This is a genomic window from Mesorhizobium sp. WSM1293 (genome assembly GCF_000513875.1).
GTDB lineage: Bacteria > Pseudomonadota > Alphaproteobacteria > Rhizobiales > Rhizobiaceae > Mesorhizobium > Mesorhizobium ciceri.
The window spans coordinates 277,978-389,439 of sequence record NZ_AZUV01000001.1 but is presented as its reverse complement, the minus strand read 5'-3'; the positions used below and the strand labels follow the sequence as shown (position 1 = coordinate 389,439).

Genomic DNA, 111,462 nt, shown 5'->3' with positions numbered 1-111,462 from the left:
TGCCAAGCCCTCGGTGCTGATGCGGCTTGAAGGCGGTGATCTCGATGTCGACGGGCTGGCGGCCTTCGCCTCGATCTTCGTCAGCGACAAGGGCGCCAATCGCTTTGCCGACCGCGACCTCGATTTCCAGATCAAGGCCGGGCCGGTCAACGCCGGTGGGTTGACCGCCGACACGGTCGACACGGCGCTCAGGCTGCGCGACGGGCTGCTCGAAATCGACCGGCTTTCGGTGGGCGGGCTGGCCGGCGCCTCGATCAGCGCCACCGGCCGGATCAAGGATTTCCCCGCGAGCCCGACCGGCAAGCTCGATGCGTCGGTGGTTGCCGTCGATCTGAAGCCGCTGATCGATGTCGCCGCCCAGCACTATCCCGACAGCGCCGTGCTCAGGGGACTGTCGGGCCGTGCTGCTGCCTATCCCGAGCTGTTCCAGGATGCGCGCATCGACCTGGTGGCGAGTGCAGCCGACAATGGCGACGGCACCACGGGCCTGGCGGTAAGCGGGCAAGGCAAGGCGGGCGGCTCGGCCTTTTCGGCGTCGCTGTCGGGGAAGGGGGCGGTGGACAAGCTTCTCGAAGCGCCGGTGGCGCTGACCTTCAACGCCAAGAATCCTGATGCCACCGCACTGCTGGCGCTCTATGGCCTGCCGGCGCTGCCGCTCGGCATGCTGGGCGAGGCAAACACCGATATTCAGGCCAAGGGCACGTTTGGCGGCGGCCTGGCGACGAATTTCAGCCTTGCCGGCAATGACTTCAAGGCCGGTTTCGAGGGAACGATCGCCGACACGCCGCAAGGCCTCGCCGCCAAGGGCAAGCTCAGCCTCGATGCCGCCGACATCGAGCCATGGCTGATGACGTCGGGCATCGGCCTGCCAGGCATGGGGGCGGGCATGTCGACGTCGCTCGCCGCGCAGGGCGACTACGGCAACGGCCTGCTGGTGCTGGACGAACTCAGCGGCGCCATCAACGAAGCGGCGGTGTCCGGCGACGTCAATATCGATGTAAAGGACGGCGTGCCACATCTGGCCGGGGCGCTGGCGCTCGACGAACTCGACCTCGATCCCCTGGCGGTGGCGCTGTTCGGCGACTCCGCCTTTCTAGCCGACAAGGAGGGCGCAGCCAAAGACCGGGCAGGCAAGGGTGGCGTGTGGCCGGCGACACCGTTCAGCCAGAAATCCAGCCTGCCATTCACCGCCGACCTCGACCTGACGACGGCAGCACTGGCCGCCGGCCGGTTCGCCACCGCCTATGACGCCGCCTTTTCGCTCAAGCTCGACCAGGAAGGCATCCGCGTTTCGGATCTCAAGGCGAAGTTGCTGGGCGGAGCGCTGACCGGCCTATTCGAGTTGAAGAACAACAACGGCACCGGGCTGTTCTCTGGCCAGATGAAACTGGCGGGCGCCGATCTGGCGACCGTGCTGCCGGATGCCGGCATCAGCGGCATCGGCGATTTCTCGACGGCGCTGTCAAGCAGCGGCAAATCGGTCGAAGGGATGGTGGCTGCCTTGTCAGGCTCCGGAACTGCGGCGTTGAAGGGCGTGAAAGTTGCTGGCCTCAATCCAGATGCGTTCAGTGCGTTCCTCGCCAAGGCGGATGCGATCGGGCGCGACATCGATGCGGCCAAGACCGCCGGCTTCGCGCCCGAGATCGCCGCTGATGGCAGCTTTGCCGCTGGCGATGCCGACATAGCCTTCACGGTTGCCGGCGGCACGCTGCGGGCGCCGCCGGTCAGCCTGGAAAATCCAGCGGCGACCTTGTCCGCCGACATCACGGCGGATCTCAACGCGGCCACGGTGTCGGCCAAGGGTGCGATCACCTATCGGCCTGGCGACGAGGCGCTGGTCGGCTCCGAGCCGGTCGTGAATTTCACGGCCGAGGGGCCGTTCGGCGCTGTGAAACGAGAGTTCGACAGCGAGCCGCTGGCGCAGTTCCTGACACAGCGCGCGCTGGAGAAAGAGCAGCAGCGCGTCGAGGCGATGCAGGCGGCTCTACTCGAGAAGCAGCGGCTGCGGCGAGAGGTGCGCTACTACGCGGCGCTGCAGACCGAACGGGACAAGGCCGCCGAGGAATTGCGCAGGCAGGAGGAAGCGGCGCGGCTGAAAGCCGAGGCTGATGCCAAGGCCAAGGCCGAAGCGGACGCCCAGGCGAAAGCCGAAGCCGACGCCAAAGCTCAGGCGGAAGCGGACGCGAAAGCCAAGGCAGACGCCGATGCCAAAGCCAAGGCGGACGCGGACGCCAAGGCCGCTGCCGAACGGCAAGCGGCCGACGAGGCGGCCAAAGCGCAGGCCGAGCAGGAGCGGCAGAAGGCGGAAGAGGCGATGCGCATCGCCTCGCAGGAAAAGGCAAAGCTCGAGGCTGAACGCAGGGCCGCGCAGCAGGCTCCGAAGGTAGAGCGGGCACCGCTGCCGCAGGCCAATGACAATCCGCCGCAGGCCAAGCCGAAGTCCAATCCGTTCACGATCGACAATCTGCTGAAGTCGCTGCAGTAGTCGACGGCAGTTACCCACCGTCTCGATCGAGCAGCCGCCGCAGCATCGGTTCGATACGCGACAGTTCGTCGAGATGCGCCGCCGACAACTCGGCCAGGCAATCGTCGGCGCGCTCGGTCAGCTGCAGCAGCACGCGGCGGTGGTCGTCCTTGTCCTGATCCCTTGTAACCAGCCCCGCCTCGCCGAGGCGGTTGACCAGCTCGACGGCGCTGTGGTGGCGGATGCGCAGGCGCTCGGCGAGGTCGCCAACCGTCACCGGTCCACCACCAGGGAAACCCTTGATCGCCAGCAGCGCCTGATGCTGGCGCGGGGTCAGGCCGGCGTCTTCCGCCTGGACCTGGCTGAATTCGAGGAACCGGCGGATCAGGTAGCGAAACTCCGACAGCCGCTGGTAATCGGCCTGGCTGATGGCGGGGCGTGGTTTTTGTGGCTGCGACATATCAGACATGTGTTCGTTTTCCGGTGAAAGCTCAAACGGATTTCGGGCGAAACCGGCTTGAATATTTATATCGTGTTACGATACATATCCACCGACAAACCCGGCTGGCCGCTTCGACCGTGCCGCATATCCACATTCGGCCCGTCGCCAGGAAGCAAAGCCCGCCATGAAGACCCCTCACTCGAACCCGGAGCATCTGCGCGATTTCACCACGGATGCCAGGGTGCTGCTCGTCGCCGCCATTGCCGTGGTGGTGGCGACAGCCGGGCTGTTTGCCGGCATCGCGCTTTTGAAGCTGATCCGGCTTGCCACCAACATCGCCTATTTCGGTCAGTTCTCGCTTGCCGACCTGAAGCTTGAGGACACACCGCTTGGGCTCGCCGCCGTCATCGTTCCGGTGATCGGCGCGCTGATCATCGGCCTGATGGCGCGCTTCGGCAGCGAGAAGATCCGCGGCCATGGCATTCCCGAAGCCATCGAGGCGATCCTGCTCGGGCGCTCAAAACTCGACGCCAAGGTGGCGATCCTGAAGCCGCTGTCGTCGGCGATCTCGATCGGCTCCGGCGGGCCGTTCGGCGCCGAAGGCCCGATCATCATGACCGGCGGCGCCATCGGCTCGCTGATCGCGCAGATGCTGCCGGTCAGCGACAACGAGCGCAAGACGCTGCTGGTGGCGGGTGCGGCAGCGGGCATGACTACGGTTTTCGGAACACCGATTGCAGCCATCATGCTGGCGGTCGAACTGCTGCTTTTCGAATGGACCCCGCGCAGCTTCATCCCGGTGGCGGTGGCGGCGATCATTGCCGAGGTTGAGCGCACCATGCTGCATCTGCCCGGGCCGATCTTTCCGTTTCAGGGCGGCATGGAGGTGTCCTTCGTCGGCCTTGCCGGCTGGGTGGCGATCGGCGTTTGTGCAGGACTTTTGTCGGGGCTGCTGACGCAGATGGTCTATGCCTGCGAGGACGCCTTCCAGAAACTGCCGATCCACTGGATGTGGTGGCCGATGCTTGGCGGCCTGGTGGTCGGCATAGGCGGGCTGATCGAACCGCACGCGCTCGGTGTCGGCTATGACAACATCACCGACATGCTGGATGGCCGCACCGTCGCGACGGCGGCCCTCCTGCTGCTGGTGGTCAAGGCGATCATCTGGTCGGTAGCGCTCGGCTCGGGAACGTCGGGAGGTGTGCTGGCGCCGCTGTTGATCATGGGCGGGGCCATGGGCGCTGTGCTCGCCGGCGTTCTGCCTGCCGCGGATCCGGGTTTCTGGGCGCTGCTGGCGATGGCCGCCACGATGGGCGGCACGATGCGTGCGCCGCTGACCGCCACGTTCTTCGCCGTCGAACTGACCGGCAACACACATATGCTGGTGCCGCTGATTGCTGCCTGCGCCGCGGCGCACGCCGTCACCGTGCTTCTGATGAAGCGGTCGATCCTGACCGAGAAGATTGCCAGAAGGGGGCACCACCTCGTGCGCGAATACCGCGTCGACCCTTTCGCCCTGACCAGGGTGCGCGAGGTGATGACGTCACAGGTCGAAAGCGTGCCGGCGACGATGACGCTGCATGGCGCGGCAGCGTTCCTGACTGCGCCGGAAACACGGCATCCGAGTTTCCCGGTGGTCGATGAGCACGGCCATGTGCTGGGCCTCATCGATCCGCCGGCGATATTGCGCTGGAGACGCGCCGGCACGCACCGCACCACGACGCTTGGCTCGTTGCTGGCCGGCAGCAAGGTGACGCTGGCCTATCCGGACGAATATCTCGAAGGCCTCTCCGACAAGCTGCTGACAGCCAACGTCTCCCATCTGCCCGTCGTCACTCGCGAAGGCTCGTTGCTGGTCGGTTACGTCGGCTGGAAGGATCTGATGCGCGTGCGGTCCAGGAAACAGGCCGAGGAGCGCGAGCGTTCGACCTTGCTTGGCTTCGGCGGCAGGCGCGGGAAAAAGGACGACGTGGTGGAGGGCCTTTAGAGACTCGTTCCCCGCTTCGCCCGTTCAAGGACATAGAGCCTCAACGCCGAGGACAGGTTGGTGTCGCGGGGCCGCGTCTCGTCGACTTCGGCGACAAGAGCGGCGAGCGTCAGCTCCCTGGCCGCTGCGATCGCGACGAGATCGTCATAGAAAGGTTTTTCGAGCGAGTAGCTGGTGCGGTGGCCGCGAATGGTCACAGAACGCTTTTCGACCGCGCTCATTGGCGGTCGGGGTCGCCGGGCTTTTCACGACGATGCCCGGCAACGAATTTTTCGCTCTTGTCGGCAACGATACGGTCGCGCTCTTTTTCGGCCTTGGAGCGGCCGTGCAGCGCGCGATTCTGTTCGGCGGCGCGCAGCTTTTCGTCCCGCGCCTTTTGCTTGCGGGCTTGGCGGAGATTGACGATTTCGGCCACGGCGTAAGTCGCCGGCCTATTTCTTGCGGAAGGCGTCGAGCGAAACCACTTCGGCGCCCTTGGTGGCGGCGTCCGCGGCCGCGGGCTTCTTCTCCGCCTCGGCGGCCGCCTTCTTCTCGGCCTTCGGCTTTTTCTCGGAGACGATGGTCAACGGCTCCGGAGTTGGCGCAGCCGGTTCCTCGGCTGCCGCGCCATCCGTCTTGACGTCGAATTCGAGCTCGAAATTGACCGACGGATCATAGAAGCCGCGCACGGCCGAGAACGGGATTTCGAGTTTTTCCGGCACATCGGAAAAGGACAGGCCGACCTCGAAGCCGGTGTCGGTCACCTTCAGGTCCCAATACTGGAACTGAATGACGATGGTCATCTGCTCGGGATAGCGCTCGCGCAGCCGCGAAGACACGCGTACGCCCGGCGCGCCGGTCAGGAAGGTGATGAAGAAGTGGTGGTTGCCGGGGAGGCCGGTGCGCGCGACCTCGGCCAGAACCTTGCGCATGACGCCGCGCAACGCCTCCTGGGCCAGAATGTCGTAGCGGATGTGGTCGTCGGCCATGTGGCGGTCGGGTTCCGTTGAATCGTCCGCATAGCTGTAATCAAGCTTGAGGGCGGCGTAAACCGCATATAGATCACCCTCGCGCGGAAGCGAAGACTATTGCCGGCGATTTGATCGCTCAGGCGCTGGCGAGCGTGCTTTGCTTTTCGGACGATGCGGAGCGGCGCTTGCCGAAGGCGCGCAGGAAGGTGCGCACGCCATTGGTCGCGGATTGCAGCACCTCGTCCTCGCGCGGCGAGCCGCCGAGCATGAAGGTGGTCTGCAGTTCGGCATTGACGAGGCCAAGGAATTGACGTGCCGCCACGTCGGGATCCTCGATCGTGAGGTAGCCCCCATAGGCGAGGCGGGCGAAGCGGGCGGCGATTGCCGGCCATGTCCTGCCCGGTCCCTGTTCGCGCCATTCGGCAAACAGTTCGGGATAGCGCTCGCCTTCGGTCTGGATCAGCTTGCGCAGGAATTTTCCGTCGCGGTTGCAGATGCAGTTCTGGTTCAGGCGCACGGCAAAGCCGATCAGATCGGCTTCGAGATCCCCCGGCTGGTCGGGGAAGGTGGCAATGGTGGCGAAGATGCCGGCATTGCAGCGTTCGGTGAGGTCACGGACCACAGCGACGAACAGTTTCTCCTTGTCGCCGTGATGGTTGTAGATGGTCTGGCGCGAGACGCCGGCTTCGGCGGCGATCAGGTCGATGTTGGCGCCGGCGAAACCTTCGCGGCAAAACACGGTGGCGGCGGAGTCGACGATCGACAGGCGCTTGGCCTCATGACCGCGTGGCGGGAAAATGTCAGGAGAAACGTGCAGCTTCATAAAAAACTATATAGAGGTGATTGACGATTTAGACAAGAGTGTCTAAATTTGTGGACACAAGATAAAGAGATTTCGCGAGAGAGAGACGAATGGAATTCGCTCTCGAGGTGTCGGAATCTCACGGGATGGAACGTCCTAGGTTAGACGTCGCCTGGCGGCGGCAACCAGATTTGAAAGAAGCCTTTATCATGAGTCCCAAATTCCTCCGCATCGCGGTCGTGCTCGGCTTGTTGTCCGCCATCGGCCCGTTCGCCATCGACATGTATCTGCCCGCGCTGCCGTCGATCGGCGCGGACCTGCATGCCAGCACCGCTGCCGTGCAGATGAGCCTGTTGATCTTCTTCCTGTCGATGGGGTTTGGCCAGATCGTCGTCGGGCCGATCTCCGATATGGTCGGCCGCAAGCTGCCGCTTTATGGCGGTCTTGCGCTGTTCATGGTCGGCGGCATCGGTTCGGCAATGGCGCCGACCATCGAATGGCTGATCGCTTTCCGTTTCCTGCAAGGGCTTGGCGCCAGCGCCGGCATGGCCGTTCCGCGCGCCATCGTGCGCGACCTGCATACCGGCAATGAGGCCGCCAAGCTGATGTCTTTGCTGATGCTGGTGTTCTCGGTGTCGCCGATCCTGGCGCCGCTGACCGGCAGCGTGATCATCGAGAGTTTCGGCTGGCGCGCCGTGTTCTGGACGGTGACGGGCGCGGCTCTGCTGGCCACCATCCTTCTGGCGACATCGCTCAAGGAGACACGGCCGGTGGAAGACCGCGCCGGCTCCTCCTTCGGCACCGCGCTGTCGGCCTACCGCTTCCTGATGGGTGACCGCAACTTCCTTGGCCTGACGGCGATCGCCGGCTTCGGCATTGCCAGCTTCTTCGTCTATCTGTCGAGTTCATCGTTCATCCTGATCGACCATTACGGGCTGTCGCCTTCGGTCTACAGCGTGTTCTTCTCGATCAATGCGGTCGCCTTCATCGGCATGTCGCAAATGACGGGGCTGCTGGCCGAGCGCTTCGGCCTGAGGCGCGTGGTGCGTGTCGCGGTGACCGGCTATGCGACGACGATGGTGGTGCTGTTCGCGGTGATGGCGACGGGTATCGATCGGCTCGACGTGATGGCGGCGCTGCTGTTCGTCGGCTACGGCTTCCTTGGCCTGGTCATTCCGACCACCTCGGTGCTGGCCATGGAAGAACATGGCGAGATCGCCGGCACCGCGTCGGCGCTGATGGGCACGCTGCATTTCGCCATCGGCGCACTCGCCATGGGTGTTGCCGGCGTGTTCTTCGATGGTACGCCGCTGCCGATGGTGGCCGGCATCACGCTGTGTGCGGTGATTTCCTTCACGCTGGCAAAGTTCACGCTCGGCCGCTCGCGCGAAGCTGCCGAGGCACCGGCCGAGTAGGCACTGCTCGCAGGTACATGAAAAGGCCGGGTTTTCCCGGCCTTTTTTATGTCCGAGAAGCTGCGTCCGTCGCCTCGTTCATCATCCGAGTATCACGTTTAAGTTGGTACCTTGCATAAGAAGGTACCTGCCGATATGGTGTACTGGACTTGCCGGGAGCGACCGTGACCGATCCAAATGATGTCCAACTGAAAAAGGGCGCGCTCGAACTGTGTGTCCTTGCCTTGCTCGCCCGGCGGGAAAGCTATGCCTATGAGATCGCCAGCACGCTGGCCGAGCGTGTCGGCATGGGAGAAGGGACGATCTATCCGCTGATGCGGCGCATGCAGAGTGACGGGCTTGTCGCGACATGGCTCGTCGAATCGACGAGCGGGCCGCCCCGCAAATATTACCGGCTCACCGCAGTCGGCAGGACAGTCTACGAGGCGCGCAGCCGGGAATGGCGAAGCTTTGTCGATGCCGTCGACCTTTTCCTGGGAGAGATGGAATGAACCGCGATGCCTTCTTGGTTTCCCTGCGCAACAGCCTGGCCGGAATGCCCGCGGGCGAGGTCGATGAGATCGTCGCCGACTACGGCGCCCATTTCGACGAGGCGCGAGCCTCCGGACGGAGCGAGGAGGATGTTGCCAGGGCACTTGGCGATCCGGCGCGGCTTGGGCGGGAGCTGCGGGCGGAAGCCGGGATTCGTCGCTGGGAGCATGATCGTGGTCCGGCCGGTGTTGCCGCCGCGCTGCTCGCCCTGACCGGGCTTGCCGCTTTTGACATTCTTCTCCTGCTGCCGGTCCTCGTCGTCTTCTGCTTCGTCGTGCTCGGTCTCGGCATTGCGGTCCTGGCGCTCGGCGTCGCCAGCGTCGGGCTGCTGTTGAGTGTCGTGCCGTTCTGGCATTTTGCATCGTGGGCCACGCCATTCGCACGCTTGCTGGCCGCTGTCGGCCTTGCCGCAGCCAGCATCGGATTGGGCTCGCTGCTGCTGCTCGGCCTCAATATCGGGGTCAAGCTGCTGGGGGATTATGCGCGCCTGCATTACCGCCTGGTCAAACCACGCCAGCCCTGATCAACCCAGTGGCGCGCCGCCACGCAGAAATAACAGGTGCACCATGAACAAGACGCTTGCCTGGACCGCCGTGCTGTCGCTCGCAGTGGCCGTGATTTGTCTGTCGCTGGCGAATTCGATCGCCGGAAACGAGTGGAGAGGTGGCCGCTGGTGGAATTTTGCCTCCAGCTGCCGCGGTTCCGGTGATGGGACCAAGCCCGGATCGGTGACGCTGGCATGGCAACCGGTCTCCAGCGAATTCCAGATTGCCCTGCCGGCAACGGTCACTTATCGGCCCGGCACGCCTTCCCAGGCTGTCGTCAGCGGCGATCCCGAGGCGGTTTCGCATGTTCGCCTGTCCGGCAATGTGCTGGCCTTCGACGACGGTTTCGATTGCGATGGCCTGCCGGTCAGCGTCCAGCTTACCGGTCCAGCGGTCCCCAGTTGGCGGTTGAGCGGCAGCGGCAGGCTCGAGCTTTCCGCTCTCGCCCAGGAGGCGCTGGACCTGCGCATCAGCGGCAGCGGCGATGTGCGCGCCAGCGGCAGTGTGCAGGATCTCTCCTTGCGCATCTCGGGCTCCGGCTCAGGCGACTTCGGCAAACTCACGGCGAAGACCGCCAGTGTCCAGATCAGCGGCAGCGGTAACGCCGATATCGCGCCGCGGGACCAGGCCGACATCCGCGTGTCGGGCAGCGGCAACGTGCAAGTCCACGGCAACCCGAAGATCAATTCGCACGTCAGCGGAAGTGGCAGGGTCGAGACGGTGCCCTGAGCAGCTGCAAAGCCGCGCGCACACGCGCTCCTTCTCATCACACTGTATGCAGCCGGAAGGCGGGTCAGACCGCAGTCCGAGGACACCAATCTGTTTGAACATCGGAGACAGGAAAATGCGTTTGAAGAAGCTCCTGATTGCCGCCCTGGCAAGTCTGGCCGTCACGACAGCTCATGCCGCTGGTTTGAAATTCATCCAGATACCGGCCGATGCCGCCGGGCCGGCAATTGATGCTGCCATGTGGTCGCCCTGCGCCAGCCCGCCCGGCGAGGTGAAGGTCAAGCAGTCTACCGTTCCGGCTGTGCTCGACTGCCCCATCGAGGGCGGGAGATTGCCGCTCGTCGTCATTTCACATGGCTATGGCGGCTGGTACCTTGATCTCCACGATATGGCCGAGACGCTCGCGGATGCCGGTTTTGTCGTCGTTGCCATCAACCATCCGCACGCGAACCACGCCGATATGAGCCAGGCCAATGGTCTGGGCGTGCTGAGGCAGCGTCCGATCGATATCAAGCGCACCATCGATTTCATGCTCGGCAACTCGGCGGATTCGGCCAAAATCGATCCTCAGCGCGTCGGCTTCTACGGATTTTCGCAAGGCGGCTATACCGGCCTTGTCATCGGCGGCGCCGATCCGGATTTCAACAAACTGCCGCCGCGCTGTTCGGACCCGGCCGACACCGGCTGTCCGCCAGCCAGCCAGCCCAAGCCGGCGCGCAAGCAATTGCCGCCGGAAACGCTGACCCACGATCCCCGCGTCAGGGCGATCGTGGTGGCGGATCCGCTGAGCGTCGTTTTCCAGACTGCCGACAGCGTGAAGGATATCAAGGTGCCGCTGCAGCTCTGGAGTTCGCAGTTCGGCGGCGACGCTGTATCGCCCGTCGACGTGAAGCGACTGGCTGGATTGCTGCCGCGGACACCGGACTTTCACGTCGTGCCCAACGCCGTGCATCTCTCGTTCCTGACGCCATGCCCGCCCGAGGACGCGCGCAAGCCATCGCCAGCTTGCATCGATGCTCCGGGTTTCGATCGGATTGCCTTCCACAAGGCGTTCAATGCCGCTGTGCTTGCCTTCTTTCGCCAGCATTTGGCCGAAGACCAGGGCCACGAAGCAGCCGAAGCAGCGGTGCAATAAGCAATTGCAAAGGTCGGACTGTCGGGCCTTTCACGCCAATCCTGTCTCGGCCAGCACGAAGCGCAGCCGCGCCTCGACGGATGCCAGCGGCAACGGGATCATCTCATAGCCCAGTTCCGTGTAGACGCCGACCAGCGCATGGTGGGTACGCTCGGCCTCGTCGAGCGTCTGCTTGCGCTCTTCATCCTGCGCGAATATCTCCGGCCATAACGGGGCGACGAAGACGCGCTGATGATAGCGGAAGCGCTCGGCGGCAGCGTTGGCGTGTTCGGGTACCGGCAGGCCGGTCAGCCTGAGATAGCCGAGCGTGTCCGGAACGCCACGATCGAAAAAAACAGGACGCCCGGTCTGTTCTCGCGCGATTTGATACGAGCGCATCTCCCATGACAGCATCAACTCGGCGAACAGGGCGCGATCATGCCAGGGCAAAGCGGGTCCGCCAATGGCGGACTGGTCGCGGATGATGCCGCGCCCGGCTTCGATCGAGGCGGCAAAGCCTGCTCGGCGCAGGGCGTCGATCAGGGTGGTCTTGCCGGAGCCGGGACCGCCGGTCAGCACAAAGAAGCGATCGGAATCGTTTTGCATGTTTTTCCATGGAAAGCGAGCACGCGGCAGGACGCCTTCGCGGCGAAGCTGCCACTGCGCATGCTGCATAACGGAGGAGGGGAGAAGTGGAGGTTTCTGTTGCCAGGTACCTCCGAACCCCGCCTAGAAGTGCGAACCTCTAGGGCTTGATTTGAAGCTATCGCACCGCTTACGCGGCGAGACGTGCTTCCGCATAGTTGTCATTTGCAACTACAGGTTTAGCCCGATGACGGTGGTACCATGCCGGGCAAAAGTACGATCTTTACACCTTCGTCGATCCTATTTCGCCCCCAGCAAAAACCGCTCTGTCATCAGCAGCGGCTTTTGGTGGAGGCGCCGGGTACCGCCCCCGGGTCCGAACGGCTTATTTCATCGCCCATTTATCGCCATAGTCGGTCAAGCCGACAAACCGAATATAGGGGGCCATCGCAGGAAATGGAAGGCCGCAATGGCACTTTGTCCGCGTGTCAAAACCGCATCTCCAAAGGGTTGACTTGGACGCGGTCTCAACCGAAGCTTTGCCACGGTGAGGAGTAACCGACCTAGCGCACATGTTGCAGCAGCGCGCCACAGCCCTCATCGATCGGATCCGTGGCGCCGACGAGGGGAATTTCGATGGCCGACTATCTTGCAGACGTGAAGAAATACGATGCCGGCGCCAGTGCCGATGCGGTTGAAAAGATCGTCAAACACCTGGGCATCGCGCTCAGGAACCGCGATTCCTCGCTGGTGTCCTGCACCGACCCGAAGGAACTCGGGCGTGTCAGGGACAACTGGGTCGCCAAGAAGCTCGGCATCAGCGATGCAGCGAAGGCCGATGCATCCATCGAGAAGACTTGCAAGGCAATGGCTGCCGACAACACCAAGAGCCGTGTGACTTTTTACTACCTCGTCGCGAAGGACCTGGGCAAGCTCGGCTCCCTCTGAGACCTTTTGATAATTCTACTCTGGCGGCCGGCTGGCGCGGTTTTCTGCGCTTCCGGTGCTCACGTACTTTAAGTACGCTCCGCTCCGGTTCTCGAAAACCACGCCATTCGACTCGCCAGAGCGAATTCTGAAAAGGTCTCTACCACCGGCCCCATCTGCCAAGATGGGGAAGACTTCAGACAAGCGTGGCGTCAGCGCGCATATGCGCTATTGTTGGTGAAATCTCGAATCGAGCCGCAACCGATGCGCCAGTATCTCGACCTCCTGCAGCACGTGCTGGACAACGGCGCCGATCGCGGCGATCGCACCGGCACCGGAACGCGTTCCGTGTTCGGCTACCAGATGCGTTTCGACCTGGCGCGCGGCTTTCCGGTCACCACGACCAAGAAGCTGCATCTCAAGTCGATCATCCATGAGCTTCTGTGGTTCCTGGCCGGCGACACCAACATCAAATACCTCACCGATAACGGCGTTTCGATCTGGGACGAATGGGCCGACGAGAATGGCGATCTCGGCCCGGTCTACGGCAAGCAATGGCGCTCCTGGCCGGATGGCCATGGCGGCTCGATCGACCAGATCGCGAATCTTCTCAAGGAGATACGCAAAAATCCTCAATCGCGGCGGCTGATCGTTTCGGCATGGAACCCAGCCGAAGTGGAAGCGATGGCGCTGCCGCCCTGCCACTGCCTGTTCCAATTCTATGTTTCGGAAGGGCGGCTTTCCTGCCAACTCTACCAGCGTTCCGCCGATATCTTCCTTGGCGTGCCGTTCAACATCGCGTCCTATGCCCTGCTGACCTTGATGGTGGCGCAGGTCACCGGGCTGAAACCCGGCGATTTCGTCCACACGCTCGGTGATGCGCATCTCTACTCGAACCATTTCGAGCAGGCACGCGAACAACTGCGGCGCACGCCGAAGGTGCTGCCGACGATGTGGATCAATCCGGAGGTCAAGGATCTGTTCGCCTTCCGCTTCGAGGATTTCCGGCTGGAGAACTACGTCGCCGATGCGTCGATCAAGGCGCCGATCGCGGTCTAAGGCCGCAAATTTCAGTCGATGCCGACCATCACGTCCGAGGCCTTGACCACGGCATAGGCCTGCTTGCCCTTTTCGAGCTTGAGATCGGCGACGGCCTCGTTGGTGATCGAGGCGGTGACGATGGCCACCGCCAACGCCGATCATGACATGCGAGGTGGTGGCTCCCTTTCAAGGTTTCTTTGCCGGTCTTACCAGAACAATTGGTGTCGTACAGACGCTTTCATGAGGCGCCGGGCCTTCCCTTGTTATATTCATACGGATATATCGGTCGGCAGGCTTCGAGCCGGCCGGATTTCAAACCAGGGAGAGTTTTCCATGACGCGCAAAGGTTTTGGATCGAGGGCGATCGCCATTGGCGGTTTCGCTGCGGCGCTGATGGCAGTCGTGCCGGCAGCACATGCGGAAGACAAGGTGGTGGTGTTTGCCGCGGCCAGCCTCAAGGACGCGCTCGACGCGGTGAACAAGGCCTGCGAGGCCGATGTCGGCGAGGCGGCGACCGTCTCCTATGCCGCGAGCTCGGCGCTGGCCAAGCAGATCGAGGGCGGGGCGCCTGCCGACGTCTTCATCTCGGCCGACCTCGACTGGATGAAATATCTCTCCGACAAGAAGCTGACCAAGCCGGACACCGAGGTGAAGCTGCTGGGCAATCAGATCGTGCTGGTGGCGCCGAAGGACTCGGCGGTCGACACCAAAATCGAGAAGGGTTTTGACCTCGCCAAGCTGATCGGCGACGGCAAGCTCGCCATGGGCGATTTCAAGGCGGTGCCGGCCGGCAAATACGGCAAGGCCGCGCTTGAATCGCTCGGCGTCTGGTCCTCGGTCGAAGGCAAGGTGGCGCAGGCCGAAAACGTGCGCGCGGCGCTGAAGCTGGTTTCGACGGGCGAAGCAGCGCTTGGCATTGTCTATGCCACCGACGCGCATGCCGAAAAGGGCGTCAAGGTGGTCGGCACCTTCCCGGAGGATTCGCATCCGCCGATCATCTACCCGGTTGCCCAGACCGCCGATTCGAAGGACAAGGATACGCCGGCTTTCCTGAAATGCCTGCAGTCGGCCAAGGCGGCCGCGCTGTTCAAGGATCAGGGATTTACCGTGCTCGCGCCGAGCAACTGAGTTCCAAGAGGCACTATGAACTGGCTGCTGGACCTCACTCCCGACGAATGGAATGCGGTCCGGCTGTCCATCAAGGTGGCAACGGTGGCGATGCTTGCCAGCCTGCCGCCGGGCATCTTGATCGCGCTGCTGCTTGCCCGGGGACAATTCTGGGGCAAGACCGTTCTCAACGGGTTGGTGCATCTGCCACTGATCCTGCCGCCCGTGGTGACCGGCTACCTGCTGCTGCTCACCTTCGGCCGGCGCGGCCCGGCCGGCGCTTTCCTGGCAGAGCATTTCGGCATTGTCTTCTCCTTCCGCTGGACGGGTGCGGCGCTGGCCTGCGGCGTCATGGGTTTTCCCCTGATGGTGCGAGCGATCCGGCTGTCGATCGAGGCGGTGGACCGCAAGATGGAAGCGGCGGCGGGAACGCTCGGCGCCAATTCGCTCTGGGTGTTTGCAACCATCACGCTGCCCCTGATCCTGCCCGGGCTGATCGCCGGCGCCATCCTGGCCTTCGCCAAGGCGATGGGCGAGTTCGGCGCGACCATCACCTTCGTTTCCAACATTCCCAATGAGACGCAGACATTGCCGTCGGCGATCTACACCTTCACGCAGGTGCCGGGTGGCGATGAAGGGGCGCTCCGCCTGACGCTGATCTCCATCGTCATCTCCATGGCAGCACTTGTGGCGTCGGAGGTGCTGGCGCGGCGTGTCGGCCGGCGACTGGACATCGAATGAGCGTTCTCGTCGACATCAGCCATCGGCTGGGTGGTTTCGCCATCGACGCCCGCTTCGAAAGCGCCGGGCGGCTGACGGCGCTGTTCGGCGCGTCTGGGTCGGGCAAGACGACGCTGATCGACATGATTGCCGGGTTGATCCGGCCCGACAAGGGACGCATCGAGGTCGACGGCCGTGTGCTGGTCGATACCGGTGCCGGCATTTTCGTGCCGAAGCACAAGCGCCGCATCGGCATGGTGTTCCAGGACGCACGGCTGTTTCCGCATTTGAGCGTTGCCGGCAATCTGCGCTACGGCCGCTGGTTCACGCCGCCGGCGGAGCGCTACGCCGATATCGATGCCGTCGTCGACCTGCTCGGCATCGGGCCGCTCATGAACAGGCGGCCGGCAAAGCTCTCGGGCGGCGAGAAACAGCGCGTGGCGATCGGCCGGGCATTGCTTGCCAGCCCCAGACTGCTGCTCATGGACGAACCGCTGGCCTCGCTCGACGAAGCGCGCAAGGCCGAAATCCTGCCCTATGTCGAAAGGCTGCGCGACGAGACGAAAATCCCGATCGTCTATGTCAGTCATTCGGTCGCCGAAGTGGCGCGGCTGGCCAGCGACGTGGTGATGCTGGCGCAGGGCAATGTCATTGCCAGCGGGCCGACCGGGGCGGTGATGCAAAGGCTCGACCTGTTGCCGGCGGAGGAGCGCGGCGAGGGCGGCGCCGTGCTGGACACCAGGGTGCTGCATCACGATGAGACTTTCGGCATGACCGTGCTCGGCTCGGCCGCGGGCGAGCTCCGGGTGCCACGGCTGGCGATGAAAACAGGGACGCCGGTGCGCATCCGTATCCGCGCCCGCGATGTGATGATCGCCACCGAAAAGCCGAGGGGTCTCAGCGCGCTCAACATCCTGCCGGGAACCATTACCGCGATGAGCCCCGGCGAGGGACCCGCGGTTGAGGTCGGTATCGACTGCAATGGCGCAACCGTGCTTGCCCGCATCACCGAACAGTCGCGGCAGGCGCTGAAGCTTCATCTTGGCGGTAAGGTTTTCGCGGTGATCAAGACGGTGAGCTTCGATCGTGCGAACACCGGCGCCGGCCTGCCCGCCGAGGCGGATGGATGATCCCGCTATGTCTTTTTGGAATAGCGGTTTCGTCAGGGAGCTTCTAGTATGAGGTTGGGGTGTGACCGCGGAGAGCAAAGATGCCGTCGCTGAGCTTGCGGATAAATCTCGATCCCGACGGGCGCGTCGGGCCGGGCAAGATCGAACTCCTGGAACAGATCGCCGCCTTCGGCTCGATCTCGGCCGCCGCGCGCGGCATGGAGATGTCCTACAAGCACGCCTGGGACCTGGTCGAGGACATGAACCGGGTATTCGGCAAGCCGCTGGTGGCGGCACAGACCGGCGGCCGCAAGGGCGGCGGCGCACAGTTGACGGCGGTCGGCCTGGCAGTAGTCAGCCGCTTCCGCGCCATCGAGCGCGCGGCTTCTGCCGCGGCGGCCACGCATATGGAGGCATTGCAGGCAGAGATTGATGCTGGGTGAGGGGGAAGGGGAGTAGGGGAGTAGGGGAGTAGGGGAGTAGGACTTATTGCTCTTCACCGGGCTTGCGCAGCAAATAGCTGTCCATGATCCAGCCCTTCCGCCGACGAGCTTCCTCTCGAACCTTTTCGATCTTTGCGCCGATGTCACCGATCCTGCCGGAGAGGGTGATCTCGTCTTCCGTTCCGAGATAGGCGCCCCAATGGATGACGACATCCTTGTCGGCCAGCGTGTTGAAAGCGCATTTTCCGTCCAGCAGGACGACCGCGCTGCCGGCATTGTCCGGCATGCCTTCCTCGGTCAGGCGGCGGCCGGTGGTGATGAGGACGGAATCGCCGATGCGGTTCAGCGCCAGCTTGTGGCTGGCGGCAAGCGCCTGGACGGCGGTGATGCCGGGGATCACCTCAAGCTCGAACGCCACATTGCCTCGCAGGCGCACGCGCTCGAGGATGCGCAGCGCGCTGTCATAGAGCGAAGGATCGCCCCAGATCAGGAAGGCGCCGCAGCCGTCGCCTGCAATCTCGTCGCGGATCAGGGTTTCGTAAATGGCGGCGATGGCTTCGTGCCAGTCATCGACGGTCGCGCGGTAGGAGGGCGCCGGCCCATCTTCTACCGGGAGGTCGCGCACCGGCACGTCGAATTCGACGCGCCGCGACTTCGGATTGGTGACGAAGCGGTCGCAGATCTGACGGCGCAGTTCGGCCAATTCATTTTTTTTCGCGCCCTTGTCGGGAATGAACAGCACATCCGCCTGGTTCAGGCCTGATATGGCCTGAACGGTCATGTGGTCGGGATTGCCGGCGCCGATGCCGATGACGAGAAGCTTTCGCATGGGCGAACTCCTGCCCGATCGGAACCTGTTAGTCCAGACCGCGCAGGCGCGTGTCCAGACCGCGCAGGCGCGTGTCCAGACCGCGCAGGCGCGTGTCCAGACCGCGATGGCGCGTGTCCAGACCGCGTTGGCGCGTGTCCAGACCGTAGTCCAGCTTCCTATGGTGCGTCCGCGGATACGGAAGGGCTTTGAACGCCACATTGAAACGGCTAGGGTCCTGCAAGCATTCCAGCCGAGGGGGCTTCCATGTTGCGATATGTTCTGACCGCCGTGCTGGCCTTGTCGTCCGCGCCCGCTTTCGCCAATGATTCGGTTGCCGAACTTGGCACCGGCGGCCTGATCCTGTCGCGCAGCGATGCCGTGGCGATGCAAAGCGAGGACCTTTTCATCTCGCCGGAAAAGGTCAGGGTCGACTATGTCTTCCATAACAACACCGATCGGGATGTCGACGCCATCGTCGCCTTCCCGATGCCCGACATATCGGGCAATCCCGAAGAAATCCCGGCGATCCCTGAAAATCAGAGCGATAATTTCCTCGGTTTCGAGGTGACGATCGACGGTGTCGCTGCAAAGCCGCAGCTCGAGCAGAAGGTGTTGGCGCTCGGCATCGACATCAGCGCTGAGCTGAAGGCGCAAAACGTGCCGTTCTATCCTTTCGGCGATGCGGCGAAGGCGGCGCTGGCGAAGCTGCCGCAAGCGGTTGTCGATGACTGGGTCAACCGCGGCATCATCATCGAGGACACCGGCAGCGACGGCACCGAGACGAGCAAGGTCTACACCCCGTTCTGGCAATTGCGTTCGACCTACTGGTGGCGCTCGACCTTTCCGGCCAACAAGGACGTCCATGTTTCCCACCACTACAGACCGAGCGTCGGCGGCACGTCTTCGGTCAGCTTCTTCTACGACGGCAAATTCCAGGGTCAGTATGCGGCCTACAAGACCCGGTATTGCATGGACGGCACATTCGAAAATGCGGTGCGCAAGGCGGCCAAGGACGACCCTGACGGCTACCCCAAATATTTCGAGAGCCGCATCGCCTATATCCTGACCACCGGCGGCAACTGGGCCACCGGCACGATCGGCAAGTTCAAGCTGACGATCGACAAGGGCAATCCGAAAGCCCTGGTCTCGTTCTGCGGCGACAATGTCAAAAAGACCGGACCGACGACCTTCGAGATGACGGCGGATGATTTCTACCCCGAGCGCGACATCGACATCCTGATCCTCGAGCCGACGGACGAAAATTGATGCATGTCGCAATCTACGTTGCCATTGCCGAGAACGGCGTGATCGGGCGGGACGGCGGGCTCCCGTGGCGGCTCTCCACCGATCTCAAGCGCTTCAAGGCCGATACGATGGGCAAGCCTATCATCATGGGCCGCAAGACCTATGAGGGCATCGGTCGGCCGCTGCCGGGCAGGTTGAACATCGTCGTGACCCGCGACGAGACCTGGCGCGCCGAGGGCGTCGAGGTGGCACATTCGCTCGAAGCCGCGATCCAGCTGGCGACGGTGCGCGGGCGCGGCATGGCCGATGTCGACGAGGTGTGCGTCATCGGCGGCGGCGAAATCTATGCCCAGGCCATGCTGCTGGCCGACCGGCTGCACGTCACCCATGTGCTGGCAGCGGTCGACGGCGACGCGCATTTCCCGCCGATCGATCCCGATTCCTGGCGCATTGTCAGCTCGCAGGACGTCCCAGCCGGGGAAAAGGACAGCCACCCGACGCGCTATTCGGTTTACGAGCGGCGTCGCGAGAGACATTGAACGAAAAAAGGGCCATTGAAGGAAGACAAAGGGTCGCGACTGGACCAAATCGGACGAAGTCGGAAGCGCATCGCGTTGAAAGCGCCCCGTGGCGTGCCTATAGAAGAACAATACTGGATTTTGCGCCGTAATGCCGGCGCTTGAGGGAATTCCAAGCGAAAGGACATTCATGCCCTGGAACGACAAAAGCGGCGGTGGCGGCGGCCCATGGGGTGGCGGCGGCAACAATCAGGGACCCTGGGGGCAGGGTCCAAAAGGACCGAGCGGGCCGCAAGGCTCGCCTCCCGATCTAGAAGACATCATCCGCCGCGGCCAGGACCGGCTGCGGCGCGCTCTTCCGGGCGGCGGCGGCGCGAGCCCGGCTATCTTCGCGCTGATCGCGGCTGCACTTGTGGTGCTGTGGGCGTTCAAGGCGGTTTACACCGTGCAGCCCGATGAGGTCGCGGTCGAACTGCGCTTCGGCAAGCCGAAGACCGAACTGTCGCAGCCTGGCCTGCATTTCCATTGGTGGCCGCTCGAAACCGTCGAGACGGCCAAGATTTCCGAGCAGCTCGTCGATATCGGCGGCGGCGGCGCGACAAGTGGCAATACGTCCGGGCTGATGCTTACCGGCGACCAGAACATCGTCAACGTCCAGTTCTCCGTGGCCTATCAGGTCTCCGACCCGCGCGCGTATCTGTTCGATGTGTCCGATCCCGACGGCATGCTGCGGCAGGTTGCCGAAAGCGCCATGCGTGAAGCCGTCGGCCGCCGGCCGGCGCAGGACATCTTCCGCGACGACCGCCAGGGCATTGCCGCCTCGGTGCGTGAGATCATCCAGACGACGCTGGACGGCTACAAGGCCGGTCTCAACGTCAACGCCGTCTCGATCGAGGATGCGGCACCGCCACGCGAAGTGGCCGATGCGTTCGACGAGGTGCAGCGCGCCGAGCAGGACGAGGACAAGTTCGTCGAGCAGGCCAACCAGTACTCCAATCAGAAGCTCGGGCAGGCGCGCGGCGAGGCCGCACAGATCCGCGAAGACGCGGCCGCCTACAAGAACCGGGTCGTGCAGGAAGCCGAGGGTGAGGCGCAGCGCTTCATCTCGGTCTATGACGAATATGCCAAGGCGCCCGATGTAACGCGCAAGCGCCTCTACCTGGAAACCATGGAGAAGGTTCTGAAGGATTCGAGCAAGGTCATCGTCGAGCAGGGCAACGGGCAAGGGGTCGTTCCCTATCTGCCGCTGCCGGCATTGCAGCCGAAAGCGCCGGCACCGGCCGCCCCCGTTACGGGAGGTAACCAGTGATGGCCAACCGTCTTCCCATCATCGTCGTCGCAGCAGCGGTTATCCTGTTCCTGCTCTATTCGTCGGTCTTCGTGGTCAATGCGCGCCAGCAGGCGCTGGTGCTCAGGTTCGGTGAGATCGTCGACGTCAAGAGCGAACCCGGCATCTACTTCAAGGCGCCGTTCTCGTTCTTCGACGCCGACACCGTGCAGCTGATCGAGAACCGGGTGCTGCGCTTCGATCTCGACAACATTCGCGTCCAGGTCTCGGGCGGCAAGTTCTATGAGGTCGATGCCTTCATCGCCTATCGCATCTCGGATCCGCGGGTCTTCCGCGCCGCGGTGTCCGGTCAGATCGAACTGGCCGAGGCCCGGCTCAGGACGCGTCTCGACGCTGCCTTGCGCCGTGTCTATGGTCTGCGTGATTTCGAGGCAGCACTCTCCGAAGAGCGCGGCGTGATGATGCGCGAAGTCCGCGACCAGCTCAGGCCCGATGCCACATCGCTCGGCCTGCAGATCGAGGATGTCCGCATTCGCCGCACCGATCTCACGGCCGAAGTCTCGCAGCAGACCTTCGACCGCATGAAGGCGGAACGCCTGGCGGAAGCTGCCCGGCTGAGGGCGCGCGGCAATGAGGCGGCACAGCGCATCACCGCCCGCGCCGATCGCGAAGTGGTCGAGATCGTCGCCGAAGCCCAAAAAGAGTCGGAAATCCTGCGCGGCGAGGGCGAGGCCCAGCGCAGCGCCACCTTCGCGGGAGCCTATCAGCGCGATCCGGCTTTCTTCGACTTCTACCGGTCGATGAATGCCTATGGCACGGCGCTGGACAACACCGGAACGACGATGGTGCTGTCGCCGAACTCGGAGTTCTTCCGCTTCTTCCGCAATCCCGACGGCAGCGAGGGACCGGCAAAGCCGGCTTCGCCTGCGCCAAACGCTCCGGCGACGGCACCCGCCGCGCCGGCGGCACAGCCCAGCACCGGCCAGTAGCGGCCGGTGCAGGATTTTCTTGCCGCCATGGGCCTCGTCCTCGTCATAGAGGGTCTGGTCTATGGCGGCTTTCCCGGCCTGGCCAGGAAGCTTGCCACCGAAGTGCTGTCGCTGCCCGAGAACGCGCTGCGGATTGCCGGGCTGGCGGCGATCGCGATCGGCGTCGGCATCGTCTGGCTGGTACGAGGCGCATGAGGGCGGCGATGATTTATCCTCTGCCCCGATAGTCATAGCCGCAAACGTGCCGTATTTTTTGCCAACATGGCGTGACGCGGCGTTTTCGTCGAAGCGCTTTTCTTTTCAAGAATACCGGGAGGCTTCTCGATGACATCCAATACAATTTTGCGCGCGGCGCGGCGGACATTCATCGCCGGCGCGGCGGCACTTCTTGTCAGCGCCGTCGCTGTCCCGTCCTTCACGGCGCCGACATTTGCCGCCGATGGGCCCGCTTCGGTCGCCGATCTGGCGCAAGGCCTGCTCGGCGCGGTGGTCAACATATCGACCTCGCAGACGGTCAAGGGTACCGAAGGCCCGGGCGCGGTGCCGATGCCGCAATTGCCCGAGGGTTCGCCCTTCCAGGATTTCTTCGACGATTTCTTCAAGAACCGCGGCGGTGACAAGGACAACGGCTCGCAGAAGGTGCAGTCGCTGGGCTCCGGCTTCGTCATCGATGCCGAGCAAGGCATCGTCGTCACCAACAACCATGTCATTGCCGATGCCGACGACATCGAGGTCAATTTCTCCGATGGCGTCACCTTGAAGGCGACGCTGGTCGGCACCGACACCAAGACCGATGTCGCCGTGCTCAAGGTCGATCCGAAAGGCCACAAGCTGACGGCGGTAAAGTTCGGCGATTCCACCAAGATGCGCGTCGGCGACTGGGTGATGGCGATCGGCAATCCGTTCGGCCTCGGCGGCACGGTGACGGTCGGCATCGTCTCGGCCCGCAACCGCGACATCAATTCCGGCCCCTATGACGACTTCATCCAGACCGATGCCGCGATCAACCGCGGCAATTCCGGCGGACCGCTGTTCAACAGCGCGGGCGAAGTCATCGGCATCAACACGGCGATCATCTCGCCATCCGGCGGCTCGATCGGCATCGGCTTCTCCATCCCGTCGCAGCTCGCGTCCGGTGTCGTCGACCAGTTGCGCCAGTTCGGCGAGACGCGGCGCGGCTGGCTCGGCGTGCGCATCCAGCCGGTGACCGACGACATCGCCGAAAGCCTCGGCATGGCGACCGCAAAGGGTGCGCTGGTTGCCGGCGTGATCAAGGGCGGCCCGGTCGACAATGGCACGATCCAGGCCGGCGACGTCATCATCAAGTTCGACGGCAAGGATATTCATGAGATGCGCGACCTGCCACGTGTCGTCGCCGAAAGCCCTGTCGGCAAGGCGGTCGACGTGCTGATCGTGCGCAAGGGCGTTGAACAGACGGTGAAAGTGACCCTCGGCCGGCTCGAGGATGGCGAGAAGGCCGCCAACGCCGAGGAGGGCAACACCGATCAGGACAAGGGCGACAAGGCTCCGGCCGTTTCCACTGCTTCGGTGCTCGGCATGACGGTCGGCGAACTGAACGACGAGACACGCAAGAAGTTCAGCATTGCGGCCGATGTTTCGGGCGTCGTCATCACCGACGTCACCAAGGACTCGGCCGCCGCCGAACGCGGCATCCAGCCCGGCGAGGTGATCACCGAGATCGCACAGGAATCGGTTGCTACCCCCAAGGACGTCATGGACCGGATCGGCGCCTTGAAGGAACAGGGGCGCAAGAATGCGTTGCTGATGCTGGCTTCGAAGACCGGCGAGCTCAGGTTCGTGACGATCAGGATGGACTGAGGTCCGGAAGATCGACAACACGACAACACTGAAAAAAGGGCGGCTAGCGAGCTGCCCTTTTTCTTGCCTGCCAGTCCTGGCGCGACAGTCTGTAGAGGACATGCCGTTTGAGATGCGGATGGCTGTCGGGAATGCTGGGGTGGTCGAAATCGCCGGACGGATCCGCGCTCATGCCGAGGCGTTGCATGACGGCGGTGGAGCGGCGGTTGGCCGCGACGGCGAATGACACGATTTCATCGAGGCCAAGTGTCTCGAAGCCGTAGGCCAGCCACGCTTCGGCTGCCTCGGTGACATAGCCTTTGCCCCAGAACTCAGGTGCCAGCCGCCAGCCGATCTCGATGGTGCCGGCTGGCAGGGATGGCACATGATCGGTGTCGAGGAGACCGATGAAGCCGATGCATTCACCGGTGGCGGTGATCTCGGCGGCAGCAAAACCGTATCCGTCCTTCGTGGTCCAGGCCCGGAGCTCGTCCATCTTGGCATCCGCCTGGGCGCGGTCACGGCGGAATGGAAAGAACTCCATCACCCGGTCGTCGGAGTTGATGCGGTGGAACAGGTCGCGGTCGCGATCCTCCCAGTTGCGCAGGATCAGGCGCTCGGTACGCATTGGTTTCATTGCACAAAGTCCTCCTGCCTGTAGCCCTGCATATAGAGCAGCGCGGTCAGGTCGCCATGATCGATGCGGACCTTGGCCTGTGCCGCCACCGTCGGCTTGGCGTGAAGCGCGACACCGGTACCGGCAAGGCGGATCATGTCGAGATCATTGGCGCCGTCACCGACGGCAATGGCGTCGGCGGGCGTCAGGCCGAGGCGCGCTGAAATTTCGATCAACGCGTCGGCCTTGGCGGCGCGGCCGAGGATAGGTTCGCCGACCAGGCCGGTGAAGCGCCCGTCCTGCTCGAGCAGGCGATTGGCGCGGTTCTCCTGGAAGCCGAGCATTGCGGCGATTCGCGTCGTGAAGACCTCGAACCCGCCAGACACGAGTGCCGTCCAGGCACCGTTGGCGCGCATGGTCCGGACCAGAACACGGCCGCCCGAGGCCAGCGTCAGGCGATTGGCGACAATGCGATCGACCACGGCGGCGTCGAGGCCCTTCAGCAACGCCACCCGCTCGCGCAAAGCCGGTTCGAAGGCGATCTCGCCATTCATGGATCGCGCGGTAATCGTGGCAACATGATCCTTGACGCCGATCTCGTCGGCCAGCTCGTCGATGCATTCCTGGTCGATCATGGTCGAATCCATGTCGGCGATCAGGATTTTCTTGCGGCGGGTTTCGGCCTCTTGGACGATCACGTCGACCGCCTCGCTGGCGAGTGCCCTGCGCAAGACGGCACTCGTGGCGGCGGCGTCGGCTGCCTCAGGCAGGACGAGATCGCAGGCGATACCTTCGGCCAGCCAGACAACAGCGCTTGCGCCGACCGACCGTGAGGCCATATTCGCAAGCGACAGCGACAAAGCGCGCTCAGTGGGACGGGAAACAAGCGTGGCGATGAGCGGCATGGAACATTCCGGCGGGCAGGCGGGCAAGGGCCGCGTGAAGAACGCGATCCTGATAGCCGGGCCGACCGCCAGCGGCAAGTCGGCGCTTGCGCTCGATCTGGCCGAGCGCAGGGGTGGCGTGATCGTCAATACGGATTCCATGCAGGGCTATTCGGTGCTCGACGTGCTGACCGCCCGGCCGGAGGCGGCCGACCTCGCCCGCGCACCGCATTTCCTCTACGGCCATGTCCATCCGGCGACACCCTATTCCACCGGCGCCTGGCTGCGCGACGTGATGAAACTGATCGACGACGGCACATTCTCCGAACGGACAGCGATTTTTGTCGGCGGCACCGGGCTCTATTTTCGCGCATTAGCCGAGGGCATTTCGGAAATGCCCGACATTCCGCAACGGGTCCGCGACCGTTGGCGCTACGAATTGAAGGAGCAGGGCGCCGTCAAGCTGCACAGCCTGCTGCTGCGCGAGGATTCGGCGGCCGCCATGATGCTCAAGCCAACCGACAGCCAGCGCATCGTGCGGGCATTGGAGGTTCTCGATGCGTCTGGCCGTTCGATCCTGGAATGGCAGGCAGAGCGCGGCCAGCCGCTCATCGACAGGCAAAGCGCGCGTTTCCTGGTGATCGAGCCGGATCGGGCGGCGTTGGTCGGACGCATCGACAAACGCTTCGACCAAATGCTGGTCAAGGGCGCGCTGGACGAGGTCAAGCGGCTTGCGGCACTTGGCCTCGATCCCGAATTGCCGGCGATGAAGGCGATCGGCGTTCGCGAACTGCAGGCGGCGATGGCCGGAGGGATTGGCTTTCCCGAGGCAATCGAACGCGCCAAGATCGCGACCAGGCAATATTCCAAGCGGCAAACCACCTGGTTCAGGCATCAATTGGGGCCGGAATGGCTGAGGTTGCACCCCGGTGATGATCTGGAAACCACGATCTCAGCGCTTGCTTCCGATGCAACCTGAAAAGTTTACCTGCAAGGAAAGGTTCCCGTTGTGGTTGTCCAAATTAACCCTCCGTAAGCCCGCCCATGCCATAAGGTCGATGGGCACTTTTCCAACGGGGAGCAGATGCGTTTTCACAAGGCGGAATCAGCATTTTTCGTCTTTATATTCGTGATCCTGGCCGCCGGCCTGGTGACGCTGCATGCTTATGGACTTCTGCAGTCCTTCGCCGACGAGTTGCATACGGCTTCGGGTCTGGACAAGGTCATCTATCTCAACAAGCTCTTGTTCGCGACCGGCGTGCTCCTGGCCACCGCGCTGTTCTTCGGCATTTTCTTCATCTATCCGCTGATTCGAAAACAGGCGACGGAGGAGGGCAAGCTGCGCGCCATGACGGTCTCGCTCAGCGCGCGGTCGGAAACACTCGAGCATGCGGCGCTGACCGACGGCCTGACCGGCATGCAGAACCGGCGCTATTTCGATGATGCGCTGAAGGAGTATCTCGAGGAGTTCCGGCGCATCGAAAAGCCCGTCGGGCTGATGATCCTCGATCTCGACCATTTCAAGCAGGTCAACGACACCCACGGCCATGACGTCGGCGACGAAGTGCTCAAGGCCGTCGCAAGCTGTCTCAAGGATATGACGCGCTACCACGATGTGGTGGCGCGATTGGGCGGCGAGGAGTTCGCCGTGGTCACGCCCAACATGGACGCCGAGCTTCTGGGCAAGTTTGCCGAGCGCATCCGCAAGGCGATCGCCAACATGTCGGTGCTGTCGGGCAATGTCCGCCTCAAGATCACCACCAGCGTCGGGCTAGCCGTCTGGGACCGCAAGGAAACAGCGGAAGAGTTCTATCGCCGCGCTGACCGCCAGCTTTACGAGGCGAAGAGGCAAGGCCGTAACCGCGTCTGCGCCTAAAATCCCGTCCCTGAATTCGTGAGGCTGGCCGTCTGGCGCCGTTTTCTGTGCTTCCGATGCTCACGGACTCAAATGTCCGCTCCGCTTCGGTTCTCGAAAACAGCACCACCCGACTCGGCCTGACGAATTCCCTGACGGGATTTACCCAACCGGTCCAGGCAGGGCGCGAGCTTAGCGCGGCTTCTCAATCGGCCGGCAGAACAGCCGGGTCGCAAGCTCAATCGTTTTGCGGGCGCAGGCCGAAGGTTGCGGGCTTGAGGCCGTAGCGCATGTCGAAATCGTCGTCCGATGGCGGGCGTGCGGCGGGTGGCTTGCGGTAGTCGGGGTCGCCGGCCTGGCGGCCTGAATCCACGACCTCGGCGAAGGCCATCGCCTGCTGCGTCGATTTCGGCACGTTGCGCAATCGTTCCACGATCGCCACCAGATCGACATCGTCGCCCGGCTTCGACGTGGCCTCTTCGCGTTTGGCGGTGCCGGGAAGCAGGTGGCTCGGCAGTTTTTCGAACTTCAGCCGCATGGTCGTCGCCACGCCTTCGCCGAAGGCGATGGCTTCGCGCTGGCCCATCGAGGACAGAAAGGCAAGCGTCGAGGCGGAAGAGTCGGCAATCGCCGAGCGGATGATCGCCTGGTCCTGCTCATTGGCAAGCCGCATGGCGAAGAAGGTCGAGCATTGCGACAGGATGGTCGGGTCGAGCTCGCCCGGACGCTGGGTGACGACGCCGAGATAGCAGCCATATTTGCGGCCTTCCTTGGCAATGCGCGACAGCGCATGCCTGGTCGGCGCGAATCCGAGACGCGGGTCGGCCGGCATATAGCGGTGCGCCTCTTCGCACAAAAACAGAAGCTGCAGCTTGCCTTCGCTCCACAGAGCGAGATCGAAGGCCAGGCGCGCCAGCACCGAACAGACGGAATTGACCACTTCGGACGGCATGCCGGCCATCTCGAAGCAGGTCACGGGACGGCCATGATGCGGCACGCGGAAGATGTTGCCGATCGTCTCGTGGATGGTGTCCTCGATCAGGCGCGAGTTGAACATGAAGCGATAACGTGGATCGGCCGCCGCCGATTCGATGCGCGTCTTCAGCGATTTGAGCGTCGGGCGATCGGTCTTGCTTTCGAGCATGCCCATGCGCTCATCGATCTGCTTGAGCAGGTCGGCGATGCGGTAAGGCACTGGCGTATCGGCGGTCAGCGCATCGCTGCCGCGCCTGATATAGGAGCCCGAATTCGGGTTGCGGTAGAGATTCTTGGCGGCCGGGATCAGGTCGCGCAAGGCATCGATTTCTTCCGGCTCGGTCTCGCGGCCCCGGAACAGCACCTCGGCGAATTCCTCCAGCGTGAACATCCAGAACGGAAGATCCAAGGTTTTGGAATCGACCCTGACGCAGTATTCGGGCAGCGATGCCGCGAACTCGTTGTGCGGGTCGAGGATCAGGATGCGCAGATCCGGCCGTGCCGCGATCGACTTGCGCAGCAGCAGCGAAACGGCGGTGGATTTGCCGACGCCGGTCGTGCCGACAATGGCGAAGTGACGCGCCAGCGTATCGTCGATAGCGATGTTGGCGGCGATCGTCTCGTCCTGCGCGAGCGTGCCGATCGTGATCGAATGACGCCCGGCAAGGTCATAGACCGCCTGCAGGTCGCGGGTGCGGATGCGATGCGCAACGGCGCCGATATGCGGATAGGTGGTGATGCCGCGGTCGAAGACCGGTCTGGCGCCGGGCTCCGCACCGTCACGGACTTCGCCGATCAGCTCGATGCTGACCTCGATGGCGTTCTGGCCCTCATTGCTCCAGGCGCGGTCCGACTTGCCGATCGCGTAGACAAGGCCGACGGTTCGCGTCGATCCGAGATTGATGGAAATCATCTTCCCGACTGTCCACAGGCCGGTCACCGCGCCGTCGGCATCGTCCGCATAGGCGCTGATGGTGGCGCGAGCGCCGTCGCATTGCACGACATTGCCGAGGATGCGCTTGTCGTTCTGCTCGGTCTGGCGGCGCTCCTGCGAGGTCGGTTCCCCCACGGAGGCTTCGCGTTCGACATACATGGACAGGCCAATCCCCATTTCCCTGGAGAGTCGATCCTACCCGAATGGGGTTAAGGCCCGATGAGGTCGGATGGTGTAGAGAGCATTAAGGGGCCTGTGAAAATTGTCGCAAGGCGGCTCTTCTCCGGCGTCGATATTTCGCTATAATAGACATATGGATGATATAGCGAACGAAATTTCCTCGACGATAGGCCGCAGGATACACGCCGAAAGGGTCATGCGTGACTGGTCCCTGGCCGAACTGGCGGAGCATTCCGGCGTCTCGAAGGCGATGCTCAGCACGATCGAGCGAGGCAAGACCAGCCCGACGGCGGCGCTTCTGGTGCGCATCGCGTCGGCCTTCGGCATGACGCTGTCGACCTTGATCGCGCGCGCCGAGCTGCAGGGCGGCGGGCTGCTGCGCGAGGCCGACCAGCCGGTATGGCGCGATCCCGATACCGGCTATGTCAGGCGGCATCTTTCGCCGGCTGGCGATATGCCGCTGGAACTGATCAAGGTGCATCTGCCGGCGGGCGCCAGGGTCAGTTTTCCGGCTGCTTCATACGCCTTCATCAAGCAGCAGATATGGCTGATTTCCGGGCGGCTCGAATTCATCGAAGGCGATATGGCGCACAAGCTCGAGCCCGGCGACTGCCTGGCGCTTGGGGCGCCGTCGGACTGCACCTTCCATGCCCTGGAGCCCGGCGCCGACTATCTGGTCGCCCTGGTCAGAGGCTGACACAATGGCAAAGAGACCAAAGCGCTCCCACAATGGGGGGCCGCCTCTCGATGAGTACAAGGGCCCGCCATGGGGCACGGGCGATCCCTATATCTTCCTGGCCTGGCAGGCAGCGCACGCCAAGGCGTGGAAGGCGCCGAGCCACGAGGTCATGCTGTTGCGCATGGACAGAGCCGAGCGGCTTGGCCTGACCTACGAGGAGTACACGCTCGAGATTCTCGAGCGCGGACGGCACCTCGGCCACGAAGATGCCGACCGCATCAGCGCCATCAAGGCGGCGCGAAAGCGTCGCCGCGCGCGCCATCTGGAGTGACGGCAATGCGCCCGCTTCTATCGCAATCACAGGATATCCCGCACATGAACTCGATCGAGATCGCAACCCTGACCCCGGCTGCCGAGACGCAGGACGGGCTGGCCGAATTGCTGGTCGCAACGGTGGCGGCAGGCGGTTCGGTCAGCTTCGTGCATCCGTTGGCGCCGCAGGCGGCGAGGGGTTTCTGGGAGAAATCGCTGGCCGCGGCGGCAAGGGGCGAAAGAGCGGTGCTTGGCGCCTGGGACGGCAAAAACCTGGTCGGCACCGTGACCTTGCTGCTCGACTGTCCGCCCAACCAGCCGCACCGGGCCGAGATCGCCAAGCTGATGACACGCACCGACTACCGGGGCAGGGGCGTGGGAACGCGCCTGATGCGGGCCGCCGAGAGGCTTGCGGTGGAGAAGGGCCGCATGCTGCTGGTTCTGGACACGGCAACCGAGGAGGGCGCCTCACGCCTCTATGAGCGGTTGGGCTTCACGCTGGCCGGTGAGATACCGGACTATGCACTGAAGCCGCATGGCGGGCTGACCGGCACGCTGATCTACTGAAGCGGATCGGGCAAATCTCGTAACCGGTCATGCCGGCGCGGAGAGGCGCGACAGCAACCACTGGCGGAAATCCTGCTCGGCGCCGGTTAGGCGCGCTGTCGACGCCTTGGTCAGAAAATGGCCCGATGTGCTGGAGAGTTCGAAGTCGGAAAGCCTGACCAGCGTCTTGCTATCGAGCGCCGCATCGACCAGCGGCCGCGAGCCCAAAAGCACGCCGGCGCCGGCCTTGGCCGCTTCCATGGCGGCAACGAAGCTGTCGAAGCGGTGCGATCGCCTGGGATGGCCGGCCAGCCTGGCGGCAGCGAACCATTCCGCCCACATCTCGCGCGCGCCGGCAACCAGAAGCAGCGGCAAGGAGGTCCAGTCTGCGTCGCCGACCAGACCCGGAGCCGCCACCGGCACAAGCCGCTCGGCGGTCAGCCTGTCGGCTTCGCGGCCGGGGAAGGATCCGTTGCCGAAACGGATATCGAGCACCGAGCCCGGCAGGTCGTAATCGGTAGGGCGATGGATCGTCACCAGGTCGAGCTGGATGCGCGGCAGTGCCTTCGCGAGATCGGGCAGCGCCGGAACCAGCATCAGCAAGGCAAAGGAAATCGGCGCCCGGATGGTCACGGTCTGGACGGCGCGCGGCTCGAACAGTTCTGCGGTGCTGTTGCCGATGGTGGCGAAGGCCGACTGGATGTGGGGGAGGTAGGCTGCCCCCTCCGGCGACAGGGCGACGCCGCGCGCCAGCCGCGAAAACAAACGTGTCTTCAGCCGCTCCTCGAGAAACCGGATGTGCTGGCTGACGGCCGCCTGGGTGAGGCCAAGCTCGGCTGCCGCAGCGGTGAAATTCGACAGCCGCGCCGCAGCCTCGAAACTGCGCAGCCAGTCGAGCGGCGGCAGGGGTGTGGTTCGAGACATTAGTATATCGTGGTCATTGCCCAAAATATGATAATTTGAATTATGCCTCTCGCGCGATCAACATGCAATCGAAACCCCGCGGATCAGCTGCGGGGGACGCAATGGACAGGAACGGATCTCCATGCTCACCCAGGCGCTGATCGGCGACGAAGGCAGAACAATCGAACTTGGCTGGAAGGACGGGTCGCGCAGCCGCTTTCACGCCATGTGGCTGCGCGACAATGCGCTGGACGACAAGACGCGCAGCGCCGGCAATGGCCAACGGTTGATCACCATCCTCGACATTCCCGCCGACACCAGGATCGGCGCGGCATCGGTCAAGGGCGGTGCCCTGGAAGTCAGCTTCGTGCCGGAGCAGAAAACAGTGAGTTTCCCGGCGGCATGGCTGAGCGCCAACGCCTATGATCGTGACGCGGCCCGCCAGCCCGGCTGGACGGACGAGGCCACCGTGCGATGGACCAAGGCCTCGATGCAGAATTCGGTGCCGCGCGCCGGCTATGCTGCGGCCAGCCGCGATCGCGCTGTGCTGGGGCAATGGCTGTCGGCGGTGAAAACCTATGGCTTCGCGGTGATGGACGATCTGCCGACCGAATCCGGAGCGCTGTGCAAGGTGTCCGATCTGTTCGGCTATATCAGGGAGACCAATTACGGCCGCTGGTTCGAAGTGCGCGCCGAGGTCAATCCGAGCAATCTCGCCTACACCAATCTCGGGCTCCAGGCGCATACCGACAATCCCTATCGCGACCCCGTGCCGACGCTGCAGATCCTGTCCTGCATCGAGAATACGGTTGAGGGCGGCGAATCCAGCGTCGTCGACGGATTTGCCGTCGCGGCTGCGCTGCAGGCTGAGAACCCGGAAGGCTTCCGGCTGCTGAGCTCATGCCCGGCGCGCTTCGAATATGCCGGCTCTTCCGGTGTGCGGCTGCAGGCGAAGCGGCCGATGATCGAGCTCGGGCCCGATGGCGAGCTGATCTGCATCCGCTTCAACAACCGCTCGCTGGCGCCGACGGTCGACGTGCCCTTCGCCGATATGGAGGCGTACTACGCGGCCTACCGCCGGTTCGCCGAACTGATCGAGGATACATCCTTCGAAGTGACGTTCAAGCTCGAAGCGGGGCAGGCTTTCATCGTCGACAACACGCGCGTCATGCACGCCCGCAAGGCGTTTTCCGGAACCGGCAAGCGCTGGCTGCAGGGCTGTTACGCCGACAAGGATGGCCTGCTGTCGACGCTCGCGTCGATAGAACACGGGTTCAAGGAGGCGGCGGAATGAGCAGCCAGGATTTGAACGCGGACAATATCGTCGAATTCATTGCCGACATCTTCGAGCGCCGGGGTGCGGAATCCTACCTCGGCGAACCCGTCACCATGTCGGAGCACATGCTGCAGGGCGCCTGGTTCGCCGAAAAGGACGGCGCGCCGGACGAGCTGGTGGCGGCGGCGCTGCTGCACGACATTGGCCATTACACCAGCGAGTTCGGCACCTATTCGCCCGAGGATGTCGAGGACAAGCATCATGACGAAGCCGGCGGCGAAGTGCTGGCGCCGTTCTTTCCACCTGTCATCGTCGAATGCGTCAGGCTGCATGTCGCCGCCAAGCGCTATCTCTGCGCCACCGATCCGACCTATTTCGGCAGGCTTTCGCCGGCCTCGGTGCATACGCTGTCGCTGCAGGGCGGGCCGATGAATGCCGAGGAGGTGGCCGAGTTCCGCAAGAACCCGTTCCATGAGGAAGCGGTCCGGGTCCGCATCTGGGACGAGAGCGGCAAGATTGCCAACATGAGGACGCGGACGTTTCGCGATTACGTGCCGCTGTTGCAGCGGGTGGTGACGCAGTTCGCGGCGGGTAAGCCGGCGTAATTCCCTCAAAGGAAGGAGGCAGGGTGCAAGCCCTGCCTTCTTTCTTCCGGCTTCGCCGGAATCGCGCTCGCCTACCCCTTGTGATGCACCTGCTGCAGCCCGTAGACCGGCGTCGCCAAGCCGGCCTGCCTGGCTTTCAGCTGCAGCGCCAGGAATTGTGAATAGTGGCGTGACTGGTGCAGGTTGCCGCCGTGAAACCACAGCGCTTCCTGCTGTGTAGGCTTCCACATGTTGCGCAACTCGCCTTCCCAGGGGCCGGGATCCTTGGTGGTGTTCGAGCCGAGGCCCCAGCATTTGCCGACCTTGTCGGCGGTTTCGCGCGATATCAGATCGGCGGCCCAGCCGTTCATCGAGCCGTAGCCGGTGGCGTAGACGATGAGGTCCGCAGGCAGTTCCGACCCGTCGCTGAGCAGGACCGAGTGCTGCTTGATCTCTTCGACGTCGACGCCGCTCTTCAGCTTGATCGAACCATCGATGACCAACTGCGATGCGCCAACATCGATGTAATAGCCAGAGCCGCGCCTGAGGTACTTCATGAACAGGCCGGACTCGTCGTCGCCCCAGTCGAGCATGAAACCGGCCTTTTCCAGTCCCTTGTAGAATGCCGCATCGCGTTTCTTCATCTCGGCATAGGCCGGGATCTGGAACTGGTGCAGGATCTTGTAGGGCAGCGAAGCGAAGATGAGATCGGCCTTGGCGGTGGTGATGCCATTCTGCAGCGCCTGCTCCGAATAGAGCGAACCCAGTCCGATTTCCATCAACGTGTCGGACCTGGAGATATGGGTACTTGAGCGCTGCACCATGGTCACGTCGGCGCCGGCTTCCCAAAGTGCGGCAGCGATGTCATGGGCGGAATTGTTGGATCCGATGACAACGGCCTTTTTGCCGGCATAGGCGTCGGGACCCGGATGCTTCGACGAGTGGTGCTGATCGCCCTCGAAGGTCTCCATGCCCTTGAATTTCGGCAGATTGGCTTTGCCGGACTGTCCGGTCGCCAGCACCAGCTGCTTCGGCTTCAGCGTGATGTCCTTGCCGTCACGGTGGACGACAACGGTCCATTCCTTCGTCTTGTCGTCATAAGAGGCGCTTTTGGCCTCGGTCGAGGACCAGTAATTCAGCTCCATTACCTTGGTGTACATTTCCAGCCAGTCGCCGATCTTGTCCTTGGGCGAGAAGACCGGCCAGTTCTTGGGGAAATCGATATAGGGCAGATGGTCGTACCAGACCGGGTCATGCAGGCAGAGCGACTTGTAGCGCTTGCGCCAGCTGTCGCCGGCACGCTCGTTCTTCTCGATGATGATGGTCGGCACGCCAAGCTGCCGCAGCCGCGCGCCGAGCGCGATACCGCCCTGGCCGCCACCGATGATCACCGTATAGGGCTGCGTCTTGAAGCCGAGCTCGGCGGCTTCCCTCTCGCGCTCTTCCTTCCATGTCGGACGGTTCTTGCCCGAGCCGTGCCTGGCGCCCATCGGCCGCGCGAAGCCTGCCGGCTCCTCGTGGCCTTTCAGTTCGGCCATGGTGGTCAGCAGCGTCCAGATCTTGCCGTTCTTCAGCCTGATATGGCCGAAGCCGCGTGCCGCCTCCGTCTCGAAGCTGATCCAGCCCTCGATCAGTTCGCCGCTCTCGGTCGCGTCCTCGCCCTTGGCGATGGCGAAGTGCGATGGCCTGGTGTTCGACAACTGGCTTTTCAGCATGTCGCGGACCTGGTCGCGGCCTTCCATGGTCTTGATGTTCCAGGTGAAGGTAACGAGGTCGCGCCAGTAGCAATCTTTTTGAAAGCAATCGACCGCCTTCTCGATGTCATTGGCAGCAAGCGCGGCGCCGAACTGGTCGAGTACGTCAGACAGTTTCTTGCTAGAGGGCTTGTCGAGCATCAGGTTTCCTCCCGTGAAATCCAGATCGTCATGGTGGTGGCTCCGACGGGCTTGCCGCCGGACGATCAAGTATCGTCAGAGATGGCGGCCCTCGTCACGCCCCACCATAGTTTCCAGCGGTTTCAATGGTTTATTCGCAAAATGGGATCACCCGGCGGTTTCGCAATCGCCCGGGCGCCGGAAACGACCGTCCCATTTGTGAATGCCGCGCCGGTCGCGCAAAGTTGATGGTCAAATGCCGCAATGCGGTCACCGGGGACGATGACAACCGATCGGTGAGAAGCCGGGAAGCGGTGGCGGGCAGCAGGGCGGTTCCTGGGATTTTCTGGATGCGGAACTCTGGAGCCCGTTGTGATTATCATATCCTTTTTCCAAGCGTCTTCACGCCACTTTCTCGGCCGGCGTGGACGTGCTGCAGCAATGGCCGCGGTCATCGCCTTGAGTGCGACGCTGACCGGCCCGCTGGTGCTGCCCGGAACACAGGCGCATGCGGCGGAAATTTCCGTCACCGTCCGCGAAAGGCTTTCGAACTATGGCGGATGGCGAACCTCCAGCCGCTTCGGCGATGTCTGGGTTCCCTCGGTGCGTACCCAATGGCGGCCCTACACCGAAGGCAGGTGGGTCTGGACCGACGATGGCTGGTACTGGCAGTCCACCGAGCCATTCGGCGATGTCGTCTATCACTATGGCCGCTGGGCGTATGATCCCGATTTCGGCTGGGTGTGGATCGCCGGCGATCAATGGGCGCCAGCCTGGGTGGTCTGGCGTCAGGGCGGCAATGATGTCGGCTGGGCTCCGGCGCCGCCCGACGTCGGTGTCGCCTTCGACGACGCCTGGTGGTGTTTCGTGCCGGTGGCGGCGATCGGCGCGGTGGATCTGGTCAGGGTGGTGCGGCCGGTTCAGGAGAACGTCGTCATCGTGCGCAACACGACATTCATCAACCAGACGGTCGTGGTCAACAATGCGCCACGCGTGCGGCTTGGCAACCAGGTGGTTGCAATCAATGCCGGACCCCGGCTGCAGCAACTCCCGAAGCCAGTCATCGACTCGATCAAGGCGGCAAGACTGGTTCCTCCGCCCAAAGGCGTGTTTGCCAGTGCACGTCTCGATGCTTCCAGGGGCGCCGAGATCAAGAGGCTTGCCGGCAATGCACTGCCTGCCACCAAGGCGGCCAATGGGAACGGGCAAATCGTGGCGGGCCATGGCCCCAAGATTGCAGCGGCGACAAGGCCACGTCTCCGAGCGCGGTGGCTGCCAGCAATCCAGCCGTCGTGAAGCCTGGCAACACTGTGCGCAAGCGGATGGTCGCCGGCAACGGCGCGAAGGCCGATGCGCTCAAGCTGCATGCCGACAGGACCGCGGGCGATGGACGTATCGTTGTCAAATCGTCGGCCAAACCGGGGTCGGCCAAGCCGGTCTCGGGGCAGCGTCCTGCACGCGGTGCCGGGCAACAGAAGCCGCATCAGCAGGCGATGGCAATGCACGTGCCCCAGCACCATGGCCCGGCAAGGGTGGCACCTCACCATCTGCCAGCGAAGATGCAGGCGAGGAAGGTGTCCAACTGCGATCCGCGCGTTTCCCGCTGCAAGGCGCCGGGCTGATCGCCTCAATCGCGCCGGCACGCTGTGCGCGCCGGTGCGATTTTTCCCGTTGACAGGTCGCCTTGCCCGCCCTTAGTGTCCGCCACCATGAAAACAGCACTCATTCTCGTAGGAAAGCGCGTGGGCAAGGCGGTGTAACCGCCGGGCGAAAACCCCCCATGCGCAAGACACAGGCTCCCTCGGGGGCCTTTTTTATTGCCTGAAACACGACTAAACGACCAGCAAACGCCCAATGGCGACAGTACGGGACCAGACCGATGAGCAACGGACAGAACGAGCGGCGCGAGATGACGGGCGCCGAAATGGTGGTGCAGGCGCTGAAGGACAATGGCGTCAAGCATGTCTTCGGCTATCCCGGCGGCGCTGTCCTTCCGATCTATGACGAGATTTTTCAGCAAGACGAGGTCGAGCACATACTGGTGCGCCATGAGCAGGGCGCCGGCCATGCGGCGGAAGGCTATGCGCGTTCGACCGGCAAGGCCGGCGTGATGCTGGTGACCTCCGGCCCGGGCGCCACCAATGCGGTGACGCCGCTGCAGGACGCGTTGATGGATTCGATCCCGCTGGTCTGCCTGACCGGGCAGGTGCCGACCTCGCTGATCGGCTCGGACGCTTTTCAGGAATGCGATACGGTCGGCATCACGCGCCCCTGCACCAAGCACAACTGGCTGGTGAAGGACGTCAACGAGCTCGCCGCCACCATCCACGAGGCCTTTCATGTCGCGACCACCGGCCGTCCCGGTCCGGTCGTCGTCGACATCCCGAAGGATGTGCAGTTCGCCAAGGGATTCTATGTCCCGCCGCAGATCGCGCCACGCACCAGCTACCAGCCAAAGGTCCAGGGCGACCTGGAGAAGATCAAGGCGGCGGTCGAGTTGATGGCGGGCGCCAAGAAGCCGATCATCTACAGCGGCGGCGGCGTCATCAATTCCGGCCCGGAAGCGAGCCATCTGCTGCGCGAACTGGTCGATCTCACCGGTTTCCCGATCACCTCGACGCTGATGGGCCTCGGCGCCTATCCGGCATCAGGCAAGAACTGGATGGGCATGCTCGGCATGCACGGCACCTATGAAGCCAACATGGCCATGCATGATTGCGACGTGATGATCTGCATCGGCGCGCGCTTCGACGACCGCATCACCGGCCGGCTGACCGCCTTCTCGCCGAACTCGAAGAAGATCCACATCGACATCGATCCGTCGTCGATCAACAAGAACGTCCACACCGAGGTGCCGATCATCGGCGATGTCGGCCGGGTGCTGGAGGATATGGTGCGGCTGTGGCGGGCGAGCGCCAAGGCCGACAAGAAGGCGCTCTACCCCTGGTGGGAGCAGATCGCCAAATGGCGTGCGCGCGACTCGCTCGCCTACAAGATGAACAACGACGTGATCATGCCGCAATACGCCATCGAGCGGCTCTACGAACTGACCAAGGGCATGGACACCTACATCACCACCGAGGTCGGCCAGCACCAGATGTGGGCGGCGCAGCACTATCGTTTCGAGAAGCCGAACCGCTGGATGACGTCGGGCGGGCTGGGCACGATGGGTTATGGCCTGCCGGCAGCACTCGGCGTGCAGATCGCGCATCCCGACGCTTTGGTCATCGACATTGCGGGCGACGCCTCGGTGCAGATGACGATGCAGGAGATGAGCGCGGCGGTGCAGCACGACGCGCCGATCAAGATCTTCATCCTCAACAACCAGTATATGGGCATGGTGCGGCAGTGGCAGCAATTGCTGCACGGCAACCGGCTGTCGCATTCCTATACCGAGGCGATGCCGGACTTCGTCAAGCTGGCCGAGGCCTATGGCGGCCACGGCATTCGCTGCGAAAAGCCGGACGAGCTGGACGACGCGATCAAGGAGATGATCTCGGTCAGGAAGCCGGTGCTGTTCGATTGCCGCGTGGCGACGCTCGCCAACTGCTTCCCGATGATCCCGTCGGGCAAGGCGCATAACGAGATGCTGTTGCCCGACGAGGCGACCGACGAGGCGGTGGCCAATGCCATCGACGCCAAGGGCAGGGAACTGGTGTAGCCGGCAGAACCAAGGCAGGGCTGTCGCGAGAAAGCCCTGCGCAAACAACGAATTAGCTCAAGAGCTTGAAATCGAGATTCATGTCATGAACGCACAGCTACAACCGACCGGTTCGGCCTATTTTATCGCCAAGGAAACGGAAAAGCCGGAAAACCACACGCTTTCCGTGCTGGTCGACAATGAGCCGGGCGTGCTTGCCCGGGTCATCGGCCTATTTTCCGGGCGCGGCTACAACATCGAGAGCCTGACCGTCTCCGAGACCGAGCATGAAAAACACCTGTCGCGCATCACCATCGTGACGCGCGGCACGCCGCATGTGCTGGAGCAGATCAAGCACCAGCTGGAGCGCATCGTGCCGGTGCACCGCGTCGTCGACCTGACCGTGCGCTCGCATGAATCCGGCCAGGAGCGGCCGCTGGAGCGCGAACTGGCGCTGGTCAAGGTCGCCGGCATCGGCGAGGCCCGGGTCGAGGCGCTGCGGCTGGCCGATGCGTTCCGCGCCAGCGTCATCGACGCCAACACCGAGCATTTCATCTTCGAGATCACCGGCAAGGGCTCCAAGATCGATCAGTTCATCGCCATCATGAAGCCGCTCGGCCTGGTCGAAATCTGCCGCACCGGCGTGGCGGCGTTGAACCGCGGCCCGCAGGCGATGTAGGCCTTCGGTGCTGGCGCCGGGCGCGCCAGCCAGCTTCCACAGTGAGGCTTCTGGCCCCGCTGTGGGCCGTCCGTGGGCCTTTGCGGGTTGCCTAGAAAAGACAACGATCCTGACTTGTCGGGGAGGATATCCATGTCGCTTGACGCTTTCCTTGCCCTGCTTGTCTACGCCTTGGTGACTTCGATCACGCCGGGGCCGAACAATCTCATGCTTCTGGCATCGGGCGTGAATTTCGGCATCGTCAGAACCGTTCCGCACATGCTTGGCATCAGCATGGGTTTCCTCGTGCTGCTGCTTGCCGTCGGTCTTGGCCTTGGCGCTGTGTTGACGGCGTTTCCGGCGCTGCATACCGCGCTCAAGATCGCCGGCGGCGCCTATCTTTTGTACCTCGCCTGGAAGATCGCCATGTCGCGCACGCTGACCGGCAAGGGCGAGACGAAGGCGCGGCCGATGCGCTTCATCGAGGCGGCTGCATTCCAGTGGGTCAATCCCAAGGCGTGGGTGATGGCGATCACCGCCATGGCCGTCTATGCCAATGCCGAGCACCCGTTCCTGTCGGTGGTGTTGATCGCTGTGGCCTTCACCATCGTTAATTTACCGAGCGTCTCGGTGTGGGCTGGGTTCGGCACCGCGCTGCGCGGTTTCCTGTCGGACCCGGTACGGCTGAAATGGTTCAACATCGCCATGGGCGTGCTGCTGGCGGCGACGCTTTGGCCGATGCTCAAATAGGTCGAGACGCGCACATTCTGGTCGTCTCAGGCCGGAAGGCGATGGCTCGCAAGCCGTCGGATGGGGATTCAGCCCGTGTTGCACATCCATTGTGCAGTGCACATTAAATCTTCGTAATGCCGTGTTTTGGCCCTTTTCCGACAAAGGCGCGTCCTATCTATTCGGCGAAATCGCGGCAACGGGCCGTGATTTGCGCTAGAGTAGAACCATCGGACCACGACGTGTCGGGTGGAGAGGGCCTTTGACCATGCGTGGAAAAGTCGTTCTTTCGTTGCTTGCCGTCGCCTGTGCGGGCGCGGCCTGGCTCTATGTGTCTCCGGACGCGCTGAGCAAGGCTCAGCAGCTCATCGGCGCAAAGCAGGTCGCTGCCGCGGACAAATCGGCAACCGGCAAGCCGGCAGCGGGCGACAAGGTGGCAGGTGGCGGCGGTGCCGCCCGCTCGGCTTCCATCCTCTCGGCCGTCGCCTCGACAGCCGATTTCCCGATCCGGCGTTATGCGATCGGCTTCGTCTCGTCTCCCGCCGTCGTCAACATCAACGCGCGGGTGTCCAGCCAGATCGTCTCGATCGACGTCAAGGATGGGCAGATGGTCAGGGTCGGCGACGTTCTGTTCTCGCTCGATGACCGGGCGCTGAAGGCGCAGCTGGCAAAGGATCAAGCGGCGCTCGCCAAGGATCAGGCGCTGCTTGCCAGTTCGAATTCCGATCTCCAGCGCGCCAAGGATCTGGTTGCCAAGCAGGCCGGCACGCAGCAGACCTACGACCAGGCCGTCGCCGCGCAGAAGGCTGCCGCTGCGACCGTTGACGCCGACAAGGCGACAATCGACGCCGACAATGTCCAGCTTGGCTTCGCCACGATCACGGCGCCGATTTCCGGCAGGTTGGGTGCGGTCAGCGTCGCCGTCGGCGATCTCGTCACCGTCAGCAATGGCAACAGCAGCACGGCGACCCCGCTGGTGACCATCACCCAGATGGACCCGCTGCAGGTCAACTTCAATCTGCCGGAAAGCAATCTCGCCCTGCTGCACAAGGCGCTTGCCAATCCGCAGCAGGGCGCGGTGACACTGACCAAGGATGGTGACCCGACGCCGATCGGCAAGGGCACGCTCGATTTCGTCGACTCCAGCGTCGACACCGCGTCGGGCACTATCGCGACGCGGGCAAGTATTCCCAATGCCGACCTTTCGCTATGGCCCGGCCAGTATGTGAATGTCGTGCTCGACGCCGGCATCATGCCGCAGATGACATCGGTTCCTACCGTCGCGGTGCAGCCAAGCCAGAAGGGCCCGTTCGTCTATGTGGTCAAGCCGGACAACACGGTCGAGATGCGGCCGGTGCAGGTGGCGCTGACCGAAGGCGACAACAGCGCCATCAGCCAGGGGCTGAAAAGCGGTGAGAAGGTTGTCACCGAGGGCCAGACACGGCTGAAGGACGGCGCCGCGGTGCATGAAGGCAAGACCACAGCGGGTGCCGCTGCGCCCAAGGTGGCCGAGGCGACCAGCGCCGGCGAGGCGGCCCAATGATTTCCGAATTCTGCATACGCCGGCCCGTCGCCACCCTTCTGATGTCGTTCGCCCTCGTGCTGGGCGGGCTGTTCGCCTACAAGTTCCTGCCGGTGGCGGCACTGCCCAGCGCCGAATTCCCGGTGGTCAACGTCTCGGCCTCGCTGCCCGGCGCCTCGCCGGAAACCATGGCGACATCGGTGGCGACGCCGCTGATCAAGCAGTTCGCCACCATCGCCGGCATCGATTCGATCTCGACCACCAACTCGCTTGGCCAGACTTCGATCGCCATCCAGTTCGTGCTCAACCGCGACATCGACGCGGCGGCGGCCGACGTGCAGGCGGCGATCGCGCGCACGCAGAAATCATTGCCGCCGCAGATGACGGCGCCGCCGAGCTATCGCAAGGTCAATCCGGCCGACGCGCCGATCCTTTTGATGTCGCTGGTCAGCGACACGGTTCCGCTGACCGACCTCGATGCGTTCGCGGAAAACGTCATCTCGCCGTCGCTGTCGACCATCGACGGCGTGGCGCAGGTCTCGATCTTCGGCCAGCAGAAATACGCGGTGCGCATCCAGATCGACCCGACCGCGCTTGCCGCACGCGGCATCTCGATCGATCAGCTGCAGGCGGCGGTTGCCTCGGCCAACAGCAACACGCCGCTCGGCGTGCTCCAGAACGACAAGCAGCAGCTCACCATCACCGCCAACACGCAGCTGACCGACGCCGCCGGTTTCTCCAACATCATCATCGCCACCAAAAACGGTCACCCGGTACGGCTGGGCGAGGTGACCCGCGTGGTCGATTCGGTGCAGACGACCACGACCGCAAGTTGGTACGACGGTACGCGCGCGATCATCATGGCCGTGCAGCGCCAGCCCGACGCCAACACTGTCGACGTCGTCGACAAGGTCAAGGCGATGCTGCCGTCCTTCAAGGACCAGATGCCGGCCGCCGCCGACATCAAGTTGCTTAACGACCGCTCCAGTTCGATCCGGCAGGCGGTCAGCGACGTGCAGTTCACGCTGCTGCTCACCATTGCCCTGGTCATCATGGTGATCTTCGTGTTCCTGCGCCGGGTGACGGCGACAATCATCCCGGCCGTGGCGGTGCCGATCTCGCTGATCGCCACGCTCGGCGCGATGTTCCTATTCGGCTTTTCCATCGACAACATCTCGCTGATGGGCCTGACCCTGGCGGTCGGCCTCGTCGTCGACGACGCCATCGTGATGCTTGAAAACATCTTCCGCCACATGGAGGAGGACGGGCTGTCGGCCTTCGACGCCTCGCTGAAGGGCGCGCGCGAAATCGGCTTCACCATCATCTCGATCTCGATCTCGCTGGTGGCGGTTTTCATCCCCGTGCTGCTGATGGGCGGCGTCATCGGGCGCATCTTCAACGAGTTCGCCGTGGTGGTGACGGTCGCCATCCTGGCGTCGATGTTCGTGTCGCTGACGCTGACGCCGATGCTGTGCTCGCGGCTGCTGTCGGTGACCAAAGCCGACCGCGACAAGCATGGCCCCGGTCACAAGCAGGACCTCGTCACGCGCGGCTACGACAGGGTCTTGAGCTTCTGCCTGCGGCACACCTTCCTGGTGTTCCTCGTCTTCGTCGGCACCGCGGCAGCGTCGGTGTGGCTGATCCAGATCTCGCCGAAGGGCTTCTTCCCGCAAGAGGATATCGGCCAGATATCGGTGACCACCATCGCACGTCAGGACATCTCGTTCGACGCCATGTCCAGGCTGCAAGGGCAGGTCGCCAGCGTCTTCTCGCATTCGCCCTATGTCGACCATGTGGCGTGGTCGGCGGGCAGCGGCAACAACGCGCTCAACCAGGGGCAGCTCTTCGTCCAGCTCAAGGGCAAGGACCAGCGCCCCGATATCGAGAAGGTGCTTGCGGATCTGCGCAAGCAACTGGCCGGCGTGGCGGGCATCGAGACCTACATGCAGCCGGTGCAGAATTTGAGGCTGGGCTCGCGGTCGTCCGCAAGCGCCTACCAGCTCGTGGTTCAGGGCCTTGATACCGGCCTTACCGATATTTGGGCGCAGAAACTGAACGACGCGATGGCGGCCGACCATGCGAACTTCACCGACGTCACCAGCGACCTGCAGAACAATGCGCTGCAGGCGACGCTGGTGGTGGATCGCGACAAGGCCGCCCAACTCGGTATCGATACCGACACGTTGCGCTCCGCCCTCTATGGCGGGTTCGGCACCGACCAGGTTTCGACCATCTTCGGTTCGGCCGACAGCTATGAAGTCATCACCGAGCTCGATCCCAAGATCGAGTGGTCGCCCGAGCGGATGCTGGCCATCCAGATGAGGACGGCGAGCGGCAGTCTTGTTCCGCTCGGCGCCTTCGCCCGCGTCGATCGCACGGCCGGCGCCCTGACCGTCAACCAGCTCGGCCAGCTTCCAGCCGTGACCATCTCCTACAATCTGCCGCAGGGCGTGGCGCTGGGCGACAGTGTGACGCGCATCAATGCGCTAAAAGAGCAGATCGGCATGCCGACGGTGATCTCGACGACCTTTGCCGGCACGGCCAAGACCTTCCAGGATTCGCTGGCCAACCAGGGTTTTCTGGTCGGCGGCGCAATCCTGACCATCTACATCGTGCTCGGCATCCTCTACGAAAGCTTCATCCACCCGCTGACCATCCTCACCGGCCTGCCGTCGGCCGTACTGGGAGCGGTCGTTGCGCTGCGCTTCGCCGGCATGGATCTGTCGGTCATCGCGGTGATCGGCATCCTGATGCTGATCGGCATCGTCAAGAAGAACGGCATCATGATGGTCGATGTCGCGCTCGAACTGCGACGAGAAGGCATGTCGGCGACCGAGTCGATCCACAAGGCCTGCCTGATGCGCTTCAGGCCGATCATGATGACTACGCTGGCGGCACTCATGGGCACGTTCCCGATTGCGCTCGGCACCGGCGCCAGCGCCGAACTGCGCCAGCCGCTGGGCGTTGCCGTTGTCGGCGGCCTGCTTGCCTCGCAGGCACTGACCCTGTTCGTGACGCCGGTGATCTATGTCTACATGGAGAATTTCTCGGGCTGGCTGGTCGGGCTTTGGTCGAAGCGCAAGGGCGAGCCGGGCTCGGTCGAAGCGGGGGATCAGCCCTCGCTGTTCAAGCCCAGGGAAGACATGCTGCCCGAGCCGCAGCGGGCGGCCGCCGAATAGAGGCAGGGCCGGCGCCATGGTCCGCTGGCCCAAGCCGTCGCGCTTGCGGTGGCATCGCCGGAACCGTAATTTGCCGCCATGTCACACGATCATGACCACGACAACGAACTCGATCCGTTTGCCGCCCGCGTGCGCGCGCTGGAAACCATCCTGACCCAGAAGGGGCTGATCGATCCGGCGGCGATCGACGTCATCGTCGATACTTACGAGACGAAAATCGGTCCGCGCAACGGGGCCAGGGTGGTGGCGAAAGCCTGGAGCGATCCAGCCTTTGCCGACTGGCTGAAACGCGACGCGACGGCGGCGATCGCATCGCTGAGCTATACCGGCCGCCAGGGCGAGCACATGCAGGCGGTGTTCAACACGCAGGATACCCATAATCTCGTCGTCTGCACACTGTGCTCCTGCTATCCGTGGTCGGTGCTTGGCCTGCCGCCGGTCTGGTACAAGGCGCCGCCCTATCGTTCGCGCGCGGTGATCGATCCGCGCGGCGTGCTGGAGGAGTTCGGGCTGACGCTGCCGGCGGACAAGAAAATCCGCGTCTGGGATTCCACTGCCGAGCTGCGCTATCTCGTCGTGCCGATGCGGCCCGAGGGTACCGAGGGCTGGAGCGAGGAGCGGCTGGCGGAGCTGGTGAGCCGCGATGCGATGATCGGCACCGGCCTTACCCAAAGACCTGGAATAGAGGGGCAGCCGGCATGAACGGGCCGCAAGATCTCGGCGGACAGATGGGGTTCGGCCCGGTCGCGCCGGAAAAGGACGAACCTTACTTCCATGCCGCCTGGGAAAGGCGGGCGCTCGGCGTGACGCTGACTGCCGGCGCCATGGGCGCGTGGAACATCGACGAGAGCCGGCATGCACGGGAATCGCTGCATCCGGCTGTCTACTATTCATCGAGCTACTACGAGATATGGATCAAGGCGCTGGAGGTGCTGTTAAAGCGCCATGGCTTCGTCAGCCAGCGCGATCTCGAAGCGGGCAAGGCAGTCGATCCGGCAGCGACTCCCAAGAGGGTGCTGAAGGCGGAAAACGTGCCCGCGGTGTTGGCCAAGGGCAGCCCTTGCGACCGGCCGGTGGCGCAAGCGGCGCGGTTCAAGGCGGGCGACGCCGTGCGGACCAAGAACTTCAACCCGACCGGCCACACGCGGCTGCCGCGCTACGCACGCGGCAAGCACGGCGTGATCGAGGCGGTGCACGACGGTTTTGTTTTTCCCGACAGCAACGCGCATGGACACGGCGAAAATCCGCAATGGGTCTACACCGTGGTTTTCGAAGGATCGGAGATCTGGGGCGAGGGGGCCGACCCGACGCTTGTTGTGTCGATCGACGCCTGGGAGAGCTATCTTGAGCCGGCGTGATGGCCCCGCCGATTTGCCGCCGGGCGCCGATGCGCCTGTTTTCGCCGAGCCATGGCAAGCCGAAGCCTTCGCCATGACGGTTGCGCTGCACGACAAGGGCCTGTTTTCGTGGAGCGAGTGGGCGCAGGCACTGTCGGCAGAAGTGAAGAGACCGGGCGCCGCAGCGGACGGCCATGATTATTACGAACATTGGCTGGCTGCGTTGGAAAAGCTGCTTGCCTCAAAAGGTCTGGCCGCCAAGTCCGATGTCGATGCGATGGCAGAGGCATGGGAACGCGCCGCGCATGCCACCCCGCACGGCAAGCCGATCCTGCTGGAGAACGATCCTGGACCCTGACAGCAGGCTGCGAGCAGCCAGGCCAAAAAGATCAGTTTAGTCTTCCGTTATCTCAGTCCGGATTTCGCTCCTGCACTCAGTTGCAAATATTGGGGCCACCAGCGACCATATCCCCATGATGGAAAAGCCTGCCGCGCCCTGGCCTTTGCTGCAAATCGCGATCGAGCCGAAATCGAAGGCCGATCAGGAGCGGCTGCGTACCGCCTTGGCGAAGCTGGCGGACGAGGATGCTTTCTTCCGCGTCATGCAAGACGAGGAATCGGGCCAGACCATTATCGCCTTCATGGACGAACTCCACCTCGACATCATCATTGACCACCTGCGTCGCGAGTCCCAGGTCGATGTGAATATTGGTTCTCCACAAGTGGCCTATCGCGAGACGATCACCCGTACGCACAAGCAGGACTTCACGCACAAGAGGCAGTCCGGCGGCACCGGTCAGTTCGCCGGCGTCAAGATCATGTTCGAGCCGAACGCGGACAGCGCGGACTCCGTGTTCGAGTCCAGGATCGTCGGTGGTGCGCTTCATGGCGAATACATTGCGGGCGTCGAAAAGGGGCTGCGCAGCATATTGTCCTCAGGTCCATTTGCGGGCTTCCCGATGATCGGCGTCAAGGCGGTGCTGATGGATGGCGCTTTTCACGATACCGATTCCTCGGCTCTGGCTTTCGAGATCGCCGGCCGCGCCTGCTTTCGCGAAGCCGCGCCACGCCTCGGCGTGCAGTTGCTCGAGCCGATCATGAAGGTCGAAGTAATGACTTCAGCAACCCATGTCGGCAACGTCATCGCCGAACTGCAAAGCCGCCGTGGCCAGATCCTGAGTCGGGAAATCCGCGGCGTGGTCGTCGTCGTCAACGCGACAGTGCCGCTTAGAAATATGTCCAAGCTGGAGGATGCACTCCGGTCCTGTTCGAACGGGCAGGCACGGTTGAGCGTCAGCTATGCCGGATACGCTCCCGTTCCGCTACCACCCGACGACCGCGACCCGCGGGCCGCCATGGCCATTGCCTGAATTTCGCTTCCAGCCGACGTGGTCGGTTGTTCCCTTTACGTTCTTGTCTGTGCCTGATAGCCTGACCCGTCGGCGGCACTGAAGCGTCCCGGCGCATCGATGATGATGGCGGCTGTCTTGTCTTTCCCTTGCGAATCCGGTCTCTCGCGCTGATGGAATTCTCTCCCCAACAGGACGAGGCGCTGCAAGCGGTCGCCCGCTGGCTGAAAATCGGCCAGCCGCAGCTGTTCCGGCTGTTCGGCTATGCCGGCACCGGCAAGACGACGCTGGCGCGCTATTTCGCCGAGCATGTCGACGGCCAGGTGCAGTTCGCCGCCTTCACCGGCAAGGCGGCGCAGGTGCTGCGCTCCAAGGGCGCGGTCAATGCGCGTACCATCCATTCGCTGATCTACCGGCCGAAAGGCGAGGAATCGGTGTCGGACGAAATCACCGGCAAGACGTCGATGTCGCCGACTTTTTCGCTCAACCGGCAGAGCCCGATCTCGCGGGCCAAGCTGGTCGTCATCGACGAATGTTCGATGGTCGACGAGCAACTCGGCCGCGACCTGATGAGTTTCGGCACGCCGATCCTGGTGCTTGGCGACCCCGGCCAGTTGCCGCCGATCTCGGGCGGCGGCTTCTTCACCGACCACGAGCCGGATTTTCTGCTCACCGAAATCCACCGGCAGGCGCGCGACAACCCGATCCTGCGGCTGGCGCTCGATGTGCGCGAGGGCCGGGAATTCATGCGTGGCGACTATGGCACGGCGCAGGTGATCGGCAAGGAAGACGTCAACCAGGAGCTGGTGCTCAGGGCGGACCAGGTGCTGGTCGGCACCAATCGCACGCGGCGCCGCTACAATCAGCGGCTGCGCGAGCTCAAGGGCTTCAATGCCGATTATCCGCAAGCCGGCGACAAGCTGGTCTGCCTGCGCAACGATCCGGCAAAGGGCCTGCTCAACGGCTCGCTGTGGAAGGTGATGACATCGTCGCGCGAGACGGTGAAGCCCGGCATCAACCTTCTGGTGTCGCCGGAAGAGGACGATCCGGATCGCGGCGTCGCCAAGATCAAGCTGCTCAAGGCGGCGTTCGAGGATCCCGATGCCGATATCCCCTGGCAGCAGAAGAAGCGCTTCGACGATTTCGACTATGGCTACGCGCTGACCGTGCACAAGGCGCAGGGCTCGCAGTGGAACGAGATCGTGCTGTTCGATGAAAGCTGGGCCTTCAAGGAAACCCGCCAGCGCTGGCTCTACACCGCCATCACGCGGGCGGCCGAGCGGCTGACGATCGTCAGGTAGGGGCGCCGGATGCTGTTGCCCCGATAGGCTGTGCGGCAAGCCATTGCCAGGCGGCAGCCTCGTCCTCCGCCCTGAAATGCCTGATTTCGATGGGTGGTGAGGACGGCAGAAAGCGTTGTGCGTCCGCTCTCCAGTCCGGTTCGCCGATCGTCGCGCAACGGTCAACATGTTCCAATGCATGAATGGCGCCCTGCTTCAGGGTCTCGTCAGCGATGTCGGCCCAGTCGACGCCGTCGTGGTCGACGAGGCGCACCAGCACATCGACGCGCGGATGCAGGGCGTAAGCTGCCTCCAGCAATCCGAAAAGATTTTCACCGTCGGCCGCGGAAACGTGCCCGACGACATCGATGGCGAAAAGGTCGTCACGGCTGGTCTCGATACGGCGGATTGCCGGCACCTCATCAAGAAAATTCATCGGCGCTACCTTTCCCGGCTGGTTCATCAGGCTTGGAACACCCGAAACCCCCAGTCTGTTCCCACCAAAGGCATTACTGTTCCCGCCAAAGCCATTATAGGTGGCGCATCGAATGATTTTTGAGGCCAACCGCATGCCTGCAAAGCTCTCCGTCAATCTCAATGCCATCGCCATGCTGCGCAACCGGCGCGACCTGCCGTGGCCAAGCGTCACCGGCCTCGGCCGCATTGCGCTGGCGGCCGGAGCGCACGGGCTGACAGTGCATCCACGCCCCGACGAGCGGCACACAAGACTCTCCGATCTGCCCGAGATTCGCTCGCTGATCGACGACGAGTTTCCGCGCGCGGAATTCAACATCGAAGGCTATCCGACCGAGGATTTCCTGTTGCTTGTGGAAAAGCATCAGCCCGAACAGGTGACTTTGGTGCCGGACGATCCGGCTCAGGCGACATCGGACCATGGCTGGAACTTCGCTACCCAGGCCGCGTTCCTCACACCGATCGTCAAGCGTCTGAAAAAGGGGGGCTTTCGCGTGTCGCTGTTTTCCGATCCGGATCCCGATTGGGTGGCGGCCGCATGCGACACCGGCGCCGACCGCATCGAGCTCTATACGGGTCCATACGGCAGCTATCACACAGATTCCGCCAAAGCGGCCAAAGAGCTGGAAAGGCTGGGAAAAACAGCCGACGCCGCGCTTGCCGCCGGGCTTCAGGTCAATGCCGGGCACGATCTGGTGGTCAGCAATCTGCCGGCACTTGCCAGGCGCATTCCGGCATTGGCCGAAGTGTCGATCGGACATGGGTTGACAGCCGACGCGTTGGAGTATGGCATGGCCGGCACGGTGGGTCGGTTCCTCAAGGCCTGCGGGTGGTAGCAATGGCAGCCTCGCATGGCAGGCATGGCTGCCATTACGCGACGGCACTTGATATTGCATTGCAGCAAGCGTAGAGCACCGCGCGCTTATCGGAGTGTCGTCCATGGCCCTTACCAATAATGGTAGTGAGGCAGAACCCGTCGAACAATCGAGCCATTCGGAAGTCGAACAGCACAGCACCAAGGTTCTGATGCTGGGCGCGCTCGGTGTCGTCTATGGGGATATCGGCACCAGCCCGATCTACGCCTTTCGCGAGGCGCTGGTGGCATCTTCCGGCGGAGAAGTGGCCGACCGCGGTGACATCCTGGGCGTTTTGTCGCTGATCATCTGGTCGCTGACCATCATCGTCACCATCAAATACATCATGTTCGTGCTGCGGGCGAACAACCGCGGCGAGGGCGGCGTGCTGTCGCTGATGGCGCTGGCGCGCGGCAGTTTCCCCAAGCGCTCGGCGCTGATGCTCGGCATCGGCATCGTCGGGGCGTCGCTTTTCTTCGGCGACGCCGTCATCACGCCGGCGATTTCGGTGCTGTCGGCGGTCGAAGGCATGAACGTCGTCACGCCGACCTTCCAGCCTTATGTCGTGCCGCTGACACTGGTCATTCTCGCCATGGTGTTCGCGGTGCAACGTTTCGGCACGGGCGGCGTGGGATTGGTCTTCGGTCCCGTGACGGCGGTGTGGTTCCTGGCGATCGGCCTTTCCGGCCTCAACCACATCATCGCCGATCCGGAAATCCTGTGGGCGATCAGCCCGCACTACATCGTCGCCTTCCTGATCAATTCGCCCGATGTCGCTTTCGTCACCATCGGCGCCATCTTCCTCGCCGTGACCGGCGCGGAAGCGCTCTATGCCGATCTCGGCCATTTCGGCCGCAAGCCGATCGTGCTCGCCTGGCTGTGGGTCGTGTTTCCGTGCCTGCTGCTCAATTATGCCGGGCAGGGCGCTTTCGTGCTGGCCAAGAACGGCGTCGTCGGCCATCCGTTCTTCGAAATGAATGAAGGCTGGACGCTGATCCCGATGGTCGTGCTGGCGACCGCCGCCACGGTCATCGCCAGCCAGGCGGTGATCTCGGGCGCCTTCTCGTTGACCAGGCAGGCGGTGCAGCTCAACATGCTGCCGCGCCTGGAAATTCTGCATACGTCGGAGAAACAGTCCGGCCAGATCTACATGCCGCGCGTCAACCTGCTGCTGGCGCTGGTGGTGATGATGCTGGTGGTGGGCTTCGGCGAGTCCAGCAGGCTGGCATCCGCCTACGGCATCTCGGTGACCGGCAACATGCTGGTGACCACGGTGCTGTTGTTTGTGGTCATGACGCGGATCTGGAAATGGAAGCTGTGGCTGGCGGTCTCGCTGACGGCGCTGTTCGGCTTCATCGACGTCGGTTTCTTTGCCTCCAACATCGTCAAGGTGTTTGAGGGCGGCTGGGCATCGCTGGCCGTTGCCTTCACCATCGTGCTGGCCATGTGGACCTGGGTGCGCGGCAGCCGCTATCTGTTCGACAAGACCCGCCGCAACGAGATCCCGCTCGATTTCCTGGCCGGCAATCTGTTGAAGAAGAAGCCGCAGCTGGTGTCAGGCACCGCCGTGTTCCTGACCAGCGATCCGCTCAGCGCGCCAACCGCACTGATGCACAGCCTGAAGCACTACAAGGTGCTGCATGAGCAGAACGTCATCCTTTCAGTGGTGACCGCGCCGCAGCCGGTGGTGCCCGACAGCGACCGGGTCAAAATGGAGACGGTCAACGAGCTGTTCATGCGGGTAACGCTGACCTTCGGCTACATGGAGCAGCCCAACATCCCGCGCGCGCTGGCGATCTGCCGCAAGCAGGGCTGGAAATTCGACATCATGACGACTTCGTTCTTCCTGTCGCGGCGTTCGCTCAAGGCCTCGCCCAATTCCGGCATGCCGGTGTGGCAGGACCGGCTGTTCATCGGCCTGGCGCGCACTGCGGCCGACGCGACGGAGTATTTCCAGATCCCGACCGGGCGCGTGGTGGAGATCGGCACTCAGGTGGCCATCTAGGACATGCCGATATTCAGGTGAGGCCGGCCTGCGAACGGCAGGTTCCTGCGCTTCCGGTACTCACGGACTAGGTGTCCGCTCCGTTCCGGTTCTCGGAACCCACTATTCTCGGTCCAGCCTGACCTGAATCTCGACATGTCCTGGCGAATGAGCTGTGTCTTGCGGCACAGTCCATGTCACTCCGCTTCAACCGGCCAGCGCGGCCTTGTTCGCCTCGAGGAACTGCTTCAGCGTTTTTGGCTTGCGGCCGGAAAGCGTCTCGACCGAGTCCGTCACCATGGCGATGCGGCCGGAGCGCGTGTTGACGTCGAAGGACACGATGACTTCAGCAAAATCCTCGGGAACGCCTGATGCCTTTACCCCTTCGGTGAGCGCTTCATCCGGAACCTGCACGACATCGAGCGACTTGCCGGTGACCTCGCTTACCAGGGCGGCAATCTCTGCCGTGGTGTAGGCGTGCGGACCGGTCAAGGTGTAGGTCTTGCTTTCGTTTGAAGCGCCAGCGAGGCTGGCGGCGATCGCCGCTGCCATGTCGTCGCGCGCACCGTGGGCAATGCGCCCGTCGCCGGCCGACGTGTACCATTTTCCCGAGGCGATCGCGTGCGGCAGGGCCATGAACAGGTTCTCCTGGTACCAGCCGTTGCGGAAGATCGTGTAGGGGATGCCGCTCGCCTTGATCGCCTGCTCGGTGCTGTAGTGGTCATCGGCAAACAGGACCGGCGATACCGGCTCCGGATTGGGCATCGAGGTGTAGAGCAGATGCGAAATGCCGGCATTTTTGGCCGCGGCGACGGCATTTTCGTGCTGCTTCCGGCGCCTGCCGCTTTTGAGATCGAGATCGCCGGTCGAAATGATCAGCACCTTGTCGGCGCCTTTGAATGCGGTTTCCAGCGACGCCGCGTCGTTGAAGTCGGCGGCCCTGACAACGACGCCGCGCAACGCCAGATCGGCCACGCTTTCCGGATTGCGTGTGGCGGCGATGATGTTTGCCGGTGGAACTTTGTGCTTGTCCAGGAGATATTGGATGACGCCGCGGCCGAGCTGGCCGGAAGCGCCGGTGACGAGAAGGGTTTCGCTCATGGAAGGTCCTGACATTGCGCCGCTAAGGCGGTTCGAGTGGCAGTCTCAAAAAGAGACCAGCACTAAAATAGGAATTGACCTGGTGCCGTAAAGAAGGCAGTTTTTCGGGAGGTAGGCACACGCAGGGAACCAGCCATGGACGGCAAGGTCATCAATCTGAAGTCGAAGTTGGAGGTCTACAAGGCCATCTCAGGCGGCGGTAATATTGCCAATTGTCCGGTTCGCGAGGTCATCCAGGGGGTGAGCGGCAAATGGAGGTCGCTGCTGATGATGGCGCTGGCTGAAAAACCCTATCGCTTCGGCGAGTTGCGGCGCCTTGTGCCCGACATTTCGCAGCGCATGCTGACCCAGACGCTGTACGATCTTCAGCGCGATGGCTATGTGCATCGTGAGGTGTTCCCGACCAAACCACCAAGCGTTGAATACAGCCTGACCGATCTCGGGCGCTCTATGTTCGGCGCCTTTCATCAATTGATTCTGTGGGCCGAACTCAACCATGATGCGGTGCGCGCAGCGCGCGCCGATTTTGATGCGTCCCAGGCTTGAACGGCCGCCAAGGCCCTGGCTTGAACGACCGCTAAAGCCCCAGGGTGCGGCTTGATTTCGCCGGGCTGCTGAAGGATTGTCCCGGCCAGTTCGGCTTTGGGGGCATTGGCATTTCCTACGACATCGCAATAGCAGGCGCCGGGCCGGCGGGACTGGCCATGGCGCTCTATCTCAAGCGCGCCGGGCATCGGGTCACGGTCTTTGAACGCTTCGATGAGCCGAAGCCGGTCGGCTCCGGGCTGATCCTGCAGCCGACAGGGCTGACGGTGCTGGCCGATCTTGGCCTGCTCGACGACATGCTGGCGCTGGGCAGCCGCATCGACCGCCTGCATGGCGCCGATGCCACCACAGGCCGTACCGTGCTCGATGTCCGCTACGATGCGCAGCGCGGTGGCCGCTTCGGGCTGGCGGTGCACCGGGCGGCCTTGTTCGGCGTGCTCTTCCGCGCCGCCCAACGCAAAGCGATCGCCATCGAAACCGGCGTCGAGATCGAGGCCTTGGAGACGGGCGAACGGACGACGCTGATCTGCGGCAACGGACGAAGGACGGGGCCGTTCGACCTCGTCATCGACGCCAGCGGTTCGCGCTCGAAACTGCGCGGCGCAAGCGCTGCAGGCGAGCCACGACCGCTCACCTATGGCGCGTTCTGGGCCTCGCTTGGCTGGCGCGGCGACGGTTTCGATGAGCGCGCGCTGCTGCAACGCTACGACAGAGCGAGCGTGATGATCGGCGTGCTGCCGATCGGCCGGCCGCAGCCGGGCGCTGAAAAGATGGCGGCCTTCTTCTGGAGCCTGAAGCCGTCGGACGCCGATGAGGTGCGCGTCCGGGGCCTGGATGCCTGGAAGGACAGGGTGATCCGGCTGTGGCCGCAGAGCGAGGCGTATGTCAGCCAGATCGACAGTTTCGACCAGCTCTCGCTGGCGCGCTATGGCCACCACACGATGAGGCGGCCGGTTGGGCGGCGGCTGGCCATCATCGGCGACGCGGCGCACTCGACCAGCCCGCAGCTCGGGCAAGGGGCCAATATGGCGCTGCTCGACGCCGCGGCGCTCAGCCATGCGCTGGCGCGGACGGACAGTGTCGAAGCGGCACTTGAAGCCTATGCGAGGGCGCGGCGCTGGCATGTCCGCATCTTCCAGGCGCTGTCGCTGGCGTTCACGCCGTTCTACCAGTCGGATTCGGTGGCGCTGCCCTTCATCCGCGACAGGCTGGTGGCGACGGTGGCAAAAATCCCGCCGGCGCCGCAGTTTCTCGCCTCGATGGTGGCCGGCACCGTAATCGATCCGTTCAAGCGGATAGGACTGGTCGAAGCGCGGTGGCCGGATCGTTTTGGCCAATGAGGCTCGAAAGGTACGATCCCTTTGCCCGCAGGAAGGTATGCAGGCGCTGTGGGTAATCCGGCGCCACGGCTTGCCTGATCGACGGGCGTTCACTCAAAGCCTGGCGCCAGGCGCGGACGAGGGGCTTACGGTCAAGAATGCCGAAATCACCGATCCGGTCGAAGACATCGAGATAGCGGAAGACCGGACCGTAAACGGCGTCGACCAGCGAGAAGTGCTTGCTGGCGAACCAGGGGCCGCCAGGCTCGTCCGCCAGCTCGGCTTCGAGACGGTCGAACATGGCGGACAGCGCGCTGGATTCGTCAAGGAAGCCGGCCTCGGTCGATGTTGAATAGAACCGGCCGATGGCATTGAGGGTTGCCGAACCGAACTCGATCCAGGCGCGATGCCGGGCGCGGGCATAGGGATCGGCAGGGTGGAGGGGGTTGGCTTGCGTCTCTTCGAGGAATTCGAGGATGACGGCCGATTCGAAGATCACCGTTTCCTCGCCATTTCGCTGCACGCGCAGCAGCGGCACCTTGCCGAGCGGCGAGATCGCCTTGAACCAGTCCGGCTTGTTGGCGAGGTCGATATCGACGCGCTCGAACGGCACGCCCTTTTCGGTGAGCGAAATCGCGGCGCGTTGCACATAGGGGCAGAGGTGATGGCTGACGAGAATGAGCTTGTCGGCGCGTTTGCAGATTTCGTGTTTCATCGGATTGGCTTTCCCTGATTAATGCAATTGCATCTATGTAGATGCATATGCATTGATCGTCAAGCTTGATGCAATTGCATCTATCGTCTAAGGTGCGCCATGACCGAGAAAGCCACGCCTTCGCCCGAAGCCATCAAGGCTTGGGCTCGCCTGATGCGCGTATCGCGCCAGTTGATGGAGAGCGCCGAAGAGGCATTGAAGGCCGTCGGTCTGCCGCCGCTTGCCTGGTACGACGTGTTGCATGAGCTTGCCGAGGCGGGCGAGGGCGGGTTGCGGCCGTTCCAGCTCATCGAGCGCACGCTGTTCGCGCAATACAACATTTCGCGCCTGCTGGCCCGGCTCGAGGCCGATGGGCTCGTCGAGAAACTGCCGGTGGCCGATGACGGCCGTGGCCAGACCATCCGCATCGCGACCAAGGGGCGAGAGACACGCCGCCAGATGTGGGCTGTGTACGGACGCTCGATCGCCGAACTGATTGGCGCCAAACTGTCGGCAGATGAGCTGACCATGGTCTCGGCACTGCTTGGACGGTTGCGCCATCCGCCAGCCAGCGATTAAGCGAGCCTGTCGCGCCAGCGCCTGTCCATTTTGCAGATATTTTGCTCTCGTCCTCTTGCGCACGGCCTCGGATCGCGCAATATGCAGAACCGTAACGTACGGTACGGCTTATCGGGAATGCCGACCTTTCGAGAGAAGAGCGTGTTGCACATCGTGCCTGACATCGACACCAGCGAAGCGCTGACAGAGCGGCAGAAGGCCGTGCTCGACGCGGCGTTGCGGCTGCTGGTCGAAGAGGGCGACCAGCTGACCATGACCGCCGTGGCGCGCCGCGCCAGCTGTTCCAAGGAAACGCTCTACAAATGGTTCGGCGACCGCGACGGGCTGCTGACGGCGACGGTGCAATGGCAGGCCTCTAAAGTGCGGGTGGCACCGGTCGACCGCAAGGGGCTCGATCTTGCCTCGCTGACCGCGAGCCTCGAGCGCTTCGCCTCGGATTGGCTCAAGGTGATTTCCAGCGACACGTCGATCGCGCTCAATCGGGTGGCGGTCAGCCATGCGGGCTCCGGCAAGGACAATCTCGGCGCCGTGGTGCTGGAGAACGGCCGCTTCGCATTGGCCAAGCGGCTGAAGCCGGTGCTCGAGGCCGGCCGACGGACCGGGCTTTTGGATTTCGCGGATGCCGAGACGGCGTTCCGCACCTTTTTCGGGCTGGTCGCCCGCGATGTGCAGATCCGTCTGCTGCTCGGCGACCGGCTGGAATTGACTGAGGCGGCGATCGGCGGCGATGCCGCGCGGGCGACGCAGCAGTTTCTCGCTCTTCATGGAGCAACAACCGGCCGCAAGGCCCTAGAGCCGGATGATTTCACGTCAAGTCGACCTGAAATCTGAATCCGTCTCTAAATCAAGAAGATAGAGCATGATGTCGTCCGAAAACCGCTTCACACTTTTCGGCATCATGCTCTGATTTATAAACGGGAAGGAAGACAAAATGCGCGTCTATTACGATCGTGATGCCGATCTCAATCTGATCAAGGGCAAGAAGGTCGCCATCATCGGCTATGGCAGCCAGGGCAGGGCGCATGCGCTCAACCTCAAGGATTCCGGCGCCAAGGAGATCGCCATCGGCCTCAAGGCCGGCTCGGCAACCGCCAAGAAGGTCGAGGCCGACGGTCTCAAGGTGATGAGCGTGGCGGACGCGGCCAAATGGGCCGACCTGATGATGATGGCAACGCCGGACGAACTGCAGGCCGACATCTACAAGAACGAGATCGCCCCGAACATCCGCGATGGTGCCGCGATCGCCTTCGCGCACGGCCTCAACGTGCATTTCGGCCTGATCGAGCCGAAGTCGACGGTCGACGTCGTCATGATCGCGCCGAAGGGTCCCGGCCACACGGTGCGCGGCGAATACCAGAAGGGCGGCGGCGTGCCGTGCCTGGTCGCCGTCAACCAGGATGCCTCGGGCAATGCGCTCGACCTGGCACTGTCCTACGCCTGCGGCGTCGGCGGCGGCCGTTCGGGCATCATCGAGACCAATTTCCGCGAGGAATGCGAGACCGATCTGTTCGGCGAGCAGGTCGTGCTGTGCGGCGGCTTGGTCGAGCTGATCCGGGCCGGTTTCGAGACGCTGGTGGAAGCCGGCTACGCGCCTGAGATGGCCTATTTCGAGTGCCTGCACGAGGTCAAGCTGATCGTCGACCTGATCTATGAAGGCGGCATCGCCAACATGAACTACTCGATCTCGAACACCGCCGAATGGGGCGAATATGTCTCGGGTCCGCGCATCATCACCGCCGAGACCAAGGCCGAGATGAAGCGCGTGCTGAAGGACATCCAGACCGGAAAATTCACCTCGGAATGGATGCAGGAATACCGCGCCGGCATGTCCCGCTTCAAGGGCATCCGCCGCAACAATGACAGCCACCAGATCGAGGAAGTCGGCGCCAAGCTGCGCGCGATGATGCCGTGGATTTCCAAGAACAAGCTGGTCGACAAGGCGAAGAACTGAGCGAAATCCACAAGCGCTCGAAAATAGCAGCTTCCATGAACAAGAAACGGCGCCACGTGGCGCCGTTTTTTCATTCTGTCGGTCAGCTCAGCTACAGGGCCAGCCCATCAATAGGGTGAGTAGCACTGCTGGCGCGGGCCGTTGTAGGGCTGGAACGTGTTGTCGTAGGCCCGGTACGACCGGTAGCGGTTGTAGCACCATTGGACATGGGCGCTCGAAAGCCGTCCCGCGCGGTAGTAGCGGCGCGGCGCCGGCCGGTCATAGTAGTCGTAGTTGTTGTACATGCTGCCGAGGCCAAGCCCCAGGCCAAGGCCCAGGATCGCGGCACTCGCGCCATCATCGTAGTAACGGCCGCCGCGATAGTGATGGCGACCATGGCGCCAACGCCAGTTGTCTCCACCATTCCAGTGACCGCCGCCGCCGTGCCAGTGCCGACGGCCGCCGTCCCAATTGCCCGACCGGCGCCATCTCCAATTGTTGTTGTTGAACTGACGGTTGTTGTTGCCGCCCGCCCAGCTGTCGCGGACCGGCGTGACATTCGGCGCCGCGGTGCTGGTGGGAATCGACAGGTCCGGTTGCATGATCGGGCCGGCGGCGGACGGTGCCGTGACGCCGGAGAGGATACCCAGGGCTAGCAGCCCCGATTTGACCGTGGAAGAAAAGAGCGAATTCATTGCACTCTCCAAGAGTTACAGGCCCCACGCCCACCCGAGGAATGGGGCAACAATGGATGTTTGCATCTGAACGGCGGATGAACGGAAAGGTTCCGTCAACCATGACGCGAACGCACCCAGGACCAATCGATCTCAGATGGTGATCCTGCGCGCTTGTTTTCCGAAGCACTTGCGGGCAAAGGTCATGGCATGTCGCTGCGCCTTGCCACCTTCAATGTCGAGAACCTGATGAACAGGTTCGATTATTCCGGCTATCGCAACCAGCTCAACGAGGATCGAACGCTGGCGCTGTTCGATATCCAGAGCGAGGCGGAATACAGGATGCTGGAGCAGGCCCGCGCCATCGCCCAATCCGACGACACGCGCCAGCTGACGGCGCTGGCAATCGCTGCCACCCGGGCCGACATCATCTGCATGCAGGAGGTCGACAACATCGAGGCGCTGAAGGCCTTCGAATATGGCTACCTGTTCAAGATGGTGGGGCAGGGCTACCGGCAGAAATACACCACATCGGGCAATGATTCACGGGGCATCGACGTTGCCGTGATGATGCGCAATGAGACCGCCCAGGGCCAGCCGATCGAATTCGTGCGCATGACCAGCCACGCCTATGTCACCTACGAGCAGTTCGGGCTGCACACGCCGGAACTCGAGGCACTGGGCAATCAGGCCAATGAGCGCATTTTCCGGCGCGACTGCCTGGAGATCGACGTCACCGTGGGCGGCGTGCCGCTGACGCTCTATCTCGTGCATTTCAAGTCGATGGGTTCGCCGCGCAACGGGCTCGACGGGCGCGAGGCGACGATGCCGGTGCGCATCGCGGAGGCGCAGGCCGTGCGGCGCATCATCGAGGAGCGCTTCGGCAAGGACTATGCCGCCGACAAACGCTGGGCAATCTGCGGCGACATGAACGATTACCGCCAGCGTGTGAAGGTGGCCGGCGATGCGATCGACGGCTATCGCTTCGAAGTCGTCGACGAAGCCCTGTCCTGCATCAACGTGCTGACGGCCGGCGGCTTCTGCGAAAACGTCGTCGAGCGGCGGCCGGAGATGAACCGCTGGAGTTTTTACCACACGCGGGGACCGGAAGAGCGGCATCTGTGCCAGCTCGACTACATCCTGCTGTCGAAGGGGCTCGCCGCCAGCAACGCGACGGCTGTTCCTGACATCATCCGCAACGGCCAGCCCTGGCGCACCATTTTTCCGCCGGGGCAGGAGGTCGACCGCTTTCCGCGTGCCGGCTGGGACCGGCCGAAGGCGTCGGACCATTGCCCGGTGGCGATCACGCTGGACATGACCTGACGCATGAGTTTCGACCTGCCACGCAACGTCATCCTGCCGGTCGACGCCATCGACGTCCGGCTCGATCCCGGTCCGCACCCGTTCGCAAGGGACAATGCAGAGGCGATCGCCGAGAACTGGCAGCACGAAATCGCTGCCAATCCGGCGCTGTTCGACGGCATGGTGGTGCTGCTGTCGCAGCTTGCCTACCGCGACAACCGTCTCGCCGGCCGCTGCCATGCGGTCAACTATTCGACTTTCATGCTGTGGCGGAAGCGGCGCGAGAATTCGGGCGCCGAGCATGCCTACGCCCATGCCATGCTGGTGGCTGCCGACAATGCGCTGGTCGCGATCCGCATGGGTCCGCACACGGTCAACGCCGGCCGCGTCTATTTTGCCGCCGGCTCATTCGAGCCGGTCGATTTTCGCGATGGCCTGGTCGATGTCGATTTCAACATGATGCGTGAGGTGCGCGAGGAAACAGGGCTCGACCTGTCAGGTGCTGAACGCGGCAAGCGCTACCATGCCATGTCGACCAACAGTGGCACGGTGATCTTCCGCCGCTACCACGCGGCGGCGCCCGCCGACGAGATCGCCCAGCGCATCTCAGCCTTCGTCGCCACCGAAACCGAGCCGGAGATCGACGGGCCAGTGATCATCCGCCATGCCGCCGACCTGCCGGTCGGCCTGTCACCGCACATGAAGCCGCTGATCGAGTGGCATTTCGCAAACGGGAGTTAAGGGCGCGTCTTGTTCTGTGCCGCGTTGCGATCGTTGCGGGCGGCGACGAGGAACAGGATGAAGCCGATGCCCAGCAAACCGCCCATCGCCATTCCCATGGTCTGGCCGACGACTGCCTGAAAATCGGCTGTGACGCGATCGGGATTGGCCATGCCGAAGCGGGCGAGATACCACCAGATGCCTGCAAGGAAGGCCTCGATGACGACCATCGCCAGGATCAGTCGCGCCTTCTTGCTCATTGGCTATTCCTCCACCCAAGGGTGAATTGCCTTAGCATCATGAACGGCGCGACGACAGTGGCGGGGCTGGGTGGAAATGTCGAAGACTGTGCAAAAACCCGTCGGAGCGCCGGCCGCGTTTCGGCCGGTTGCCCTACTCGTGCCTTAGCGCGTCGATCGGATCGAGCCTGGCGCCGCGCAGCGCCGGGAAGAAGCCGAACACCATGCCGATGAGCGCGGAAAAGCCGACGGCGAGCAGGATCACCGCCGGGCTCGGCGCAAACGGGATGGTCAGCGTCACCGCGGCGAGCCCGGCCAGCGCCAGCCCGATCAGGATGCCGATAATGCCGCCGAGCAGCGACAGCACCGTCGCCTCGACCAGGAACTGGATCAGGATGTGCCTTTCATGCGCGCCGATGGCGAGCCTGATGCCGATCTCGCGGGTGCGTTCGGTGACCGACACCAGCATGATGTTCATGATGCCGATGCCGCCGACCAGCAGGCTGACGCCGGCGACGGCGCCCAGCATGCCGGTCATGGTGGTTGTGGCGCTGGCCATGGCGTCGGCGATCTGGGTCATGTCGCGGATGGCGAAATCGCTTTCACGATCGGGCGTGATGCGTCTGGCGTCGCGCAGAATGTCCTCGACGCGCGGCTGCAGCTCGCTGGTCGGCGTGCGGTCATCGGCGGCGATGTAGATGTTGTCGATGTCGCGGTTGCCGGCGATGCGGCGCTGGTAGGCGTGCAGCGGCATCAGCACGACATTGTCCTGATCCTGACCGAAGCCGGTATAGCCCTTGGGCTCGAGCAGGCCGATGATCTTGCAGGAGGTGCGGTTGACGCGGATGATCTCGCCCTCGGGATCGCCAGCGCCGAAGAATTGTTGGCGCACCGTCTCGCCGATCAGGCACACGCCTGTGCCCGAGCGGGTTTCGGAATCGCTGAACGGGCGGCCCGACACCAGTTTCCAGTCGCGCGCATCGAGATAGGCGCTGTCGGTGCCGGTGACGCCCGAGGTCAGGCTCTCGGTGCCGAAGATGACCCGGACCTGCTTTTGCGAAGCCGGCGAAATGGCGCGGGCGCCAGTCAGATGCGCAACCAGCGCCGCCAGCTCCTTTTCGGCCAGCGGACGCACCACCTGGTCGAGCCCGCCCGGGCCACCGGGACCGGCCGGGCGACCGGAGCGGACGACCAGCAGATTGCTGCCGAGCTTGGAGATGTCGGCCTTGACCTTCTGCGTGGTGCCCGAGCCGATGGTGAGCATGGCAATGACGGCGGCAACGCCGATGACGATGCCGAGCAAGGTCAGGAACGAGCGCAGCACGTTGCGGCGGATCGAGCGCAGCGACAGGCGGACGGTTTCCCAGATCATGGTTGTGCGATCTCCAGCTTCCTGGAATCAGAGGCGACGTGGCCGTCGAGGAAGCGGATGGTGCGTTCGGCATAGTCGGCGACGTCGGCCTCGTGGGTGACCATGGCGATGGTTAGGCCAAGCTCCTTGTTGAGCCGCGTCAGCAACTCCATGATCTCGTGCGTGCGGGCGGTGTCGAGATTGCCGGTCGGCTCGTCGGCGACGAGCAGCGTCGGCCGCGTGACGATGGCGCGCGCGATCGCCACGCGCTGCTGCTGGCCGCCGGACAGTTCGGCCGGCGTGTGGTGCTCGCGGCCGACAAGGCCGACCTCCGCCAGGGCCTGCATGGCGAGGTCGCGGCGCTCGCGGGCGGCCACGCCGCGATAGATCAGCGGCAGTTCGACATTTTCGGCCGCCGTGGTGCGGGCCAGCAGATTGTAGCCCTGGAAGACGAAGCCGACATAGAGGTTGCGCAGCATGGCGCGGCGGTTGCGGTCGAGGCGGCCAGCGTCGATACCCATGAAGGAATAGGTTCCGGCGGTCGGCGTGTCGAGGCAGCCGATGATGTTCATCGCCGTCGACTTGCCGGAGCCGGACGGCCCCATGATGGCGACGAATTCGCCACGCCGGATGGCAAGATCGATGCCGGCCAGCGCATGCACCTTGGCCTCGCCCTGGCCATAGCTCTTCCAGACCTTGTCGAAGGTGATGAGGGCAGCACCGGCGGCCACGGCATCAGCTCCGCTGCTGCGACGCGGTGATGACCTGTGCGCCTTCGTCGAGGCCAGAAATGATCTCGGTCAGTTCGCCGTCGGTGGAGCCGATCTTGACGTTGACCGGGTGCGGACGCCCGTTCTCCAGCACATAGAGCGTGCGCGAGCCGTCGGTGGGCACTGTGGCGGCCTGGCGCTGGCGGTTGCCGCCGGGGCGGCCCATGCGGCCGGTGAACAGGTCGCTGAGGCTCCAGCCGCGTGCGGCCTGCTGGGCAGGACGAAAGCGGAAGGCGGTGGCCGGCACGGTGAGCACGTCCTTGGCCTGCTTGGTGACGACCGAAACGGTGGCGGTCATGCCGGGCCGCAGCAGCAGCTCGTTGTTGTCGACCTCGAGCCGCGCATTGTAGGTGACGACGCCGTCGGTGGTGACCGAGGCATAGGAGATGTCGCGGATCTCGGCATCGAACGGCCGCTCGGGGAAGGCATCGACGGTGAAGCGGGCATGCTGGCCGGATTTGACCGCACCGATGTCGGCCTCGTCGACCGCCGCCACCAGTTCCATGTTCCTGAGATCGGCGGCGATGATGAACAGCACCGGCGCCTGCAGCGAGGAGGCGACCGTCTGGCCGGGATCGACCGAGCGCGTCAAAACGATGCCGTCGATCGGCGCATAGATGGTGCTCTTGGCAAGGTCGGTCTGCTGCGCCTTGAGGTCGGCCTGGGCGATGGCGAGGTTGGCCTGCGCACTGTCGAGAGCTGCCTTGGAACGGTCGCGCGTGGCGGTTGCCGCTTCAAGCGACTGGTCGGTCGCCATGCCGCGCCTGGTCAGTTCGGCGGCGCGCACCAGCGCCTTCTCGTTTTCCGCCAGCGTAACCGTGGCGTCCTCGACATTGGCGGCGGCGGCCTTGGCCGAAGCTTCGGCGCGCTCGATCTGGACTTCGAGTTTCACCGTGTCGAGTGTCGCCAGCACGTCACCCTTCTTGACCTGCTGGTTCTCCTCGGCCGAGACCGAGCGGATGATGCCGGACAGTTCGCTTGAAATATCGACCTGGGTGAGTGGCTGCAGCGTGCCGGTCGCCGACACCGCGACGGTGAGGTCGGCCTTGGCGGCAGGCACTGTGGTGTAGTCAATCCTGGCCGGCGAGCCGGCATACCATTGATAGACGCCAAGCCCGGCGGCGAGCACGATCAGCGCCAGCAGCGCATAGAGCCACCCACGACGGCGCGATCTGCGCCGGCCTGTGTGGTCGAGCCCAAGCGCCGTCTCGATGGCGGAATCCGATTCCGTCTTTGGCAGATTGACAATCTGGTCCACGCTGGACCCCTATAATGCGCAATGTCCCTATCTGTGCACAGATCAGGCTTACCGGTTCAAATATCAAATTAAATTTCGCCCATGTTGGGATTGAGGCAGGAATGAAAACCCGGAATTACTTGCTTTACGATGTGTTTACGACCGAGCGACTGGCCGGCAATCCTTTGGCCGTCGTGCTCGATAGCAAGGGATTGGACACGGCCGCGATGCAGGCCATCGCGCGCGAATTCAACCTGTCCGAATCGGTGTTCGTCCTGCCGCCGGACAATCCCAAGCACAAAAACCGCATCCGCATCTTCACGCCCGACTATGAAATGCCGTTCGCCGGCCATCCGACGGTCGGCGCCGCGATCGCGCTGGCCGAACTTGCGGAGGAGGGCGGCGCCGGCATCTTCGTGCTGGAGGAAAACATCGGCCCGGTGCGTTGCGCCGTCAGCAAGCATGACGGCAACACTTTTGCCGAGTTCGACCTGGCCAAGCTGCCGGAGCCGCTGAAGCTCGATGCCGATCCGGAGGCGATCGGTGCCGCGCTTGGGTTGACGCCGCACGAGATCGGCTTCGAGAATCACCGCGTCGCGTTCTGGTCGGCGGGCGTGCCCTATGTCACCATCCCGGTTGCCAATCTCGAGGCGGCGGGCCGCATCCGGCTGGACAACCAGGCATGGTCGGAACTGGCGCCGCGCAAGAGCGAGTGGGCCTTCGCCAGCCCCTATGTCTACTGCCGCGAGACGGTGAACCACGAAAGCGCCTTCCATGTGCGCATGATCGTGCCCGGCACGCCTTCCTACGAGGATCCGGCGACCGGTTCGGCGGCAGCCGCCTTTGCCGGCGCCATCATGCATTTCGACGCGCCGACCGATGGCATTTCACAGCTGTGGATCGAGCAGGGGCTGGAGATGGGCCGGCCATCGCGCATCCGCCTCGAACTGACCGTGCAAGGCGGAAAACTGGCCTCGGCGCGCATCGGCGGCAACGCAATCAAGGTGGCGGAGGGCAAGCTGTTCGTCTGATCGAACGCATGCTCGGTCGATTTGTCGGGAAATGATTCCGGCAGGGCTGGACAGGACCGATGGTGGCGGCTATATGCCCGCCAACGCCGGTTTTTGCCGGCCGAGTGGGTGCGTAGCTCAGTTGGTAGAGCAGCTGACTCTTAATCAGCGGGTCCACAGTTCAATCCTGTGCGCACCCACCAAATTCCTAGAAGAGTTGGTGGAAAGACCCTGAAAGCGAGACGCGTTTGGCGCGTCTCGGGCAGGCTGTCTGACTGTGATTCTTTAACCGCGCTATCCGGATCTTGTGGCGATTCAGCCGCGTTGGAAAATGCGGGTCAGAAACCGGCCGAATCGAAAAGCAAGGCTCTTTTCCCCGGCTGCAGCATCGCTGGCGCCAATTCCGTCTTTTCCCCCGGAGAAATCGCTGATGGGCCACCAGAAGAAGACCAGGAAGACAACGAAAATGCCGGTGTCGATCGGGCCATGACTTGAATAGCTGCTGTGACGGAACACAACAGCGACCGCCCCGGCGATAACACCGCAGCTGCGGCAGGATGAAATTTCTTCATCCACAAAAATCTATTTGAGAATCGCCGTTACGGTAAGATGCCTCCTTTGTCGTGACAACGGCATCTTTGTCGGCCGATACGGGGAATGAATAACTACTTCTCCGAAACGCCAGCCTCTGCAAAACTCGCCATGCGGGCATGGCACTCCAGCGCCGAGCGCACGATGTTGACGGCGAGGCAGGCGCCGGAGCCTTCGCCGAGCCGCATGCCGAGATCGAGCAGCGGCGGCAGGCCGAGCGCTTCGAGCAGGCCGCGATGGCCTGACTCAGCGGAGACATGGGCTGCGATGGTGTGGGCGAGGCCGGTTGGATGCAGCTTTGCCAGCGGGGCTGCGGCGGCGGTGCAGACGAAGCCGTCGAGCAGCACGGGTATGCCGAGATGTCGGGCGGCGAGCGTCGCGCCGAAGATGGCGGCGAGTTCGCGGCCGCCGAGTGCGGCAGCAATGCCAAGCGGATCGGCGAGGGCTGCGGCGTGGCGCTTCAGGCCGGCTTCGATGGCGACCACCTTGCGCTTCAAGCCGGCATCGTCGACGCCGGTGCCGCGTCCGGTCCATTTTTCCGCACCGCCACCGAACAGGGCTGCTGAAACGGCCGCTGCCGGCGTCGTGTTGCCGATACCCATTTCGCCGAAGCAGATAAGGTCCAGATCCTTCGTCACCGCATCATAGCCGGCCGAGACCGCCGCCAGAAAGGCCGCTTCGTCCATTGCCGGACCTTGGGTGAAGTCGCCGGTCGGATGGTCGAGATCGAGCGGAATGACGTCGAGTTCGGCGCCGGCCATGCGGGCAAGCTGGTTGATGGCGGCACCGCCGCCAGCGAAATTCGCCACCATCTGCACGGTGACTTCCGAGGGATAGGCCGACACACCTTGCGCGGTGACGCCGTGGTTGCCGGCGAAGACGAAAACCTTGACGCGGTCGAGTTTCGGCATGTCGCGGCCCTGCCAGCGCGCCAGCCACGCGGCGATGGTCTCGAGCCGGCCGAGGCTGCCTTGCGGCTTGGTCAGCGTGTCCTGGCGGCGTGCGACCGCATTGGCCGCGGCATCGCTGCCAGCCGGCAGGTCGAGGCAGGCGGCGCGCAATTCACTAAGGGATTTGAAGGGCATGGGGGCAAAGTCTCCGAAAAGGAATCAGGCCGCGAGAATCAGGCCAAAGGGATCAGGAAAGCGCTACGGAAGCGACGAGCAGCACCGCGATCTCGCTTGCCTGCTGCAAGGCGCCGATCGTGTCGCCGGTCTGGCCATCGATCTGGTTGAGGCAAAGGGCGCGGAAGGCGGCAAACAGCAGGCCAAGCAGGATCAGCGCGAAGACGGCGCCGCCCAGCCCGAGCAGGAGAAGCGGGATCGCGCCGAGCAAGGCGCCGGCTATGGCGGTTTCCTGCGAGACGGTGCCGGCGTCGACCGAGAGGCCGTTGACGCGCGCTGGAGGCAAGAGATGCATGAAGGCGCCAAGCAGGCCGCGCGAGGCCGCGTGTGCGGCCAGGAGGGCAAACAGGGCCTGTGTGGGATTGACGAACTCCGACAGCGCGCTCCAGCGGATCAGCAGCGACAGAGCCAGCGCCGCCGCGCCATAGGCGCCGATGCGGCTGTCGCGCATGATCTCAAGTTTGCGGTCGCGCGATTTGCCGCCGCCAAACCCGTCGGCGACGTCGGACAGGCCGTCCTCATGCAGGCAGCCGGTGGTGAGCAGGGTTGCCACGAGGGCAAGTGCGGCCGCCGGCCCCATGGCAAGGCCGAACCGTTCCGCCGTGGCAAAAACGATGGCGCCGATCAGGCCGACGACGAGACCGGCGATGGGGGCGGCCCAGATCGCCGCGGCAAGGCTGCGGCCGCGAAAATCGAAGACGGGCAGCGGCAGCCTGGTGAAGAAGACCAGGCAGAGCGCGATGTCGTCGACGACCTGTCGTGGTGAGAGGGCCAGATTCCCGAATTTCATGCTCTAGCCCCTCGCAATCGCATGGAAGAAGGTGCCGCTGACATGGCCGCGCCGGTAGCCCGAGGCGCCGATCGGATTGCCCTGGCCGTCCGCAAGGTCGGCCAGCGGCTCGTCATTGCCTGTCGCCGTCATCTGCGCATAGTGGAATTCGTGGCCCCGGATCAGCGCGCCCTGTGCACCCAGCGGACAATCGGCACGCAGCCGCGCCTCGCGGTAGCCGAGGTTCATCTTGCGCCTGGCGAAGCTGGTGGCGTGGCCGAGCAGGCCGAGCATCGGATGCGTTTCGCCCGACGCGTCCTCCAGGGCTTCGCCGAGCACCATGAAGCCACCGCACTCGCCATGGATGGGCTTCGTCGCGGCGAAACGCGCCATGCCGGCGCGGAAAGTCGCGGCGGCGGCGAGCTTGCCGGCGTGAAGCTCGGGATAGCCGCCCGGCAACCAGCAAACGTCGCAGGTCCCGTCGGGCGCTTCGTCGACGAGCGGCGAGAACGGGACGATTTCCGCACCCGCCTTGCGCCAGTAGGCGGCGACATGCGGATAGAGGAAGGTGAAGGCGGCATCCTCGGCCAGCGCGATGCGTTGGCCGGGCGGCGCCAGCGCGTCGTCGAAACCGCCGGGCGCGGGGGTGAGGGGCGTCGCCAGGGCCATGATTGCATCGAGATCGAGCGACTTTTCCGCCATGTCGGCCAGCCGGTCGAGATGCGCCATCAGGTCGTCATATTCGCCAGCCTGGACAAGGCCGAGATGCCGCTCGGGCAGGTTCAGAGTGGGATCGCGCAGGATGGCGCCGACGACCGGCAGGCCGATCGCCTCGATGGCCTCGCTGCACAGCTTGCGGTGCCGCTCGCTGCCCAGCCGATTGAGCGCGACACCGGCCATGCGCACGTCAGGATCATAGGTGGCAAAACCCTTGGCGACAGCCGCCGCCGTGGTCGACTGGCCGGAGACGTCGAGCACCAGCAGCACCGGGAGGCCATAGAGCCGCGCCAGGTCGGCCGCCGAGCCGGTTCGGCCGGGAGCCGCGGGTATCCCGTCGAACAGGCCCATGGCGCTTTCCAGGATGACGAAATCGGTGTCATCGGCGGCTTGCGCGGCAAGCCCGTTGAGCAGCGATGGCGGCATCGCCCAGCTGTCCAGATTGACACCGGAGAGGCCCGTGGCGGCGGTGTGGAAGCCGGGGTCGATATAGTCGGGGCCGGATTTGGCGCCGCGCACCTTCAGCCCGCGCCGGGTCAGCGCCCGCAGGATGCCGATGGTGACGCTGGTCTTGCCGGAGCCGGAGCGCGGCGCGCCGATGATGATGGCGCGGGCCGTCATGCTTGCCCCGCCAGGGCCGCGCGCATGGCAACGATGCCGCCGACGACGATCAGCGCCGGCGAGGCGAGACCGGCGGCCGCCGCTTCCTCGGCAATGGTGGCGAGCGTGGCGACGACGGTTCGTTCCTGCGGCGTCGTCGCGGCGACGATCACTGCCGCCGGTGTCGACGGCGCCAGCCCGCCATCGAGAAGGGCGGCTGATATCAAGGGCAGATTGGCCATGCCCATATAGACGACGACAGGCTGGCCGGTGCGGGCGATCGCCGCCCAGTCGAGATCGTCATCGGTGCCGGCGGCGTGGCCGGTCGCCAGGATCACCGCCTTGTTGATGCCGCGCATGGTGGCGGGGATGCCGGTCGCGGCCAGCGCACTGAGGCCCGAGGTCAGGCCGGGCAGGACGCGGAACGGGATACTTTCCCGCGCCAGCGCCAGAGCTTCTTCGCCGCCACGGCCGAAAATATAGGGATCGCCGCCCTTCAGCCTGACGACGCGGCGGCCGTCGCGCGCGAGCCGCACCAAAAGTGCGGTGATGTCGTCCTGTTTCATCGACGGTTTGCCGCCGCGCTTGCCGGCAAAGAAAAGCTCGGCTTTTTCGGCAACTGCGACAATGTCAGGGGACACCAGTGCGTCGTAGACCAGCGCATCCGCCTCGGCCAAAGCCGCCAGCACTTCCAGGGTCAGGCAGCCGGGGTCGCCAGGGCCGGCGCCGGCCAGCCAGACATGGCCCGGCTCCAGTTGGCGCGGCTTGAAGTTCAGCCGGGACAAGGCTTTTTCGAGCGTGATATTTTTGGTGCTGCCGCTCACAATCCGTCCCGTCCGCGAAAACGCCGCTGATAATGGGCGTCGTATAATGAACTCTCGCCAAAACCTCGCGCCGCCAGCGAGCGGCCGACGAAGATGATCGCCGTGCGCTCCATCGGATCGGCGGCGAGCTGTGCCTCGATGGTCGCCAGCGTGCCGGTCAGCACGCGCTCGTCCGGCCAGGAGGCGCGGAAGACGACCGCCACCGGGCAATCGCCGCCATAGTGCGGCGTCAGTTCGGCGACGACGCGATCGATGGCGTGGATGGCCAGATGAATAGCGAGCGTGGCGCCGGTGCGGCCGAAGCCGGCCAGCGTCTCGCCGGGCGGCATTTTTGACGCGCGGCCGGAAATGCGGGTCAGCACCAGGCTTTGCGCCACTTCGGGAATGGTCAGTTCGCGGCGCAATGCTGCGGCGGCAGCGGCGAAGGAGGGGACGCCCGGCGTCAGCGTATAAGGGATGCCGTGCTTTTCCAGCCGGCGGATCTGCTCGGCGACCGCGCTCCAAACCGACAGGTCACCGGAATGCAGCCGGGCGACATCCTGGCCTGATTTGTGCGCCTCGAGATAGGCGGCCTCGATCTCGTCGAGCGACATCGGCGCGGTGTCGACCAGCTTTGTCCCCGGCGCGCAGTGCTGCAGCAATTCGGGCGCGACGATCGAGCCGGCATGCAGGCAAACCGGGCAGTTTGCCAAAAGCCTTGCGCCGCGTAGCGTGATGAGGTCGGCCGCACCTGGACCGGCGCCGATGAAATGAACGGTCATGGCGCATCTCCGCTGATGGCGATGGCGCAGGTGACCGGGCCGAGCACGGTGCGGGGGCCAAGCAGTTTTGCGCCTGTGCCGGCCACGGCGAGGGCGGACGCCTCGGAGACCGATGGTGTGCCGGCAACATCCTGCGAGAGATCGGAATGGCTGAGCGTATCCGACGAGGCAGCTTGAAGTGCTGAGTCGTCGACGACGATGACCGGAAGACTCAGCGTGCGGCCAGCGGCGGCGATCGCTTCTTCATCCTTCTTGAACGCGGCAGTCGCCAGTGCCGACAGCGCCGTCATCGCCAACCCATGCGCCTCCAGCGCCGTTTCGATCGCCGCAAGCACGTCTTCGACGCCCACGCCCTTTCGGCAGCCTATGCCTGCGACCATCACGGCTTCATCCAGCTCCATTGCGTCACTGGCATGGCCGGCCGCCAGGCCTGCATCGAGCCGACCGGCGAGGCCCGGGAGATGTTTATACGCGTGAGATCGCCGCCGAGCTTCGTATGCTGGGCAAGAAGCAGGGCTTCCATCTCCAGCGTCACCGCGTTGGCGACGAGACGGCCGCCAGTGTGCAGGGCCTTGATGGCAGCGTTCAAGACACCGGCATCGCTGCCGCCACCGCCGATGAAGATCGCGTCTGGCGTGTCCAGTCTGGCAAGCGCCTTCGGCGCGCTGCCTTCGACCACGACAAGGCCGGGAACGCCACAGGCAGCGGCGTTGCGACCAATACGGGCAGCGCGCACCGGATCGGCCTCGATGGCAAAAGTGCGCATGGAAGGGTGGGCCAGCATCCATTCTATGCCGATGGAACCGGAGCCGGCGCCGATGTCCCACAGCAACTCGCCGCGCCGCGGCGCCAGCGCCGACAGGGTGATCGCGCGGATTTCGCGCTTGGTGATCTGGCCGTCATGGTCGAACAGGTGATCGGCAAGGCCTGATGTGAGCGGCAGCACGCGCGCGTCCGGACCGGATTCAACTTCGACCGCCAGCACGTTGAGCGGATTGAGGTTTTCGAGGTCGAAGGCATCGGCGCGGACCGAGCGCTGGGTCTCGCTTGGCCCACCCAACGCCTCCAGGATCGTCAGCCGCGATGCGCCGAAGTCGAGTTCCGCGAGCAGGCGGGCAATCGCCGCGGGGGCCTCTGCATCCGAGGTCAGCGCCAGGATGCGCGCGCCTGGCTGCAGCAGCGGCCGGATCAGGTCGAGCGGCCGGCCGTGCAGCGAGACGGTTTCGATATCCTGCAGCGCCCAGCCGAGCCGGGCGGCCGCCAGTGAAACGGCTGAAGGCGCGGGGATAACGTGCATCTCCTGCGCCTTGACCTTGCGGGCGAGCGTGGCGCCGACGCCATGGAAGAACGGATCGCCGGACGCGAGCACACAGACGTTCCTGCCGGCAAGCGCCAGGACGTCAGCCATCTCGGCATCGAAGGGAACCGGCCATGGGCGCGGCTCGCCCTTGGCGAAGGAAGCGACAAGGGCGAGGTGCCGCTTGCCGCCGAAGATGATCTCAGCCTGGGCAATCCGCTGCTTGGCCTCGTCGCCGAGACCCGCTAAACCGTCCTCGCCGATGCCGACGACTGTCAGCCAGGCGGCTCGCGATTGACGCTCAGCAGGCATGATGACCCACCGTATCCTGATCCTCGGCGGCACTACCGAAGCGCGGCAACTGGCCGGAAAACTGGCGGCGCGTGCCTCGGTCACGCTGTCTCTGGCCGGCCGCACCGAAAGCCCGGTCGCGCAAGGCGTGCCGGTGCGAAGCGGAGGCTTTGGCGGCGCCGACGGGCTGGCCGCTTACCTCACGGAAACGGCCACCGATCTGCTGATCGACGCCACGCATCCCTATGCGGCGCAAATCTCCGCCAATGCCGCACAAGCCGCGCGCATGGCCGGCGTGCCGATCCTTGCCCTGCGGCGTCCCGGCTGGGAGCCTGTCGAAGGCGACCGCTGGACGTTGGTCGGTACGGTCGGCGATGCCGCGCAAGCGCTTGGACCGGCGCCGCGCCGCGTTTTTCTGGCACTGGGCCGGCAAGAGGTTGCGGCTTTCGAAGCAGCGCCCCAGCACCACTATCTCATTCGCAGTGTCGATCCGGTCGAGCCGAAGCTGGCCGTGCCCGACGCCGAATATCTGTTGGCCCGTGGCCCGTTTCGCGACGCGGAGGAACGCGCGCTGCTCGAAAGGCACCGCATCGATGTCGTGGTGTCCAAGAACAGCGGCGGCGAGGCGACCTTTGGCAAGATCGCCTCGGCTCGGGCGCTTGGCATCGAGGTGGTCATGATCCGCAGGCCTGATCTGCCGGACGTGCCCTCGGCTGAAACCGTCGAAGCGCTGGCCGCCATTGTCGATCGATTTGGGGTCGATCATTTTGTCCGTCCCGTGGACGAGCGCGGCGTGTAGACCAGCGCCGGCTTCTCCGTGCGCTTGATAATCCTGGTTTCCGGCGAGCCGATGATGATGCAGGTCGCCATGTCCGCCTTTTCAGCCTCGACATCGGCCAGCAGGTAGACCTCGATACGCTCGTCCGGGCGACCGGCGGCGCGGCCGAAGATTACCGGCGTGGTGCCCGGCAGGATGGCGGTCAGGCACTCGAAGGCGCGGCCGAGTTGCCAGGGGCGGGCCTTGCTGATCGGGTTGTAAAGCGCGATGACGAAGCCGGCACCGGCCGCCGCCAGCAGGCGCAGTTCGATCAACTCCCATGGCTTTAGGTTGTCGGAGAGCGAGATGGCGCAGAAATCATGGCCGAGCGGCGCGCCGATGCGGGCGGCAACCGCCAGCATGGCGGTGATGCCGGGCACCACGGCGACATCGACCGCGCGCCATTCGACCGGACCGGCCTCGATCGCCTCGCAGACGGCCGCCGCCATGGCGAACACGCCGGGATCGCCGCCGGAGACCACGGCGACGTCATGGCCCTCTGCAGCCTTGCTCAATGCGCCCTTGGAGCGGGCGAGTTCCTCGCGGTTGTCGGAAGCGACGCGGGTCTGGTCCGGGCGCAGGTCCAGCCGGTCGAGATAGGGTTTGTAGCCGTAAAAGAATTTCGCCTCGGCGACAGCGCGGCTGGCCTCCGGGGTGACCTGATCGGCATTGCCGGGCCCAAGGCCGATGACGGTGAGACGGCCACTCATACCTGCGCTCCCACGGCGCCGGGGCGGCCGGACCAGCCGGCGACCAGCACGATGGCGAAGTAGGGCGCCTTGTCATCCTGCTTGTCGGCAAGCTTCATCGAGACGCTGCCGGCCATGGTGCCGCGCTCGACATAGACGGCGCGCGACAGCTTGGCCGTAGCCTCCAGCGCCCGCCTGATCTTGGGCAGGTTGCGGCCAACCTTCATGATGACGGCGGCATCGGTGTCGGCCAGCCGGCGGGTCAGCTCGAATTCGCTCATCGTGCCCGGCAGCACGGTGAGCACGTCGTCGCCCTGGACGATCGGAATACCGGTCTGCGACCAGCAGCCGGACATGGCGGTGACGCCGGGGATGACTTCGGTCGGAAAACGATGGGCGAGGCGCACATGCAGATGCATGTAAGAGCCGTAGAACAGCGGGTCGCCCTCCGACAGCACCGCAACCATTCTGCCGGCTTCGAGGTGCTCGGCGACCTTCTCGGCCGACTCCTCGTAGAAAGCCGTGATCTGCGAGCGGTAGTCGTCGTGATCCCTGGCGATTTCGGTTGTGACGGGATAGAGCAGCGGCAATTCCGTCATTTCGGGCCGGAACTGCGCTTCGACGATGGCGCGGGCGTTGCTGTTGTTGCCGCGCTTGGCGAAATAGGCCACGACATCGGCCTCGGCCAGGATGCGGGCGGCTTTTAGGGTCAGCAGTTCGGGGTCGCCAGGACCGGTGCCGACGCCAACGAGGCGGCCTTTGAGAAAGGCGTTCACAGGCCAGGCCTCGCCAATGAATTGAGCGCGGCGGCGGTCATGGCACTGCCGCCAAGCCGGCCACGCACGATGGCGTAGGGAACGCCATAGGAGTTCTCGGCCAGCGCATCCTTGGATTCGGCCGCACCGACGAAACCGACCGGCATGCCGATGATGGCCGCCGGCTTCGGTGCGCCATCGCGCAGTTTTTCCAGGAGATAGAATAGCGCGGTCGGCGCATTGCCGATGGCAACCACAGAGCCGGCCATGCGCTCGCCCCAGAGGTCGATGGCGGCCGCCGAACGGGTGTTACCGATTTGCCTGGCAATTTCGTGCGTACGCGGGTCGCGCAAGGTGCAGATCACCTCGTTGCCCGCCGGCAGCCTGGCGCGGGTGACGCCATGCGAGACCATTTCCGCGTCGCAGAAGATCGGCGCGCCGGCCGCCAAAGCGGTGCGGGCGGCGGCAACGAAATCCTTGGAGAACACAAAATGACTTGAAGCTTCGACCTGGCCGCAGGCATGGATCATGCGAATGGCGACATCGGCCTCGGCTTCGGAGAAGCGCGACAGATCGGCCTCGGCGCGGATGATGGCGAAGGAGCGCTCGTAGATCGCCGTGCCGTCATGGATGTAGTCGTAGGCGGCCATGCTCATTTCCGTTTTTCAGTTTGGGCCTGTCGGTAGGCCTCGGCGATACCGGCCGGCCCGAGCCTTGTCAGGCAAGCGGCGGCGGTTTCACCTTGATATCGTGTGCTGCGGATCATCGCCGCGACGCGGCCGATGCCGCGCGCGGCGTCATAGCCCGGCCTGTAGCCGGCAGGAAGGGCCTTTGCCGTCGCGTTCACGACAAGTCCGGCTCCATTTTCGCCGCCGACGATCGTCAGCGCTGCCGGACCGGGGTGGGCGCAGCCTTTGGCACAGCCGGAAATGTGAAGGGTGAAGTCGAGGATGTCGGCTGTTTCAGCGGCTATCGTCTCGGCGATGTCGCGTGTGGCGATGCGGCCGGAGGCGCAGGCCGGCATGCCCGGGCAAGCGGCAATGCGCGTGCGCGGGTCGGTGGGGGCGATGACGAAGCCGAGGGTGGCGGCGGTGTGCTGGAGGGGGTGGTTGGCGGCGATTGGTTGACCGAGGAAGAGCAGGGCGCGACCGGGGGCGAGGCGGATTTCTGACGTGCCGAGGGTGAGGGCGTGTTGGGCGAGGGCGATGATGTTGTCCGCCGGCATGCTGCCGTAGGGCAGGGCGATGCCGAGGGCGGTGGCGTGGCCGGCTAAGGGGAAAAGGCCGATAGGTTTGCGCGAGGCGCCCCCCTCTGTCCTGCCGGACATCTCCCCCTCTAGGGGGGAGATTGCGCCGTCACCGATGGTTTCGCCAATCTCCGGTGTTGTTAAGGAAAAGCCGGCGTCGAAGCTGCCAATCTCCCCCCCTGAGGGGGAGATGTCCGGCAGGACAGAGGGGGGCGCCTCGCGCAAACTCGTCAAGCATAGCCAACCCGCCAGAGACACTAATTGCCTCTCCGATAAATCCCTTGCGTGAGCCTCGCGGCCTTTCTCTGCAACCATCCTTAGAGCTGCAACGGCAATATCGCGCGCCGCACCTTGATCGGCAAACGCCAGCGGCCTCGCATTCTGCCCGTCACCCGCGACAGACACCCGCCACCGAACTCCCGCATCGGTGCGCGTCGCAGCAAGCCGCACGTCGGCCGTGACCGCATCCATGGTGAGTTGCCCGCAGCCGTCCACAACGACCGACACCTTCGGCCCTAGGCGTTGTACGAGCCCAGCTTCTTCGATCGCAGCCCTGATACGTTCAGCCAGCGGCCGGGGATCGGCAATCTCTTGCGGATCAATGCCGGCCAGCGGCCCGGTCTCGACCGGCACGCCGGTGCGAACCGCGATATCAAGCGCATCGACCTCCGCCGCCAGCAGCGCAGCACTTTGCGCCGTCAGGCCGCGTATCTGCAGGCTGCCGCGCGCGGTGACTTCCATGATGCCATTGCCGTGCCGCAAAGCGGATTCGGCTAGTCCGATCAACGACTCTGGCGACATCCCCCCAGCGACCGGGTTGAGCCGCACCAGCAGGCCGTCGCCGGTTTGCATCGGCGCCGACAAAGCCGGACAGGCGCCGCGGCGCGAGAAGGCGTTCATGCCGCCACCCCAAGCGCTTCTGCCTCGGCGATCAGGGCTGCGAGATCGTCGTCGATGGAATTGCGCAGGGGATGCCACAGGCCGCGCCGGCGCGCCGACAGGAAGCGCTCGGCGATGATTTTTGCGGCGGATGGGTTTTCGCGCAGGATGAAGGCGCGGACCATGGGATCGCCTAGATAGGCATCATGAACCGCCTCGATCAGCGTTCCCGAAATGGCGTGCGTGGTTTCGGCGAAGCCGACCAGCCGGTCGACGGTTTCGGCGAATTCGGAGGCACCGCGCGGGCCGTGCCGCATCTGGCCAGCGATGAAACGGGCATTAACGGCGCGAGCACGCACGACACGCGCTACGGCCTCACTGATCGAGCGTGGCTTCGGCTTTTGCGGGTCCGTGGTGTCGAGCACGATGACGTCGGCATTCCTGCCGAGCGCCGCAACTGCTGCGGAAAAGCCGCCGATGAAGGCGACATCGGCGGAGCCCTCGAGGATGTCGCGGCCGGGGTCGTCGCCGGTGTGGACGAGAAGATCGGCTTCGGCGATGCGGCCCTCGAAGGCGCCGGGCGCGGAGATGCCTTCGCCCCCGGCGCCGCCATAGGCGTGCGATGTAGCGTCGAGATAGGCGCGGCCGATTTCGTCGCGCGCGCTCCAGTCGCCGGAGGACATGAGATCCTCGACGCCGGTGCCATAGGTGCCCGGCGAGGTGCCGAAGATGCGCGGGCTGATCTTGCCGTCGGCGCGGGTTTTGGCCGCGAGCGGGTTTTCCGAATCGTCCTCGTCGCGCGCGGCAACCGCGTTGGCTGCGGCATCGATCAGCGCGATCTGGGTCGGGAACATGTCGCGGAACAGGCCTGATATGCGCCATGTGACATCGACGCGTGGCCTTCCGAGCGTGGCCGGCGGCAGCACTTCGATGCCGGTGATGCGGCCGGTGGCCAAATCCCATTGCGGCCGGCAGCCCATCAGCGCCAGGCCTTGAGCGATCTCCTCGCCGCCGGTGCGCAGCGATGCCGAGCCCCAGAGATCGATGACCAGCGAGCGTGGCCAGTCGCCATGCGACTGCATGTAGCCGCGCACGACTTCCTCCGCCGCGGCCTTGCCCAGATCATAGGCGGTCGGCGTCGGCATGGTGCGCGGGTCCGAGGTGAACAGATTGCGGCCGGTGGGCAAGACGTCCGAGCGGCCGCGCGCAGGCGCGCCGGCCGGACCGGCCTTGACGTGGCCGCCATCGAGCGCGGCAAGCAGCGCCGCCTTCTCGGCTTCAGCGCTTTGTCGCCGCATGGCGTCCGGCTCATCCTCCGGAGCGCGGCCGTAGATATGCAGCCCGTCCTTGATGGCGAAATCCTTGAGGTCGCAGAGCCAGGCATCGATGCGGCGCAAGGCCTCGTCGGGCGCGTCGGTTCTGGCAACGCCGGCTTCGGAGGCGAGACCGGTTTTTTGCGCGGTGTCGACGATCAGTTTCGCCAGTCGGTCACGGCGGCGACGGTCGAGCCCGTCGGCCTGCGCATATTCGTCGACCAGCCGCTCGAGCTTGTGCTGGTTTTCGTCCAGCCCGGCGCCGGTCAGCGGTGGCGGCAAATGGCCAAGGGTGACGGCGGCAATGCGCCGCTTGGCCTGCGCCGCTTCGCCCGGGTTGGAGACGATGAAGGGATAGATGACGGGCAGGGGACCGGTGACGATCTCCGGAAAGCAGTTTTCCGACAGAGCAACGGTTTTGCCCGGCAGCCATTCAAGCGTGCCATGGGCGCCGACATGGACCAGCGCGTGGACGCCGAGCGACTTGCGCAGCCAGAGGCCGAAGGCGATCAGCGCATGGCGCGGGGGCAGCGTCGGGTCGTGGTAGTCGGCGCGGCGGTCGACGGAGCGGCCGCGGTCGGGGGCGAGGGCGATGGTGACGTTGCCGAAGGTGGCGGCGCGGAAGGGGAAGCTTCCGCGCAAACCTGTTTCGTCTTCCGCTTTGCCCCAAGCGGCTTCGACCGCAGTAATTGCCGCAGTCGGCAACTCCGTCGAGAAGGCAATGTAGTTATCTAAGGCCAATCCAGTATCGCTGGCTTCCAGCAAATCCAGCAACCCACGTGGCGTCTGCGGAATCCCCTCAACCACATAGCCCTGCTCCTTCAGGTCATGCAGCATGGCGAGCACGCTGGACGGCACGTCGAGGCCCACGGCATAGCCGGTGCGGCCAGGAGCGCTAGGGTAATCCGGGATCAGGATGGCCAGCTTGCGCCCGGCGCGGGGTGTCTCCTGCAACTTGATGAAGGCCGCGACGCGGTCAGCGACCTGCGCCACGCGATCCGGTTCCGGCCGGTTGGCGAAGGCGCGGTGGCCGAGTGCGGGATCGGTCTCGGTCTCGCCCTTGAAGGAAATGGCGCCGGCGAGGACGCGGCCGTCGAGTTCGGGCAGCACGACATGCATGGCGAGGTCGGCGGGTGCCAGGCCACGCTGGTTGTTTTGCCAGATGTCGCGGCGGGTGGTGGCGACGATGACCTGGAAGACAGGCACGCCGGCGCGGTCGAACAGCGTTTCGATGCCGGGTTCGGCGCCTGAGGCGAAAGCGGTCGCGGTGATGATGGCGGCGGGCTTCAGCGCCGTCAGTGCTGTTTCCACGAAGGCGAGGGAGGTTGGGTCCTTGAGGCTGGAGACGAAGATCGGGACTGGGTCGATGCCGCGCTGCCGCAGCGCTTCAACAAGCGCATCGATGGGCGCGACATCGGCGGCCAGCAGCATCGAGCGATAGAACAGGATGGGGATGATAGGAGCGTTGACGTTGTAAGCGCCAGCATTCGATAAGTCCGGCTTCTCCACAACTCCACATCCGGGCACGTAAAAACCAGCTTTCGGCACCACCACCGGGCCGATCACTTCCGCATCCTGTCCCGCCAAGCCCGCCAGCCTGCGCACCAGTGCGCTCATATTCGCCGGGCCACCCTCGCGGAAATAGTCGAGCAGGCCGTCCAACTCCTCGCGCGGCAGCGTCGAGGCTTCGATCAGGCGCAGATCCTCGTCGCGGCATTCGCCGGGCAGCAGCGCCAGTTTTATGCCGCGTTCGCGGGCGGTCGAGGCAAGCTGGTCGCAGCCGTAGCGCCACCAGTCGTAGCCGCCGAGGATGCGCACGAGGATGATCTTGGCATGGCGGGCGACGCTGTCGACCCAGAGGTCGACGGACATGGGATGGCGCAGGTCGCGCAGTGCGGCCAGCCGCATCGAGGGCAGGCGGTCGGCATCGGTCCTCCACGCCGCCGCCAGTCCGGCGAGGTCGCTGTCGGTGAAGGACAGGGCCACGATATCCGCCGGCGTCTGCCGCAGATCGACCGGCTCGGCGAGGTCGTCGAGCGAGGCGGATGTCGTGGTGAGGATGTGCATCGCGACCCGTGTCCGAAATCAGCCGGCGAGTATACGCTCGATCGCCGGGCGGTTCAGCCCTTTCAGGCCGATGACGACGAGACGCGAGCGGCGGTCATCCTCAGCGGTCCAGGCACGGTCATAGTAATGATTGACGCGCGGCCCGACGGCCTGCAGCAACAGCCGCATCGGCTTACCGCCGACCTCGACGAAGCCTTTTACACGCAGCACGTTCTCTTCTTCTGCGACCGTGGCGACGCGTTTTGCCAGTTCATCGGGATTGGCGACCGAGGCTATGTCGACAATGAAGGTGTCGAAGTCGTCATGCTCGTGGTCGAAGGCGCCGTCATGATGGGATTTGCGGTTCTCGATGTCGTCCTCGACGGCGAGACCGAGCCCGAGCAGCACGGAGGGATCGACCTTGCCATGCGACGTCGGCACGATCTTCACTGCGCGGGCGGAGTGTTCGCCAATGATGGCATTGGCGCGGGCGGTGCCGGCGGCGTCCATCAGGTCGCTCTTCGACAGGATGATCAGGTCGGCGCAGGCGATCTGGTCCTCGAACACTTCTTCCACCGGATCGTCGTGGTCGAGCGTCTCGTCCCCGGCGCGCTGCGCCTGGAGGGCCTCCATGTCGTTGGCGACGCGGCCTTCGGCCAATGCCGGTCCGTCGACCACGGCGATGACGCCATCGACGGTCACCCGGCTTTTCACGCTCGGCCACTGAAAGGCCTGGACCAGCGGCTTGGGCAGTGCCAGGCCCGAGGTTTCGATCAGGATATGGTCGACCTTCGGCGTCAGCGACAGGATTTGGTCGAGCGCCGGGACGAAATCATCGGCGACGGTGCAGCAGATACAGCCATTGGCCAGTTCGACGATGTTTTCCTCGGGGCAGGTGTCGATACCGCATCCCTTGAGGATCTCGCCATCGATGCCGATGTCGCCGAATTCGTTGACGATGATGGCGATGCGCTTGCCGCCGGCGTTTTCCAGGAGATGGCGGACCAGCGTCGTCTTGCCGGCGCCGAGGAAGCCAGTGACGACGGTGCAGGGAACGCGGGATACGGAAGTGGTCATGGTCAATCCTTCAGCATGTCGATGGGTGGAATGCGGGCCACGAGGCCGCGCTTGAGGCTATCGGGGCGGCCACGCCACGGGATCAGGCCATCTTTCGAGGTGGCGAAGAGCTTTGCGCCTGTCACGAGGTCGGCGCCGCTGGTCGCGGTCAGGTCGCCGAAGACATAGCTCCAGCAACCGTCGCGCAGGATCGCGGCGCTGAGGCGCCGCTTGCAATTGCCAAGGCATTCGACGCTGCGGATGCGGATATCGTCGCCAGCGGCGGCGCGGCGCGTGTCGTCCGTCAGCAACTCGCCGGCGCGGGGATGAGCGTCGGAGCCGGTCTCATTGCGGCAGGAGCCGCAGACGATGATGGTGACGCCGGCCAAGGCATCATCATGGCCGGACGAAATATCCGCTGTGCCAGCCGAAAAACTGCTGTCGTGGTCCAAAGATCGGGCTCCTTGCCCGGAAACCCGCCGGGCGATCGGATTCTACAGTCGCAGACGGCAGGTCTCCTGGCTCGCGAGTCATCGCCTTGGGTAGCCGCCTTCCCGGGAATTCCCAGTGGTTTTCGGCCTTGGCTCTTCGCTTACAGTTGCGGGGACAGCCGCGGATTTGGGATTTTGCCCCGCACCGCATTCCCTCTTAGCCCTTGCCGTTGCGGGCAAGGGACCATCTGGAACCGGATTTAGGCTTTTGCGGGCGGCGGTGTCAACGCGAGCTTACGACACGGCTATGTCGGCCAGCGCCGGCCCCAAATCCCCGGCAGGCGTCACTTCGATGCGTTCGAGCCCGAGCCAACCTTGCATCTGCTTCAATTCCTCGAACAGCTCCGCAGCGGTTTCAGGCGGCGCACCGGGCTCCGCATAGGCTGCATGGACGCGCAGTATGCCGGCCGGGCGGTCTGCCTTGAGGTCGATGCGCGCCACGATCCGGTCGCCGAGCAGGAACGGCAGGACATAATAGCCATACTGCCGCTTGTCGGCCGGTGTGTAGATCTCGATGCGGTAGTGGAAATCGAACAGCCGCTCGGTGCGCGAGCGCTCGAAGACGACCGGATCGAAGGGTGCCAGCAAGGCGCGGGCCTCGACTTTGCGCGGCAGGCGGGCGTCCCGGTGAAGATAGGCCGCCTTGTCCCAGCCTTCGACACACACCGGCAGCAACTCGCCCGTTTCAACCAGTTCCTCCAACCGGCCTTTCATATCGGCCGGCGACAGGCGGAAATAATCGCGCAAATCGCTTGAAGTCGCCACGCCGTGGGCGCGGGCGGAAATGCGCAGCAATTCGCGGTGCGCGTCCTCAGGCGTCGGCACCGGCAGATCGAGGATCGCCTGCGGCAGCACGCGCTCGGGCAGGTCATAGAAGCGCTCGAAACCGCGGCGGTGCGCCGTGGTGATGCGGCCGGCCCAGAACAGCCATTCGAAAGCGTGTTTGGCATGGCTCCAGCCCCACCAGCCGCCCGAACCTTTCTGGCCCTCCAGCGCGGAAGCGGCGATCGGGCCGCGCTCGGCGACCTCGCGGTAGATCTCTTCGATGTAGGCGGCGTGCTCGCGGCCCCATTTGGCGAGACCCAGATACATTTCCTCGCCCCGCTCGGCGCGCTGCATGCGCCAGCGCATCAGCGGGTATGTCTCGACCGGCAGGAAGGAGGCCTCGTGCGCCCAATATTCGAAAACCATGCGCTTGCGCGTCACAGCCGCGTTGTCGAGCAGAGCGAGCGGGTAGGGGCCAAGGCGCGAATAGAGCGGCATATAATGAGCGCGCACCACCGCGCTGACGGAATCGATCTGCAACAGGCCGGTGCGGGAGAGCGTGCGGGCAAAATGCCGGCGGTCGGGCGTGCCGGTCGGGCGAGGATCGAGGAACCCTTGGGCGGCAAGGGCGATGCGCCGGGCCATCGGGAGCGAGATCTTTTCCTTCATACAGGTATCACTTTGACGTGTTTTGACCGAGGGTCGAATGGCTGATTCCAACCCATGCTAGCAGGGTTTTGGCGGCATCCATGTCAGGAGAGAAAAGTGGAGTAAAAAGCGAAGGAAATCAAACAGGAGCGGATCGGACCAGTTTGCCGCGATATGCCGTCCAGGTCGATGTTTTGAACAAGGTTTGACTTGCTTCGCTGGAAGTGCTGCGCTAACCCTCGCCGCGTTGCAGCATAGGCCCTTAAAACGGTTCAGCGGTTAAACTGTCACGCTTCCGCATTAGGGTCCGGTGCTGTAATCAACGTGGATTGGCGCCAACGGAAAGCCGAGCATGAACGCACTCTTGAGCTCATACCTGCCCATCGTCCTGTTCATAGGCGTGGCGCTGGTTGTCGGCCTGGCGCTGCTGGCCGCGCCCTTCCTGGTGGCCTACCGCAATCCCGATCCCGAAAAGCTTTCCGCCTACGAGTGCGGTTTCAACTCGTTCGACGACGCCCGCATGAAGTTCGACATCCGTTTCTACCTGGTGTCGATCCTGTTCATCATCTTCGACCTGGAAGTAGCCTTCCTGTTTCCGTGGGCGGTGTCGTTTTCGAAGATCGGCATGCTCGGTTTCTGGTCGATGATGGTTTTTTTGGCGGTGCTGACCATCGGCTTTGCCTATGAATGGAAAAAAGGAGCGCTGGAATGGGATTGAACGACAGTTCAGGCACCCTCGTCGCGCCGAAGCCCAAGGGCATCATCGATCCCAACACCGGCAGGCCGGTGGGGGAGGACGATCCCTTCTTCCTCGAGATCAACAACGAGTTGGCCGACAAGGGCTTTCTGGTCACTTCGACCGAGGCGCTCATCACCTGGGCGCGCAGCGGGTCGCTGATGTTCATGACGTTCGGCCTCGCCTGCTGCGCGGTCGAGATGATCCACACCTCGATGCCGCGCTATGATTCGGAGCGGTTCGGCGTCGCGCCGCGTGCGTCTCCGCGCCAGTCCGACATCATGATCGTCGCCGGCACGCTGACCAACAAGATGGCGCCGGCGCTGCGCAAGGTCTACGACCAGATGCCGGAGCCGCGCTACGTCATCTCGATGGGCTCCTGCGCCAATGGCGGCGGCTATTACCACTATTCCTATTCGGTGGTGCGCGGCTGCGACCGCATCGTGCCGGTCGACATCTATGTGCCCGGCTGCCCGCCGAGCGCCGAAGCGCTGCTCTACGGCATTCTTCTGCTGCAGAAGAAGATCCGCCGCACCGGCACGATCGAACGGTAAATCCATGACCGCATCCCTGAGCGAACTGTCGAACTATCTCGGCGAGAAGCTGATCGGCCGCGTGAACGAGGCTGATATCGCCTATGGCGAACTCACTATCCATGTCGAGCCGCGCGATCTGGTCGAAGTGATGATCTTCCTGCGCGACGATGCGCGCTGCCAGTTCATCTCGATCATCGATGTCTGCGGCGCCGACTATCCGTCGCGGGCCAAGCGTTTCGACGTCGTCTATCACCTGTTGTCGCCGAAGCAGAATGTGCGCGTCCGCGTCAAGGTGCAGGCCGACGAGGAAACCATGGTGCCGTCGATCACCGGCGTCTATCCCGGCGCCGACTGGTTCGAACGCGAGACTTACGATCTCTACGGCGTTTTGTTCTCCGGCCACCCCGACCTGCGCCGCCTGCTGACCGACTATGGCTTCGAAGGCCATCCCTTGCGCAAGGATTTCCCGCTGACCGGCTTCGTCGAAGTGCGCTACGACGACGAGGCCAAGCGCGTTATCTATGAGCCGGTCGAGCTCAAGCAGGAATTCCGCAATTTCGATTTTCTGTCCCCGTGGGAAGGTACGGATTACGTCCTGCCGGGTGACGAGAAGGCAAAGCAGTAAATGGCTGAAACCTCCGTCCGCAACTTCAACATCAATTTCGGCCCGCAACACCCCGCGGCGCACGGCGTTTTGCGCCTTGTGCTGGAGCTGGACGGCGAAGTCGTCGACCGCGTCGATCCGCATATCGGACTGCTGCATCGCGGTACCGAAAAGCTGATCGAAGCCAAAACCTATCTGCAGGCGGTGCCCTATCTCGACCGGCTCGACTATTGCGCGCCGATGAACCAGGAACATGCCTTTGCGCTGGCCGCCGAGCGTCTGCTCGGCATCGAGGTGCCGAAGCGTGGCCAGGTGATCCGCGTTCTCTACAGCGAGATCGGCCGCATCATGTCGCACATCCTCAATGTGACGACGCAGGCGATGGACGTCGGTGCGCTGACGCCGCCGCTGTGGGGCTTCGTCGAACGCGAAAAGCTGATGGTGTTCTATGAGCGCGCCTCCGGTTCGCGCATGCATGCCGCTTATTTTCGGCCCGGCGGCGTCCATCAGGACCTGCCGCGTCAACTGGTCGAGGACATCGGCAAGTGGATCGACCCGTTCCTGAAGTCGATCGACGACCTCGACCGGCTGCTGACCGGCAACCGCATCTTCAAGCAGCGCAATGTCGATATCGGCATCGTCTCGCTGGCGGATGCCTGGGCCTGGGGTTTTTCGGGCGTGATGGTGCGTGGCTCGGGTGCAGCCTGGGATCTGCGCAAGTCGCAACCCTATGAATGCTATTCGGAGATGGATTTCGACATTCCGATCGGCAAGAACGGCGACTGCTTCGACCGCTACCTCGTACGCATGGAAGAAATGCGCCAGTCGGCGAAGATCATGCGCCAGTGCGTCGACCTTTTGCTCGGCAAGGAGAGCACCGGCCCGGTGTCGAACCTCGATGGCAAGGTGGTGCCGCCCAAGCGCCAGGCGATGAAGCGCTCGATGGAAGCGCTGATCCATCACTTCAAGCTCTACACCGAGGGTTATCGCGTGCCGGCCGGCGAGGTTTACGCCGCCGTCGAGGCGCCGAAGGGCGAATTCGGCGTCTATCTGGTCTCCGACGGCTCCAACAAGCCCTACCGCTGCAAGCTGCGCGCGCCGGGTTTCGCGCATCTGCAGGCGATGGATTTCCTCTGCCGCGGCCACATGCTGGCCGACGTCACCGCCGTTCTCGGCTCCCTCGACATCGTGTTTGGTGAGGTCGATCGCTAAATGTCAGTCCGCCGTCTCGCAGAAGCCAGCGTCCAGCCAGCATCCTTCGCCTTCAACCGGGCGAATGCCGCGGCTGCGAAGCAATGGATCAAGAAGTACCCGAAGGGCCGTGAACAGTCGGCCATCATCCCGCTTCTGATGATAGCACAGGAGCAGGAAGGCTGGGTGACGAAGGCGGCGATCGAGACGATCTCCGACATGCTCGGCATGCCGCGCATCCGCGGGCTGGAAGTCGCGACCTTCTACACGCAGTACCAGTTGAATCCGGTCGGCACGCGTGCGCACATCCAGGTCTGCGGCACCACGCCCTGCATGCTGCGCGGTTCGGAAGCGCTGATGGATGTCTGCCGCTCCAAAATCCATCACGACCAGTTCCACACCAACGACAAGGGAACCTTGTCCTGGGAAGAGGTGGAATGCCTTGGTGCCTGCGTCAACGCGCCGATGGTGATGATCTTCAAGGACACGTTCGAGGATCTGACGCCGGAACGCCTGGCTGAAATCATCGATCTCTATGACGCCGGCAAGGGTGCTGCGGTGGAACCGGGGCCGCAGAATGGCCGCACCGGCTCGGAGCCGGCCTCCGGCCTCACCACGCTGAAGAGCGAAAAGGCGATCCTCAAGTCGACCCGCGACAGGGAAGCCAGGGAGGCGGCCAAGGCCGCCAGGGCGGCACCCGACGCGATCGTCGCAGCGCCGGTGCCGGCGCCGGCCGCGGCCCCTGTCGCACCGTCCAACACCAGCAAGCCGAAGACCGACGCCCCTGAAACCAGCCCGGCGTTGAAGACGCCTTCAAAAACCAAGGTCGCGCCGGCGGTTGAAAAGGCGGCGAGTGTTGCCGCTCCACTGCATTCGGCCGCCAATGCCAACAAGGCAGACTCCAAAGTCGAGCAGGTTTCCAAGCAGCGCAGTGGCCCCATCACCAAGGCCGAGCCGGCCTCCGCCTTCAAGGCACCAGAGGTCAAGGTACCGGCCGCCAAGCCGGCCAAACCGTCGCTCGGGGACAAGAATCGCCCGGCCGGCATCGACAGGCCGGCACAGGTCGATGACCTCAAACTGATCTCCGGCGTCGGCCCCAAGATCGAGGGCATCCTGCATACGCTGGGCATCTTTACCTTCGCGCAGGTCGCGTCGTGGAAGAAGGCCGAACGCGAGTGGGTGGATGGCTATCTCTCTTTCCAGGGCCGCATCGATCGCGACGACTGGGTCAAGCAGGCCAAGGCGCTCGCCAAGGGTGGCGTCGCCGAATACATCCGCGTCTTCGGCAAGAAGCCGGTCTGAGGGACGAAAAATGCTCGGGGATAAAGACCGCATCTTCACCAATATCTACGGCCTGTTCGACAAGTCCTTGGCCGGCGCGATGGCGCGCGGCGCCTGGGATAACACGCCCGGCATCGTCGCCAAGGGCCGCGAGTGGATCGTCAACGAGATGAAGGCGTCGGGCCTGCGCGGCCGTGGCGGCGCCGGCTTCCCGACCGGCCTCAAATGGTCGTTCATGCCCAAGCAGAGCGATGGCCGGCCGAGCTATCTCGTGATCAACGCCGACGAATCCGAGCCCGGCACCTGCAAGGACCGCGACATCCTGCGCAACGACCCGCACACGCTGGTCGAGGGCGCGCTGCTTGCCGGTTTCGCCATGGGTGCGGTTGCCGCCTACATCTATGTGCGCGGCGAGTTCATCCGCGAGCGCGAGGCGCTGCAGCGCGCGATCGAGGAGGCCTATGAGGCCAAGCTGATCGGCAAGAACAACACCTCCGGCTACGATTTCGACATCTACATGCACCACGGCGCCGGCGCCTATATCTGCGGCGAGGAGACAGCGCTCCTCGAAAGCCTCGAAGGCAAGAAGGGCCAGCCGCGGCTGAAGCCGCCATTCCCGGCCAATGTCGGCCTCTATGGCTGTCCGACCACGGTCAACAATGTCGAATCGATCGCGGTTGCGCCGACCATCCTGCGCCGCGGCGCGGCCTGGTTCTCGTCCTTCGGCCGGCCCAACAATGTCGGCACCAAGCTGTTTTGCATCTCCGGCCACGTCAACAATCCGTGCACGGTCGAAGAGGCGATGTCGATCCCGTTCCGCGAGCTGATCGAGACGCATTGCGGCGGCATTCGCGGCGGCTGGGACAATCTTTTGGCGGTCATACCGGGCGGCGCTTCGGTGCCGCTGGTGCCGGCCGAGCAGATCATCGACGCGCCGATGGATTTCGACGCGCTGCGCGACCTCAAATCCGGCCTTGGAACCGCGGCTGTCATCGTCATGGACAAGTCGACCGATGTCGTGAAGGCGATCGCGCGGCTTTCCTACTTCTACAAGCACGAGAGCTGCGGCCAGTGCACGCCATGCCGCGAAGGCACCGGCTGGATGTGGCGGGTGATGGAACGGCTGGTGCGCGGCGAGGCGCAGAAGCGCGAGATCGATATGCTGCTCGACGTCACCAAGCAGATCGAAGGCCATACGATCTGCGCGCTGGGCGACGCGGCGGCATGGCCGATCCAGGGCCTGATGCGGCATTTCCGCGGCGAAGTGGAGCGGCGTATCGACGAGTTTTCGCGCAATGCGCACCGGGCCGAGCCTGTGATGGTGGCGGCGGAATAGAAGAACGTTTTACGCGGACGAAAGTCCGCAGCGAAGGGCGGGGCGAACGACGAAACGACCAGGAGAACTCTATGGCGCCGTATTCGAACCCGCTGATGCCCAATTTGGACCAGATCGACAAGATGAACCAGGACTTGACCAGGATGATGCCGAAGGAGATGGCCAGTGCCGTCAACCTTTTCGTGCATCCTGTGGCGGGTGCGGCGGCGATGTCGGCGCTTGGCCTCGGGCTTGCCAATCATGCTTTCGGCGTCTGGCTGGGCGCGTTTTCAGGTGCGGCAGAAGCCTCGCAGCGGCTGCTGCAGCCGATCGTCGATGATTTCGAGGCGCGCGTCGCGCAGTTCGACGATCCGAACTCTTCCTCCACCAAGGCGCGGGCGACGGCGAAAACCATGATCGCCGAGGCGCAGTCCTTCGCCAGGGAGGTCACCGATATTGCCGCCAAGGAAGCCGCAACTGCCGTGCCGGCCGCAAACGCCGCTCCAGCAACAAGCGGCGTCGGCGATGCGCTGTTGCCCGAGGATTTCAGGCAGCCCAAGGCCGTGGAGAAGCCGGCGAAACCGGCGGATCTCAAGGCGATATCGGGCATCGGGCCCAAGCTGGAAAAGGTTCTCAACGGCCTCGGCATCTGGACGTATGCCCAGATCGCGGCATGGACGCCGCAAGAGGTTGCCTGGGTCGAGGACTATCTGTCGCTCGGCGGCCGCATCGGCCGCGACGATTGGACAGCTCAAGCGGCGGCGCTCGCCGTCAAGAAGTGAATGAAGTGCCCGACGTGGTCTCGACCGCGTCCGGAAAAAGAGATTGCGGGAACTCCGCAGGGGTTTGAGGCGAATGGCAAAGCTCAAGGTCGACGGGAAAGAGATCACTGTACCCGACCACTACACGCTGCTGCAGGCGGCGGAAGACGCTGGCGCGGAAGTGCCGCGCTTCTGCTTCCATGAGCGGCTGTCGATCGCCGGCAATTGCCGCATGTGCCTGATCGAGGTGAAGGGCGGGCCGCCCAAGCCGCAGGCTTCCTGCGCCATGAACGTGCGCGACCTGCGTCCCGGCCCGAATGGCGAGGCGCCGGAAATCTTCACCAACACGCCGATGGTCAAGAAGGCCAGGGAAGGCGTGATGGAGTTCCTGCTGATCAACCATCCGCTGGATTGCCCGATCTGCGACCAGGGCGGCGAATGCGACCTGCAGGACCAGGCGATGGCTTTCGGCGTCGATTCCTCGCGCTATCACGAGAACAAGCGCGCGGTCGAAGACAAATACATCGGACCGCTGGTGAAGACGGTGATGAACCGCTGCATCCACTGCACGCGCTGCGTCCGCTTCACCACCGAAGTCGCCGGCATTTCCGAACTCGGCCTGATCGGCCGTGGCGAGGATGCCGAGATCACCACCTATCTCGAACAGGCGATGACCTCGGAGCTGCAGGGCAATGTCATCGACCTTTGCCCGGTCGGCGCGCTGACCTCGAAGCCATTCGCTTTCCAGGCGCGGCCGTGGGAGCTGACCAAGACCGAATCCATCGACGTGATGGATGCCGTCGGCTCGGCGATCCGCGTCGATAGCCGGGGCCGCGAAGTGATGCGCATCCTGCCGCGCGTCAACGAGGCGGTGAACGAGGAGTGGATCTCCGACAAGACCCGCTTCATCTGGGACGGCCTGCGCACGCAGCGTCTCGACCGCCCCTATGTGCGCAAGGACGGCAGGCTGGTTGCTGCCAGCTGGGCCGAGGCCTTCGCCGCGATCAAGGACGCGGTGTCGAAGACGGCGCCCGAAAAGATCGGCGCTATCGCGGGCGATCTCGCCGCCGTCGAAGAAACCTATGCGCTCAAGCTGCTGATGGCTTCGCTCGGCTCGAAGAACACCGATTGCCGCCAGGATGGCGCCGCACTCGACCCGGCGCTCGGCCGTGCGAGCTACATCTTCAACCCGACCATCGAAGGCATCGAGCAGGCCGATGCGGTGCTGATCATCGGCGCCAACCCACGCTATGAAGCCTCGGTGCTCAATGCCCGTATCCGCAAGCGCTGGCGGACCGGCAATCTGCCGGTCGGCGTCATCGGCGATGTCGGCGATACCCGCTACGATTACGAACAGCTGGGCGCCGGGCCGGATTCGCTGAAGGATTTGGCTGACGGAAACGGCAAGTTCTTCCAGACGCTGAAGAAGGCGACACACCCGCTGATCATCGTGGGACAGGGCGCGCTGGCGCGTGCCGATGGCGCGGCCGTGCTCGGCCAGGCGGCCAAGCTCGCGGCCGCCGTCAACGCTGCTCGCGCCGACTGGAACGGCTTTGCCGTGCTGCACAATGCGGCCGGGCGCGTCGGCGGTCTCGATCTCGGCTTCGTGCCGGGCGAGGGCGGCAGAAACGTTGCCGGCATGCTGGGCGAAATGGAGCTCTTGTTCCTGCTCGGCGCCGACGAGATCGACATGGCCAAGACCGGCGGCGCCTTCGTCGTCTATATCGGCACGCATGGCGACCAGGGCGCGCACCGCGCCAATGTCATCCTGCCGGCGGCCGCCTACACGGAAAAATCGGCCACCTATGTCAACACCGAAGGGCGTGTGCAGCAGACCAACCGCGCCGGCTTCGCGCCGGGCGAGGCGCGCGAGGACTGGGCGATCCTGCGGGCGCTGTCGGATGTGCTCGGCAAGAAACTGCCGTTCGATTCGCTGCCGCAGCTGCGCGCCAAGCTTTATGGCGAATACCCGCATCTGGCCCGTATCGACCAGGTCGCGGCCGGCAACGCCGAGGATATCGCCGAGGTGGCGAAGCTCGGCGGACGGCTGAACAAGGGCACCTTCACCTCGCCGGTGAAGGATTTCTACCTGACCAACCCGATCGCGCGGGCATCGGCCGTGATGGCGGAATGCTCGGCACTGGCCAAGAGCGGCTTCAAGCAGGCGGCGGAATAAGCATGGACACTTTCTTCTCCTTCTACGTGCTGCCGGCGCTGCTGATCCTGTTGAAGTCAGTCGTGCTGATCGTCGTTCTTTTGATCTTCGTCGCCTACATCCTCTACGCCGACCGCAAGATCTGGGCGGCGGTGCAATTGCGCCGTGGCCCGAACGTCGTCGGCCCCTGGGGCACGCTGCAGGCTTTCGCCGATCTGTTGAAGTTCGTCTTCAAGGAGCCGGTCATCCCGTCCGGCGCCAACAAGGGCGTGTTTCTTTTGGCGCCGCTGGTGTCGGCCGTGCTGGCGATCTCGGCCTGGGCGGTCATCCCGGTCAGCCACGGCTGGGCGATCGCCAACGTCAATGTCGGCATCCTCTATGTCTTCGCCATCTCCTCGCTCGAGGTCTACGGCGTGATCATGGGCGGCTGGGCGTCGAACTCGAAATATCCGTTCCTCGGCGCGCTGCGCTCGGCCGCGCAGATGGTGTCCTACGAAGTCTCGATCGGCTTCGTCATCGTCACCGTTCTGCTCACCGCCGGCTCGCTCAACCTCACCGATATCGTGCTGTCGCAGCATGATGGAATTGGTACGCGGCTTGGCCTGCCCAACACCTTCCTCGACTGGAACTGGCTGGCGCTGTTCCCGATGTTCATCATCTTCTTCATCTCGGCGCTGGCCGAGACGAACCGCCCGCCCTTCGATCTGGTCGAAGCCGAATCGGAACTGGTCGCCGGCCACATGGTCGAATATTCGTCGACCCCGTTCCTTTTGTTCTTCCTCGGCGAGTATGTCGCCATCGTGCTGATGTGCGCGCTGGCCACCATCCTGTTCCTCGGCGGCTGGCTGCCTCCGTTCGACTTCGCGCCGTTCACCTGGGTGCCGGGCGTCATCTGGTTCGTGCTGAAAGTCTGCTTCGTGTTCTTCGGCATCTCCATGGTGAAGGCCTTCGTGCCGCGCTACCGCTACGACCAATTGATGCGGCTTGGCTGGAAAGTGTTCCTGCCGATCTCGCTGTTCATGGTGGTCGCCACCGCGGCCTTCCTCAAGATCACGGGGTTTGCGTGATGTCCGCTCTTTCCCAAGCCGCCAAATCGCTGCTGCTGCAGGATTTCGTCAGCGCCTTCTTCCTGTCGATGCGCCAGTTCTTCGCGCCGAAGGAGACGATCAACTATCCGCACGAGAAGGGGCCAACCAGCCCGCGCTTCCGCGGCGAGCATGCGTTGCGCCGTTACCCGAACGGCGAGGAACGCTGCATTGCCTGCAAATTGTGCGAGGCGATCTGCCCGGCGCAGGCCATCACCATCGAGGCCGGCCCGCGCCGCAATGACGGCACCCGCCGCACGGTGCGTTACGACATCGACATGGTGAAGTGCATCTATTGCGGCTTCTGCCAGGAAGCCTGCCCGGTCGACGCCATTGTCGAGGGGCCGAATTTCGAGTTCGCGACGGAGACGCGCGAGGAACTCTACTACGACAAGGACAGGCTGTTGGCGAATGGCGACCGGTGGGAGCGCGAGCTGGCGCGCAACATCTCGCTGGACTCGCCCTACCGCTGATATTTGACGCATGGACGGGGCGAGGGGCCTCGTCTAAGGACACAACGAAACTTGCGGCCGGAGGCGGCAGCAAACATCGAAACAGGACGGTTGTCCTGTTTGTACAGGAACCCGGGGGATCCCCAATGTTGAGTGGACTAGAGGCGGCCTTTTTCTACCTCTTCGCCTTTGTCGCGGTGGCATCGGCGTTCATGGTCATTTCCTCGCGCAACCCCGTGCATTCGGTGCTGTTCCTGATCCTGACCTTCTTCAACGCCGCCGGCCTGTTCATGCTGACCGGCGCCGAGTTCCTGGCGATGATCCTGCTCGTCGTCTATGTCGGCGCGGTGATGGTTCTGTTCCTGTTCGTCGTCATGATGCTCGACGTCGATTTCGCCGAACTGAAGAGCGGCGCCCTGCAATATGCGCCGATCGGCGCGCTGGTCGGGCTGATCCTGGCGGCGGAGCTGATCGTGGTTCTCGGCGGCTACACCTTCGCGCCGCAGCTCGCTTCGACGGTCTCCAAGCCCATTCCGGATCTTGCCACGCGGACCAATACCGCCGCGCTCGGCGACATCCTCTATACGGACTACCTCTACTACTTCCAGATTTCGGGCCTCGTGCTGCTGGTCGCCATGATCGGCGCCATCGTGCTGACGCTGCGCCATAAGCCAGGCGTCAAGCGGCAGTCGATCGCAGCCCAAGTCGGCCGCACGCCGGCGACCGGCATGGAAATCCGCAAGGTCAAGACAGGCGAGGGACTCTGAGATGGTTGTCGGCATCGCACATTATCTGACCGTATCGGCTGTTCTGTTCACGCTCGGCGTGTTCGGCATCTTCCTGAACCGCAAGAACGTCATCGTCATCCTGATGTCGGTCGAGCTGATCCTGCTGGCGGTCAACATCAACTTCGTCGCCTTTTCGGCAGCACTGGGCGATCTGGTCGGCCAGGTGTTCGCGCTGTTCGTGCTGACGGTCGCGGCGGCCGAAGCCGCCATCGGACTTGCCATTCTCGTCGTCTTCTTCCGCAACCGCGGCTCGATCGCGGTCGAAGACGTGAACATGATGAAGGGTTGACGGAACCACCATGTATCAGGCCATCGTCTTCCTTCCCCTGCTCGGCTTCCTGATCGTCGGCCTGTTCGGCACGTCGCTCGGCGCCAAGGCGTCCGAATACATCACCTCGGGTTTCCTGGTGGTCGCGGCCGTGCTGTCGTGGGTCGCGTTCTTCACCGTCGGTTTCGGCCATGGCGAGGTGTTCACCGTGCCCGTGCTGCGCTGGATACAGTCGGGTGGGCTGGAAGCGTCCTGGGCGCTCCGGATCGACACGCTGACGGTGGTCATGCTGGTGGTGGTCAACACCGTGTCGGCGCTGGTCCACATCTATTCGATCGGCTACATGCACCACGATCCGAACCGGCCGCGCTTCTTCGCCTACCTGTCGCTGTTCACCTTCGCCATGCTGATGCTGGTGACGGCGGACAACCTCGTGCAGATGTTCTTCGGCTGGGAAGGGGTGGGGCTGGCGTCCTATCTGCTGATCGGCTTCTGGTACAAGAAGCCGTCGGCCAATGCCGCGGCAATCAAGGCCTTTGTCGTCAACCGTGTCGGCGATTTCGGCTTCGCACTCGGCATCTTCGGCGTGTTTGTGCTGTTCGGCTCGGTCAATCTGGGCACCATCTTCGCCAATGCGGCGACGTTCATCCCCGCTGAAGGCGCGCCGCACGGTGCCGCGGTGCTGACTTTCCTTGGCCATGCGCTGGACAAGCAGGCGGCCATGACGATCGTCTGCCTGCTCCTGTTCATGGGCGCCATGGGCAAGTCGGCGCAAGTGCCGCTGCACACCTGGCTGCCGGACGCCATGGAAGGCCCGACGCCGGTTTCGGCCCTGATCCATGCCGCCACCATGGTGACGGCGGGCGTGTTCATGCTGGCGCGGTTGTCGCCGCTGTTCGAACTGTCGCATTCGGCGCTGACGGTCGTGACCTTCATCGGTGCCTTCACGGCCTTCTTCGCGGCCACCGTCGGTCTGGTCCAGAACGACATCAAGCGCGTCATCGCCTATTCGACCTGCTCGCAGCTCGGCTACATGTTCGTGGCGCTCGGCGTCGGCGCCTATGGCGCGGCGATCTTCCATCTGTTCACGCATGCCTTCTTCAAGGCGCTGCTGTTCCTCGGCTCGGGCTCGGTCATCCATGCCGTGTCCGACGAGCAGGACATGCGCAAGATGGGCGGCCTCAGGAAACTGATCCCGACCACCTACTGGATGATGGTGATCGGCACGCTGGCGCTGACCGGCGTCGGCATTCCGGTGACGGTCATCGGCACCGCCGGCTTCTTCTCCAAGGACGCCATCATCGAGAGCGCCTTTGCCGGCCACAATTCGGTTGCGGGCATGGCCTTCGTGCTTTTGGTCATCGCCGCCTGCTTCACCTCCTTCTACTCCTGGCGGCTGATCTTCATGACCTTCCACGGCAAGCCGCGGGCGAGCCATGAGGTGATGCACCATGTCCATGAATCGCCGCCGGTGATGCTGGTGCCGCTGTTCATCCTGGCTGCGGGCGCGCTGTTTGCCGGCGTCATCTTCCACAACGCCTTCATCGGCGAGGGCTATGCCGAGTTCTGGAAGGCATCGCTGTTCACATTGCCTGACAATCACATCCTGCACGACATCCACGAATTGCCGCTGTGGGTCGAACTGTCGCCCTTCATCGCCATGCTGATCGGCTTCGCGCTGGCCTGGAAATTCTACATCCGCTCGCCGGAAATGCCGGTCAACCTGGCGGCGCAGCATCGCGGGCTCTACGCCTTCCTGCTCAACAAGTGGTATTTCGACGAGCTCTACGACTTCCTGTTCGTGCGGCCCGCCAAGCGCCTCGGCCACTTCCTGTGGAAGACCGGCGACGGCACCGTCATCGACGGCCTCGGCCCCGACGGTATTTCGGCGCGCGTCGTCGATGTCACCAACCGCGTCGTCAAGCTGCAGACCGGCTATCTCTACCACTACGCCTTCGCCATGCTGATCGGCGTTGCCGCACTCGTCACCTGGATGATGCTCTGATGACCGCCTGGCCAATCCTCTCGCTGGTCACCTTCCTGCCGCTGGTTGGTGTGCTGCTTATCCTGTTCATCAATGACGACAGCGAAAACGCACGCCGCAACATCCGCGCCATCGCGCTGTTGACGACGACGTTCACGTTCATCATCTCGTTATTCATCTGGACCGGCTTCGACAATTCGCAGTCCGGCTTCCAGTTCGTCGAGAAGGTCGCCTGGCTCGATTCCGGCATTTCCTACCATATGGGCGTCGACGGCATCTCGATGCTGTTCGTCATCCTGACGACCTTCCTGATGCCGCTCTGCATCCTGGCCTCGTGGGAATCGATCGAGAAGCGCGTCAAGGCCTACATGATTGCCTTCCTGCTGCTCGAAACGCTGATGATCGGCGTGTTCTGCGCGCTGGACATCGTGCTGTTCTACGTCTTCTTCGAAGCCGGCCTGATCCCGATGTTCATCATCATCGGCGTCTGGGGCGGCAAGCGGCGCGTCTACGCCTCGTTCAAGTTCTTCCTCTACACGCTCGCCGGTTCGGTGCTGATGCTGCTCGCCATCATGGCGATGTTCTTCCAGTCCGGCACAACCGACATCCCGACGCTGCTGACCCACAATTTCCCGGCCAACATGCAGACCTGGCTATGGCTTGCCTTCTTCGCCTCCTTCGCGGTGAAGATGCCGATGTGGCCGGTGCACACCTGGCTGCCCGACGCGCACGTCGAGGCGCCGACGGCGGGCTCCGTCATCCTGGCCGGCATCCTGTTGAAAATGGGCGGGTACGGCTTCCTGCGCTTCTCCTTGCCGATGTTCCCGCTGGCGTCGGAAATGTTCGCGCCGCTGGTCTTCGCGCTGTCCGTCGTCGCCATCATCTACACCTCGCTGGTGGCGCTGATGCAGGAGGACATGAAGAAGCTGATCGCCTATTCGTCGGTTGCCCATATGGGCTTCGTCACCATGGGCATCTTTGCCATGAACCAGGAAGGCGTGCAGGGCGCGATCTTCCAGATGCTCAGCCACGGCCTCGTCTCCGGCGCGCTGTTCCTGTGCGTCGGCGTCATCTACGACCGCATGCACACACGTGAGATCGCGGCCTATGGCGGGCTGGTCAACAACATGCCGAAATACGCCACGGTGTTCCTGATCTTCACCATGGCCAATGTCGGTCTGCCCGGTACCAGCGGCTTCGTCGGCGAGTTCCTGACCATGATCGGCGTGTTCCGGGTCAACACATGGGTGGCGTTCTTCGCCGCCACCGGCGTCATCCTGTCGGCCGCCTACGCGCTCTGGCTCTACCGCCGGGTGATCTTCGGCGCACTGACCAAGGAGAGCCTTAAGGGACTGCTCGACCTGTCGCCGCGCGAGAAGGTGATCATCTACCCGCTGGTCGTGCTGGTCATCTTCTTCGGCGTCTATCCCGCCCCGGTCTTCGACGCGACGGCCCAATCGGTCAAGTCGCTCGTCACCAATGTCACTGCATCCATCGGCGCCGCGCAGACCGCGGCGGCGAACTGACCAGAGGTTTTGCGAACCATGACGCCGGACCTTCTCTCCAGCCTGTCGCTCTCGACGCCAGAGCTGATCCTTGCCGTCGGCGCGCTGGCGCTGCTGATGGTCGGAGCCTATTCGCGCGCCAACACGGCCAACACGGTAACCGGCCTCGCGGTTGCCGTGCTGGCGATCGCGGGCGCCTGGCTGATCTTCCGAACCGGGCAGGGCAGCGCTTATGGCAATGCCTTCATCCAGGATTCCTTCGGCCGCTTCATGAAGGTGCTGGCACTGGTCGGCTCGGCGGTGACGCTGGTGATGTCGATGCGCTTCGCCAAGGCGGAGCGTTTCGACAAGTTCGAATATCCGGTGCTGATCCTGCTGTGCACGCTCGGCATGATGCTGATGATCTCGGCCAACAGCATGATCGGCCTCTATCTCGGCCTCGAGCTGCAGTCGCTGGCGATCTATGTGCTGTGCGCGATCAACCGCGACAATCTGCGCTCGACCGAAGCGGGCCTCAAATATTTCGTTCTCGGTGCGCTGTCGTCGGGCATGCTGCTCTATGGCATCAGCCTGGTCTACGGCTACACCGGCAACACCGGCTTCCAGGAAATCGCCACGGCACTCGGCAGCGGCGAGCGCCAGCTTGGCCTCGTTTTCGGCCTCGTCTTCGTGCTGGCCGGCCTTGCCTTCAAGATTTCCGCGGTGCCGTTCCACATGTGGACGCCTGACGTTTATGAGGGCGCGCCGACTCCGGTGACGGCCTTCCTGGCGGCGGCGCCGAAAATGGCGGCGATGGCACTGATCGTGCGCGTCACCATGGGCGCGTTCAAGCCAATCGCCGCCGACTGGCAGCAGATCATCGTCTTCATCTCGATCGCCTCGATGGCACTCGGCTCCTTCGCCGCAATCGGGCAGACCAACATCAAGCGCCTGATGGCCTATTCCTCGATTGGCCATATGGGTTACGCGCTGGTCGGCCTTGCCGCCAACAGCCAGGCCGGCGTGCGCGGCGTTGCCATCTACATGCTGATCTATCTGGTGATGACGCTCGGCACCTTCGCCTTCATCCTCGCCATGCGGCGCAAGGAAGGCAATGTCGAGCAGATCAGCGACCTGGCCGGCCTGTCGTCGACCAATCCGGTCATGGCGACGATCCTGACCATCCTGATGTTCTCACTCGCCGGCATTCCACCGCTCGCCGGCTTCTGGGGGAAATGGTACGTCTTCCTCGCCGCCATTAACGCCAATCTCTACGCGCTGGCGATCATCGGCGTGCTGGCCTCGGTAGTGGGCGCCTATTACTATTTGCGCATCATCAAGATCATGTGGTTCGACGAACCGGTCGGCGGCTTCGTGCCGATGGCGACGGAATTGCGTGTCGTGCTCGGCGTCTCCGGCGCCTTCGTGCTGTTCTACGTGTTGATCGGTGGGCCGATCGGCACCTATGCCGAAGCCGCCGCCAAGACGTTTTTCTAGACGGCATGGCATTTCGGCTGGCTCCAACCTCGGCGTCGGAAGGGTTCCGGCTCGAGGCGCATGAGAGCGTCGGCTCCACCAATGCGCTGGCACTGGACCACGCAAGGGCAGGCGACTCCGGCAAATTGTGGGTCGTTTCCAAGAAGCAGGAAAGCGGGCGTGGCCGGCGCGGCCGCGTCTGGGCGACCCCGGAAGGCAACCTGGCGGCGACGCTGCTCGTCATCACCAAGGCAGAGCTTCGCCTTGCCGCGACATTGGGCTTCGTCGCAGGACTGGCACTGGCCGATGCACTCGATGCCGTGGTGCCGAAGGGCCGGATCGCCATTGGCCTCGACGGTGGCAGCGAAGGAAAAAACCGTTTCGAGCTGAAATGGCCGAACGACGTGCTTGCCTCCGGCGCCAAGCTGGCCGGCATCCTGCTGGAATCGGCAATCCTCGAGGGCGGCCGTTTCGGAGTGGCGGTCGGCATCGGCGTCAATGTGGTGGCATACCCTGAGGATTTGCCGTATCCCGCAACTTCCTTGCGCGCGCTGGGCGCGGCATGCGATGCGGAAACACTGTTCCTGGCGCTGTCGGATGCCTGGAGCGAGAATGCCCGATTGTGGGATGAGGGGCGCGGACTTGCCGCCGTCAGGCGACGGTGGCTTGATCGTGCCGCGGGGCTCGGCGGCGAGGTTGCCGTCAGAATTGACGGTAATGTGGTGCGCGGGGTGTTTGAGACCATTGACGAGGACTGCCGTTTCGTGATCCGCGACGATGAAGGTTCGGTTCGGACGATCGCCGCCGGCGATGTGCATTTCGGCGCGGTCGCTTCGGCCAGGGCATAGGGCCGTTCATGAACGGTTCTAACTGTTTGTTTTTGCGCAACTCCGGTGGGAAAACCGTTACACACTTTTCCCGGAATTGCTTTTGAGCTTGGCCTGAGGGCCAGGAAGGGAAAAATCATGGCGAAAGCGGAAAACGCCGAACTCGTCTTCGTGCCGCTCGGCGGCGTCGGCGAGATCGGCATGAACTTCGCTCTTTACGGCTACGGGCCGCCCAGCGCGCGCGAATGGATCGTCATCGATGTCGGAGTGACCTTCCCCGATGCCAGCCTGCCGGGCGTCGACCTAGTGCTGCCCGACACACGCTTCATCGAGGAGAACCTCGCCAATCTGCGCGGCATCATCATCACGCATGCGCATGAAGACCATTACGGCGCGCTGCTCGACACATGGCCGAAGCTGAAGGCGCCGGTCTGGATGACGCCGTTCAGCGCCGGCCTGCTGGAAGCCAAGCGGCAAGGCGAGCAGGGCGCACCGAAAATACCGGTCACGATCTACCGGGCGGGCGAGAAATTCACCGTCGGCCCCTTCGAGATCGAAGCCATTCCGGTCGCGCACTCGATTCCCGAGCCGATGTCGCTGGCGATCACCTCGCCGGCAGGCACCGTCATCCATACCGGTGACTGGAAGATCGATCCGGAGCCGACGATCGGGCCGAAGACCGACGAGGCGCGTTTCCGCGCCTATGGCGACAAGGGCGTTCTGGCGCTGATCTGCGATTCGACCAATGCGCTGCGCGAAGGCGAGTCGCCTTCGGAAGTGGCTGTGGGCGAGGGCCTCAAGGGCGTCATCCAGGCTGCCAAAGGCCGTGTCGCCGTCACCACGTTCTCCTCCAATGTAGGACGCATCGTCTCGATCGCCAAAGCGGCCCGCGATGCCGGACGCCAGTGCCTGGTGCTTGGCCGTTCGCTGAAGCGGGTCATCGATGTGGCCGGCGAACTTGGCTACATGGACGGTCTGCCGGAGTTCATCGCCGAGGAGGATTTTGGTTTCATCCCGCGCGAAAACCTGGTCATCATCTGCACCGGCAGCCAGGGCGAGCCGCTGGCCGCACTGGCCAAGCTGTCGCGCGAAGAGATGAAGTCGGTGTCGCTGACGGCAGGCGACACGGTGGTGTTTTCCTCGCGTACGATTCCCGGCAACGAGAAGGCGATCCTCGAGATCAAGAACCGTCTCATCGACCTCGGCGTCAAGATCATCGAGGACGGCGATGCGCTGGTGCATGTCTCCGGCCATCCGCGGCGCAGCGAATTGCGCAAGATGTATGAATGGGTGCGCCCGCAGATCGGCGTTCCCGTGCATGGCGAGGCGGCACATCTGGTGGCGCAGGGCTCGCTGATGTCGACATCGGGCATCGGCCAGGTGGCGCAGGTGCGCGACGGCGACATGCTCAGGCTTGCTCCCGGTCCAGCCACCATCATGGATCAGGTGCCGTTCGGCCGTATCTACAAGGATGGCAGACTGATCGGCACCGATCAGGCGATGGGCATCCGCGACCGGCGCAAATTGTCCTTTGCCGGCCACGTGGCGGTCAATGTCGTGTTGGACGACAAATATGAGCTTGCCGGCGACCCCGATTTGGTCGCCATCGGCGTCGCCGAGGCCGATGGCCGTGGCGAGTCGCTGGAAGATCTGATGATCGATGCGGCAATCGGCGCGGTGGACTCGATCCCCCGTCAGCGCCGAAAAGACCTCGACCTGGTGCAGGAAGCAGTGCGGCGCGCCGTGCGCGGCGCCGCCAACGAAGCCTGGGGCAAGAAGCCGCTGGTGACGGTGTTCGTTACTCGCTGAGGGGAGTGGGGCAGTAAGGGAGTAGGGCAGTAGGGATTTCGATACGAGGCAGGTCAGCTTTTCCCCTATTGCCATACTGCCCTATTGCCTTACTGCCCTGGGGAAAACCTATGCTCGGACGTCTGAACCATGTCGCGCTTGCCGTGCCGGATTTGGCTGCTGCCGTAGCGGCCTACCGCAACACGCTCGGCGCGGAGGTGACGGCGCCGCAGGCGCTGCCGGAGCACGGGGTGACGGTGGTGTTCGTCAATGTCGGCAACACCAAGGTCGAACTTCTGGAGCCTTTGGGCGAGGGATCGCCGATCGCCGCCTTCCTGGAGAAGAACCCCTCCGGCGGCATGCATCACCTTTGCTATGAGGTCGACGACATCCTGGTCGCGCGCGATCAGCTCAAGGCCGCCGGCGCCCGCGTGCTGGGCGACGGCAATCCGAAGATCGGCGCGCACGGCAAGCCGGTGCTGTTCCTGCATCCGAAGGATTTCTTCGGCACGCTGATCGAACTGGAGCAATCATGAGCTGGGTTTCGTTCACCGCCCTGTTTTTCGCGACCTGGTGGGTGGTGCTGTTCGCCGTGCTGCCGTTCAGCGTGAGGACGCAGGACGACGATCACGACGTGACGCTCGGCACGGTTCCGAGCGCGCCGCGTGGGCCTCACATGCTGCGCGCCGTGATCCGCACCACCATCGCCACCGCGATCCTGATGGGCATTTTCTATGGCCTGACGCATGGGCTGGGATACAGCCTCAACGACATCCCGCACATCGTGCCGGAATTCAGCCAGACGCCGGCTAAATAGACTGTCCAGCGACGGCGTTTTCATATGTCGGAACCGGGCGGGTTTCGGCGGGGAATGTCGTGCCGTTTTGCGGCCTGACGAGCGCTGACGCTGGGTAAGGTGGTTTGGCAATGCGTTGCGCTAAGCAGATGATTGCACAAAAAAAATGCAAGGCACGAGGCCTTGCAATTTAAACGCGTCCGATCTGTTTCCGGTTTCCGGCGGCAGCGGGTAACCGCGCCTAGATCGCATCCTCCCAAGACTTTGACCGCGTAGGAGAGCAGATTTTTTTCTGCCCTCTCGGTTATCGAGGTACATTAGCCTAAGGCGAATGAAAATGTCACGAAGAATTTTGCCTTGAAACGGGCATTCTCGTGCTGCACTGCACAATAGTGTGGCAGGCGTTGCTTGGCGAACGATCACCAAGACGCGCACAGTGACCGGGAGGGCTTGCAGCGCCATGGGTCTTCTGGACGGGCGAACGGCGGTGCGACGCTTCTGATCCCGGCTACCCATGTTTTTTGGAAATCGATTCCGCTTTTCGGGCCGAAGCGTCCGGGTTCCCATTCCGCCTTGAAATGGCTATGAAGCCGGGTCAAGCAAGCCAAAGTCGCGCCGATTCTGACGCGGCCCTCCTCACTCACGGACCTGCCCATGCGTTTGTCGCGCTATTTCCTGCCTATCCTCAAAGAAAATCCGCGCGAGGCCGAGATCGTCTCGCACCGGCTGATGCTGCGCGCCGGCATGATCCGCCAGCAGGGGCAGGGCAGTTTCTCGTGGCTGCCGCTCGGCAAGCGGGTGCTGGACAAGGTATGCCGCATCATCCGCGAGGAGCAGGATCGCGCCGGTGCGCTGGAAATCCTGATGCCGACCATCCAGTCGGCCGATCTGTGGCGCGAAAGCGGCCGCTATGACGACTACGGCAAGGAGATGCTGCGCATCAAGGACCGGCAGGACCGCGACATGCTCTACGGCCCGACCAATGAGGAAGTGGTCACCGAGATCGTCCGCGCCTATGTGAAGTCCTACAAGGACCTGCCGCTCAATCTCTACCACATCCAGTGGAAGTTCCGCGACGAAGTGCGGCCGCGCTTCGGCGTCATGCGGTCGCGCGAGTTCCTGATGAAGGACGCCTATTCCTTCGATCTCGACTTCGAAGGCGCCAGGGCGGCCTACAACAGGATGTTCGTGTCCTATCTCCGGACTTTTACCCGCATGGGGCTGCAGGCAATACCGATGCGGGCCGACACCGGGCCGATCGGCGGCGATCTCAGCCATGAATTCATCATCCTGGCCGACACCGGCGAGAGCCAGGTCTACTGCCACCGCGACTATCTTGCGCTCGATGTGCCCGGCGCCAACACCGATTTTGCCAACGACGCCGAGATCGCCGACATCGTCAAGACATGGACGACGCCATACGCCGCCACCGACGAGATGCATGACGAGGCGGCGTGGGAGAAGATCGGCGAGAGCGACAAGGTTTCGGCGCGCGGCATCGAGGTCGGCCACATCTTCCATTTCGGCGACAAATATTCCAAGCCCATGGGCGCCAAGGTGACCGGACCCGACGGCAAGGATCATTTCGTCTCCGGCGGCTCCTACGGCATCGGTCCGTCGCGGCTGGTCGCGGCGATCATCGAAGCCAGCCATGACGACAACGGCATCATCTGGCCGGAGGCGGTGGCGCCGTTCGACATCGGACTGATCAACATGAAGGCGGGCGACGCCGAGTGCGACGGCGTCTGCGACGAACTGCATGCCGCTTTCGTCGCCGCCGGCAAGGACGTGCTCTACGACGACACCGACCAGCGGCCCGGCGGCAAGTTCGCCACCGCCGACCTGATAGGCCTTCCCTGGCAAGTGATCGTCGGACCGCGCGGTGTCGCCGCCGGCGAGATCGAGATCAAGAACCGCAAGACCGGCGAGCGCGAGACGCTGCCGATCGCGGACGCGAAGAAGCGCTTCGGTGTCGCCGCATGAGCGAGGCGGTGGCGGCAAGATCGGTCGGCGCCGGACCCTTTTCCATCTTCGAGCGCATGGTCGCCTGGCGCTATCTGCGCTCGCGGCGCAAGGAGACGGTGATCTCGGTGATCGCCTCGATCTCGTTCCTCGGCATCATGCTGGGCGTCGCCACGCTGATCGTGGTCATGGCGGTGATGAACGGTTTCAGGGCGGAGCTTTTGACGCGCATCCTCGGCGTCAACGGCCACCTGATCGTGCAGCCGCTCGATTCGCCGCTGGAGGACTATGCGCAGGTCGCCAGCCGCATCAACGGTGTAGCAGGCGTCAAATACGCCATCCCGCTGATCGATGGCCAGGTGCTTGCGCAAGGCAATGTCGGCGGCGGAACCGGAGCGCTGGTTCGCGGCATACGCGGCGAGGATCTAAGCAAGATCGCCATCGTTGCCAGCAACATCAAGCAGGGTTCGATCGCCGATTTCGATTCTGGCGAGGGCGTTGCCATCGGCAAGCGCATGGCTGAGAATCTCGGCCTGACGCTTGGCGATACCATCACCTTGATTTCGCCCGACGGCGACGTGACGCCGATCGGCACCACGCCGCGCATGAAGGGCTACAAGATCGCGGCGATCTTCGAAGTCGGCATGTCCGAATATGACACGTCCATCGTCTACATGCCGTTTTCCGAAGCGCAGCTTTATTTCAACATGGACGGGCGGGCGCAAACGATCGAGATTTATGTCGACAATCCAGACGATGTCGATGCGCTGAAACCGAAAGTGGAGGCGGCGGCGCAGCGGCCGATCGACATGGTCGATTGGCGCCAGCGCAACGAGACCTTCTTCTCCGCGCTGCAGGTCGAACGCAACGTCATGTTCATGATCCTGACACTGATCGTGCTGGTGGCGGCGCTGAACATCATCTCCGGCCTGATCATGCTGGTGAAGGACAAGGGCCACGACATCGCCATCCTGCGCACTATGGGGGCGTCGCGCGGCGCCATCCTGCGCATCTTCCTGATGACGGGTGCGGCGATCGGCGTGACCGGCACGCTTGCCGGTGTGCTGCTCGGCGTACTGATCTGCACCAACATCGAATCGATCCGCCAGTTCTTCTCGTGGATGACCGGTAAGGTGCTGTTCAATCCTGAACTCTATTTCCTCAGCCAGTTGCCGGCGAAGATGGATCCGCGCGAGACGACCTATGTCGTCCTGATGGCGCTCGGCCTGTCCTTCCTGGCAACGGTGTTTCCGGCATGGCGCGCCGCGCGTCTCGATCCGGTCGAAGCCTTGAGGTACGAATAGTGGCCGAGGTCATTATCGAGCTGAAGAGCGTCGAGCGGCACTACGTCCAGGGACCGCGAAAGCTCACCATTCTCAATGGTGCGGACTTCTCGCTGAAGCGCGGCGAGATGGTGGCGCTGGTGGCGCCGTCTGGCACCGGCAAGTCGACGCTGCTGCACACCGCCGGCCTGCTGGAGCGTCCCGACGCCGGCGACGTCATCCTGGCCGGCCGCGCCTGCGGGCGGCTGTCCGACGACGAGCGCACGGCGATCCGCCGCAACGATGTCGGCTTCGTCTACCAGTTCCATCACCTGCTGCCGGAATTCTCGGCGCTGGAAAACATCATGATGCCGCAGCTCATCAAGGGGCTCAGCCGCAAGGACGCGGCCGAGCGCGCGGCGCAGCTGCTCGATTACATGCAGATCGGCAAACGCGCGGCGCACCGGCCGTCCGAGCTCTCCGGCGGCGAACAGCAGCGCGTCGCCATTGCGCGTGCGGTCGCCAATGCGCCGCTGGTACTGCTGGCGGACGAGCCGACCGGCAATCTCGACCCGGTCACCGCGTCCTATGTGTTCGAGGCGCTGGCGGCGCTGGTCAAGCAATCGGGCCTCGCGGCGCTGATCGCCACCCACAATCACGAGCTGGCATCGCGCATGGACCGGCGCGTCACGCTAGCCGACGGCAAAGTGGTGCCGCTCTAGGGCACGGCGATACTGGGGTGAGGCCGGCCTGCGAAAGGCGGCTTCCTGCGCTTCCGGTTCTACCCCGTCGCGGTAGAACGGTGCTCACGTACCCAAAAGTACGCTCCGCTCCGGTTCTCGAAATCCACCATTCTCGGCTCGGCCTGACCCCAGTCTCGTCGTGCCCTGGTCGGCGCTGGACAACCGTCGTTCGCCCGTCAACCGTTTCTTAACCCTGCCGATTTGATCGCCCGGAAATTCGGGCACGGCCGGATTGTGCGCCTTGACATTTGAACAAAATTAGAACAAAATACGAACATATCAACAACAGGAGAGAGTTATGACCGATCTGGTTCAGGATGTCATCTCACTGGTTTGCATGAGCACCTTTCTCGTCTCCATGGCAATCTGGATTGGAGCCATGTGATTTGGCGGCGTTCGCCGCCGTGGGTCCCATGCGGTCGAAGACCGCTCCGCCGTTAAGCTTTTCTTGCCGCAGCGACGTTAGAGTGCCCCGGCAAGACAGGGAGCAACGTCCAGGTGTCGCCCATCGTCACGGCCATTCTGGTGGCCAGCAATCTCGGGCTGATCTTTCTGTTGATGACGGTGCCGCTTGGTTTGCGCACGGTCCGGCTGACCCGTCTGGTGGCGATGGATCGGCAGCGCCTCTGGCAGGCGCTGTGGCCGCTCGGCAGCAATGCCGGCTGGTCCGGTGAGATCCTGTCCGCCGAGGCCCCGGACGGCGAGGGCGTGGCCCGCATCACGCTGTCCTGGGAAGGTCGCGACGGCAAGCCGATCGAACGCAAGTCGCGGTTTGAAGACGTCGTCGAAGGCAGCCGCTTCTCGATGCGTGTCATCGAGGATACGGCACTCGACGCTTCGTTCTGGAAGGATTTTCGCGAAACCGCCGAACTCGTTTCGGAAGGCAACAGCACGCGGGTGACGCTCAGCCAGACCGATCGCTATCGTGGCGTTGCCTTCCTGGTGTTCCGCTATTTCGCCCTGCGCCGCGAACTCTCCAAGCTGCAGCGCTGGGCGCGGACCGGAAAGTATCGCAAGGGCGGCTGGTTCGAGCATCCGCTCAGTCAGGTCGGCTTTGCCGGGCTTTCGGCGCTGATCCTGTGGCCATTCTTCGGCCTTCACTTCGGCGGCCTGGCACTGGCCGCGATCCTCACATCGGTGGTCGCCCTGCATGAGCTTGGCCATATGGCGGCGTTCCGGCTGATGGGCCACAACCGGGCGCGGATGATCTTCATTCCGCTGCTCGGCGGCATCGCCATTGGCGGGCGGCCCTATGACAGCCGTTTCGAAGTGGCTTTCGTGGCATTGATGGGCGCCGGCTTTTCCGCCTTCCTGGTGCCGATCGCCATCGCCGCAAGCACCTTTGCCGGCACGGAAGGTCACCGGCTGGCGGCGGCCCTGCTGGCGACGCTGGCGGGTTTCGCCGCACTGTTCAACATCGCCAATCTGGTGCCGGTGTGGAAGTTCGACGGCGGCCAGGTGCTGCGCCAGATCTGTCCGGGACCGGTCGCGCTGGCGCTGGCTTCCTTCTTCCTGCTCTCGGCTTTCCTGGCCGTGGGTTGGCAGGCCGGCTTTTCCGCCACCTTCCTGCTCGCGACGGGAGCGGTGTTTTCGCTCCTCAGCCTGCTGACGATGAGCAGTGGGGTGAAGCCGCGTCACGAGCTGAAGCCGATCCGCACCATCGACCGGCTGGCCATGGCGGCGGCGTTGCTGGCGGTGTTCGCCATCCATGGCTATGGCGTGTTGTGGGCCTCTGCCCAACTGATTTGAGCCGTACCGGATCCGGAAGATCAGCCGGCTTTGCGCTCGGCTTCGACAGGCAACGCCGTGGCGGGACCGAACACATCCTCGAAGGCGGATTTCAACGCCAGGTCAAGATCGGCCATGGTCAGGGGAAGGCCTAGGTCGACGAGGCTGGTGACGCCGTGGTCCTGCACGCCGCAAGGCACGATGCCGCTGAAATGGTCGAGATCGGGCTCGACATTGATGGCGATGCCGTGAAAACTCACCCAGCGCCGCAGCCGGATGCCTATGGCCGCGATCTTGTCCTCCGCCGGCGAGCCGTCCGGCAGAGCAGGGCGATCCGGCCGCACGACCCAGACGCCGACCCGGTCCTCGCGGCGCTCGCCCCGCACATTGAAAGCGGCAAGCGTGCCGATGATCCACTGTTCGAGCGCCGCGACGAAGGCGCGGACATCCTCGCGCCGCCGCTTCAGGTCGAGCATGACGTAAGCGACCCGCTGGCCCGGCCCATGATAGGTGTATTCGCCGCCGCGTCCGGCCGCGAAGACCGGGAAGCGGCTGGCGTCGATCAGATCCTCGCCACGGGCGCTGGTGCCGGCCGTGTAGAGCGGCGGGTGTTCGACCAACCAGACCATTTCGCCGGCAGCGCCGCTGCGGATCGCCTCGGCGCGCGCCTCCATGAAGGCAAGTGCCTCGGGATAGGCGGTAAGGCCGGGCTCGATCAGCCATTCGACCGGTGCCGAGCCGGGAAGCGGCAGGAACGACGTGGCGATCTGGCTGCGTTCGGTCATGGCGTATCGTCTTTTCGTTTGTCCATGGCGCGCCCAAAAACGCCTCGCACCTTTGGGCGACATCAACTTGCCTTCCATATGGCGATATCAGGCGCAAACGTCCAGTTCCGGCGCTGCGTTCGGGCCCTGTGGAGCATTATGCCAATCGCCTGACATTATTGCTTGCCGTGCACTTGTTTCACCGGAAACGATTTGCTACACGCCGCGAGCCGGTCGGTTCCGGCTCTACCACGTGCGGTCGTGGCGGAATTGGTAGACGCGCAGCGTTGAGGTCGCTGTGGGGCAACCCGTGGAAGTTCGAGTCTTCTCGACCGCACCATTCTCTTCCCAGAATCCGATTTGTACCGGTCTCGCCCGCTGCGGGCCGGACGCATTTCGTTGATATTCCCGCGCTTTACGCCACTTTCTTTTTGAGCGTCGGATTCTCCCAAAACCGGTTTCCTCTTTTGGGTCCGATGCTCTAGACCTGATTTGCACCTTTTCCGGGATTCTTGTGGCGGGAGGCGCTGGTGGAAGGCGAGCACGAACGGACGACCGGCGCCGGGGCCGCCGAGGACAACCACGCCGACATCTATGGCGAGGACGGCGCCGTGCTTTCGTCCTTCCTGGCGCGGATCGGCGCGGCGATCGCCGACCGCGACACGCTGACCCTCAAGCATGAAGTCGACGACCTGCACCAGTCGGAGCTCGGCGATCTGCTCGAGGCGCTGCATCCCGAACAGCGCCGCGCGCTGGTCGAACTCCTGGGCGCCGATTTCGACTTTTCCTCGCTGACGGAGGTCGACGAGGCGATCCGTATGGAGATCGTCGACAATCTGCCCAATGCGCAGATCGCGCAGGCGGTGCAGGAGCTCGATTCCGACGACGCCGTCTACATTCTCGAGGATCTCGACCAGGAAGACCAGGACGAGATCCTGTCGCAACTGCCGTTCACCGAGCGGATCAGGCTGCGCCGCTCGCTCGATTATCCCGAAGAGACGGCCGGCCGCCGCATGCAGACCGAGTTCGTCGCGGTTCCGCCGTTCTGGACGATCGGCCAGACCATCGACTACATGCGCGAGGACAACAATCTTCCCGAGCGCTTCAGCCAGATCTTCGTCATCGATCCGAGCTTCAAGCTGCTCGGCGCCATCGACCTCGACCAGATCCTGCGCACCAAGCGTTCGGTCAAGGTCGAGGAGGTGATGCACGAGACGCGGCACGCCATTCCGGCCATCATGGACCAGGAAGAGGCGGCGCGGGAATTCGAGCAGTACGATCTTTTGTCGGCCGCGGTCGTCGACGAGAACGAACGGCTGGTTGGCGTTCTGACCATCGACGATGTCGTCGACGTCATCCAGCAGGAGGCCGAGGAAGATCTGATGCGTATGGGCGGCGTCGGCGACGAAGAGCTTTCCGACAGCATCTTTTCGACCTCGCGCTCACGCGTTCCGTGGCTGCTGATCAACCTTCTGACCGCGTTCCTGGCGGCGTCGGTGATCAGCCTGTTCGACCGCACGATCGAACACATCGTGGCACTGGCGGTGCTGATGCCGATCGTCGCGGGCATGGGCGGCAATGCCGGCTCGCAAACCATGACCGTCACCGTGCGGGCGTTGGCGACCAGGGATCTCGACATCTACAATGCCGGCCGCATCATTCGCCGCGAGATGGGTGTCGGCTTCATCAACGGCATCGTCTTCGCCATCCTGATCGGCATCGTCGCGGCAGCCTGGTTCCGTGATCCCAATCTGGGCGGGATCATCGCGGCGGCGATGATCATCAACATGTTCGTGGCCGCCCTGGCCGGCATCCTGATCCCGCTGCTGCTCGATCGTTTCAAGGTCGATCCGGCGGTCGCTTCGGCGGTCTTCGTCACCACGGTTACCGACGTCGTCGGTTTCTTTGCATTTCTCGGCATTGCCACGTGGTGGTTCGGCGTGCCCTGAGGGCACGCCTTTTGGCTCAATTGACTTTTACGTAAATGCCGTGCGAGGCTCGCGCGGGGCGCCATGTCGATTCCGGCATGGCATGGGTTTTGGTTCGGGACAGAAGGGTGACGCCGCCATGGCGATCGCCCCGGTGTTTCGGCGTGTGGGAGTGGCAATGCGAGAATATTAT

General features: G+C 63.8%; 110 protein-coding genes, 2 tRNA genes, 1 other RNA gene, 2 pseudogenes and 1 riboswitch (2 of these 116 cut by a window edge). Of the genes and pseudogenes, 76 read left to right on the top strand and 39 right to left on the bottom strand.

What is annotated here, in order from left to right; all coding sequences use genetic code 11:
- On the top strand, positions 1-2,485 hold the 3' portion of the coding sequence (locus tag M729_RS0102010) for an AsmA family protein (protein WP_027160608.1). 1,478 nt of this gene lie to the left of the window's left edge; 2,485 of the gene's 3,963 nt are visible here — the last part of the coding sequence; its start codon lies beyond the left edge, outside the window; its stop codon occupies positions 2,483-2,485.
- Positions 2,486-2,495: 10 nt separating this feature from the next.
- Here the strand turns inward: M729_RS0102010 and M729_RS0102005 are convergent, their stop codons facing one another.
- Positions 2,496-2,933: a MarR family winged helix-turn-helix transcriptional regulator gene (locus M729_RS0102005; protein WP_027160607.1), complete on the bottom strand. Its 438-nt coding sequence runs from the start codon at positions 2,931-2,933 to the stop codon at positions 2,496-2,498.
- A 157-nt stretch (positions 2,934-3,090) separates the two neighbouring features.
- Here M729_RS0102005 and M729_RS0102000 point away from each other — a divergent pair, with 157 nt between their 5' ends.
- A complete protein-coding gene (locus tag M729_RS0102000) occupies positions 3,091-4,893 on the top strand; it encodes a chloride channel protein (protein WP_027160606.1) in 1,803 nt (600 codons plus the stop codon).
- Here the strand turns inward: M729_RS0102000 and M729_RS0101995 are convergent.
- The 4 genes from M729_RS0101995 to M729_RS0101980 form a co-directional block, all read right to left on the bottom strand.
- Positions 4,890-5,114 carry a ribbon-helix-helix domain-containing protein gene (locus M729_RS0101995; RefSeq protein WP_027160605.1) on the bottom strand — a complete coding sequence of 75 codons (225 nt, stop codon included), beginning with the start codon at positions 5,112-5,114 and terminating at the stop codon, positions 4,890-4,892. The genes M729_RS0102000 and M729_RS0101995 overlap by 4 nt on opposite strands.
- A complete protein-coding gene (locus M729_RS0101990; protein ID WP_023813093.1) occupies positions 5,111-5,308 on the bottom strand; it encodes a DUF4169 family protein in 198 nt (65 codons plus the stop codon). Before M729_RS0101990 ends, M729_RS0101995 begins: the two co-directional genes overlap by 4 nt.
- 16 nt (positions 5,309-5,324) lie before the next feature.
- Entirely contained in the window at positions 5,325-5,861 is a 537-nt protein-coding gene (locus M729_RS0101985; RefSeq protein WP_027160604.1) for an SspB family protein, read from the bottom strand.
- A gap of 118 nt (positions 5,862-5,979) precedes the next feature.
- Positions 5,980-6,666, bottom strand: coding sequence for a TetR/AcrR family transcriptional regulator (locus M729_RS0101980; protein WP_027160603.1), 687 nt, complete (start codon positions 6,664-6,666; stop codon positions 5,980-5,982).
- Positions 6,667-6,854: 188 nt separating this feature from the next.
- Between M729_RS0101980 and M729_RS0101975 the strand changes: the two genes are divergently transcribed.
- The 5 genes from M729_RS0101975 to M729_RS0101955 all read left to right on the top strand — a co-directional run bounded on the left by M729_RS0101975 (position 6,855) and on the right by M729_RS0101955 (position 11,000).
- Positions 6,855-8,060, top strand: coding sequence for a multidrug effflux MFS transporter (locus M729_RS0101975; RefSeq protein WP_027160602.1), 1,206 nt, complete (start codon positions 6,855-6,857; stop codon positions 8,058-8,060).
- 164 nt (positions 8,061-8,224) lie between these two features.
- Positions 8,225-8,551 carry a PadR family transcriptional regulator gene (locus M729_RS0101970; protein WP_024501425.1) on the top strand — a complete coding sequence of 109 codons (327 nt, stop codon included), beginning with the start codon at positions 8,225-8,227 and terminating at the stop codon, positions 8,549-8,551.
- Positions 8,548-9,114: a DUF1700 domain-containing protein gene (locus tag M729_RS0101965; protein WP_027160601.1), complete on the top strand. Its 567-nt coding sequence runs from the start codon at positions 8,548-8,550 to the stop codon at positions 9,112-9,114. Before M729_RS0101970 ends, M729_RS0101965 begins: the two co-directional genes overlap by 4 nt.
- 43 nt (positions 9,115-9,157) lie before the next feature.
- Complete coding sequence (locus M729_RS0101960) at positions 9,158-9,865, top strand: DUF2807 domain-containing protein (protein WP_027160600.1); 708 nt, start codon at positions 9,158-9,160, stop codon at positions 9,863-9,865.
- Positions 9,866-9,980: 115 nt separating this feature from the next.
- Entirely contained in the window at positions 9,981-11,000 is a 1,020-nt protein-coding gene (locus M729_RS0101955; protein WP_032807963.1) for a dienelactone hydrolase, read from the top strand.
- Positions 11,001-11,030: 30 nt separating this feature from the next.
- Here the strand turns inward: M729_RS0101955 and M729_RS0101950 are convergent, their stop codons facing one another.
- Together M729_RS0101950 and ssrA are read right to left on the bottom strand one after the other, a co-directional pair.
- Entirely contained in the window at positions 11,031-11,585 is a 555-nt protein-coding gene (locus tag M729_RS0101950; RefSeq protein WP_027160598.1) for an AAA family ATPase, read from the bottom strand.
- An 85-nt stretch (positions 11,586-11,670) separates the two neighbouring features.
- Positions 11,671-12,030, bottom strand: a transfer-messenger RNA (tmRNA) gene (ssrA, locus tag M729_RS1000000136810).
- A 170-nt stretch (positions 12,031-12,200) separates the two neighbouring features.
- Here ssrA and M729_RS0101945 point away from each other — a divergent pair.
- Together M729_RS0101945 and M729_RS0101940 are read left to right on the top strand one after the other, a co-directional pair.
- Positions 12,201-12,512 (top strand): DUF2853 family protein, encoded by a 312-nt coding sequence (locus M729_RS0101945; RefSeq protein ID WP_023813086.1) that lies wholly within the window; start codon positions 12,201-12,203, stop codon positions 12,510-12,512.
- A 243-nt stretch (positions 12,513-12,755) separates the two neighbouring features.
- Positions 12,756-13,550: a thymidylate synthase gene (locus M729_RS0101940; RefSeq protein WP_027160597.1), complete on the top strand. Its 795-nt coding sequence runs from the start codon at positions 12,756-12,758 to the stop codon at positions 13,548-13,550.
- An 11-nt stretch (positions 13,551-13,561) separates the two neighbouring features.
- Here M729_RS0101940 and M729_RS01000000134585 read toward each other — a convergent pair.
- Positions 13,562-13,718: pseudogene (locus M729_RS01000000134585) on the bottom strand (TOBE domain-containing protein); the annotation flags it as partial.
- Positions 13,719-13,865: 147 nt separating this feature from the next.
- Between M729_RS01000000134585 and modA the strand changes: the two are divergent.
- The 4 genes from modA to M729_RS0101915 all read left to right on the top strand — a co-directional run bounded on the left by modA (position 13,866) and on the right by M729_RS0101915 (position 16,911).
- A complete protein-coding gene (gene modA, locus M729_RS0101930; protein WP_027160596.1) occupies positions 13,866-14,660 on the top strand; it encodes a molybdate ABC transporter substrate-binding protein in 795 nt (264 codons plus the stop codon).
- Positions 14,661-14,675: 15 nt separating this feature from the next.
- Positions 14,676-15,380: a molybdate ABC transporter permease subunit gene (gene modB, locus M729_RS0101925; protein ID WP_024501415.1), complete on the top strand. Its 705-nt coding sequence runs from the start codon at positions 14,676-14,678 to the stop codon at positions 15,378-15,380.
- Positions 15,377-16,489 (top strand): molybdenum ABC transporter ATP-binding protein, encoded by a 1,113-nt coding sequence (gene modC / locus M729_RS0101920; RefSeq protein WP_027160595.1) that lies wholly within the window; start codon positions 15,377-15,379, stop codon positions 16,487-16,489. Before modB ends, modC begins: the two co-directional genes overlap by 4 nt.
- Positions 16,490-16,569: 80 nt before the next feature.
- Positions 16,570-16,911, top strand: coding sequence for a winged helix-turn-helix domain-containing protein (locus M729_RS0101915; RefSeq protein WP_027034879.1), 342 nt, complete (start codon positions 16,570-16,572; stop codon positions 16,909-16,911).
- Positions 16,912-16,954: 43 nt separating this feature from the next.
- Here M729_RS0101915 and cobF read toward each other — a convergent pair whose 3' ends face one another.
- The gene (gene cobF / locus M729_RS0101910; protein ID WP_027160594.1) at positions 16,955-17,740 is read right to left on the bottom strand and encodes a precorrin-6A synthase (deacetylating); all 786 of its coding nucleotides are present in this window, start codon (positions 17,738-17,740) and stop codon (positions 16,955-16,957) included.
- A gap of 246 nt (positions 17,741-17,986) precedes the next feature.
- Between cobF and M729_RS0101900 the strand changes: the two genes are divergently transcribed.
- The 6 genes from M729_RS0101900 (at position 17,987) to M729_RS0101875 (ending at position 23,601) form a co-directional block, all read left to right on the top strand.
- Positions 17,987-18,988: a DUF4424 domain-containing protein gene (locus tag M729_RS0101900; RefSeq protein WP_027160592.1), complete on the top strand. Its 1,002-nt coding sequence runs from the start codon at positions 17,987-17,989 to the stop codon at positions 18,986-18,988.
- Positions 18,988-19,506: a dihydrofolate reductase gene (locus tag M729_RS0101895; protein ID WP_013531029.1), complete on the top strand. Its 519-nt coding sequence runs from the start codon at positions 18,988-18,990 to the stop codon at positions 19,504-19,506. The genes M729_RS0101900 and M729_RS0101895 overlap by 1 nt, the downstream gene beginning before the upstream one ends.
- Positions 19,507-19,675: 169 nt before the next feature.
- Positions 19,676-20,794, top strand: coding sequence for an FtsH protease activity modulator HflK (gene hflK / locus M729_RS0101890; protein WP_013531030.1), 1,119 nt, complete (start codon positions 19,676-19,678; stop codon positions 20,792-20,794).
- Positions 20,794-21,762, top strand: coding sequence for a protease modulator HflC (locus M729_RS0101885; protein ID WP_013531031.1), 969 nt, complete (start codon positions 20,794-20,796; stop codon positions 21,760-21,762). Before hflK ends, M729_RS0101885 begins: the two co-directional genes overlap by 1 nt.
- Positions 21,763-21,768: 6 nt before the next feature.
- The gene (locus M729_RS0101880; RefSeq protein ID WP_013531032.1) at positions 21,769-21,957 is read left to right on the top strand and encodes a DUF2065 domain-containing protein; all 189 of its coding nucleotides are present in this window, start codon (positions 21,769-21,771) and stop codon (positions 21,955-21,957) included.
- Positions 21,958-22,086: 129 nt separating this feature from the next.
- The gene (locus tag M729_RS0101875) at positions 22,087-23,601 is read left to right on the top strand and encodes a DegQ family serine endoprotease (RefSeq protein ID WP_013531033.1); all 1,515 of its coding nucleotides are present in this window, start codon (positions 22,087-22,089) and stop codon (positions 23,599-23,601) included.
- Between the two features lie 43 nt (positions 23,602-23,644).
- Here the strand turns inward: M729_RS0101875 and M729_RS0101870 are convergent, their stop codons facing one another.
- On the bottom strand, positions 23,645-24,217 hold the full coding sequence (locus M729_RS0101870; RefSeq protein WP_013531034.1) for a GNAT family N-acetyltransferase: 573 nt from the start codon (positions 24,215-24,217) through the stop codon (positions 23,645-23,647).
- Positions 24,214-25,101 carry a phosphoserine phosphatase SerB gene (gene serB / locus M729_RS0101865; protein ID WP_027160591.1) on the bottom strand — a complete coding sequence of 296 codons (888 nt, stop codon included), beginning with the start codon at positions 25,099-25,101 and terminating at the stop codon, positions 24,214-24,216. The genes M729_RS0101870 and serB overlap by 4 nt, the downstream gene beginning before the upstream one ends.
- Here serB and miaA point away from each other — a divergent pair.
- Positions 25,091-26,059 carry a tRNA (adenosine(37)-N6)-dimethylallyltransferase MiaA gene (miaA, locus tag M729_RS0101855; protein ID WP_027160589.1) on the top strand — a complete coding sequence of 323 codons (969 nt, stop codon included), beginning with the start codon at positions 25,091-25,093 and terminating at the stop codon, positions 26,057-26,059. The genes serB and miaA overlap by 11 nt on opposite strands.
- Before the next feature lie 105 nt (positions 26,060-26,164).
- Positions 26,165-26,956, top strand: coding sequence for a GGDEF domain-containing protein (locus tag M729_RS0101850; RefSeq protein WP_013531037.1), 792 nt, complete (start codon positions 26,165-26,167; stop codon positions 26,954-26,956).
- Between the two features lie 217 nt (positions 26,957-27,173).
- Here M729_RS0101850 and M729_RS0101845 read toward each other — a convergent pair whose 3' ends face one another.
- The gene (locus tag M729_RS0101845) at positions 27,174-29,003 is read right to left on the bottom strand and encodes an ATP-binding protein (RefSeq protein ID WP_024501408.1); all 1,830 of its coding nucleotides are present in this window, start codon (positions 29,001-29,003) and stop codon (positions 27,174-27,176) included.
- A gap of 154 nt (positions 29,004-29,157) precedes the next feature.
- Here M729_RS0101845 and M729_RS0101840 point away from each other — a divergent pair, with 154 nt between their 5' ends.
- Genes M729_RS0101840 through M729_RS0101830 form a run of 3 tightly spaced genes read left to right on the top strand, consistent with a single transcriptional unit; the run spans position 29,158 to position 30,582 of the window.
- Positions 29,158-29,721, top strand: coding sequence for an XRE family transcriptional regulator (locus tag M729_RS0101840; protein WP_027160588.1), 564 nt, complete (start codon positions 29,158-29,160; stop codon positions 29,719-29,721).
- Between the two features lie 4 nt (positions 29,722-29,725).
- On the top strand, positions 29,726-30,034 hold the full coding sequence (locus tag M729_RS0101835) for a hypothetical protein (RefSeq protein ID WP_013531040.1): 309 nt from the start codon (positions 29,726-29,728) through the stop codon (positions 30,032-30,034).
- Between the two features lie 44 nt (positions 30,035-30,078).
- A complete protein-coding gene (locus M729_RS0101830; protein ID WP_027160587.1) occupies positions 30,079-30,582 on the top strand; it encodes a GNAT family N-acetyltransferase in 504 nt (167 codons plus the stop codon).
- 27 nt (positions 30,583-30,609) lie between these two features.
- On the opposite strand, the gene M729_RS0101825 is transcribed toward M729_RS0101830, so the two are convergent.
- Entirely contained in the window at positions 30,610-31,485 is an 876-nt protein-coding gene (locus M729_RS0101825; protein WP_024501405.1) for a LysR family transcriptional regulator, read from the bottom strand.
- A gap of 121 nt (positions 31,486-31,606) precedes the next feature.
- On the opposite strand from M729_RS0101825, the gene M729_RS0101820 reads away from it, so the two are divergent.
- Both M729_RS0101820 and M729_RS0101815 read left to right on the top strand, forming a co-directional pair.
- Complete coding sequence (locus tag M729_RS0101820; RefSeq protein ID WP_027160586.1) at positions 31,607-32,758, top strand: gamma-butyrobetaine dioxygenase; 1,152 nt, start codon at positions 31,607-31,609, stop codon at positions 32,756-32,758.
- A complete protein-coding gene (locus M729_RS0101815; RefSeq protein WP_027160585.1) occupies positions 32,755-33,345 on the top strand; it encodes an HD domain-containing protein in 591 nt (196 codons plus the stop codon). The genes M729_RS0101820 and M729_RS0101815 overlap by 4 nt, the downstream gene beginning before the upstream one ends.
- A 71-nt stretch (positions 33,346-33,416) precedes the next feature.
- Here M729_RS0101815 and M729_RS0101810 read toward each other — a convergent pair whose 3' ends face one another.
- Positions 33,417-35,219: an NAD(P)/FAD-dependent oxidoreductase gene (locus M729_RS0101810; protein WP_027160584.1), complete on the bottom strand. Its 1,803-nt coding sequence runs from the start codon at positions 35,217-35,219 to the stop codon at positions 33,417-33,419.
- 420 nt (positions 35,220-35,639) lie between these two features.
- On the opposite strand from M729_RS0101810, the gene M729_RS1000000136420 reads away from it, so the two are divergent.
- From M729_RS1000000136420 to M729_RS0101750, 12 genes and pseudogenes are all read left to right on the top strand, one after another.
- On the top strand, positions 35,640-36,494 hold the full coding sequence (locus M729_RS1000000136420; protein ID WP_027160583.1) for a DUF6600 domain-containing protein: 855 nt from the start codon (positions 35,640-35,642) through the stop codon (positions 36,492-36,494).
- Positions 36,495-36,508: 14 nt separating this feature from the next.
- The gene (locus M729_RS1000000139110; RefSeq protein WP_245267529.1) at positions 36,509-36,820 is read left to right on the top strand and encodes a hypothetical protein; all 312 of its coding nucleotides are present in this window, start codon (positions 36,509-36,511) and stop codon (positions 36,818-36,820) included.
- Between the two features lie 257 nt (positions 36,821-37,077).
- Positions 37,078-38,859: an acetolactate synthase 3 large subunit gene (locus M729_RS0101795; protein ID WP_081714172.1), complete on the top strand. Its 1,782-nt coding sequence runs from the start codon at positions 37,078-37,080 to the stop codon at positions 38,857-38,859.
- Positions 38,860-38,944: 85 nt separating this feature from the next.
- Positions 38,945-39,517: an acetolactate synthase small subunit gene (ilvN, locus tag M729_RS0101790; protein WP_013531048.1), complete on the top strand. Its 573-nt coding sequence runs from the start codon at positions 38,945-38,947 to the stop codon at positions 39,515-39,517.
- A gap of 132 nt (positions 39,518-39,649) precedes the next feature.
- Positions 39,650-40,246 carry a LysE family translocator gene (locus tag M729_RS0101785; RefSeq protein ID WP_024501399.1) on the top strand — a complete coding sequence of 199 codons (597 nt, stop codon included), beginning with the start codon at positions 39,650-39,652 and terminating at the stop codon, positions 40,244-40,246.
- 247 nt (positions 40,247-40,493) lie between these two features.
- The gene (locus tag M729_RS0101780; protein ID WP_027160581.1) at positions 40,494-41,768 is read left to right on the top strand and encodes an efflux RND transporter periplasmic adaptor subunit; all 1,275 of its coding nucleotides are present in this window, start codon (positions 40,494-40,496) and stop codon (positions 41,766-41,768) included.
- Positions 41,765-44,926 (top strand): efflux RND transporter permease subunit, encoded by a 3,162-nt coding sequence (locus tag M729_RS0101775; protein WP_027160580.1) that lies wholly within the window; start codon positions 41,765-41,767, stop codon positions 44,924-44,926. Before M729_RS0101780 ends, M729_RS0101775 begins: the two co-directional genes overlap by 4 nt.
- A gap of 78 nt (positions 44,927-45,004) precedes the next feature.
- On the top strand, positions 45,005-45,628 hold the full coding sequence (gene nthA / locus M729_RS0101770) for a nitrile hydratase subunit alpha (RefSeq protein WP_027160579.1): 624 nt from the start codon (positions 45,005-45,007) through the stop codon (positions 45,626-45,628).
- Complete coding sequence (nthB, locus tag M729_RS0101765) at positions 45,625-46,284, top strand: nitrile hydratase subunit beta (protein WP_027160578.1); 660 nt, start codon at positions 45,625-45,627, stop codon at positions 46,282-46,284. The genes nthA and nthB overlap by 4 nt, the downstream gene beginning before the upstream one ends.
- Complete coding sequence (locus M729_RS0101760) at positions 46,271-46,621, top strand: nitrile hydratase accessory protein (RefSeq protein ID WP_027160577.1); 351 nt, start codon at positions 46,271-46,273, stop codon at positions 46,619-46,621. Before nthB ends, M729_RS0101760 begins: the two co-directional genes overlap by 14 nt.
- 115 nt (positions 46,622-46,736) lie before the next feature.
- A pseudogene (fusA, locus tag M729_RS01000000134575) lies at positions 46,737-47,633 on the top strand (elongation factor G); the annotation flags it as partial.
- Between the two features lie 152 nt (positions 47,634-47,785).
- On the top strand, positions 47,786-48,913 hold the full coding sequence (locus M729_RS0101750; RefSeq protein WP_024501392.1) for an ATP-dependent RecD-like DNA helicase: 1,128 nt from the start codon (positions 47,786-47,788) through the stop codon (positions 48,911-48,913).
- Here M729_RS0101750 and M729_RS0101745 read toward each other — a convergent pair.
- A complete protein-coding gene (locus M729_RS0101745; protein ID WP_338039674.1) occupies positions 48,906-49,463 on the bottom strand; it encodes an STAS/SEC14 domain-containing protein in 558 nt (185 codons plus the stop codon). The genes M729_RS0101750 and M729_RS0101745 overlap by 8 nt on opposite strands.
- Between M729_RS0101745 and M729_RS0101740 the strand changes: the two genes are divergently transcribed.
- Positions 49,462-50,202: a pyridoxine 5'-phosphate synthase gene (locus M729_RS0101740; protein WP_027160575.1), complete on the top strand. Its 741-nt coding sequence runs from the start codon at positions 49,462-49,464 to the stop codon at positions 50,200-50,202. The two genes, M729_RS0101745 and M729_RS0101740, sit on opposite strands and share 2 nt — an antisense overlap.
- Positions 50,203-50,305: 103 nt before the next feature.
- Complete coding sequence (locus M729_RS0101735; protein WP_013531058.1) at positions 50,306-52,225, top strand: potassium transporter Kup; 1,920 nt, start codon at positions 50,306-50,308, stop codon at positions 52,223-52,225.
- Between the two features lie 186 nt (positions 52,226-52,411).
- Here M729_RS0101735 and M729_RS0101730 read toward each other — a convergent pair whose 3' ends face one another.
- Positions 52,412-53,305 (bottom strand): SDR family oxidoreductase, encoded by an 894-nt coding sequence (locus M729_RS0101730; RefSeq protein WP_027160574.1) that lies wholly within the window; start codon positions 53,303-53,305, stop codon positions 52,412-52,414.
- Between the two features lie 135 nt (positions 53,306-53,440).
- On the opposite strand from M729_RS0101730, the gene M729_RS0101725 reads away from it, so the two are divergent.
- Both M729_RS0101725 and M729_RS0101720 read left to right on the top strand, forming a co-directional pair.
- Complete coding sequence (locus M729_RS0101725; protein WP_013531060.1) at positions 53,441-53,851, top strand: helix-turn-helix domain-containing protein; 411 nt, start codon at positions 53,441-53,443, stop codon at positions 53,849-53,851.
- A gap of 44 nt (positions 53,852-53,895) precedes the next feature.
- On the top strand, positions 53,896-55,191 hold the full coding sequence (locus M729_RS0101720) for an NAD(P)/FAD-dependent oxidoreductase (RefSeq protein ID WP_084652539.1): 1,296 nt from the start codon (positions 53,896-53,898) through the stop codon (positions 55,189-55,191).
- On the opposite strand, the gene M729_RS0101715 is transcribed toward M729_RS0101720, so the two are convergent.
- Positions 55,139-55,885, bottom strand: a complete 747-nt coding sequence (locus M729_RS0101715) for a glutathione S-transferase family protein (protein WP_027160572.1) — start codon at positions 55,883-55,885, stop codon at positions 55,139-55,141. The two genes, M729_RS0101720 and M729_RS0101715, sit on opposite strands and share 53 nt — an antisense overlap.
- A 99-nt stretch (positions 55,886-55,984) precedes the next feature.
- On the opposite strand from M729_RS0101715, the gene M729_RS0101710 reads away from it, so the two are divergent.
- The 3 genes from M729_RS0101710 to ilvC all read left to right on the top strand — a co-directional run bounded on the left by M729_RS0101710 (position 55,985) and on the right by ilvC (position 58,394).
- Positions 55,985-56,443, top strand: a complete 459-nt coding sequence (locus M729_RS0101710; protein ID WP_027160571.1) for a MarR family transcriptional regulator — start codon at positions 55,985-55,987, stop codon at positions 56,441-56,443.
- A 117-nt stretch (positions 56,444-56,560) separates the two neighbouring features.
- Complete coding sequence (locus tag M729_RS0101705; protein WP_245267528.1) at positions 56,561-57,274, top strand: TetR/AcrR family transcriptional regulator; 714 nt, start codon at positions 56,561-56,563, stop codon at positions 57,272-57,274.
- A gap of 100 nt (positions 57,275-57,374) precedes the next feature.
- On the top strand, positions 57,375-58,394 hold the full coding sequence (gene ilvC, locus M729_RS0101700) for a ketol-acid reductoisomerase (protein ID WP_013531065.1): 1,020 nt from the start codon (positions 57,375-57,377) through the stop codon (positions 58,392-58,394).
- A 107-nt stretch (positions 58,395-58,501) separates the two neighbouring features.
- Here the strand turns inward: ilvC and M729_RS0101695 are convergent, their stop codons facing one another.
- Positions 58,502-59,068, bottom strand: coding sequence for a BA14K family protein (locus tag M729_RS0101695; RefSeq protein WP_027160569.1), 567 nt, complete (start codon positions 59,066-59,068; stop codon positions 58,502-58,504).
- Between the two features lie 189 nt (positions 59,069-59,257).
- Here M729_RS0101695 and M729_RS0101690 point away from each other — a divergent pair, with 189 nt between their 5' ends.
- Both M729_RS0101690 and M729_RS0101685 read left to right on the top strand, forming a co-directional pair.
- On the top strand, positions 59,258-60,370 hold the full coding sequence (locus tag M729_RS0101690; RefSeq protein WP_013531067.1) for an endonuclease/exonuclease/phosphatase family protein: 1,113 nt from the start codon (positions 59,258-59,260) through the stop codon (positions 60,368-60,370).
- Between the two features lie 3 nt (positions 60,371-60,373).
- Positions 60,374-61,090: a hypothetical protein gene (locus tag M729_RS0101685; protein WP_027160568.1), complete on the top strand. Its 717-nt coding sequence runs from the start codon at positions 60,374-60,376 to the stop codon at positions 61,088-61,090.
- Here M729_RS0101685 and M729_RS0101680 read toward each other — a convergent pair.
- From M729_RS0101680 to M729_RS0101665, 4 genes are all read right to left on the bottom strand, one after another.
- Entirely contained in the window at positions 61,087-61,329 is a 243-nt protein-coding gene (locus tag M729_RS0101680) for a hypothetical protein (RefSeq protein ID WP_027160567.1), read from the bottom strand. The two genes, M729_RS0101685 and M729_RS0101680, sit on opposite strands and share 4 nt — an antisense overlap.
- A gap of 133 nt (positions 61,330-61,462) precedes the next feature.
- Positions 61,463-62,680, bottom strand: a complete 1,218-nt coding sequence (locus M729_RS0101675) for an ABC transporter permease (protein WP_027160566.1) — start codon at positions 62,678-62,680, stop codon at positions 61,463-61,465.
- The gene (locus M729_RS0101670) at positions 62,677-63,390 is read right to left on the bottom strand and encodes an ABC transporter ATP-binding protein (protein WP_027160565.1); all 714 of its coding nucleotides are present in this window, start codon (positions 63,388-63,390) and stop codon (positions 62,677-62,679) included. The genes M729_RS0101675 and M729_RS0101670 overlap by 4 nt, the downstream gene beginning before the upstream one ends.
- Positions 63,391-63,394: 4 nt before the next feature.
- Positions 63,395-64,687, bottom strand: coding sequence for an efflux RND transporter periplasmic adaptor subunit (locus M729_RS0101665; RefSeq protein WP_027160564.1), 1,293 nt, complete (start codon positions 64,685-64,687; stop codon positions 63,395-63,397).
- Positions 64,688-64,788: 101 nt separating this feature from the next.
- On the opposite strand from M729_RS0101665, the gene M729_RS0101660 reads away from it, so the two are divergent.
- Together M729_RS0101660 and M729_RS0101655 are read left to right on the top strand one after the other, a co-directional pair.
- A complete protein-coding gene (locus M729_RS0101660) occupies positions 64,789-65,697 on the top strand; it encodes a PhzF family phenazine biosynthesis protein (RefSeq protein ID WP_027160563.1) in 909 nt (302 codons plus the stop codon).
- A gap of 106 nt (positions 65,698-65,803) precedes the next feature.
- A tRNA-Lys gene (locus M729_RS0101655) sits at positions 65,804-65,879 on the top strand.
- A gap of 112 nt (positions 65,880-65,991) precedes the next feature.
- Here M729_RS0101655 and M729_RS0101650 read toward each other — a convergent pair.
- The 8 genes from M729_RS0101650 to M729_RS0101615 all read right to left on the bottom strand — a co-directional run bounded on the left by M729_RS0101650 (position 65,992) and on the right by M729_RS0101615 (position 72,671).
- Positions 65,992-66,252 carry a hypothetical protein gene (locus M729_RS0101650; RefSeq protein ID WP_024501379.1) on the bottom strand — a complete coding sequence of 87 codons (261 nt, stop codon included), beginning with the start codon at positions 66,250-66,252 and terminating at the stop codon, positions 65,992-65,994.
- Positions 66,253-66,341: 89 nt separating this feature from the next.
- Positions 66,342-67,352 (bottom strand): nicotinate-nucleotide--dimethylbenzimidazole phosphoribosyltransferase, encoded by a 1,011-nt coding sequence (gene cobT, locus M729_RS0101645; protein ID WP_027160562.1) that lies wholly within the window; start codon positions 67,350-67,352, stop codon positions 66,342-66,344.
- Between the two features lie 52 nt (positions 67,353-67,404).
- A complete protein-coding gene (cobS, locus tag M729_RS0101640; protein ID WP_027160561.1) occupies positions 67,405-68,181 on the bottom strand; it encodes an adenosylcobinamide-GDP ribazoletransferase in 777 nt (258 codons plus the stop codon).
- A gap of 3 nt (positions 68,182-68,184) precedes the next feature.
- On the bottom strand, positions 68,185-69,498 hold the full coding sequence (locus M729_RS0101635) for a cobyrinate a,c-diamide synthase (protein ID WP_027160560.1): 1,314 nt from the start codon (positions 69,496-69,498) through the stop codon (positions 68,185-68,187).
- Positions 69,495-70,301, bottom strand: coding sequence for a uroporphyrinogen-III C-methyltransferase (gene cobA, locus M729_RS0101630; RefSeq protein WP_027160559.1), 807 nt, complete (start codon positions 70,299-70,301; stop codon positions 69,495-69,497). The genes M729_RS0101635 and cobA overlap by 4 nt, the downstream gene beginning before the upstream one ends.
- Positions 70,298-71,062 carry a precorrin-4 C(11)-methyltransferase gene (cobM, locus tag M729_RS0101625; RefSeq protein WP_024501374.1) on the bottom strand — a complete coding sequence of 255 codons (765 nt, stop codon included), beginning with the start codon at positions 71,060-71,062 and terminating at the stop codon, positions 70,298-70,300. The genes cobA and cobM overlap by 4 nt, the downstream gene beginning before the upstream one ends.
- On the bottom strand, positions 71,059-71,445 hold the full coding sequence (locus M729_RS0101620) for a cobalamin biosynthesis protein (protein ID WP_027160558.1): 387 nt from the start codon (positions 71,443-71,445) through the stop codon (positions 71,059-71,061). Before M729_RS0101620 ends, cobM begins: the two co-directional genes overlap by 4 nt.
- The gene (locus M729_RS0101615; protein ID WP_027160557.1) at positions 71,442-72,671 is read right to left on the bottom strand and encodes a bifunctional cobalt-precorrin-7 (C(5))-methyltransferase/cobalt-precorrin-6B (C(15))-methyltransferase; all 1,230 of its coding nucleotides are present in this window, start codon (positions 72,669-72,671) and stop codon (positions 71,442-71,444) included. The genes M729_RS0101620 and M729_RS0101615 overlap by 4 nt, the downstream gene beginning before the upstream one ends.
- A 1-nt stretch (position 72,672) precedes the next feature.
- Between M729_RS0101615 and M729_RS0101610 the strand changes: the two genes are divergently transcribed.
- Entirely contained in the window at positions 72,673-73,449 is a 777-nt protein-coding gene (locus M729_RS0101610; RefSeq protein WP_024501371.1) for a cobalt-precorrin-6A reductase, read from the top strand.
- Here the strand turns inward: M729_RS0101610 and M729_RS0101605 are convergent.
- The 8 genes from M729_RS0101605 to M729_RS0101570 all read right to left on the bottom strand — a co-directional run bounded on the left by M729_RS0101605 (position 73,413) and on the right by M729_RS0101570 (position 83,376).
- A complete protein-coding gene (locus M729_RS0101605; protein WP_027160556.1) occupies positions 73,413-74,177 on the bottom strand; it encodes a precorrin-3B C(17)-methyltransferase in 765 nt (254 codons plus the stop codon). The two genes, M729_RS0101610 and M729_RS0101605, sit on opposite strands and share 37 nt — an antisense overlap.
- On the bottom strand, positions 74,174-74,932 hold the full coding sequence (locus M729_RS0101600; RefSeq protein WP_027160555.1) for a precorrin-2 C(20)-methyltransferase: 759 nt from the start codon (positions 74,930-74,932) through the stop codon (positions 74,174-74,176). The genes M729_RS0101605 and M729_RS0101600 overlap by 4 nt, the downstream gene beginning before the upstream one ends.
- Positions 74,929-75,561, bottom strand: a complete 633-nt coding sequence (locus M729_RS0101595) for a precorrin-8X methylmutase (RefSeq protein ID WP_027160554.1) — start codon at positions 75,559-75,561, stop codon at positions 74,929-74,931. Before M729_RS0101595 ends, M729_RS0101600 begins: the two co-directional genes overlap by 4 nt.
- A 2-nt stretch (positions 75,562-75,563) precedes the next feature.
- The gene (gene cobG, locus M729_RS0101590; RefSeq protein WP_027160553.1) at positions 75,564-77,057 is read right to left on the bottom strand and encodes a precorrin-3B synthase; all 1,494 of its coding nucleotides are present in this window, start codon (positions 77,055-77,057) and stop codon (positions 75,564-75,566) included.
- Complete coding sequence (gene cobN / locus M729_RS0101585) at positions 77,054-80,416, bottom strand: cobaltochelatase subunit CobN (RefSeq protein ID WP_027160552.1); 3,363 nt, start codon at positions 80,414-80,416, stop codon at positions 77,054-77,056. Before cobN ends, cobG begins: the two co-directional genes overlap by 4 nt.
- An 18-nt stretch (positions 80,417-80,434) precedes the next feature.
- The gene (gene cobW / locus M729_RS0101580; RefSeq protein WP_027160551.1) at positions 80,435-81,472 is read right to left on the bottom strand and encodes a cobalamin biosynthesis protein CobW; all 1,038 of its coding nucleotides are present in this window, start codon (positions 81,470-81,472) and stop codon (positions 80,435-80,437) included.
- A 2-nt stretch (positions 81,473-81,474) separates the two neighbouring features.
- Entirely contained in the window at positions 81,475-81,903 is a 429-nt protein-coding gene (locus tag M729_RS0101575) for a DUF1636 family protein (protein ID WP_013531088.1), read from the bottom strand.
- Positions 81,904-81,941: 38 nt separating this feature from the next.
- A riboswitch (cobalamin riboswitch) is annotated at positions 81,942-82,146 on the bottom strand.
- Between the two features lie 30 nt (positions 82,147-82,176).
- Complete coding sequence (locus M729_RS0101570) at positions 82,177-83,376, bottom strand: winged helix-turn-helix domain-containing protein (RefSeq protein WP_027160550.1); 1,200 nt, start codon at positions 83,374-83,376, stop codon at positions 82,177-82,179.
- Between the two features lie 331 nt (positions 83,377-83,707).
- Here M729_RS0101570 and M729_RS0101565 point away from each other — a divergent pair, with 331 nt between their 5' ends.
- The 23 genes from M729_RS0101565 to M729_RS0101450 all read left to right on the top strand — a co-directional run bounded on the left by M729_RS0101565 (position 83,708) and on the right by M729_RS0101450 (position 108,598).
- Positions 83,708-84,073, top strand: a complete 366-nt coding sequence (locus M729_RS0101565) for an NADH-quinone oxidoreductase subunit A (RefSeq protein WP_010910112.1) — start codon at positions 83,708-83,710, stop codon at positions 84,071-84,073.
- On the top strand, positions 84,064-84,645 hold the full coding sequence (locus M729_RS0101560; RefSeq protein ID WP_013531090.1) for an NADH-quinone oxidoreductase subunit B: 582 nt from the start codon (positions 84,064-84,066) through the stop codon (positions 84,643-84,645). Before M729_RS0101565 ends, M729_RS0101560 begins: the two co-directional genes overlap by 10 nt.
- A 4-nt stretch (positions 84,646-84,649) precedes the next feature.
- Positions 84,650-85,252, top strand: a complete 603-nt coding sequence (locus M729_RS0101555; protein ID WP_027160549.1) for an NADH-quinone oxidoreductase subunit C — start codon at positions 84,650-84,652, stop codon at positions 85,250-85,252.
- The gene (locus M729_RS0101550) at positions 85,253-86,443 is read left to right on the top strand and encodes an NADH-quinone oxidoreductase subunit D (RefSeq protein ID WP_024501361.1); all 1,191 of its coding nucleotides are present in this window, start codon (positions 85,253-85,255) and stop codon (positions 86,441-86,443) included.
- A complete protein-coding gene (locus tag M729_RS0101545; RefSeq protein ID WP_024501360.1) occupies positions 86,444-87,724 on the top strand; it encodes an NADH-quinone oxidoreductase subunit E in 1,281 nt (426 codons plus the stop codon).
- Between the two features lie 10 nt (positions 87,725-87,734).
- Positions 87,735-89,039 carry an NADH-quinone oxidoreductase subunit NuoF gene (nuoF, locus tag M729_RS0101540; RefSeq protein ID WP_013531094.1) on the top strand — a complete coding sequence of 435 codons (1,305 nt, stop codon included), beginning with the start codon at positions 87,735-87,737 and terminating at the stop codon, positions 89,037-89,039.
- A gap of 71 nt (positions 89,040-89,110) precedes the next feature.
- Positions 89,111-89,800 carry an NADH-ubiquinone dehydrogenase gene (locus M729_RS0101535; RefSeq protein ID WP_027160548.1) on the top strand — a complete coding sequence of 230 codons (690 nt, stop codon included), beginning with the start codon at positions 89,111-89,113 and terminating at the stop codon, positions 89,798-89,800.
- Between the two features lie 73 nt (positions 89,801-89,873).
- Positions 89,874-91,955 (top strand): NADH-quinone oxidoreductase subunit NuoG, encoded by a 2,082-nt coding sequence (gene nuoG / locus M729_RS0101530; RefSeq protein WP_024501358.1) that lies wholly within the window; start codon positions 89,874-89,876, stop codon positions 91,953-91,955.
- A gap of 2 nt (positions 91,956-91,957) precedes the next feature.
- Positions 91,958-93,001 carry an NADH-quinone oxidoreductase subunit NuoH gene (gene nuoH / locus M729_RS0101525; protein ID WP_013531097.1) on the top strand — a complete coding sequence of 348 codons (1,044 nt, stop codon included), beginning with the start codon at positions 91,958-91,960 and terminating at the stop codon, positions 92,999-93,001.
- Positions 93,001-93,492, top strand: coding sequence for an NADH-quinone oxidoreductase subunit NuoI (nuoI, locus tag M729_RS0101520; protein WP_013531098.1), 492 nt, complete (start codon positions 93,001-93,003; stop codon positions 93,490-93,492). Before nuoH ends, nuoI begins: the two co-directional genes overlap by 1 nt.
- Positions 93,493-93,617: 125 nt before the next feature.
- Positions 93,618-94,238 carry an NADH-quinone oxidoreductase subunit J gene (locus M729_RS0101515; RefSeq protein ID WP_013531099.1) on the top strand — a complete coding sequence of 207 codons (621 nt, stop codon included), beginning with the start codon at positions 93,618-93,620 and terminating at the stop codon, positions 94,236-94,238.
- A gap of 1 nt (position 94,239) precedes the next feature.
- Positions 94,240-94,548, top strand: a complete 309-nt coding sequence (gene nuoK, locus M729_RS0101510) for an NADH-quinone oxidoreductase subunit NuoK (RefSeq protein WP_010910101.1) — start codon at positions 94,240-94,242, stop codon at positions 94,546-94,548.
- A 10-nt stretch (positions 94,549-94,558) separates the two neighbouring features.
- Complete coding sequence (nuoL, locus tag M729_RS0101505; protein WP_027160547.1) at positions 94,559-96,532, top strand: NADH-quinone oxidoreductase subunit L; 1,974 nt, start codon at positions 94,559-94,561, stop codon at positions 96,530-96,532.
- Entirely contained in the window at positions 96,532-98,037 is a 1,506-nt protein-coding gene (locus M729_RS0101500; RefSeq protein ID WP_027160546.1) for an NADH-quinone oxidoreductase subunit M, read from the top strand. The genes nuoL and M729_RS0101500 overlap by 1 nt, the downstream gene beginning before the upstream one ends.
- A gap of 18 nt (positions 98,038-98,055) precedes the next feature.
- A complete protein-coding gene (gene nuoN, locus M729_RS0101495) occupies positions 98,056-99,492 on the top strand; it encodes an NADH-quinone oxidoreductase subunit NuoN (protein WP_013531102.1) in 1,437 nt (478 codons plus the stop codon).
- Positions 99,493-99,497: 5 nt separating this feature from the next.
- The gene (locus M729_RS0101490; RefSeq protein ID WP_024501356.1) at positions 99,498-100,319 is read left to right on the top strand and encodes a biotin--[acetyl-CoA-carboxylase] ligase; all 822 of its coding nucleotides are present in this window, start codon (positions 99,498-99,500) and stop codon (positions 100,317-100,319) included.
- A gap of 117 nt (positions 100,320-100,436) precedes the next feature.
- Entirely contained in the window at positions 100,437-102,107 is a 1,671-nt protein-coding gene (locus M729_RS0101485) for a ribonuclease J (protein WP_013531104.1), read from the top strand.
- 110 nt (positions 102,108-102,217) lie between these two features.
- Positions 102,218-102,622 carry a methylmalonyl-CoA epimerase gene (gene mce, locus M729_RS0101480; protein ID WP_027160545.1) on the top strand — a complete coding sequence of 135 codons (405 nt, stop codon included), beginning with the start codon at positions 102,218-102,220 and terminating at the stop codon, positions 102,620-102,622.
- Positions 102,619-102,903: a DUF1467 family protein gene (locus M729_RS0101475; RefSeq protein ID WP_013531106.1), complete on the top strand. Its 285-nt coding sequence runs from the start codon at positions 102,619-102,621 to the stop codon at positions 102,901-102,903. Before mce ends, M729_RS0101475 begins: the two co-directional genes overlap by 4 nt.
- A 633-nt stretch (positions 102,904-103,536) precedes the next feature.
- Positions 103,537-104,865 (top strand): proline--tRNA ligase, encoded by a 1,329-nt coding sequence (gene proS / locus M729_RS0101470; RefSeq protein WP_013531107.1) that lies wholly within the window; start codon positions 103,537-103,539, stop codon positions 104,863-104,865.
- The gene (locus tag M729_RS0101465; RefSeq protein ID WP_013531108.1) at positions 104,862-106,148 is read left to right on the top strand and encodes a lipoprotein-releasing ABC transporter permease subunit; all 1,287 of its coding nucleotides are present in this window, start codon (positions 104,862-104,864) and stop codon (positions 106,146-106,148) included. Before proS ends, M729_RS0101465 begins: the two co-directional genes overlap by 4 nt.
- Entirely contained in the window at positions 106,145-106,828 is a 684-nt protein-coding gene (locus M729_RS0101460; protein WP_027160544.1) for an ABC transporter ATP-binding protein, read from the top strand. Before M729_RS0101465 ends, M729_RS0101460 begins: the two co-directional genes overlap by 4 nt.
- A gap of 519 nt (positions 106,829-107,347) precedes the next feature.
- A complete protein-coding gene (locus M729_RS0101450; protein WP_027160543.1) occupies positions 107,348-108,598 on the top strand; it encodes a peptidase M50 in 1,251 nt (416 codons plus the stop codon).
- A 20-nt stretch (positions 108,599-108,618) separates the two neighbouring features.
- Here M729_RS0101450 and lipB read toward each other — a convergent pair whose 3' ends face one another.
- Complete coding sequence (gene lipB / locus M729_RS0101445) at positions 108,619-109,362, bottom strand: lipoyl(octanoyl) transferase LipB (RefSeq protein WP_027160542.1); 744 nt, start codon at positions 109,360-109,362, stop codon at positions 108,619-108,621.
- Between the two features lie 234 nt (positions 109,363-109,596).
- On the opposite strand from lipB, the gene M729_RS0101440 reads away from it, so the two are divergent.
- The 3 genes from M729_RS0101440 to M729_RS0101430 all read left to right on the top strand — a co-directional run.
- Positions 109,597-109,681, top strand: a tRNA-Leu gene (locus tag M729_RS0101440).
- 190 nt (positions 109,682-109,871) lie between these two features.
- Positions 109,872-111,290 carry a magnesium transporter gene (gene mgtE, locus M729_RS0101435; RefSeq protein ID WP_024501352.1) on the top strand — a complete coding sequence of 473 codons (1,419 nt, stop codon included), beginning with the start codon at positions 109,872-109,874 and terminating at the stop codon, positions 111,288-111,290.
- A gap of 157 nt (positions 111,291-111,447) precedes the next feature.
- Positions 111,448-111,462, top strand: partial view of a MerR family DNA-binding transcriptional regulator gene (locus tag M729_RS0101430; protein WP_013531113.1) — the 5' end (the start) only. The gene runs 372 nt beyond the window's last position; 15 of the gene's 387 nt are visible here — the first part of the coding sequence; it begins with the start codon at positions 111,448-111,450; the stop codon falls past the right edge of the window.

Excerpts from the sequence above, each read along its gene's own strand:
- M729_RS0102005 (WP_027160607.1), bottom strand. The coding sequence starts at position 2,933 with ATGTCTGATATGTCGCAGCCACAAAAACCACGCCCCGCCATCAGCCAG.
- nuoN (WP_013531102.1), top strand. The coding sequence starts at position 98,056 with ATGACGCCGGACCTTCTCTCCAGCCTGTCGCTCTCGACGCCAGAGCTG.
- M729_RS0101690 (WP_013531067.1), top strand. The coding sequence starts at position 59,258 with ATGTCGCTGCGCCTTGCCACCTTCAATGTCGAGAACCTGATGAACAGG.
- cobG (WP_027160553.1), bottom strand. The coding sequence starts at position 77,057 with ATGAACGCCTTCTCGCGCCGCGGCGCCTGTCCGGCTTTGTCGGCGCCG.
- ilvN (WP_013531048.1), top strand. The coding sequence starts at position 38,945 with ATGAACGCACAGCTACAACCGACCGGTTCGGCCTATTTTATCGCCAAG.
- M729_RS0101595 (WP_027160554.1), bottom strand. The coding sequence starts at position 75,561 with ATGGCCGCCTACGACTACATCCATGACGGCACGGCGATCTACGAGCGC.
- modC (WP_027160595.1), top strand. The coding sequence starts at position 15,377 with ATGAGCGTTCTCGTCGACATCAGCCATCGGCTGGGTGGTTTCGCCATC.
- cobW (WP_027160551.1), bottom strand. The coding sequence starts at position 81,472 with ATGACCACTTCCGTATCCCGCGTTCCCTGCACCGTCGTCACTGGCTTC.
- nthA (WP_027160579.1), top strand. The coding sequence starts at position 45,005 with ATGTCACACGATCATGACCACGACAACGAACTCGATCCGTTTGCCGCC.
- M729_RS0101535 (WP_027160548.1), top strand. The coding sequence starts at position 89,111 with ATGGCGCCGTATTCGAACCCGCTGATGCCCAATTTGGACCAGATCGAC.
- M729_RS0101555 (WP_027160549.1), top strand. The coding sequence starts at position 84,650 with ATGACCGCATCCCTGAGCGAACTGTCGAACTATCTCGGCGAGAAGCTG.
- hflK (WP_013531030.1), top strand. The coding sequence starts at position 19,676 with ATGCCCTGGAACGACAAAAGCGGCGGTGGCGGCGGCCCATGGGGTGGC.
- M729_RS0101745 (WP_338039674.1), bottom strand. The coding sequence starts at position 49,463 with ATGCGGTTGGCCTCAAAAATCATTCGATGCGCCACCTATAATGGCTTT.
- M729_RS0101810 (WP_027160584.1), bottom strand. The coding sequence starts at position 35,219 with ATGCTCGACAAGCCCTCTAGCAAGAAACTGTCTGACGTACTCGACCAG.
- M729_RS0101570 (WP_027160550.1), bottom strand. The coding sequence starts at position 83,376 with ATGAAGGAAAAGATCTCGCTCCCGATGGCCCGGCGCATCGCCCTTGCC.
- modB (WP_024501415.1), top strand. The coding sequence starts at position 14,676 with ATGAACTGGCTGCTGGACCTCACTCCCGACGAATGGAATGCGGTCCGG.
- M729_RS0101605 (WP_027160556.1), bottom strand. The coding sequence starts at position 74,177 with ATGAGTGGCCGTCTCACCGTCATCGGCCTTGGGCCCGGCAATGCCGAT.
- M729_RS0101735 (WP_013531058.1), top strand. The coding sequence starts at position 50,306 with ATGGCCCTTACCAATAATGGTAGTGAGGCAGAACCCGTCGAACAATCG.
- M729_RS0101820 (WP_027160586.1), top strand. The coding sequence starts at position 31,607 with ATGCTCACCCAGGCGCTGATCGGCGACGAAGGCAGAACAATCGAACTT.
- cobM (WP_024501374.1), bottom strand. The coding sequence starts at position 71,062 with ATGACCGTTCATTTCATCGGCGCCGGTCCAGGTGCGGCCGACCTCATC.
- M729_RS0101830 (WP_027160587.1), top strand. The coding sequence starts at position 30,079 with ATGAACTCGATCGAGATCGCAACCCTGACCCCGGCTGCCGAGACGCAG.
- M729_RS0101895 (WP_013531029.1), top strand. The coding sequence starts at position 18,988 with ATGCATGTCGCAATCTACGTTGCCATTGCCGAGAACGGCGTGATCGGG.
- M729_RS0101835 (WP_013531040.1), top strand. The coding sequence starts at position 29,726 with ATGGCAAAGAGACCAAAGCGCTCCCACAATGGGGGGCCGCCTCTCGAT.
- M729_RS0101840 (WP_027160588.1), top strand. The coding sequence starts at position 29,158 with ATGGATGATATAGCGAACGAAATTTCCTCGACGATAGGCCGCAGGATA.
- M729_RS0101980 (WP_027160603.1), bottom strand. The coding sequence starts at position 6,666 with ATGAAGCTGCACGTTTCTCCTGACATTTTCCCGCCACGCGGTCATGAG.
- nuoI (WP_013531098.1), top strand. The coding sequence starts at position 93,001 with ATGTCCGCTCTTTCCCAAGCCGCCAAATCGCTGCTGCTGCAGGATTTC.
- M729_RS0101915 (WP_027034879.1), top strand. The coding sequence starts at position 16,570 with ATGCCGTCGCTGAGCTTGCGGATAAATCTCGATCCCGACGGGCGCGTC.
- M729_RS0101660 (WP_027160563.1), top strand. The coding sequence starts at position 64,789 with ATGAAAACCCGGAATTACTTGCTTTACGATGTGTTTACGACCGAGCGA.
- miaA (WP_027160589.1), top strand. The coding sequence starts at position 25,091 with ATGAGCGGCATGGAACATTCCGGCGGGCAGGCGGGCAAGGGCCGCGTG.
- M729_RS0101635 (WP_027160560.1), bottom strand. The coding sequence starts at position 69,498 with ATGACGGCCCGCGCCATCATCATCGGCGCGCCGCGCTCCGGCTCCGGC.
- M729_RS0101825 (WP_024501405.1), bottom strand. The coding sequence starts at position 31,485 with ATGTCTCGAACCACACCCCTGCCGCCGCTCGACTGGCTGCGCAGTTTC.
- M729_RS0101775 (WP_027160580.1), top strand. The coding sequence starts at position 41,765 with ATGATTTCCGAATTCTGCATACGCCGGCCCGTCGCCACCCTTCTGATG.
- M729_RS0101945 (WP_023813086.1), top strand. The coding sequence starts at position 12,201 with ATGGCCGACTATCTTGCAGACGTGAAGAAATACGATGCCGGCGCCAGT.
- nuoL (WP_027160547.1), top strand. The coding sequence starts at position 94,559 with ATGTATCAGGCCATCGTCTTCCTTCCCCTGCTCGGCTTCCTGATCGTC.
- M729_RS0101965 (WP_027160601.1), top strand. The coding sequence starts at position 8,548 with ATGAACCGCGATGCCTTCTTGGTTTCCCTGCGCAACAGCCTGGCCGGA.
- M729_RS0101985 (WP_027160604.1), bottom strand. The coding sequence starts at position 5,861 with ATGGCCGACGACCACATCCGCTACGACATTCTGGCCCAGGAGGCGTTG.
- M729_RS0101730 (WP_027160574.1), bottom strand. The coding sequence starts at position 53,305 with ATGAGCGAAACCCTTCTCGTCACCGGCGCTTCCGGCCAGCTCGGCCGC.
- M729_RS0101710 (WP_027160571.1), top strand. The coding sequence starts at position 55,985 with ATGACCGAGAAAGCCACGCCTTCGCCCGAAGCCATCAAGGCTTGGGCT.
- M729_RS0101705 (WP_245267528.1), top strand. The coding sequence starts at position 56,561 with ATGCCGACCTTTCGAGAGAAGAGCGTGTTGCACATCGTGCCTGACATC.
- M729_RS0101740 (WP_027160575.1), top strand. The coding sequence starts at position 49,462 with ATGCCTGCAAAGCTCTCCGTCAATCTCAATGCCATCGCCATGCTGCGC.
- M729_RS0101870 (WP_013531034.1), bottom strand. The coding sequence starts at position 24,217 with ATGAAACCAATGCGTACCGAGCGCCTGATCCTGCGCAACTGGGAGGAT.
- M729_RS0101940 (WP_027160597.1), top strand. The coding sequence starts at position 12,756 with ATGCGCCAGTATCTCGACCTCCTGCAGCACGTGCTGGACAACGGCGCC.
- M729_RS0101785 (WP_024501399.1), top strand. The coding sequence starts at position 39,650 with ATGTCGCTTGACGCTTTCCTTGCCCTGCTTGTCTACGCCTTGGTGACT.
- M729_RS0101615 (WP_027160557.1), bottom strand. The coding sequence starts at position 72,671 with ATGCCTGCTGAGCGTCAATCGCGAGCCGCCTGGCTGACAGTCGTCGGC.
- M729_RS0101845 (WP_024501408.1), bottom strand. The coding sequence starts at position 29,003 with ATGTATGTCGAACGCGAAGCCTCCGTGGGGGAACCGACCTCGCAGGAG.
- M729_RS0101960 (WP_027160600.1), top strand. The coding sequence starts at position 9,158 with ATGAACAAGACGCTTGCCTGGACCGCCGTGCTGTCGCTCGCAGTGGCC.
- M729_RS0101750 (WP_024501392.1), top strand. The coding sequence starts at position 47,786 with ATGGAATTCTCTCCCCAACAGGACGAGGCGCTGCAAGCGGTCGCCCGC.
- nuoH (WP_013531097.1), top strand. The coding sequence starts at position 91,958 with ATGGACACTTTCTTCTCCTTCTACGTGCTGCCGGCGCTGCTGATCCTG.
- M729_RS0101715 (WP_027160572.1), bottom strand. The coding sequence starts at position 55,885 with ATGAAACACGAAATCTGCAAACGCGCCGACAAGCTCATTCTCGTCAGC.
- M729_RS1000000136420 (WP_027160583.1), top strand. The coding sequence starts at position 35,640 with ATGGCCGCGGTCATCGCCTTGAGTGCGACGCTGACCGGCCCGCTGGTG.
- M729_RS0101725 (WP_013531060.1), top strand. The coding sequence starts at position 53,441 with ATGGACGGCAAGGTCATCAATCTGAAGTCGAAGTTGGAGGTCTACAAG.
- M729_RS0101560 (WP_013531090.1), top strand. The coding sequence starts at position 84,064 with ATGGGATTGAACGACAGTTCAGGCACCCTCGTCGCGCCGAAGCCCAAG.
- M729_RS0101875 (WP_013531033.1), top strand. The coding sequence starts at position 22,087 with ATGACATCCAATACAATTTTGCGCGCGGCGCGGCGGACATTCATCGCC.
- lipB (WP_027160542.1), bottom strand. The coding sequence starts at position 109,362 with ATGACCGAACGCAGCCAGATCGCCACGTCGTTCCTGCCGCTTCCCGGC.
- serB (WP_027160591.1), bottom strand. The coding sequence starts at position 25,101 with ATGCCGCTCATCGCCACGCTTGTTTCCCGTCCCACTGAGCGCGCTTTG.
- M729_RS0101885 (WP_013531031.1), top strand. The coding sequence starts at position 20,794 with ATGGCCAACCGTCTTCCCATCATCGTCGTCGCAGCAGCGGTTATCCTG.
- M729_RS0101975 (WP_027160602.1), top strand. The coding sequence starts at position 6,855 with ATGAGTCCCAAATTCCTCCGCATCGCGGTCGTGCTCGGCTTGTTGTCC.
- cobF (WP_027160594.1), bottom strand. The coding sequence starts at position 17,740 with ATGCGAAAGCTTCTCGTCATCGGCATCGGCGCCGGCAATCCCGACCAC.
- M729_RS0101675 (WP_027160566.1), bottom strand. The coding sequence starts at position 62,680 with ATGATCTGGGAAACCGTCCGCCTGTCGCTGCGCTCGATCCGCCGCAAC.
- M729_RS0101485 (WP_013531104.1), top strand. The coding sequence starts at position 100,437 with ATGGCGAAAGCGGAAAACGCCGAACTCGTCTTCGTGCCGCTCGGCGGC.
- cobT (WP_027160562.1), bottom strand. The coding sequence starts at position 67,352 with ATGCCCTTCAAATCCCTTAGTGAATTGCGCGCCGCCTGCCTCGACCTG.
- M729_RS0101685 (WP_027160568.1), top strand. The coding sequence starts at position 60,374 with ATGAGTTTCGACCTGCCACGCAACGTCATCCTGCCGGTCGACGCCATC.
- modA (WP_027160596.1), top strand. The coding sequence starts at position 13,866 with ATGACGCGCAAAGGTTTTGGATCGAGGGCGATCGCCATTGGCGGTTTC.
- M729_RS0101900 (WP_027160592.1), top strand. The coding sequence starts at position 17,987 with ATGTTGCGATATGTTCTGACCGCCGTGCTGGCCTTGTCGTCCGCGCCC.
- M729_RS0101955 (WP_032807963.1), top strand. The coding sequence starts at position 9,981 with ATGCGTTTGAAGAAGCTCCTGATTGCCGCCCTGGCAAGTCTGGCCGTC.
- M729_RS0101795 (WP_081714172.1), top strand. The coding sequence starts at position 37,078 with ATGAGCAACGGACAGAACGAGCGGCGCGAGATGACGGGCGCCGAAATG.
- M729_RS0101475 (WP_013531106.1), top strand. The coding sequence starts at position 102,619 with ATGAGCTGGGTTTCGTTCACCGCCCTGTTTTTCGCGACCTGGTGGGTG.
- nuoF (WP_013531094.1), top strand. The coding sequence starts at position 87,735 with ATGCTCGGGGATAAAGACCGCATCTTCACCAATATCTACGGCCTGTTC.
- M729_RS0101995 (WP_027160605.1), bottom strand. The coding sequence starts at position 5,114 with ATGAGCGCGGTCGAAAAGCGTTCTGTGACCATTCGCGGCCACCGCACC.
- mce (WP_027160545.1), top strand. The coding sequence starts at position 102,218 with ATGCTCGGACGTCTGAACCATGTCGCGCTTGCCGTGCCGGATTTGGCT.
- M729_RS0101950 (WP_027160598.1), bottom strand. The coding sequence starts at position 11,585 with ATGCAAAACGATTCCGATCGCTTCTTTGTGCTGACCGGCGGTCCCGGC.
- nthB (WP_027160578.1), top strand. The coding sequence starts at position 45,625 with ATGAACGGGCCGCAAGATCTCGGCGGACAGATGGGGTTCGGCCCGGTC.
- proS (WP_013531107.1), top strand. The coding sequence starts at position 103,537 with ATGCGTTTGTCGCGCTATTTCCTGCCTATCCTCAAAGAAAATCCGCGC.
- cobS (WP_027160561.1), bottom strand. The coding sequence starts at position 68,181 with ATGAAATTCGGGAATCTGGCCCTCTCACCACGACAGGTCGTCGACGAC.
- nuoG (WP_024501358.1), top strand. The coding sequence starts at position 89,874 with ATGGCAAAGCTCAAGGTCGACGGGAAAGAGATCACTGTACCCGACCAC.
- M729_RS0101695 (WP_027160569.1), bottom strand. The coding sequence starts at position 59,068 with ATGAATTCGCTCTTTTCTTCCACGGTCAAATCGGGGCTGCTAGCCCTG.
- M729_RS0101680 (WP_027160567.1), bottom strand. The coding sequence starts at position 61,329 with ATGAGCAAGAAGGCGCGACTGATCCTGGCGATGGTCGTCATCGAGGCC.
- M729_RS0102000 (WP_027160606.1), top strand. The coding sequence starts at position 3,091 with ATGAAGACCCCTCACTCGAACCCGGAGCATCTGCGCGATTTCACCACG.
- nuoK (WP_010910101.1), top strand. The coding sequence starts at position 94,240 with ATGGTTGTCGGCATCGCACATTATCTGACCGTATCGGCTGTTCTGTTC.
- M729_RS0101565 (WP_010910112.1), top strand. The coding sequence starts at position 83,708 with ATGAACGCACTCTTGAGCTCATACCTGCCCATCGTCCTGTTCATAGGC.
- M729_RS0101815 (WP_027160585.1), top strand. The coding sequence starts at position 32,755 with ATGAGCAGCCAGGATTTGAACGCGGACAATATCGTCGAATTCATTGCC.
- M729_RS0101610 (WP_024501371.1), top strand. The coding sequence starts at position 72,673 with ATGACCCACCGTATCCTGATCCTCGGCGGCACTACCGAAGCGCGGCAA.
- M729_RS0101780 (WP_027160581.1), top strand. The coding sequence starts at position 40,494 with ATGCGTGGAAAAGTCGTTCTTTCGTTGCTTGCCGTCGCCTGTGCGGGC.
- M729_RS0101850 (WP_013531037.1), top strand. The coding sequence starts at position 26,165 with ATGCGTTTTCACAAGGCGGAATCAGCATTTTTCGTCTTTATATTCGTG.
- M729_RS0101550 (WP_024501361.1), top strand. The coding sequence starts at position 85,253 with ATGGCTGAAACCTCCGTCCGCAACTTCAACATCAATTTCGGCCCGCAA.
- ilvC (WP_013531065.1), top strand. The coding sequence starts at position 57,375 with ATGCGCGTCTATTACGATCGTGATGCCGATCTCAATCTGATCAAGGGC.
- M729_RS0101545 (WP_024501360.1), top strand. The coding sequence starts at position 86,444 with ATGTCAGTCCGCCGTCTCGCAGAAGCCAGCGTCCAGCCAGCATCCTTC.
- M729_RS0101490 (WP_024501356.1), top strand. The coding sequence starts at position 99,498 with ATGGCATTTCGGCTGGCTCCAACCTCGGCGTCGGAAGGGTTCCGGCTC.
- M729_RS0101515 (WP_013531099.1), top strand. The coding sequence starts at position 93,618 with ATGTTGAGTGGACTAGAGGCGGCCTTTTTCTACCTCTTCGCCTTTGTC.
- M729_RS0101465 (WP_013531108.1), top strand. The coding sequence starts at position 104,862 with ATGAGCGAGGCGGTGGCGGCAAGATCGGTCGGCGCCGGACCCTTTTCC.
- cobN (WP_027160552.1), bottom strand. The coding sequence starts at position 80,416 with ATGCACATCCTCACCACGACATCCGCCTCGCTCGACGACCTCGCCGAG.
- M729_RS0101500 (WP_027160546.1), top strand. The coding sequence starts at position 96,532 with ATGACCGCCTGGCCAATCCTCTCGCTGGTCACCTTCCTGCCGCTGGTT.